Source organism: Fluviispira multicolorata, from assembly GCF_009208585.1.
Classification (GTDB): Bacteria; Bdellovibrionota_B; Oligoflexia; order Silvanigrellales; family Silvanigrellaceae; genus Silvanigrella; species Silvanigrella multicolorata.
This window is the reverse complement of record NZ_WFLN01000008.1, coordinates 1-115,343: the sequence shown is the minus strand read 5'-3', so window position 1 is coordinate 115,343 and position 115,343 is coordinate 1. Positions and strand designations below refer to the sequence as shown.

At 31.6% G+C, this 115,343-nt stretch carries 102 protein-coding genes, 1 tRNA gene, 1 rRNA gene, 1 other RNA gene and 1 pseudogene (1 of these 106 running past the window's edge); 49 read left to right on the top strand and 57 right to left on the bottom strand.

Going from position 1 to position 115,343, the window contains the following annotated elements:
- From GCL57_RS11345 to GCL57_RS11330, 4 genes are all read left to right on the top strand, one after another.
- Positions 1-280, top strand: partial view of a type 2 periplasmic-binding domain-containing protein gene (locus tag GCL57_RS11345; protein ID WP_152213467.1) — the end only. It extends 506 nt beyond the left edge of the window; 280 of the gene's 786 nt are visible here — the last part of the coding sequence; its start codon lies off the left edge, out of view; the stop codon is at positions 278-280.
- 23 nt (positions 281-303) lie between these two features.
- Positions 304-1,770, top strand: a complete 1,467-nt coding sequence (locus GCL57_RS11340) for a TldD/PmbA family protein (protein ID WP_425483352.1) — start codon at positions 304-306, stop codon at positions 1,768-1,770.
- A gap of 21 nt (positions 1,771-1,791) precedes the next feature.
- On the top strand, positions 1,792-3,141 hold the full coding sequence (locus GCL57_RS11335) for a TldD/PmbA family protein (protein WP_152213465.1): 1,350 nt from the start codon (positions 1,792-1,794) through the stop codon (positions 3,139-3,141).
- 467 nt (positions 3,142-3,608) lie between these two features.
- The gene (locus tag GCL57_RS11330) at positions 3,609-4,757 is read left to right on the top strand and encodes a M12 family metallopeptidase (protein WP_152213464.1); all 1,149 of its coding nucleotides are present in this window, start codon (positions 3,609-3,611) and stop codon (positions 4,755-4,757) included.
- Positions 4,758-5,388: 631 nt separating this feature from the next.
- Here GCL57_RS11330 and GCL57_RS11325 read toward each other — a convergent pair.
- From GCL57_RS11325 to GCL57_RS11300, 6 genes are all read right to left on the bottom strand, one after another.
- A complete protein-coding gene (locus tag GCL57_RS11325; protein ID WP_152213463.1) occupies positions 5,389-5,991 on the bottom strand; it encodes a helix-turn-helix transcriptional regulator in 603 nt (200 codons plus the stop codon).
- 949 nt (positions 5,992-6,940) lie between these two features.
- Positions 6,941-8,968, bottom strand: coding sequence for a sensor histidine kinase (locus tag GCL57_RS11320; protein ID WP_152213462.1), 2,028 nt, complete (start codon positions 8,966-8,968; stop codon positions 6,941-6,943).
- Between the two features lie 40 nt (positions 8,969-9,008).
- Entirely contained in the window at positions 9,009-10,376 is a 1,368-nt protein-coding gene (locus GCL57_RS11315; protein ID WP_152213461.1) for an ATP-dependent 6-phosphofructokinase, read from the bottom strand.
- A 10-nt stretch (positions 10,377-10,386) separates the two neighbouring features.
- Complete coding sequence (gene rph, locus GCL57_RS11310; protein WP_152213460.1) at positions 10,387-11,103, bottom strand: ribonuclease PH; 717 nt, start codon at positions 11,101-11,103, stop codon at positions 10,387-10,389.
- Positions 11,104-11,232: 129 nt separating this feature from the next.
- Positions 11,233-11,319, bottom strand: a tRNA-Leu gene (locus GCL57_RS11305).
- Positions 11,320-11,392: 73 nt separating this feature from the next.
- Positions 11,393-12,733, bottom strand: coding sequence for a hypothetical protein (locus GCL57_RS11300; RefSeq protein WP_152213459.1), 1,341 nt, complete (start codon positions 12,731-12,733; stop codon positions 11,393-11,395).
- 202 nt (positions 12,734-12,935) lie between these two features.
- Here GCL57_RS11300 and GCL57_RS11295 point away from each other — a divergent pair, with 202 nt between their 5' ends.
- Positions 12,936-13,598 (top strand): hypothetical protein, encoded by a 663-nt coding sequence (locus tag GCL57_RS11295; protein WP_152213458.1) that lies wholly within the window; start codon positions 12,936-12,938, stop codon positions 13,596-13,598.
- Here GCL57_RS11295 and GCL57_RS11290 read toward each other — a convergent pair.
- Positions 13,595-15,169: a sigma 54-interacting transcriptional regulator gene (locus tag GCL57_RS11290; protein ID WP_161597726.1), complete on the bottom strand. Its 1,575-nt coding sequence runs from the start codon at positions 15,167-15,169 to the stop codon at positions 13,595-13,597. The two genes, GCL57_RS11295 and GCL57_RS11290, sit on opposite strands and share 4 nt — an antisense overlap.
- A gap of 169 nt (positions 15,170-15,338) precedes the next feature.
- On the opposite strand from GCL57_RS11290, the gene ssrS reads away from it, so the two are divergent.
- From ssrS to dnaE, 6 genes are all read left to right on the top strand, one after another.
- Positions 15,339-15,520, top strand: a non-coding RNA gene (gene ssrS / locus GCL57_RS11285) — 6S RNA.
- A gap of 142 nt (positions 15,521-15,662) precedes the next feature.
- Positions 15,663-16,547, top strand: a complete 885-nt coding sequence (locus tag GCL57_RS11280; protein WP_152213456.1) for an aminotransferase class IV — start codon at positions 15,663-15,665, stop codon at positions 16,545-16,547.
- 10 nt (positions 16,548-16,557) lie between these two features.
- On the top strand, positions 16,558-17,127 hold the full coding sequence (gene rsmD / locus GCL57_RS11275) for a 16S rRNA (guanine(966)-N(2))-methyltransferase RsmD (protein WP_152213455.1): 570 nt from the start codon (positions 16,558-16,560) through the stop codon (positions 17,125-17,127).
- Entirely contained in the window at positions 17,124-18,152 is a 1,029-nt protein-coding gene (locus tag GCL57_RS11270; protein WP_152213454.1) for a tetratricopeptide repeat protein, read from the top strand. Before rsmD ends, GCL57_RS11270 begins: the two co-directional genes overlap by 4 nt.
- A 105-nt stretch (positions 18,153-18,257) precedes the next feature.
- On the top strand, positions 18,258-18,857 hold the full coding sequence (locus tag GCL57_RS11265) for a DUF507 family protein (RefSeq protein WP_152213453.1): 600 nt from the start codon (positions 18,258-18,260) through the stop codon (positions 18,855-18,857).
- A 21-nt stretch (positions 18,858-18,878) separates the two neighbouring features.
- Complete coding sequence (dnaE, locus tag GCL57_RS11260) at positions 18,879-22,532, top strand: DNA polymerase III subunit alpha (protein ID WP_152213452.1); 3,654 nt, start codon at positions 18,879-18,881, stop codon at positions 22,530-22,532.
- A 39-nt stretch (positions 22,533-22,571) separates the two neighbouring features.
- Here dnaE and GCL57_RS11255 read toward each other — a convergent pair whose 3' ends face one another.
- The 5 genes from GCL57_RS11255 to GCL57_RS11235 form a co-directional block, all read right to left on the bottom strand.
- Entirely contained in the window at positions 22,572-23,123 is a 552-nt protein-coding gene (locus tag GCL57_RS11255) for a hypothetical protein (protein ID WP_152213451.1), read from the bottom strand.
- Positions 23,124-23,434: 311 nt separating this feature from the next.
- Complete coding sequence (locus GCL57_RS11250) at positions 23,435-25,396, bottom strand: acyltransferase family protein (RefSeq protein WP_161597725.1); 1,962 nt, start codon at positions 25,394-25,396, stop codon at positions 23,435-23,437.
- Positions 25,397-25,645: 249 nt separating this feature from the next.
- A complete protein-coding gene (locus tag GCL57_RS11245; RefSeq protein ID WP_152213449.1) occupies positions 25,646-26,305 on the bottom strand; it encodes a response regulator in 660 nt (219 codons plus the stop codon).
- A gap of 14 nt (positions 26,306-26,319) precedes the next feature.
- A complete protein-coding gene (locus GCL57_RS11240) occupies positions 26,320-29,274 on the bottom strand; it encodes a PAS domain-containing hybrid sensor histidine kinase/response regulator (RefSeq protein ID WP_152213448.1) in 2,955 nt (984 codons plus the stop codon).
- Between the two features lie 220 nt (positions 29,275-29,494).
- Positions 29,495-30,553 carry a glycosyltransferase family 9 protein gene (locus GCL57_RS11235; protein WP_152213447.1) on the bottom strand — a complete coding sequence of 353 codons (1,059 nt, stop codon included), beginning with the start codon at positions 30,551-30,553 and terminating at the stop codon, positions 29,495-29,497.
- A gap of 98 nt (positions 30,554-30,651) precedes the next feature.
- On the opposite strand from GCL57_RS11235, the gene GCL57_RS11230 reads away from it, so the two are divergent.
- The 3 genes from GCL57_RS11230 to GCL57_RS11220 all read left to right on the top strand — a co-directional run bounded on the left by GCL57_RS11230 (position 30,652) and on the right by GCL57_RS11220 (position 36,078).
- Positions 30,652-33,027 (top strand): 3-hydroxyacyl-CoA dehydrogenase/enoyl-CoA hydratase family protein, encoded by a 2,376-nt coding sequence (locus tag GCL57_RS11230; protein WP_152213446.1) that lies wholly within the window; start codon positions 30,652-30,654, stop codon positions 33,025-33,027.
- A gap of 26 nt (positions 33,028-33,053) precedes the next feature.
- Positions 33,054-34,247: an acetyl-CoA C-acyltransferase gene (locus GCL57_RS11225; RefSeq protein ID WP_152213445.1), complete on the top strand. Its 1,194-nt coding sequence runs from the start codon at positions 33,054-33,056 to the stop codon at positions 34,245-34,247.
- 196 nt (positions 34,248-34,443) lie between these two features.
- A complete protein-coding gene (locus GCL57_RS11220) occupies positions 34,444-36,078 on the top strand; it encodes an SGNH/GDSL hydrolase family protein (protein ID WP_161597724.1) in 1,635 nt (544 codons plus the stop codon).
- A 62-nt stretch (positions 36,079-36,140) separates the two neighbouring features.
- Here the strand turns inward: GCL57_RS11220 and secG are convergent, their stop codons facing one another.
- On the bottom strand, positions 36,141-36,536 hold the full coding sequence (secG, locus tag GCL57_RS11215) for a preprotein translocase subunit SecG (RefSeq protein ID WP_152213443.1): 396 nt from the start codon (positions 36,534-36,536) through the stop codon (positions 36,141-36,143).
- A 103-nt stretch (positions 36,537-36,639) separates the two neighbouring features.
- Between secG and GCL57_RS11210 the strand changes: the two genes are divergently transcribed.
- The 3 genes from GCL57_RS11210 to GCL57_RS11200 all read left to right on the top strand — a co-directional run bounded on the left by GCL57_RS11210 (position 36,640) and on the right by GCL57_RS11200 (position 42,811).
- On the top strand, positions 36,640-39,021 hold the full coding sequence (locus tag GCL57_RS11210; protein WP_152213442.1) for a helicase-related protein: 2,382 nt from the start codon (positions 36,640-36,642) through the stop codon (positions 39,019-39,021).
- Positions 39,022-39,223: 202 nt separating this feature from the next.
- Positions 39,224-41,176, top strand: coding sequence for a hypothetical protein (locus tag GCL57_RS11205; protein ID WP_152213441.1), 1,953 nt, complete (start codon positions 39,224-39,226; stop codon positions 41,174-41,176).
- A gap of 75 nt (positions 41,177-41,251) precedes the next feature.
- Positions 41,252-42,811, top strand: a complete 1,560-nt coding sequence (locus GCL57_RS11200; RefSeq protein WP_152213440.1) for a hypothetical protein — start codon at positions 41,252-41,254, stop codon at positions 42,809-42,811.
- Between the two features lie 56 nt (positions 42,812-42,867).
- Here the strand turns inward: GCL57_RS11200 and asnA are convergent, their stop codons facing one another.
- The 3 genes from asnA to GCL57_RS11190 form a co-directional block, all read right to left on the bottom strand.
- Positions 42,868-43,866, bottom strand: coding sequence for an aspartate--ammonia ligase (asnA, locus tag GCL57_RS11195; protein WP_152213439.1), 999 nt, complete (start codon positions 43,864-43,866; stop codon positions 42,868-42,870).
- 106 nt (positions 43,867-43,972) lie between these two features.
- A complete protein-coding gene (locus tag GCL57_RS14820) occupies positions 43,973-44,140 on the bottom strand; it encodes a hypothetical protein (protein WP_161597723.1) in 168 nt (55 codons plus the stop codon).
- Positions 44,141-44,248: 108 nt separating this feature from the next.
- Positions 44,249-46,042 carry a 7TM diverse intracellular signaling domain-containing protein gene (locus GCL57_RS11190; RefSeq protein WP_152213438.1) on the bottom strand — a complete coding sequence of 598 codons (1,794 nt, stop codon included), beginning with the start codon at positions 46,040-46,042 and terminating at the stop codon, positions 44,249-44,251.
- 172 nt (positions 46,043-46,214) lie between these two features.
- Between GCL57_RS11190 and GCL57_RS11185 the strand changes: the two genes are divergently transcribed.
- A complete protein-coding gene (locus tag GCL57_RS11185; protein ID WP_152213437.1) occupies positions 46,215-47,351 on the top strand; it encodes an ATP-binding response regulator in 1,137 nt (378 codons plus the stop codon).
- Here GCL57_RS11185 and GCL57_RS11180 read toward each other — a convergent pair.
- The 4 genes from GCL57_RS11180 to GCL57_RS11165 form a co-directional block, all read right to left on the bottom strand.
- Positions 47,279-48,307, bottom strand: a complete 1,029-nt coding sequence (locus GCL57_RS11180) for a terpene synthase family protein (RefSeq protein WP_152213436.1) — start codon at positions 48,305-48,307, stop codon at positions 47,279-47,281. The two genes, GCL57_RS11185 and GCL57_RS11180, sit on opposite strands and share 73 nt — an antisense overlap.
- 118 nt (positions 48,308-48,425) lie before the next feature.
- Positions 48,426-50,390: an acetate--CoA ligase gene (acs, locus tag GCL57_RS11175; RefSeq protein ID WP_152213435.1), complete on the bottom strand. Its 1,965-nt coding sequence runs from the start codon at positions 50,388-50,390 to the stop codon at positions 48,426-48,428.
- Positions 50,390-53,665: an aminotransferase class I/II-fold pyridoxal phosphate-dependent enzyme gene (locus tag GCL57_RS11170; protein ID WP_152213434.1), complete on the bottom strand. Its 3,276-nt coding sequence runs from the start codon at positions 53,663-53,665 to the stop codon at positions 50,390-50,392. Before GCL57_RS11170 ends, acs begins: the two co-directional genes overlap by 1 nt.
- Positions 53,662-53,964, bottom strand: a complete 303-nt coding sequence (locus GCL57_RS11165) for a hypothetical protein (protein ID WP_152213433.1) — start codon at positions 53,962-53,964, stop codon at positions 53,662-53,664. Before GCL57_RS11165 ends, GCL57_RS11170 begins: the two co-directional genes overlap by 4 nt.
- A 243-nt stretch (positions 53,965-54,207) precedes the next feature.
- Between GCL57_RS11165 and GCL57_RS11160 the strand changes: the two genes are divergently transcribed.
- Together GCL57_RS11160 and GCL57_RS11155 are read left to right on the top strand one after the other, a co-directional pair.
- Complete coding sequence (locus GCL57_RS11160) at positions 54,208-55,236, top strand: hypothetical protein (RefSeq protein ID WP_152213432.1); 1,029 nt, start codon at positions 54,208-54,210, stop codon at positions 55,234-55,236.
- 152 nt (positions 55,237-55,388) lie between these two features.
- Positions 55,389-56,879 carry an SDR family oxidoreductase gene (locus GCL57_RS11155; RefSeq protein WP_152213431.1) on the top strand — a complete coding sequence of 497 codons (1,491 nt, stop codon included), beginning with the start codon at positions 55,389-55,391 and terminating at the stop codon, positions 56,877-56,879.
- Here GCL57_RS11155 and GCL57_RS11150 read toward each other — a convergent pair.
- The 3 genes from GCL57_RS11150 to GCL57_RS11140 form a co-directional block, all read right to left on the bottom strand.
- Entirely contained in the window at positions 56,876-57,826 is a 951-nt protein-coding gene (locus GCL57_RS11150; protein ID WP_152213430.1) for a fused DSP-PTPase phosphatase/NAD kinase-like protein, read from the bottom strand. The two genes, GCL57_RS11155 and GCL57_RS11150, sit on opposite strands and share 4 nt — an antisense overlap.
- Before the next feature lie 79 nt (positions 57,827-57,905).
- Positions 57,906-58,766: a ParB/Srx family N-terminal domain-containing protein gene (locus GCL57_RS11145; protein ID WP_152213429.1), complete on the bottom strand. Its 861-nt coding sequence runs from the start codon at positions 58,764-58,766 to the stop codon at positions 57,906-57,908.
- A 165-nt stretch (positions 58,767-58,931) separates the two neighbouring features.
- A complete protein-coding gene (locus GCL57_RS11140) occupies positions 58,932-60,116 on the bottom strand; it encodes a hypothetical protein (RefSeq protein ID WP_152213428.1) in 1,185 nt (394 codons plus the stop codon).
- Between the two features lie 199 nt (positions 60,117-60,315).
- On the opposite strand from GCL57_RS11140, the gene GCL57_RS11135 reads away from it, so the two are divergent.
- Both GCL57_RS11135 and GCL57_RS11130 read left to right on the top strand, forming a co-directional pair.
- Positions 60,316-61,182 (top strand): lysophospholipid acyltransferase family protein, encoded by an 867-nt coding sequence (locus GCL57_RS11135; protein WP_152213427.1) that lies wholly within the window; start codon positions 60,316-60,318, stop codon positions 61,180-61,182.
- Positions 61,139-62,008: an SDR family NAD(P)-dependent oxidoreductase gene (locus GCL57_RS11130; protein WP_152213426.1), complete on the top strand. Its 870-nt coding sequence runs from the start codon at positions 61,139-61,141 to the stop codon at positions 62,006-62,008. Before GCL57_RS11135 ends, GCL57_RS11130 begins: the two co-directional genes overlap by 44 nt.
- On the opposite strand, the gene GCL57_RS11125 is transcribed toward GCL57_RS11130, so the two are convergent.
- The 7 genes from GCL57_RS11125 to rlmB form a co-directional block, all read right to left on the bottom strand.
- Positions 61,898-63,685: an FAD-binding oxidoreductase gene (locus tag GCL57_RS11125; RefSeq protein WP_161597722.1), complete on the bottom strand. Its 1,788-nt coding sequence runs from the start codon at positions 63,683-63,685 to the stop codon at positions 61,898-61,900. The genes GCL57_RS11130 and GCL57_RS11125 overlap by 111 nt on opposite strands.
- A 293-nt stretch (positions 63,686-63,978) precedes the next feature.
- A complete protein-coding gene (locus GCL57_RS11120) occupies positions 63,979-65,154 on the bottom strand; it encodes a tetratricopeptide repeat protein (RefSeq protein WP_152213424.1) in 1,176 nt (391 codons plus the stop codon).
- 23 nt (positions 65,155-65,177) lie between these two features.
- On the bottom strand, positions 65,178-65,564 hold the full coding sequence (locus tag GCL57_RS11115; RefSeq protein WP_152213423.1) for a PilZ domain-containing protein: 387 nt from the start codon (positions 65,562-65,564) through the stop codon (positions 65,178-65,180).
- A gap of 279 nt (positions 65,565-65,843) precedes the next feature.
- Entirely contained in the window at positions 65,844-66,464 is a 621-nt protein-coding gene (nusG, locus tag GCL57_RS11110) for a transcription termination/antitermination protein NusG (RefSeq protein ID WP_152213422.1), read from the bottom strand.
- Positions 66,465-66,497: 33 nt separating this feature from the next.
- Positions 66,498-66,914, bottom strand: a complete 417-nt coding sequence (gene secE, locus GCL57_RS11105) for a preprotein translocase subunit SecE (protein WP_161597721.1) — start codon at positions 66,912-66,914, stop codon at positions 66,498-66,500.
- A 129-nt stretch (positions 66,915-67,043) separates the two neighbouring features.
- Entirely contained in the window at positions 67,044-67,973 is a 930-nt protein-coding gene (locus GCL57_RS11100) for a laccase domain-containing protein (RefSeq protein ID WP_152213420.1), read from the bottom strand.
- Between the two features lie 19 nt (positions 67,974-67,992).
- Positions 67,993-69,051 (bottom strand): 23S rRNA (guanosine(2251)-2'-O)-methyltransferase RlmB, encoded by a 1,059-nt coding sequence (gene rlmB / locus GCL57_RS11095; RefSeq protein ID WP_152213419.1) that lies wholly within the window; start codon positions 69,049-69,051, stop codon positions 67,993-67,995.
- A 210-nt stretch (positions 69,052-69,261) separates the two neighbouring features.
- On the opposite strand from rlmB, the gene rpmH reads away from it, so the two are divergent.
- The 13 genes from rpmH to GCL57_RS11030 all read left to right on the top strand — a co-directional run bounded on the left by rpmH (position 69,262) and on the right by GCL57_RS11030 (position 78,587).
- Positions 69,262-69,414, top strand: coding sequence for a 50S ribosomal protein L34 (rpmH, locus tag GCL57_RS11090; RefSeq protein ID WP_152213418.1), 153 nt, complete (start codon positions 69,262-69,264; stop codon positions 69,412-69,414).
- 64 nt (positions 69,415-69,478) lie between these two features.
- Positions 69,479-69,997, top strand: coding sequence for a 2-amino-4-hydroxy-6-hydroxymethyldihydropteridine diphosphokinase (gene folK / locus GCL57_RS11085; protein WP_161597720.1), 519 nt, complete (start codon positions 69,479-69,481; stop codon positions 69,995-69,997).
- 85 nt (positions 69,998-70,082) lie between these two features.
- Entirely contained in the window at positions 70,083-71,048 is a 966-nt protein-coding gene (fmt, locus tag GCL57_RS11080) for a methionyl-tRNA formyltransferase (protein WP_152213416.1), read from the top strand.
- A 135-nt stretch (positions 71,049-71,183) separates the two neighbouring features.
- On the top strand, positions 71,184-71,735 hold the full coding sequence (locus GCL57_RS11075) for a hypothetical protein (RefSeq protein ID WP_152213415.1): 552 nt from the start codon (positions 71,184-71,186) through the stop codon (positions 71,733-71,735).
- Between the two features lie 17 nt (positions 71,736-71,752).
- Positions 71,753-72,442, top strand: a complete 690-nt coding sequence (gene scpB / locus GCL57_RS11070; RefSeq protein ID WP_152213414.1) for an SMC-Scp complex subunit ScpB — start codon at positions 71,753-71,755, stop codon at positions 72,440-72,442.
- A gap of 118 nt (positions 72,443-72,560) precedes the next feature.
- Positions 72,561-73,397 carry a PspA/IM30 family protein gene (locus tag GCL57_RS11065; RefSeq protein ID WP_161597719.1) on the top strand — a complete coding sequence of 279 codons (837 nt, stop codon included), beginning with the start codon at positions 72,561-72,563 and terminating at the stop codon, positions 73,395-73,397.
- The gene (locus GCL57_RS11060) at positions 73,394-74,218 is read left to right on the top strand and encodes an enoyl-CoA hydratase/isomerase family protein (protein WP_152213412.1); all 825 of its coding nucleotides are present in this window, start codon (positions 73,394-73,396) and stop codon (positions 74,216-74,218) included. Before GCL57_RS11065 ends, GCL57_RS11060 begins: the two co-directional genes overlap by 4 nt.
- Entirely contained in the window at positions 74,208-74,414 is a 207-nt protein-coding gene (locus GCL57_RS11055) for a hypothetical protein (RefSeq protein WP_152213411.1), read from the top strand. The genes GCL57_RS11060 and GCL57_RS11055 overlap by 11 nt, the downstream gene beginning before the upstream one ends.
- Positions 74,415-74,445: 31 nt before the next feature.
- Entirely contained in the window at positions 74,446-75,405 is a 960-nt protein-coding gene (locus tag GCL57_RS11050; protein WP_152213410.1) for an NAD(P)H-dependent flavin oxidoreductase, read from the top strand.
- A 234-nt stretch (positions 75,406-75,639) separates the two neighbouring features.
- A complete protein-coding gene (locus tag GCL57_RS11045) occupies positions 75,640-76,563 on the top strand; it encodes a flagellin N-terminal helical domain-containing protein (RefSeq protein ID WP_152213409.1) in 924 nt (307 codons plus the stop codon).
- Positions 76,564-76,609: 46 nt separating this feature from the next.
- Positions 76,610-77,020, top strand: a complete 411-nt coding sequence (locus GCL57_RS11040) for a response regulator (RefSeq protein ID WP_152213408.1) — start codon at positions 76,610-76,612, stop codon at positions 77,018-77,020.
- Between the two features lie 24 nt (positions 77,021-77,044).
- Entirely contained in the window at positions 77,045-77,347 is a 303-nt protein-coding gene (locus GCL57_RS11035) for an Hpt domain-containing protein (protein WP_152213407.1), read from the top strand.
- A gap of 406 nt (positions 77,348-77,753) precedes the next feature.
- Positions 77,754-78,587 carry a hypothetical protein gene (locus tag GCL57_RS11030; RefSeq protein ID WP_152213406.1) on the top strand — a complete coding sequence of 278 codons (834 nt, stop codon included), beginning with the start codon at positions 77,754-77,756 and terminating at the stop codon, positions 78,585-78,587.
- Positions 78,588-78,732: 145 nt separating this feature from the next.
- On the opposite strand, the gene GCL57_RS11025 is transcribed toward GCL57_RS11030, so the two are convergent.
- On the bottom strand, positions 78,733-79,401 hold the full coding sequence (locus GCL57_RS11025) for a YceI family protein (protein WP_152213405.1): 669 nt from the start codon (positions 79,399-79,401) through the stop codon (positions 78,733-78,735).
- A gap of 477 nt (positions 79,402-79,878) precedes the next feature.
- Here GCL57_RS11025 and GCL57_RS11020 point away from each other — a divergent pair, with 477 nt between their 5' ends.
- A complete protein-coding gene (locus tag GCL57_RS11020) occupies positions 79,879-80,997 on the top strand; it encodes a tetrahydrodipicolinate N-succinyltransferase N-terminal domain-containing protein (RefSeq protein WP_211363257.1) in 1,119 nt (372 codons plus the stop codon).
- Positions 80,998-81,147: 150 nt separating this feature from the next.
- Here GCL57_RS11020 and GCL57_RS11015 read toward each other — a convergent pair whose 3' ends face one another.
- Together GCL57_RS11015 and GCL57_RS11010 are read right to left on the bottom strand one after the other, a co-directional pair.
- The gene (locus tag GCL57_RS11015; RefSeq protein WP_152213404.1) at positions 81,148-81,636 is read right to left on the bottom strand and encodes a hypothetical protein; all 489 of its coding nucleotides are present in this window, start codon (positions 81,634-81,636) and stop codon (positions 81,148-81,150) included.
- A 254-nt stretch (positions 81,637-81,890) separates the two neighbouring features.
- Positions 81,891-82,736, bottom strand: a complete 846-nt coding sequence (locus GCL57_RS11010) for a chemotaxis protein CheX (protein WP_152213403.1) — start codon at positions 82,734-82,736, stop codon at positions 81,891-81,893.
- A 111-nt stretch (positions 82,737-82,847) separates the two neighbouring features.
- Between GCL57_RS11010 and GCL57_RS11005 the strand changes: the two genes are divergently transcribed.
- Entirely contained in the window at positions 82,848-84,209 is a 1,362-nt protein-coding gene (locus tag GCL57_RS11005) for a response regulator (RefSeq protein WP_152213402.1), read from the top strand.
- A gap of 64 nt (positions 84,210-84,273) precedes the next feature.
- Positions 84,274-85,749 (top strand): nitrilase-related carbon-nitrogen hydrolase, encoded by a 1,476-nt coding sequence (locus GCL57_RS11000; RefSeq protein ID WP_152213401.1) that lies wholly within the window; start codon positions 84,274-84,276, stop codon positions 85,747-85,749.
- Here the strand turns inward: GCL57_RS11000 and GCL57_RS10995 are convergent.
- From GCL57_RS10995 to GCL57_RS10980, 4 genes are read right to left on the bottom strand one after another with little or no spacing between them, the layout of a single operon-like run.
- On the bottom strand, positions 85,724-86,923 hold the full coding sequence (locus GCL57_RS10995; protein ID WP_152213400.1) for a site-specific DNA-methyltransferase: 1,200 nt from the start codon (positions 86,921-86,923) through the stop codon (positions 85,724-85,726). The genes GCL57_RS11000 and GCL57_RS10995 overlap by 26 nt on opposite strands.
- Positions 86,916-87,980, bottom strand: coding sequence for a hypothetical protein (locus GCL57_RS10990; protein ID WP_152213399.1), 1,065 nt, complete (start codon positions 87,978-87,980; stop codon positions 86,916-86,918). The genes GCL57_RS10995 and GCL57_RS10990 overlap by 8 nt, the downstream gene beginning before the upstream one ends.
- A 17-nt stretch (positions 87,981-87,997) precedes the next feature.
- Positions 87,998-88,663 (bottom strand): site-2 protease family protein, encoded by a 666-nt coding sequence (locus tag GCL57_RS10985; protein ID WP_152213398.1) that lies wholly within the window; start codon positions 88,661-88,663, stop codon positions 87,998-88,000.
- A gap of 28 nt (positions 88,664-88,691) precedes the next feature.
- Positions 88,692-89,357 carry a DedA family protein gene (locus GCL57_RS10980; protein WP_211363256.1) on the bottom strand — a complete coding sequence of 222 codons (666 nt, stop codon included), beginning with the start codon at positions 89,355-89,357 and terminating at the stop codon, positions 88,692-88,694.
- 276 nt (positions 89,358-89,633) lie between these two features.
- Between GCL57_RS10980 and dnaK the strand changes: the two genes are divergently transcribed.
- The gene (gene dnaK, locus GCL57_RS10975) at positions 89,634-91,550 is read left to right on the top strand and encodes a molecular chaperone DnaK (RefSeq protein ID WP_152213397.1); all 1,917 of its coding nucleotides are present in this window, start codon (positions 89,634-89,636) and stop codon (positions 91,548-91,550) included.
- A gap of 172 nt (positions 91,551-91,722) precedes the next feature.
- On the opposite strand, the gene GCL57_RS10970 is transcribed toward dnaK, so the two are convergent.
- Complete coding sequence (locus GCL57_RS10970; protein WP_152213396.1) at positions 91,723-92,754, bottom strand: aldo/keto reductase; 1,032 nt, start codon at positions 92,752-92,754, stop codon at positions 91,723-91,725.
- 279 nt (positions 92,755-93,033) lie between these two features.
- Here GCL57_RS10970 and GCL57_RS10965 point away from each other — a divergent pair, with 279 nt between their 5' ends.
- Positions 93,034-93,453 (top strand): lectin, encoded by a 420-nt coding sequence (locus tag GCL57_RS10965; protein ID WP_152213395.1) that lies wholly within the window; start codon positions 93,034-93,036, stop codon positions 93,451-93,453.
- A 74-nt stretch (positions 93,454-93,527) separates the two neighbouring features.
- Here the strand turns inward: GCL57_RS10965 and GCL57_RS10960 are convergent, their stop codons facing one another.
- From GCL57_RS10960 to GCL57_RS10940, 5 genes are all read right to left on the bottom strand, one after another.
- Positions 93,528-94,067, bottom strand: a complete 540-nt coding sequence (locus GCL57_RS10960) for a DUF4337 domain-containing protein (RefSeq protein ID WP_152213394.1) — start codon at positions 94,065-94,067, stop codon at positions 93,528-93,530.
- A 32-nt stretch (positions 94,068-94,099) separates the two neighbouring features.
- On the bottom strand, positions 94,100-95,179 hold the full coding sequence (locus tag GCL57_RS10955; protein WP_152213393.1) for a hypothetical protein: 1,080 nt from the start codon (positions 95,177-95,179) through the stop codon (positions 94,100-94,102).
- Positions 95,176-95,892 carry an ATP-binding cassette domain-containing protein gene (locus GCL57_RS10950; RefSeq protein WP_161597718.1) on the bottom strand — a complete coding sequence of 239 codons (717 nt, stop codon included), beginning with the start codon at positions 95,890-95,892 and terminating at the stop codon, positions 95,176-95,178. Before GCL57_RS10950 ends, GCL57_RS10955 begins: the two co-directional genes overlap by 4 nt.
- 2 nt (positions 95,893-95,894) lie before the next feature.
- Positions 95,895-96,269 (bottom strand): GntR family transcriptional regulator, encoded by a 375-nt coding sequence (locus GCL57_RS10945; RefSeq protein WP_161597717.1) that lies wholly within the window; start codon positions 96,267-96,269, stop codon positions 95,895-95,897.
- 109 nt (positions 96,270-96,378) lie between these two features.
- Entirely contained in the window at positions 96,379-97,362 is a 984-nt protein-coding gene (locus GCL57_RS10940; protein WP_161597716.1) for a hydrolase, read from the bottom strand.
- A gap of 118 nt (positions 97,363-97,480) precedes the next feature.
- On the opposite strand from GCL57_RS10940, the gene GCL57_RS10935 reads away from it, so the two are divergent.
- Positions 97,481-98,251: a hypothetical protein gene (locus GCL57_RS10935; protein ID WP_152213389.1), complete on the top strand. Its 771-nt coding sequence runs from the start codon at positions 97,481-97,483 to the stop codon at positions 98,249-98,251.
- Here GCL57_RS10935 and GCL57_RS10930 read toward each other — a convergent pair.
- On the bottom strand, positions 98,244-99,146 hold the full coding sequence (locus GCL57_RS10930; protein ID WP_152213388.1) for a transporter substrate-binding domain-containing protein: 903 nt from the start codon (positions 99,144-99,146) through the stop codon (positions 98,244-98,246). The genes GCL57_RS10935 and GCL57_RS10930 overlap by 8 nt on opposite strands.
- A 149-nt stretch (positions 99,147-99,295) precedes the next feature.
- A complete protein-coding gene (locus GCL57_RS10925) occupies positions 99,296-100,156 on the bottom strand; it encodes a biosynthetic peptidoglycan transglycosylase (RefSeq protein WP_152213387.1) in 861 nt (286 codons plus the stop codon).
- 76 nt (positions 100,157-100,232) lie between these two features.
- Between GCL57_RS10925 and GCL57_RS10920 the strand changes: the two genes are divergently transcribed.
- A complete protein-coding gene (locus GCL57_RS10920; RefSeq protein WP_152213386.1) occupies positions 100,233-101,771 on the top strand; it encodes a M17 family metallopeptidase in 1,539 nt (512 codons plus the stop codon).
- 130 nt (positions 101,772-101,901) lie between these two features.
- On the opposite strand, the gene rpsI is transcribed toward GCL57_RS10920, so the two are convergent.
- Both rpsI and rplM read right to left on the bottom strand, forming a co-directional pair.
- The gene (gene rpsI, locus GCL57_RS10915; protein ID WP_130606081.1) at positions 101,902-102,297 is read right to left on the bottom strand and encodes a 30S ribosomal protein S9; all 396 of its coding nucleotides are present in this window, start codon (positions 102,295-102,297) and stop codon (positions 101,902-101,904) included.
- Between the two features lie 28 nt (positions 102,298-102,325).
- Positions 102,326-102,769, bottom strand: a complete 444-nt coding sequence (gene rplM, locus GCL57_RS10910; RefSeq protein ID WP_152213579.1) for a 50S ribosomal protein L13 — start codon at positions 102,767-102,769, stop codon at positions 102,326-102,328.
- Between the two features lie 302 nt (positions 102,770-103,071).
- Between rplM and GCL57_RS10905 the strand changes: the two genes are divergently transcribed.
- Positions 103,072-104,133: a hypothetical protein gene (locus tag GCL57_RS10905; protein ID WP_152213385.1), complete on the top strand. Its 1,062-nt coding sequence runs from the start codon at positions 103,072-103,074 to the stop codon at positions 104,131-104,133.
- Here GCL57_RS10905 and GCL57_RS10900 read toward each other — a convergent pair.
- Positions 104,102-104,884: a segregation and condensation protein A gene (locus GCL57_RS10900; RefSeq protein WP_152213384.1), complete on the bottom strand. Its 783-nt coding sequence runs from the start codon at positions 104,882-104,884 to the stop codon at positions 104,102-104,104. The genes GCL57_RS10905 and GCL57_RS10900 overlap by 32 nt on opposite strands.
- A gap of 183 nt (positions 104,885-105,067) precedes the next feature.
- Between GCL57_RS10900 and GCL57_RS10895 the strand changes: the two genes are divergently transcribed.
- Genes GCL57_RS10895 through GCL57_RS10885 form a run of 3 tightly spaced genes read left to right on the top strand, consistent with a single transcriptional unit; the run spans position 105,068 to position 107,048 of the window.
- Entirely contained in the window at positions 105,068-105,517 is a 450-nt protein-coding gene (locus GCL57_RS10895) for a hypothetical protein (protein ID WP_152213383.1), read from the top strand.
- Between the two features lie 25 nt (positions 105,518-105,542).
- Complete coding sequence (locus tag GCL57_RS10890; RefSeq protein ID WP_161597715.1) at positions 105,543-106,628, top strand: glycosyltransferase family 9 protein; 1,086 nt, start codon at positions 105,543-105,545, stop codon at positions 106,626-106,628.
- Between the two features lie 24 nt (positions 106,629-106,652).
- A complete protein-coding gene (locus GCL57_RS10885; RefSeq protein WP_152213381.1) occupies positions 106,653-107,048 on the top strand; it encodes an acyl-CoA thioesterase in 396 nt (131 codons plus the stop codon).
- Positions 107,049-107,223: 175 nt separating this feature from the next.
- On the opposite strand, the gene GCL57_RS10880 is transcribed toward GCL57_RS10885, so the two are convergent.
- The 5 genes and pseudogenes from GCL57_RS10880 to GCL57_RS10855 all read right to left on the bottom strand — a co-directional run bounded on the left by GCL57_RS10880 (position 107,224) and on the right by GCL57_RS10855 (position 110,832).
- A complete protein-coding gene (locus GCL57_RS10880; RefSeq protein ID WP_152213380.1) occupies positions 107,224-108,408 on the bottom strand; it encodes a hypothetical protein in 1,185 nt (394 codons plus the stop codon).
- Between the two features lie 33 nt (positions 108,409-108,441).
- Positions 108,442-109,251, bottom strand: a complete 810-nt coding sequence (locus GCL57_RS10875) for a nuclear transport factor 2 family protein (RefSeq protein ID WP_152213379.1) — start codon at positions 109,249-109,251, stop codon at positions 108,442-108,444.
- Between the two features lie 205 nt (positions 109,252-109,456).
- A pseudogene (locus GCL57_RS15005) lies at positions 109,457-109,908 on the bottom strand (DMT family transporter).
- Positions 109,905-110,372 carry a DMT family transporter gene (locus tag GCL57_RS10860; RefSeq protein WP_152213376.1) on the bottom strand — a complete coding sequence of 156 codons (468 nt, stop codon included), beginning with the start codon at positions 110,370-110,372 and terminating at the stop codon, positions 109,905-109,907. The pseudogene GCL57_RS15005 and the gene GCL57_RS10860 overlap by 4 nt, the downstream one beginning before the upstream one ends.
- Before the next feature lie 73 nt (positions 110,373-110,445).
- The gene (locus tag GCL57_RS10855) at positions 110,446-110,832 is read right to left on the bottom strand and encodes a hypothetical protein (RefSeq protein WP_152213375.1); all 387 of its coding nucleotides are present in this window, start codon (positions 110,830-110,832) and stop codon (positions 110,446-110,448) included.
- 250 nt (positions 110,833-111,082) lie between these two features.
- On the opposite strand from GCL57_RS10855, the gene map reads away from it, so the two are divergent.
- On the top strand, positions 111,083-111,847 hold the full coding sequence (gene map, locus GCL57_RS10850; RefSeq protein ID WP_152213374.1) for a type I methionyl aminopeptidase: 765 nt from the start codon (positions 111,083-111,085) through the stop codon (positions 111,845-111,847).
- An 84-nt stretch (positions 111,848-111,931) separates the two neighbouring features.
- Here map and GCL57_RS10845 read toward each other — a convergent pair whose 3' ends face one another.
- From GCL57_RS10845 to GCL57_RS10835, 3 genes are all read right to left on the bottom strand, one after another.
- A complete protein-coding gene (locus GCL57_RS10845) occupies positions 111,932-112,156 on the bottom strand; it encodes a hypothetical protein (protein ID WP_152213373.1) in 225 nt (74 codons plus the stop codon).
- A 68-nt stretch (positions 112,157-112,224) separates the two neighbouring features.
- Positions 112,225-112,473 carry a hypothetical protein gene (locus GCL57_RS10840; RefSeq protein ID WP_152213372.1) on the bottom strand — a complete coding sequence of 83 codons (249 nt, stop codon included), beginning with the start codon at positions 112,471-112,473 and terminating at the stop codon, positions 112,225-112,227.
- A 9-nt stretch (positions 112,474-112,482) separates the two neighbouring features.
- On the bottom strand, positions 112,483-113,103 hold the full coding sequence (locus GCL57_RS10835; protein WP_152213371.1) for an MFS transporter: 621 nt from the start codon (positions 113,101-113,103) through the stop codon (positions 112,483-112,485).
- A gap of 310 nt (positions 113,104-113,413) precedes the next feature.
- On the opposite strand from GCL57_RS10835, the gene pxpB reads away from it, so the two are divergent.
- On the top strand, positions 113,414-114,064 hold the full coding sequence (pxpB, locus tag GCL57_RS10830) for a 5-oxoprolinase subunit PxpB (protein ID WP_161597714.1): 651 nt from the start codon (positions 113,414-113,416) through the stop codon (positions 114,062-114,064).
- A gap of 10 nt (positions 114,065-114,074) precedes the next feature.
- The gene (locus GCL57_RS10825; protein ID WP_152213369.1) at positions 114,075-115,007 is read left to right on the top strand and encodes a 5-oxoprolinase subunit C family protein; all 933 of its coding nucleotides are present in this window, start codon (positions 114,075-114,077) and stop codon (positions 115,005-115,007) included.
- A gap of 228 nt (positions 115,008-115,235) precedes the next feature.
- Here GCL57_RS10825 and rrf read toward each other — a convergent pair.
- Positions 115,236-115,343: ribosomal RNA gene (gene rrf, locus GCL57_RS10820) — 5S ribosomal RNA — on the bottom strand; the annotation flags it as partial.

Below are 115,343 nucleotides of genomic sequence, written 5' to 3'. Positions count from 1 at the left end.
ATTAGCTCAGTGTGCTATTAGTTTGTTTAATAAAAAAGTTGATGCATGGTTTAATTCGGAAAGCACAGTTGTTAAAACTTTGCTCGCAAAAAAGTTAGATGTAAAAAGCATTCAACGAGGATTTAGCCCACTTAATGTAACATTTTTCTTAGCTGTTACTAAAAATGCGCCAAAGGAAATGATTACAAAGTTACAAATTGCTGATAAGAAAATTAGAGATACTGGTAAGTATGATGAAATTCTAACTCAATATCGAGACGCTCTTTTTTTACCCAAATAATTTAAAACTCATTTATGGAGACAATAATGAGAAACATTCTGTCTATGGAAAATATTTCTCAAATTAATTATTCCATGCAAACTGCAATTTTTGATAACTCTTGGAGAGAACCTCTATCACTATTACTAGGACTCGGTAGAGCTGCAGGAGCTGATTTTATAGAATTTTTTCTACAACGAGGAAATTATGTGAGCAGCTTAATAGAGAACTCTAAAGTAACAGCTATCACTCCTTCATTAAGTTTAGGAGCAGGAGTTCGTGTTTTTAAAGGCAAAGAAGACTGCTACGTATCAACAAATGATATATCATTTAATGGTCTTAAAGTTATTTTAGAAAAAGCTCTTAATATTCATAGTCTCAATTTAAGTCACAATCGAATTATATCTGAAATTAATTTAGAACCACTAAGAGATTATGCAGAAATAAAGCAAAAGTCAAAATGGCTGTCACACTGTAGTTCAGTGAGTGAAATGTGTGAAATAATCTTAAAACTGAACTCTGCTCAACAAAATTCAACACGCTCTCTACAAAGTGCAACAACCAACGGGTTTCGTGATTGGCAAGAAGTTATGGTTGCATCAAGCGAAGGGGTCTTTGCAAAAGACATTCGTCTTAATCAAAGCATCTCAGCCCAAGTTTTCTGTGAAGATGGAGCACATAGAACATCATCACACAGTCGTTTAGGCGACGCTTCAAACCCTGATTTTTTCAGAAAACTAAATACTCAAGAAATTGCAGAAAAACTTTCTGAAACAGCAGGCAACATGCTGCACGCTGATTTTGTATCATCAGGAAATTACCCCGTTATTCTTGCAAATCAATTTGGTGGGGTTATTTTTCATGAAGCTTGTGGGCACTTATTAGAAACCACTGCAGTACAAAGAAATTCAACTCCTTTTGCTGATAAAAAAGGAAAAATGATTGCCCATGAAAATTTAACCGCTTGGGATGAAGGCAGTTGGGAAAATGGATTTGGCTCCATTGAAATGGATGATGAGGGCATGCCTGCACAAAGAACTTTACTCATTGAAAATGGAGTTTTAAGAAACTTTCTTTGTGATAGAACAGGAAATCTTTTAACAGGACATCCAAGAACGGGCAGTGGCAGAAGACAAAATTACACATTTGCACCTGCAAGTCGTATGAGAAATACTTATATAGCGCCCGGTAAGTTCACTCAAGAAGAAATGTTCTCGAGTATTGATAAAGGTATTTATTGTAAAAAACTTGGTGGAGGCAGCGTTGGGAGCACAGGGGATTTCAATTTTGGTGTAGAAGAAGCTTGGCTCATTGAAAATGGTAAAATAACTAAACCTGTTAAAGGTGCGACCTTAATTGGTCAAGCACCCGAAGTCATGCAACGCATATCTATGTCTGGCAATGACCTTGAAATTTCGGCTGGTTTTTGTGGATCTGTCAGTGGAAGTATTTATGTAACCGTAGGACAGCCTCACATTAAAGTAGATTCTATTACAGTTGGTGGCCGATAATCATATATAAAGGAAAAAATAATGTCACTTCATATAGAACATCTTAAAAGCGAAATACAAAAAATTGCCAGTGAGAAAAGTATTTATAAATATGATGTTTATGGATCTCAAAAAGAAGAGAATTCTGCCAGTGCAAAAAATAAAGAACCTTTTTCTTTGACCTCATCAATAAGAGCCTTCCTTATTCTTAGAGTCTGGAATATCAAGCATCAGGTTGGGGTAACAAGAACATCAAACTTAACCAACGAAGGTTTAAGAGAAGCTTTTGATCTTGCAAAATCATCCTCAGAATTTGGTTCACTTGAGAATATTTATGAATTTAGTAATGAGTGCCAAAAAGAAATACAAAAGATTGAAAATAAAAATGAAATAAATAAAATCGCTACAATTCAAGATTTAGTAAAAGAGGTTATTGCAGCAGAAGAAAAAATATTAAATTATTCTGATAAATTCAAAAGTGTTCCATATAATAAAGTTTCTGAATCTATTTCATCGCGATTTTATTTTAACAGTGATGGCGCATTTAAAGTAGAAAACAGTCAAATGTCATTCTGTTATTTTTATCCTTTAGCTCAAGAAATTGAAAAAAAAACCAGACAATCTGGGCAACTCGAAATTGCAAAAAACTTTTCATCACTTGATGTTTCAGGTTGTGCAGAAAAAGCAATTGTAAAAACAAAAAATCATTTAGATTATGCTCCTATTAAAAATGGTAAATATACTGTTATATTTTCACCCGAAGCATTTTTAGATCTCATCAATGCATTTTCTAATTTTATGAATGCACAAAATATTCTTGATAAAAAAAGTTTGAGTCACAAAGAAAGTATTGGAAAACAAATTGCGAATCCAGAATTTTGTTTACTTGACTCGCCTCTCCATCCAAAAAATATAAGTTCAATCTACTTTGACGAGGAGGGCACTCCGACAAGAGAGGTCACAATCATTGAAAATGGAATCTTAAAAAGTTTTATTCACAGCAGTTACACTGCAAAAGTACTAGAATCCCAGCTAACAGGACATGCCCATATTGGCTCAAAAGTAACAGTTTCTCCTCATTATTTACACGTTAAGTCTAATAAAAAATCATCCAATACAAAAAACTACTTAGAAGAAAATAATCTTATTTATATTGAATCTCTATCAGCATTGCATGCTGGAGTAAATGAATTGCAGGGATCATTTTCACTTCCATTTGATGGTTTTTATATTAATGAAAATAAAAAAATAAGTATTGAAGCAGCTACTGTTGCAGGTGACTTTTTAGCACTTTTAAATGATATTTCATACATTCATGGTGAAGAAGTTGTTACACCGAATGGAGTTTCTCCAGAAATTTGGGTAAAAGAGTTATCAATCACTGGATTATAAAAGCTTTTTTTATTGGTTATAATTAAATGTATTTAAGCACTTAATTATGTTCTTTAAAGCTTTGAAATTTAACCACTAATTAATTATTGAACGAATAATACAGTAAATTACAGCTCAATTTAGAAGAATTTTCATTAAAATTCATAAGTGAGTAAACGCTTTTAATTAATTTTAAGTTTATATTTGCAACAATCTATAATAAAAGAAAAATATATACTATTTTATAAAAAATAATAATAAATAAAAAATAAATACACAAGCAATAACAAATTGTTATATTAATTTTTGTGAAAAAAATAAATTTATAAAAAATTGATTTGTAAAATAAATTTGCAAATCATTTTTTTGCAGAATATAAAACCAAAAGCTGAGCTCGGCTATCCGTTTTTTTAGCGAACAAGTACATTATAATATATATATTAATAATAAAAAACTAGATTAAAAATTGATTTTAAAAGGAAAAAAACATGAAATCATTACAATTTAATAAACATTTTATTTTTTCTTTAAGTCTTTTAATAACGGGATTATTCTTTCAAAATATCTCAGAAGCATCCGTACGTAAAAAAAGAAGCGCCCCAATATCAAGTGAATATTTTTGGAATGATGGAATAGATGGCCATTCAGGGAAAGTATATTATAAATTTCAATACAATGACTTTAGCAATAAGGATCAGAAAAAAATAGAAAAACAAATGAGACTTTTTGAAAGCATTGCAGATATTGAATTCATAAAAGTAAATGAAAATTATAATGGTTATTCAATCAATATTGTAAATGGTAAACATTGCTCAAGTATTGTAGGAAAGTTTTATAATTGGCAAAAATTATCTTTGAATTCAAGTTATTGTCTAAGCGAGGGTACCATTCAACATGAGTTATTACACGCTCTTGGTTTTAAACATGAACATTCTCGCTATGATCGTGATGATCATATTAATGTAAATTTTAATAATATTGATTCAACGAAATGCGAAAAGTATAATTTTGATAAAGGAGGAGAAGAAACAACTCGCTTCGGTGATTATGACCTCTCTTCTATTATGCACTATGAAAGCACAGCTTGTGGTAAATTTAAATATAATGAAAAAAATGGCAGAAGATACCAAGACACAGTTATAAAAATAAAAGACTCAAATGAGATTATTCAGAGAGGAAAAGAAATCAGTCCAACAGATATAGAAGGTCTTACCAAAGCCTATGGTGCTGCTAAGAATAAATCCATAACAAAAGCTCTCACGGCTTCAGTTACAAAGCCTCTAACAAAAACAACAATAGAAGCAACGGCAAAGAAAACAATTAAAAAGAGAAATTTAAATAGTTACTCGCTCTTACTCTATGCCCTTGACAACCCAACTCAATATAAAATCACTTATCTTGGCTACAATTTAAGGCCAATACATTCTGAAATAGTTGATGTGGATCCTAAGTTCATTAACTCTGGAATATATCATCCAATTACTATAAATGATTTTGAATGGATTGTTATTTCTGCACATGAAGATGCAAATAATATATCTTCTGAAGCAAAGTATTTCCATGTTCGTAAAGCTATGTTAGCTAAAGTTTATTTTATGACTTGGGAAAATAAATTCGACAAATTTAGAATAAGATAATTTAATCTAAACAAGATTACCATATCCATTTTTTTATTTTTGATATGGTAATTATTATCTTGCAATCACTTTATACTGCTTATTTTTTTAAAATTCATAATTGCCATATCCAGTTTTTATGCTAGTTTGCAAACTGTTCGTGAACTTTTTGAGGCTAGCATGATTCACTCTACTGAAATTCGCAATAATTTTTCAGACCTATTTACCCCACTCTCCAATTGCGCAAATGGGATAGCATATGCAATCCATGATAAAAAATGCAATCGTATTATAAGTATTCAATCACAAGTATCATGGCGAAAAAAAATACAGAATTTGAATCCAAATAATGATCTTTTTTTCAAACTTTTTACAAGTATCAACAGCAATGCAAACATAACTCCGGAAATTTCGACCGCTATTGATGATAAGCTTGCTAAGATTGAACTCTTGAAAAGACAAATACATGGAACACAATTTCCATTTATAATGGTTAGACCATTAAATAAAAATATAAATATTGTCTTTACTATTTATTGTTGTAAAAATGAAACTTCAGATATAATTGAAAATTATCAGAACCAAATATCCGCACTGAGCAATCGATTGCTTTATGAAATTTTACCTCATTTGCTAGAAAAAAATAACCAACTTAATAAATCCATCTGCGACAAACCGGAGCAATCCAGTTTATTTCCTTCGGATAAATTATGTCATAATCAGACAAAGAGTGTAAAGAAAAAATGTCTGACTGAACTTGTAATTTTCTGACTATAATTTTTTCATTGTCGTATTTGATAATACAATTTAAATTATGATTTTGCTCTAAATTATTTTTATTTATTACTCCGCCAATGCGATCTCCTGCATGTGCCATAGGAGCCATAGATTCATCCAGCATACTCACAACGATAACATCTTGCCCCATTTTCCTTTTAATGCTGCGAAAAAGATTCTCCTCTTCAAAGCCAAGTATGGTAACATCTTTAATATCTGAATACCAACATGGATTGACTCCTTCACCCGTTCGTAACCACTCTTCAGATGCATAAATACCTGCTGATTCAAAAACTTTTATAATATTATTCATAGATATACTTGTTAAAAAATCTATTTTACCCCTTTCCCAGTTCCGAATACTATTGACGTTAATACCGGCAATTTCAGCAAGCTTTTGCGCTGGCATCTTTAAAATATTCTTTCTAACATGCTTTATTCTTAATATTATTTCATCTTTTTGTTGATTAAGCTTCATATAAATGCGTTCTCATTAAGAAAATTTAAAAGTTTAAATCACATCATTAATAAAATTAATAATACTAAAAACCAATCGGCAAAATCTTCTTTCATTTACTGCAGAAAGTCAAAATCTAGTTTGAAACCTGCTTAAAAAAAATTTCCAAGATTTAGCTCCTTCAATCTTGACTTGCTCCTATCATTCAGATATCAAAAAAATGTAACGTTACCACACTTGTTTCTAATTACATGTATGAATAGATACCGTTACAACAAAAAATGAATGTGGATAATTATTATATTCTGACAGATTATTATTCTATTGAGAAAAAAACTCTAATGAATAAAATAAGAAAGTTAATTAACATATTTTCTTAATTGATTAAACATGAGTTATGGTGAAATTATGAAATTTAAATTGGTAAGATATTCTAACATTTTTGAACAGCCTTTTATCCCAATAGAATACGGGTTATCTCGATAGGGTATTCTCAATTAGAAAAATTTGAATTATTTAATTTTTATCGTGGAATAAGTATTTTAATTTTTCTCTAAACGCAATATAAATCTATCACTTTGACTTTCCAAATATTAAATTGTAAAGTAAAAACATATTACTGAAAATTAATATAATATTTTAATATCACTAGATTTTGATATGCTAAAATTTAAATTGACCACTTATTGAAAGGGTAAAAAAAATGCATTATGAGACCTTATTGAACCAAATTTATGAAAACCCAACTTGTACTATCCGAGGTTTAGCTCTGGAAGATTTAAAGCACTTTTATAAGTATTTTAAATCAGAATATCTTTTTGAATTACATTATAAAATATGTGACGATAAATGCGAAAAAAATGAGCTAATATGTATATATAATTATATAAAAAGAGAAATAAAAAAAAGAATCGATCATGGCATAGAAGACATGCATTAATATTAAAATTTTAGCATAAACTCTTAATCTTCAAATTAGCGATAACAGTTCTTTAATTGAGTGCGGCCGTTTATCAATCTTAATAATCCCAAGCTCATCAAGAATTTTATAATCATTAATTTGTGCATCGCTCGACAAAAATATTTTATTAAAATAAATATCTCGTAAGCTCCTTGCAAAGACAAAAAATTCGTATTCTGAATTTACTCCAAAATAATAATCAGTCACTATAATTGAAATATTTTTAATAAAATTTTCATTTTTATTTGCATAATTAAAAAATTCTTCTGGAGATAAAAACACCATAAAATCAACATTATTTAAATAGCGTTTCCATGAGCGCCCGACCAATGGATCATCATCAATCAATACAAACATAGAATTCTCTGAAGAATTTTTTGGTAAAGCCACTTTAATCTTATTTCCAATAAATCTCTTAGGTAATTTAGAAATATGAGGAATATAACTTTCTTTATTTGCTGGCAAGAAAAAGATAAACTCAACTCCTTTATCATATTCAGAGAAGCATTCTATATTACCTTTATGAAGTTTTATTATCTTTTGCGCGATTGAGAGTCCAAGTCCTGTACCCTTTTCTTTATTTCTAGTAAAAAAAGGTTCAAAAATACTCTGCAAATGCTCTTTTTCAATAAATGAGTTTGAGTTACCAATAGAAATCTCTACAAAATTTTCATTTTCAACTTTAATATCTTCTGTATGGATCCAAATTCTTCCATTTTCATGGATAGCTTCAATAGCATTTGCAAGAATATTTAGGATCACTCGTAAAATTCTAATTTCATCAATGTCCATATAATAGCTATGTGCAAATTGATATTCAATTTCAATTTTTTTATTGTCTTTTATACTTCCAATTGTCAAAAAAGATTTAAAAAGAAGATCTTCAAATTTTATTTTTTCACTTATATTAAGCTTAGAAATTCCTGCATCCATAACTTCATTTAGCAAATGCTCTATATAGTTTTTAGATTCAGTAAATGCAGGCTCAAATTCTTTGGCTAAATAAGTGACCTGCTTAATTTGATTACATCCTTTTATTTCTTGTAGAAAAAAATATAAAGTTGAAAAAGGTCTACGCACATCATGCGCAATAGAATGTGCTAAATTACCTACAGCTGCTAGCTGAGAACTTTTTCGAATTTCACTTTGTAAAAATGATGTATACTTTAAATAAAACTCAAAAGTTATAGATAAAGAATCAAGTTCATTATTAATTTTACGTTTATCTGCATAGTTCATTTCGTTTAAGACCCGTGCCCTTAAAGACAAAAGCTTATCAACAATTCTTTTTTGAAATACCTTAACACCCCAATAAATTGCCACAGACAAAAGGAGAAGAATAATGAAAATATAAACATATATAAAATAAAGATTATTCATCTTTTGAGAATCTAATTTAAAATAAACTTTAAAATCTTTGATATCTAAACTGCTAGAGACCTTATAAATATGAACTAAGTTTGGAAATTGTTTTTTGATTTCAGAAATTGGCAAGATAATATAAATGTAACCTAAATTATTTGTAAGTTTTTTTGAAATAGGATTGAATTGATATGAAATTGGAAATATAAATTCAACTTCGGTTCTATTCGAATTAATTCTTATTCCAGAATCTTTGTTAATATTTGGCATTTGTGTCGGATAAAAATTTTGAGTTGGAATTTGTAGTAAAGCTTTGCCACGGGAGCCATAAATAACCCATCTCGTATCTTTATAACACAATGCATTACGTGCAGACTGAATAACACCTTCTAAAAGTTTTTTATGAGTATGCTCGTTATCTATAGTTGATTGAAAGTAAAGATTAAGCCCCTCAGAAGTCGCAACCATATAGGCCGCGCTTTGCACTTTGTGGAAAGTATCAATTAATTGGAGTAAAGAACTCTGCTCTAAATGATCATTGGCAACTTTTATTTTTTCATTTGAACTTTGCAGAATAGACCAAAGTAACCAAACCGAAAAAATAAATGGAACAAGAGCTGATAGTAAAATTGCTTGAACAAAATAGATTTTAAGGGTCTTTGATTTGGAACTCATTAAACAAAATTAGCTCCGCTCTAAAAAAACTCTTAATCAACTATTCCCAACTTGCAGGTTGCCCTGTTGAAGCAAGAACAGATAACCAAATTGACTCGTTCGTATCTAAACGTTTTTTGCTTAAGGCAACCGACGCTAAAGGAACATGTGTGAATCGTTCATGCGCATATCCTATCATGCATCCTGTTTTACCAGCCATGGCTGCATGCACAGCATTTTGACCCAATTTAGCACAAAATACCGAGTCATCCGCTGATGTGGTTTGAGAACGTAACATGTAGCTTGGATCGATATATTTTAAAGTTGTTTCGATATTTCTCAATTTAAATTCATCGACAATTTTCTTTTGTAAAAATTTACCAATATCTTTTAATTTGATATTGCCACTGGCATCTTTTTCTATTTCAGAGGGCGGAAATAGATCTTGTCCAGCGCCTTCTGCAACCGCAATTGTAATGTATCCTTTATCAATAACTTTTCTTACAATAGCATCAAGAAGTCCGTTTTCGCCTTCAAGCTTTATAGGTACTTCAGGAACAAGTACAAAATCAATATCATTCATTGCAACAGCAGCCGTTGCTGTCAGTGCTCCACAATTTCGTCCCATTATTTTTACAAGACCAATACCATGAAAAGCAGAGCGCGCTTCGGTTTGCGCACAACGTAACGCTTCAACAGCTTTACCAACAGCAGATTCAAAACCAAATGTTTTACTAACCCATAAAACATCATTATCTATTGTTTTTGGAATACCAATTAAAGTTATAGGTACTTTTCGACGCTTGATTTCTTCATGGATTTCATTTGCACCTGCGAGAGTTCCATCTCCACCAATAGTAAATAAAATATTAATATCACGCAGCATAAGGGCATCGACGATCGCAACATGGTTTGAATGTCCTCTACCTGTACCAAGCACACTTCCACCTTCAAAATCGATATTTTGAACAGAGAAGGGATCTAAACGACGCCATCCAAAGGCAAAACGTTTAGTTTGCGGATCGTGCATAAATCCTTGATATCCGTAAGGAACGCCATAAATATTCTTTACACGATAGCGATCTGATAAAAAAGTTACTAGATTTTGGATTACATTATTTAATCCTGGAGCAAGCCCCCCACAAGTTACGATTGCAACTTTAGTGTTTTCTGGATTCCAAAATATTTTCTCTCTAGGTCCCGCCAACTCAAAAGTTGGCGGTTGAAAAACAATTTTTCCACTATCAGGTCGAGAAGCTTTAAGAAGGCCTTCCAAAGAAATATCAACCAAAACTCTATCTTTTCCATCTTCAATAAAATTTTCTGTCTGAAAAGAAGTTTTTAAAGGAGAAGGTTGATTTGCTTGACCAAAAGTCTGTGTGAGGCTTTCAATTAAGAACATTTCTGGTTTTATTTCAATGGTTTCCATTTATTAGACCTCAAGCAAAAGCAGCATTCTGTTCATCAAATGCTTCTTTTAAAGCATCTGAAGCAAGATCAAGCATCTTGTTCAATTGTTCACGATTAAAAGGACGCTTTTCAGCAGTCCCTTGCACTTCAAGAAGTTGTCCGCTTGCCGTCATTACAACATTCAAATCAACATCAGCTTTTTGATCTTCATGATAATCAAGATCGACATAAACTTGTTCTTCTAAAATTCCGACTGACACTGCAGCAACTGCATCACGTAAGGGATTTGTTTTGATTTTATTTTGTTTAATAAGGGCTTCTATTGCAAGCTTTAATGCAACATATCCACCTGTAATTGCGGCTGTACGAGTCCCACCATCGGCTTGCAAAACATCACAGTCAACAATTATGGTGCGTTCACCAAGAAGTTTCATATCAACTATGGAGCGCAAAGAGCGACCTATGAGTCTTTGAATTTCTTGAGTACGTCCAGAAAGATGTTGACGCTCACGACGAGTACGATCATGTGTAGAGGCAGGAAGCAAAGAATATTCTGCTGTTACCCAACCTTGCCCACGTGTTCCACGCATCCAATTTGGAACGGAGTCTTCTACGCTTGCAGTGCACAAAACACGGGTTTCACCATACTCGACAAGTACAGAACCCATTGGATTTTTTAAAAACTTTGGAGTTATCTTGAGTGGTCTAGGTTGTGAAGCGCTACGACCTTGTGAACGAAGTGACATTGATTTTACCTCAATTAAAAAGAAAACAGACGAATTCGCTAATGAACCGGCTCATTCCTAGAAACTGGCACATTAAAAAATTTATGCAAATAGGGAAAGAAAAGATGAAAGAAAAATTTTAAAGCAAAATGGTGCGGAGGAGGAGACTCGAACTCCAAAGATCTTTCGATCACTCGCACCTGAAACGAGCGCGTCTACCAATTCCGCCACCTCCGCATATGATTTAATAATTAGATTTAGGCAATTGAGTTGTCAAGAAATTTTAAAATTTTACGTAATAGGAAAGAATTTAAAATTGGAAAGATAAATGAGCAGTCGTATTTAATTGAAAACCTGATAAAGAACCAAATGTGTATGAACCTCCAAAATTTATATCCCAGATAAAATTTTCTGTAAATTTATAAGATGTTCCAATGGCCGATTGAATACCAACCCCTTGCGCCCTTATTGAATTTTGGTTAGAAAATATTTTTGCATAATTTACTAGAAAATTCCAATATAAAGAAGAATTATCAGTTAATTGAATAAGTGACTTTTCAAAACCAATTGCTGGCCTAATATAAAAGGTTTGACTTTTGCGCTCAGCATATTTTTGGTTAAAATTGCTATCTTTAGCATGCGCAATAATGAAAGGCTTTAGTTCTGATATACGTAACTTAGCTATGTCAAAAGTCAATAAAAACTCATTAAACTTAATAAAAGAAGTTGATGTTATAAAAATACCCGTTGGAAAATTAAATTGCTTTGCCCCTATTTTATGAATATATCCAAAATCTTTATTAATTGCCACACCACTGCCGAATGAGAAATTTTTATTTATACTTTTAATCTGTGTTTTCTGTTCATCAACTTTACAGTGTTCATTAATAATTAATTTTTCAAAATTTGAAATATTACTTTCATCTGAGTTTTCCATTTTTTTTTCACATTCATTAATAGAATTGAGTTTATTTTTTTGTGAGTTTGGAATACTCCTTCTTATTTCTATAAGTGAGTATTCTATTTTTTTAATATTATCAAAATAAACATTCAATTTAGACTGTGTTTCAAAGGATTTAATATATTTGACTTCGAATTTATCATTTTGGCAAAATAAACTTAAATAAAAAGGTATACCAGCAGGAATTGAAAGAGTTAAGTTATTTCCTAAAAAGACACCATTCAAATAGACATGACATTTATTTTGATTTGAATTTTTAATTATATTGATTTTTGTTTTATGTGAAACTTTATTTTCCTTTAAAGCAAACGATAATTTTTTTGCTACTTTATATGAGATGAGCTGTGCTAAATCTTTTGGAAAATATTCAATATTATTAGATATAATGAGCGACTGTAAAGATGAAATATCATTGTTTATAAGTCCATTCAAAAATAAATATATATCAATTGAAACACTTTTATTTCCGCTTTTTAAGTCGTTCTGAACAATCTCTTTAATATCATAAAAATCTTGTTCTATTTTAAGCGTTTCGCTCTTACTTAAAGTGCGGTTTTCACTTTCCTCATAAAGATTGATAATGTTTTTAGTCAATAATATTAATTCTTTTCTTTCCAATGAAAAAATTTTACTTACTAAAAAAAGTGAAATAAAAAATGCACACAATTTAATAATATATTTAATATTCATTGGTTATACTTGCCTTAAATTTTGATTAATTAGTGTATAAATTTTTTACACTAAATTATTAAAGTGTATATTAATCAAACACCTAAGGTTTTCCACAGATTATTAAGCATCTGTAAACACTAAATATTTAGAATAAAAAACTTAAAAAGTATTGATTGGCATAGTTCTTTCTTACAAAAATATGAAGGAGATTAATCACCCAATGGCAATCAAAATTTTAACAATGAAATTATTTATAAATAATCTATCAAAAATTATTTTTATTTTTTTTAGATTTATGCCAATTACGCTATTTTTATCATGCATGTTTTATTGCCTTACAGTAAATTTTACTGAAAAAGAAAAATATAGTCATATTCAAAAAAATTTAATAAAAGTTCCAGTTCTATTTGAAAATAAATCACCTTTAAAGAATAATCAAAGTATTAAGTTAGCAATGGCATTATTCTCTATTGATAAAAATAAAAATGTGATACACCCGATATACGATCCTACATTAGAATATAGAGGACTTACTTTAGGTAAAGTTTTTTCTGAAAAAAGATTAGTTTATATTGGAGACAGTGCATTTGAAAGCTGGGGATTACTAGGATCAACATTGGCCCATGAAGTTGAAGTACATGGTAAACAGTCATTCATAAAAATTGAATTTATAAATTTTTTATATCAAGTGTTAATTAATATACGTAATTATTTATTTAAATATGAACATAAGATTGAATATAATAATTATGGAACATATTTAGCAGAAAGAGAAGCTTATAATTATGAAATTAAAAATAAAAATAGATTTTTATTAAACCAAAATGAAGAAAAATCTTTGAAAGCTATTCGAGATAATAAATTATATCTATGTGATATTTAATTTTCTTTATTAACTCGCTTAAAATTATATTTTTCACATTTCATTATTAGACTTGCCCGACTTATTCCAAGTTTTTTAGCTGCTCTACTTTTATTCCAGTTTTCATTTTCTAAATATGATAATATCATTGTTTTTTCTAGATTTTCAACTGCATCTTTTAATGAACCATTCGTATTAATAGTTTTAAATATTTCTTCTTTGCCCTGAATACCATAAATTCTATCAGAAAGAAGATCATCTTGAATATCTTGTTCATCTCCAGATAAAACACAGAGACGTTCAACCTCATTTTGTAACTCACGTACATTTCCAGGCCATTCATATTTTTCCATTTTATAAATACAAGATGAACTTATCTTTTTCATTTTAATATTATTTTGTTTTGCATAATCAGATAAAAATCTTGCTATTAAGATAGGTATATCATCTTTTCTTTCTCTTAGAGAAGGAAGCTTAACATTAATTACATTCAATCGATAATATAAATCTTCACGAAATGAGCCTTCCTTTACCATCTGCTCTAAATTTCTATTCGTTGCTGCTAGTATTCTAACATCAACCTTCTTTTGTTCACTTCCACCTACTGAAATAAATGATCCTTCCTGTAAAACACGCAGAAGCTTTACTTGCATAGAAGGAGAAGTATCACCAATTTCATCTAAGAATAAAGTTCCTTTATCTGCAAGCTCAAAAAGCCCTTTTTTATCTTTTATTGCATTGGTAAAAGCTCCTTTTACATGACCAAATAACTCTGTTTCTAGCAAATTATCATTTATTGCTCCACAATTTTGTACAATAAAATTAGCATTACTTCTTTTAGAGTTTACATGAATTGATTTTGCTATTCCTTCTTTTCCAGTACCATTTTCTCCTGTTATTAAAATAGTTGCCTCACTGTCACTAATTTTATTTAATAATTTAAACACACTTTGCATTGCTAGACTTTTTCCGACAATATTTTCATAGGTCCATTGGTTTTTTAAATTATTAGATAATGCATGAAAACTTTCTGTATTATCAGATATTGTTTTTCTTAAATTCAATATTTCATCAAGTACAACTTCTAAAAGCTCTTTTAAATATCCAACTTCTTTCAAAGATAAAACAGGTAAATTTGCAATGTATTCCTCTAAATGAGTTGCATTTTGTGCAAATGATTTCCGTAAGTATGTTCGCAATCTATCCTTTTGTTCATCTACAGTTTCTTCGATTAAAAACCCATCCGCAAAAATACAACCCAAATATTTTTTTCCTAATTTTAAGGGCAAAGACATTGTGCTAAAGCCTGCATGGCATGTTGAAAGTAAATAGGCCTCTGCTTCTTCGGATTCAATAGTTGTTTTTGTGGCAATGTCTACACAATCTGGGAAAGTTTTATCGCTTTCAGTAATTAATTTACAAACAGGGTTTTTTGCATTAAAAAATTTTCCTTGCGGAACTCCTTTTAATATCCCTTTTTCATCTGTAAAATTAAGTTGGATATTCCACCAACTTCCAATAATTTGCCGAAGTTTATTAATTATATTTAATTTCTCAAAATCTTCAAAACTGATATTGCTCTCTTCTAACACATACACCTCCTAAAGCATCAGTTTTTGAAGAGCATTGTCACTTCGGAATAAAACTGTTAAATCTTTATTCACTTTGTAGAAAAATAATACACTTAAAGAAATTTCAAACACTAAGGCTGCATTTTAGTTTTCATACTTGACGGTCTAAGAAATAGTGCGCATAATACTCCTAGCTCTGGGTAGCTCTTGTATCAATGTGGTAGAACCTACAAATAACGTAACAGGAAGCTGAAAAATTCTTGGTGAGCACGCCCTCCGGCTTGTACGATCGAGGGAAGCCTAAAAGGAATTTCAGAGGCATCCACTTTTAAAGAGTGGGTTTCTCCTATTTCATGACTGCCCAGGGTGTTCTTTCCTTATTTAATTCCAAATTGCTTTTAAAATTAAATCATATTGATTATTTACCTAGAGTTTTCTTAGTATTTCAAAAATAACTATTTAGCTTTAATTAAGCTTTCTTTTACACTTGAGAACGAATACAAAGGATTTTATTATGACAAAAAACTACAGTGGTGTCTCATGTATTAACGGAATAATATTCCCACTCGAAGAAGCAAAAATTCCTATTTCCGATAGAGGTTTTTTATTTGGTCATGCTATTTTTGAAACTATTCTTGTTAAATCAAATTTAATAGTCTCTTGGAAAAATCATTATACAAGAATGAAAATTAGCTGCGAAAGCGCATTAATTAGGTTACCAGAAGAAAGCATTTTGAAAGATTGGTGTCAACAATGTGTGGATAAAAATCTTGAATTGAGTGAGAAAGAATCTGATAAAGTCCAATTAAGAATTATTGTAACTGGAGGTAATTCATTTGATCTTGCCATTAAGAAAGATAATGATCAATTACCGAATTCAAATGTAATAATTATATGTAGAAATGTAGCAGGCCCTTCTAAAGTTCAATATGAAAAAGGAATTGCATTAAAGTGCGCTCCCGATTTAAGAGCACAAGGTTTAATTGATATCAAAAGTTGTTCTTACCTGTATAATTTAATGTGCCTTGAGTTGGCTAGAAAAGAAGGATATGATGATGCATTATTTTATAATAATGCAAATCATATAACCGAATCTACATCTGCAAATTTTATTTGGTTTGACAGAAATAATGTTACTCATTCCGCTTCTTTTAAAGGAAGCTGCCTTGCAGGAACGACATTATCAAAACTTATTGAAGGTATACAAAAAACAAATTTACATTTTAGCTGGAAAGAATTAAACCTCAACAATATTGCCGATGCAACAGGATGCGGCATTATCTCTTCTATTCGTGGCATAGTGCCTGTTAACAAAATAGATGAGAATTGCTTTGACATTCATGCTCAAAAAGAAATTTTTGAAACATTGAATAGAATACTACAAGAACAAATGAATTAAGGTCATATAAATGAGAGTTATTGCTGGAAAATATAAAAGAAGAAATTTAGTCACAACCGAAGGTAACGAAATAACAAGACCCACTTCAGATCGGGTCAAAGAAAGTGTTTTTAACATTCTTTCAGATGAATTACTCAATGCCAAAGTCCTTGATCTCTTCTCTGGAAGTGGATCGCTTGGAATTGAATCTCTCAGCCGAGGGGCAAATTTTGTCACCTTTGTGGAGAAAAATATAGAACCTGCAAATTGTATTCAAGTTAATTTAAATGGTCTTAAAGTCCCTGAAAATGAATATTCAATTATAAAATTAGATGTTACTAAATTTTTAACTTCTTACTCTTCTCAAGAAAAATACGACATTATTTTTGCTGATCCCCCCTATAAATCTCCATGGTATGCAAATTCTCTTGATGAAATTGAAAATGCAAATGTGTGCAATAAAAATTGCACTGTCATTTTTGAAATGCCAAAAGATCTCAAAATTTCGATACAATCTAAATTCAAAGGATGGTCGAAAGATGATGAACGCATCTATGGCAAAACAAAAATTGAAATCTGGAGAAAAAGGGAAGAGGCATGATAAAAAAGACATTTGTTAATTTAATATTTCCTTTGGTTGCAATTTTTTTACTTTATGGTTGCTCAAGCTCAAAAATATCATCTGATAGCTTAAATTATATTATTTCTGGTAATAAATTTGCAGAAAAAGGTGATTTTCAAAATTCGGCAACACAATATAAACTCGCTCTTAAAGCGGAACCCAATTCAACCACAGCAAAAAGAAATTTGGGTTTAGTTTCAGTAAAAATCGGTAAATTTAAAGAAGCTGCTCTTTTACTCCTCGATATTTCAGAGTATTACCCAAAAGATTCTGAACTTTTTTATTTTTTAGGAGAAGCAAATAGAGGTCTTGGTTTTGACAAAGAAGCAATTAAATTCTATCAAAAATCTCTTTCAATTTCTCCTTCAGAATTAAGAACACTAAAATCATTAAGTTGGGTTTATTTAAAAACAGGTGATTATGATCAGGCTGAAAATTTAATTAAAAGAAATTTTGAAAGAAACCCTCTTGATCTCCAATTACTTCTTATTTCAACAAGCATCGATATTAAAAAAGAAAAATATTCAAAAGCAATTAAAGCAATGCAAGATTTTGAAAAATCAGATTTTCGCATAGTTAGCAAAGATCAAACGACTGCAGAAACCGAAAAAATATTATTATTAAATGTTCTTGGAAATGCTTATGCTGGGGTTAATAACTGCGAAAAAGCTCAAAAAATATATGACATAATATTAAAATTAAGACCTTTTTTGGCCTCCACCTTAACTGATTCTGCTAAATGCGATCTTAGACTTAACAACACTTTTCAAGCAAAAAATAAACTCGAAAAGGCACATGCAGCTGAACCTAACTACCCAGAAGCTCTTTACCTATTAGGAAAAATTTATACCAATAATGATCCAAAAAAAGCAGCTTTTTATTATAAACGTTTTGTAGAAATTTCCTCTGATTATAAGAATCTTGAAGCTGAAAATAAACAGGCTCAAGCTTCTTTAAACCTACTTGAATCTAAAAACTTAGGCCAAGGTAAGAAATCTGATTGACGCATGCGTTCGTTTGGTTAACTATAATGTCTAATTGAGCTTCATCTGAAGCCTCTTAGTTTATTTGTAAAATGACAATTTGTCCCATAAGAAAGGTATCAAACGATGAAACTCTCATCAGAGCAACTCGAGCGACTTGCGGAACGTGTGTTTAAAGTTCTTAAGGGTTCAGGACATATTGAACTTGACTATGATACCGAAGAACGTATTGAAGAAAAAGTTATCGAACAAATCTCTAATGTCCTAGAAGACGACTCCCGTACTGAAGATCGCCTCTCACGTGAAGCTGAACGTCTCGTTTCCGCTCAAAGCCAAATTGCAAAATCATCTGGCAAGAGTTTTGAAAGCCTTGTTGAAGAGGTTAAAGTACGCCTTGCTCGCTCTAAAAGAGTCATTTTGGGAGACGAACCAGAGCGTGCAGACTCCCTTGCTGAAAAAGTTTTAAAAGCTATCTGGAAAATTGATGGCATTGATTTTTTTAGTGAAGATATGAAAGTGCAAAACTGCATAGCAAGAGCAATTCACCGTTTTCGTGTAGAAGACGACCGCATCATTGAAGCCGTCGAAAAAATAGTGAATAAGAAAAGTGGTGAAGAATCATACAGCCACGCTTGGTGTATTGCATTCGATAGATGCTACAACGAAGTCCGCCAACGTATTGCAAATCAAAAATCATCTGATGAAACAACAACGGTAGGCGGCTAAGTACAAAAGAGATCATAAAAAGTGCAGCCAGAAGAATTTGTCCACCTCCATATCCATTCCGAGTACTCACTTCTTGATGGTTCCATAAAAGTAAAAAAACTGGTTAAAGAACTCAGCAAAAGAGGAGCGAGGGCAGCTGCACTCACTGACCATGACGGAATGCATGGTGTGCTTGAGTTTTTCCTTTCCTGCCAAGCTGAAAAAATTAATGGCATTATTGGTTATGAAATAAATGTCGAAACTATTTTATTAGAAGATAAAAAACAGGTTTCACATTTAATTTTACTCGCAGAAAATAATGAAGGTTACGCAAACTTAATTAAGCTCTGTACAATTGCCAATACAACTGGAAAAAATAATATATATCCTGATTCCACTTCAGTTACTATTGCAGATTTACAAAAATATTCAAAGGGAATAATTTGCTTAACAAGCTGCATGAAAGGCGAATTGTCTGCACTTATTTTAAAAAATGAATTAGAAAATGCAGCTAAATATTTAAATAAATTAACAGAAATATTTGGCAACGAAAATACTTTTGTTGAACTCATTGATAATGGTATACCTGAACAAAAAAGATTAATTCCAAATCTTATAAAGATTGCAAAACAAAATCAAGTTGAAATTGTTGCTACAGCTGACGTACATTATATTAATAAACAAGATAAAGAAACACACATGTCTTTACTTGCTATTAAACATAAATTACAAAAATCTGATGTAAGAGGTATTCCAAGTTTTATAGACTTTCACTTACCAACCTTTGAAGAAATGCAATTAAAATTTTCAAAATACCCTGAAGCAATTTCAAATACAAAAAAAATTGCTGATAGATGTGACGTTAAAATCGATACTAAAAGTATTTTTATGCCAGACTATAGACAGAGAGAAAATGAAACCTCTGATGACTGTCTCGTACGTCTTTCTCGTAAAGGCCTTGAGGCCCGCAAAAGTGCTGTTGAACATTGGATGGGAAAATCATTTAACGAAAAAGTTTGGGATGAATATAAAGTACGTCTCGAATATGAGCTTTCAGTTATTTTAAAAATGAAATTTTCAGGATATTTTTTAATCGTACAAGACTTTATAAATTGGGCAAAAGAACAAAAAATCCCCGTAGGCCCAGGTCGTGGTTCTGCTGCAGGTAGCATTGTTACTTATGCGTTACGCATTACAAATATCGATCCCATTCGCTTTAATTTATTATTTGAGCGTTTTTTAAATCCAGATCGTATTTCTATGCCAGATATTGATACAGATTTTTGCCAAGATAGGCGTGGTGATGTTCTAAATTATGTCTATCAAAAATATGGCAATCGTGCAGTATCGCAAATTGTTACTTTTGGTCGAATGATGGCAAAAAATGCGCTAAAAAATCTTGCCCGAATTAATGGCTGGCTTTTTCATGAAAGTAACGAGTTTGCAAAATTAATTCCTGAATCCCCAGGAATCACTCTTGAACAAGCGTTTAAAGAAGAAATTAAAATTCAAGAACGAATTGCATCCGATGAACGTGCAAAAAACCTCTGGGAAAGTGCTCTTGAAGTCGAAGGCACGCTCAGCTCTCTCGGTATTCACGCTGCAGGCGTAATTATTTCTGACCGTGCTCTCGACGAGCGTTGTCCGCTTCTTGAAACTGACGGCCAACTTCTTACCCAATTTGAAAATAAATATGCAGAGAAAATTGGGCTTATTAAATTTGACTTTTTAGGATTAAAAACCCTTACTGTTATTGATAATGCAGTAAAAATTTCTCAAAAAAGATATAATATAAATATAGATATTGACAGTATTGAGCTCGAAGATCCTAAAGTTTATGAAATGATTTCTACAGCTCACGTCACCGGCATTTTTCAGCTTGAGTCCAATGGCATGCGTAAACTCATTGCGAACTTAAAACCAACTTGTTTTACCGATATTATTGCCGTTCTTGCCTTGTTCCGTCCTGGGCCATTAGGCTCAGGGATGGTCGATGATTTTGTGAAGCGCAAACATGGCGAAACACAAGTGGAATACCCATTTGAAGAACTTGAACCAATATTAAGTGACACTTACGGAGTCATTGTCTATCAGGAGCAAGTGCAAAAAATTGCAGCTGTCCTTGCAAATTATACCTTGGGTGAAGCAGATTTATTGAGACGCGCCATGGGTAAAAAAGATAAAAATGAAATGGAAAGACAAAAAAGTCGGTTTGTCTCAGGTGCAACTGAAAATGGACACAATCCCGAAAAAGCAGCTGATCTTTTTGATCTTATGGCAAAATTTGCGGAATACGGTTTTAATAAAAGTCATACCGCTGCTTATGGTTGGGTAACATACCAAACTGCTTGGTTAAAAACATATTATCCCACTGAGTTTATGACAGCAATTATGACCTGTGATTTAGACAACACCGATAAAATTGTTGGCTATGTCCGTGACTGTAAACGAATGAAAATTGCTATTTTACCACCATGCGTTAATCATTCACGCTTTGAATTTAGTATTCCAGACGACAAAATCATTCAATTTGGCTTAGGTGCCATTAAAGGACTTGGTTCAGGCATAATTAATATGATTGTCGAAGAAAGAGAAAAAAATGGGATCTTTGGCACTGTTCCAGAATTTATTGCACGACTTGATGCACGGAAATTAAATAAAAAAGTGATGGAAAGCCTTATTAAAGCAGGTGCATTTGACTCTATTGCAAGCAATCGTGCTGAACTCATGACAAACTCAGACACTTGGTTAAAAACCATTGCTAAAGAGACTGAGAGAGAAGAAAATACAAGTTTTGATATATTTGGAATGTTTAATGATAGCAACACTATAACTAAACAAGAAATTCTCCAAAAAATTGAACCTACTCCTAAAAAGAAAAAAAATACTGATGATTTTATTTTCTTACCCAATATTCTGCCAACCATTGTAAAATCAGAAAATTGCCCAAATAAAATTGCTAATTTTCTAATACCAATTCAAATTAAATCCACTAAACCTTGGACATTTTATGAGCAACTTGCCCATGAATTTGCAACCCTTGGTTTTTATATGACTGGACATCCTGCTGACCTCATACGTGCAGACCTAAAAGAAATCTCTGAAATTTCACTTAATCAAGCTATTCTTTATTTAGAACCTGATGAAGTTCCTGATTATAAAAGAAAAGCTATTAAAGTTGCAGGGATTGTGACTATGAATTTAGAGAAAAAAAATAAAGATGGAAATTCTTTTTTAATCTTAAAAATTGAAGATGGGTTTGGAGAACTTGAAGTTACTTTATTTAGCAAACAATATGCAGCTCTCACTGAAACAATTAAAATAGGCGAAGCTCTTGTTGTTGAGTGCAAGATCAAAAAAGGTATTGAAGATGGAAGTGTTAAAGGTATCGTCCAAAGTATCGATCGCGTTGCTAATAAAAGAATTGAACTTGTAAAAAGAATTATTCTTTCAACTGAAGAAACATTTTTAATGGGAAAAGAAAATATAAAAAATCTTATAAATATTCTTATAAAAAATAAAGGCAAAACTCCCCTTTATATGAATATTGCAATTCCTGATCACAACCTCAGATTAAAAGCAAAAATGGGTAATCATTATATTACTCCTACCGATAATTTTATTATGGATATTGAAAACACTTGGCCAGGTCTTGTTAAAGTTGAAAGAGTTTATCATTATCAAGTGCTGAACTGAGTTTGACAAGAAACTTGCCGCCTAACTTATATATCCTCACTATTTAAGATCGTATTGAGTGCCAAGATAACTTGATACACAATCCGCATTGTTCAGTCGCCAATCCATTCGATTCAATTGCCCTGGTCCATAAGCCGAAATTACAAATATACAAGCGTATTTATAATTAGGAACACGAGCTAATGCTTCATCATTTCTGACTGCAGTAAAAGAATAAATTGAATTAAATGATTTTTCCGTAGTGACTTCCATACCTACTTTTCTTGTTCTGTTTGGCGGTATTTCAATCTTATTATTAATATCTATTCGATTGCATGATTCATCTAAAAAATTTATATTATCTTCAAACAATCTTGAAATTTGAATATACCAACTGTATTTCATATCTTTATTATTTAATGTATACCAAACATGTACACTTGAGCAGTTAGGCTCCTGTGCAATATCATTAGAATCAATGTTTAGATACTTCGTTTTCTCTATGAAAGAATTTCTATGATTATTGGGAGGATTAAATCTGACATTTGAATGTGCATTCATTGAAGGTAACAATAGAGAAAGAAAAATGGATTTTAGATATATTTTGTTCATTATATAGCTCTCCTTCTAAATATATAAAAATTGTATTTATGAGAATTTGAAAAAATATGAAGAAATATAATTTATTATATGTCAAAAAATCTGAAATATTACATTTTTTAAAAAACTAAAATTCTACAAAATTTAGATCCTAATAATTAAATCATTCCTTTTTACAAAACTTTGATCGAATATAAAGTACAAGTATTTTTGATAGTTTACAAAATCAATATTGTCAATATGCTAATTGTATAAAAAATGTACTTTGTGAATAAATGGAATAAATTTTTTATACTCTGTTATTAACTTGCTAGAGGTTTAGATTATTTTTGAAGAATAAGAAAATCAAGATAAGTTATATGCTCTCTCACAAAAGAAGCCCGCAAATGCCCTGCATCCTTATAAATTGGTTTATTTTCATATGTACTTGGACATATTGAGTCTTTACCACAAAGATAATCTAATGGATCAATGACCTGGGCACCTGCTTCAATTACAACATTTTTTAATCTCTTTAAGAATGAATTTTTCGAATTAATAATATCAACTTTACTGACATTTTGAATATTAATACTAAACCTATCATTAAATATAGAACGATTGATCATATGTAATGGGGAAAGAACTTCCCCTCTAGGTATGTTAAGAATAACATATACAGATTTTTTTAAATCAACTAGTCTTTTGAGACTCAATTCAAACTCATTAAGCATTTTATCTACTGCCACAGGCGATTTCCTTAGAAATCCAATAAAATGTTCATTCTCATAATATGCCTTTACATCTTCCTTCAAATAACCCAACCACTCAGAACCAATAACAACTGTTTGAACTTGGGGATCTTCAGCATAATCATAAACATCTTGAAGATATTTTTGGCAACTGAGCTTACCTCTAATTTTTACATTCTTTATTGGGTAACAGCCGCTGCCTGTAAAAAATATTGTACTTTTCTTAATACTCGGATTATCGATTAATATTTTTTCAATTCTTGGAGCATATTGTTCAATATTACTATCTCCCATAAATAATATTTTGTCTTTATAAACTCCATTTTGATTTAAAGAAGATCCATTATAAAAGCTTTTATGTAGAAACTTTGGAGGATAATCCCAATCTTTTACAGCGTCATTATAGCTTTGTAACTCAAATTGACTCGAATAAGGCTTAATTTTTCCTTTATATCCTCCAACTCCAATTATTACTAACAATATTGAAACAGAAATTAAAGAATATACGGCTGTTTTTTTATTAACTTTTTTAATAGGATTTTCAACAAAATAAAATGTTAAAACTGATAATAATAAAGTTAAAATAAGTACACATATTAGATTCAAAAATGCGGAAGGATTTGGAAATAAATACTTATTAAAAACAATTAAGGGCCAATGCCAGAGATAAATAGGATAACTTATTAAACCTATATAAACGATATATTTATTTGAAAGAAAATACCTATTAACAATAGGTTTTCTTCCTGATGAAATTATTAAATAAGCACCAATAACAGGCATTAGTGCCCAAAATCCTGGAAACATTTTATCGCTATTTATTAAAAATACTGATAATATAAGGAGAATAATACCAAAAATAGATTTAATATTATTAATACGTTCTGAAGATTCATTTCTCTTATATAATGTAAGATATCCTAATATTCCTCCAGCAGCAAGCTCCCAAAATCTTGATACGGTCATAAGATATGATTCGCTTATCATTTCAAATAAATAGAGTAAGATTATATTTGTAATAAATGAAATAAGAAATAATAAAATCATTATTTTTAAAAAATTTCTTTTAAACTTCCAGCTTACAATAGCAATAAATGGCCATAATAAATAAAACTGCTCTTCAACCCCAAGAGACCATAAATTTAAAAGTGGCCTTAAGCCAGAATTAAAATAATCTACACTTTCCCTCCACTGGAGTTCATTTGAAACAAAGCCAATACCTCCTGCAATATGTTTTCCAAGATAAACGAATTCACGTTCGAATAATATTAACCATCCTAACAAAAGAGTTGTCATTATTACTAAAATAAGTGCAGGAAATATTCTTAAGACCCGTCTCATATAAAAGTCAGAGATAAGAAAAGTATTATTGTCTAAATTCTTAAATATATTTGTTGAAATTAAAAATCCTGAAATTACAAAAAATATATCAACGCCTATAAAACCACCCGGAATTTTACTTGGAAATAAATGATAAATGACAACAAAAAAGACTGCAACTGCTCGCAAGCCATCTATATCTGGTCGATACAGTAATTTATTAATATTATTCAAACTAATTACCCATTATGTTGATAAAAAAATTGCTTAACCGCTATTAATTTTAATTACCAAAGTTTAAGCTTTAATGAAACTGCTCGACCCCTCAAATAGAGAAATATTGAATTTCATAATTTGCTTCATATTCTAAAGGAGCAAGATAATCAAGAACAGAATGGCGTAAGTTGAATTATATAATACCTCTGTATATTCTATATGGATTTAATTTATTTCTTAATTAAACGTTATATTTTAAAAATAATTCTATTTCAAAATCTTATTCTGAGGATTATCAGCGTAGATTTCCCAATCCAACTTACTGCCATCCTCAATGTCCTTTATTTTCTTTACAGTGACTTCTATTCTTTTAAGAGCATTTTTTGCCTTATTAAAAATATTTAAATCATTTTTTGCTAATTTACTTTCAATACGTTTTAAAGCCATTTGTGCTATTGTTAAAGAGTTATTAATCTCGTGATTATAAGTAATTATTATTGAATTTATTGTTTCTATTTCTTTCTTTTGTAAATTTTCTTTATACAGTTTGCTCATCATAATTTGATTGTTTATTCGAGTTGCTGCTATATCAATATTAACTGGTTTTGAAATATAATCATTTGCCCCTAATTTCATAGATTTTTCTAAATTTTTATTATCATTTAATGAAGTAATCATAATAATAGGCAACTCAAATTTATTATATTTTACTCTTATTTTTTCTAAAAACATATTTCCATCCATATTAGGCATTAATATGTCTAATAAAATAAGATTCACAGAATATTTTTCAACTATTTCAACATCTGAAATAGTTTCATTTAATACAACACATTCAAAATTTTTATTTTTTAATCCTTCTGATATAAAATACGTATCTAATTCACTGTCATCTATTATTAATATTTTAATGTTTTTTTCTGACATATTTTCTTTCTCAACTAAATTAAAAAATTTAGCCCCTCCAATAAAGAGTTCATTTTTTCTTTTATTTTTTGAAATAACTCATTTGCTCCATCTAAATCTCCATGTCGCCCTTTTTCTTCAAGTATTAATAAGTCTTTTGTTATTTCATCTACAAAAAAACTGCCAATATTTCCTTTCAATTTATGTGCAGAAATTTCTAATTCTCTCGCATCATTCTTTTCAATTGAACATTCAATATCAGATAACATCTTTGGAATATATAAGAAAAAAAGCTCTATATATCTTTTCATAATTTTCTCATCATCAGAAAAATGTTTTAGAATTTTTTCTTTATTTAAACTCATTATATTTTCACTTCTTTTTAAACCAATATTTTTTTTACTCTTCAAAAATAGATTTAACGAACTTATAATATCTTCTATATTAAATGGTTTACCAATAAAGTCATTCATTCCCATTTTTTTACATTTTTCACGATCATCAATACTCACATTTGCAGTTAAAGCAACAATCCAAGGTCGATTTTGTGCTTGAATTGTTTGATAAATTACGCTAGTTGTCTCAAAACCATTCATTTCTGGCATATAACAATCCATAAAAATTAAATCATAATTCTTTGTAGTTAATATGTCTAAAACTTCTTTGCCATTGCTTACAATTTCTGGGTTATATCCTAATTTTTCTAAGAATTTACTTATTACAAACTGATTATTAAAATTATCATCAGCTACCAAAATATTTAAAGGGAACTTCTTTGCCATTTCTTTATCAATTTTATTGGAATTCTCATTTATTACTATTGGCTCTCCTTCCATTGCTTTAAATTTAAATGAAAATGCAGAACCTTTACCAAACTCAGAATTAACAAAGATTTCCCCTCCCATAGCTTCACAAATGCCTTTACAAATTGCGAGCCCTAAACCTGTACCTCCAAATTTTCGAGCTATAGATGCATCTGCTTGGGAAAATGAATTAAATATTTTATTTTTAAAATCTTCAGTTAATCCAATACCTGTATCAATAATAGAAATTGTAATAATATTCATATTGTTAAAATCTTTAGCACATTCTACTTTTACTGTAATCGATCCACTCGTAGTAAATTTAATAGCATTGCTTAATAAATTTACTATTACTTGTTTTACTCGAGAAATATCTCCAATAATCCACATAGGTATTTTAGGATCAATATCAACATAGATAGGTAATTTTTTTTCGATCGCTTTCACACCTAAAATTGAAACACACTCATGAATTGCATCGATTAAGTTAAATGATATATTTTCAAGTTTAAGCATTTTTACTTCAATTTTAGAGAAATCTAATATATCATTTAATAAATTTGTTAGATTGTGACCACTTGCTTTAATAATTTTTAAATATTTTTTTGCATTCTCTGTTTTAACTTCATCACTCAATATATTTATTGTCCCAAGCATTGCATTCAAAGGTGTTCGAATTTCATGACTCATATTGGCAAAAAATAATCCTTTATTTTTAACATTTTCTTCTGCGCTTTCTCTTGCTTTTAAAAGAACTTCTTCCATTTCTTTTTTATGGCTAATATCAAATCGAATTGCAATATATTGAATAACTTTGCCGTTTGAATTATGGATTGGAACCACAGTTGAATCAACCCAATAATATGTTCCATCTTTTCTTTTGTTTTTCACCTCGAAATGCCATATTTTTCCTTTTGCAATTGTTTTCCATAGGTTTACAAAAAATTCTTTAGGATGATGACCTGAATTGATTATCCTATGATCATTACCAATGAGTTCTTCTTTTGAAAATCCAGAAAGTTCTACAAATTTTTCATTTACATATTTAATCTTTCCAGTCAAATCTGTAATTGCTACGATTGCTGATGCATCAAGTGCATACCTCTGTTGCTCTAATAAATTTCTTGTTTCACCAAGCTCTTTTTCAGCTACTTTTTTATAGATAATTTTCCCTAAATAATGTGAAATTTTTTTGTATAAATTCACATCACTATTCATACTAAATACACTTTTTTCTCTTCTATAAAAAAATTCTAACTCACCAAAATTATTTTCTCCATATATAATTGGTATAGAGACTCTCTTTGTCATATTAAATTTTTTAAATAATAATTTTCCTAAATAATTATTATCATCATCAGCTTCATTAATTCCATCATAAATTTCTTTATTTATATTTTTATTTATAAAGTTTTCCTTTACATTATTAATCATTTTAATTAAATCATTTTTAATCGCATAATATTCTTTATATACAAGTACATTATTTATATTATCCCAATATATCCCAACATCAAAATCCAATCTTGATCCGATATTTTTCATTACTTTTTCTATGATTTCCTTTTCGCCTACAGAATTTACTATAGCAAGATCAATACTTGAAAATAATAATTTATTTTTTATTAATTTATCCAAAATATTTGTTATAAAATAACCATATATGATAAAAATACACAGTAGAGCTAAAAAAAGAACAATAAGGACTATATCTGTCAAATGAACTATTTTTGAATCTTTTTTAAACTCATTAATTTCTTCAAGAACTTTTTTCCCAATATACTCAATACATTGAAGTGTATTTCTTTTAAAAATCACTAATCCACTTTCATCTGGAAAAATATTGAGATTAGATAATGATTGATTAACATTAGAACAACTTTTATTTTCTTCATATATAGTTAAATTTTTTTTTAAGAAAAAAACTTTCTCACCAAATTCATCAATAATATTTGTTTTAAATCCTGTACTTTCTTTGCTTTTAACAATACCTCTAAGCTCACTTAAATAAACAATTGTTATATTTTTATTCAAAGAATCTTCATAGAACTTTGAATTTACTGAATTTTGATAATAATATAATGAAATAGTAGTTATTGAAAATAAAAGAAATAATGCAGAAATTAAAGTATAAGAATTCAAAGACTGATTTTTTAAAAAGCTTTCTAGTGATCTTTTATCTAACATTTTCTCTCCAGTAATAACCAAATATTTAGGTACTAGGAAAAATTATAAAAGAACCAAAAAGTGAATATAAAAATTAAATTTTTCTTACCCTAGCCTCTTCTCTCTATATAAAATAATTATAAGGTGATAAAAATGAGTTTCAATGCATTTTTTCTGACTGTATTTATATGAAGCTTTATTTTAAATTTATTTCTTATTTTTACAAAATATTGCAGAAATTTTAAATACTTAAATCTTTAAATACATCATCAGGTAAAAGATCAGTCATGCACTTATTTTTTTCTTTACTGCACAATTCGATAGAACAGCTCCGCCCTGTTGCTGTGCGACATGAAAGATTTTCTATATAAAAAATTGGATGTTTTTCGAAGCTATACGGGTGCCATTCAAGTGGAGATTCTGGTCCAAAAAGAGTGTAAGTTTTTACCCCTATTGCAATTGCAGCGTGCTTTAATCCTGAGTCATTGCCAATAAAGATATCTGCTAAAGACAATATGCGAAAACGTTCTCTTAGGCTACATGAGCTTGTATGTAAAAATTTCTTTTTATTATCTTCTGACATATATATTAAAAGCTCTTCAATGAGTTCTTTATCCACATATGATGTAATAGCAACAACACAACCTTTTTTTTGTTCAATCCAGTTCGTCGCAAGCTTTGCAAAATATTGTGGTGGCCAAATTTTTGTTCGACGTCCTGCCCCAATTCCAAGCATTAATAGAGGAGACGATATTTCCTGCAAAAAATTTTTTAAATAATTTTTTGCCCATGCTTTTTCTAATTCAGAGATATATATTTTAGGAAATTCACTACCATCAATTTTAAAATTAAATCCAATAACTGTATCTAAATCTCTTTGAATAGCTGATTTATGTATACCTTTATCAGGTATTTGCACTGTAGAAAATTTATTTTTTCGGCGTAAACTATGAAAATGATTAGATCTATTCTTAGCTCCAGTGAGAAATGACAAAAATGCACTTGTATTACTTGCATTGCAATTTATTGAATAGTCATATTTTTTCAATCGGAAAAAAATTAAAAATTTTAAAACGAGAAATATTTTTTCATAAAGAAAATTAAATAATTTAAAATTATATCTTGTAAATAAATATATATTATTTACATATAAATTTTTTTCAAAAACAGCTTTCCAATCTGATTCAACAAAAACATCAATATCAGCATACATATCATTTTTTTTTATACACTCGACAACTGATGTTAAAATGACTGTATCTCCCATTGCTCTTAGTTTTAAAACTAAGTACTTTGCCATCTAATTTGCTCCCTGTTGTCAAATTCAAGTTTAAGAAATACACTAAGTCGCTAGCTCGATTTTTAATTATTTAATTGTTCTCTTATATGGAGTAAAAAATGGCAAGTCACAATCGATATCTTGTACGTAAAGTTGCAGTTTTGGGATCTGGAGTCATGGGAGCTCAAATTGCAGCACATATGGCAAATGCAAATGTTGAAGTTGTATTATTTGATCTTCCTGCAAAAGATGGAAATCCAAATGGAATTGTTCAGAAGTCACTCGCTTTTTTACAAAAGCTAGAACCTACTCCCTTTTCAATTAAATCAAAAGCGAATTATATTACACCTGCTAATTATGAACATGATCTTGATAAACTTCAAGATTGTGATCTAATTATTGAAGCAATTAGCGAAAGAATCGACTGGAAAAAAGATTTATATTCCAAAGTCAGTTCTAAAATCTCCTCACATGCAATCTTTGCAACCAACACTTCAGGACTTTCAATAAATTCACTCGCCGAAGTATTGCCTTCCGAATTAAGAAAAAACTTTTGTGGAATTCACTTTTTTAATCCACCCAGATACATGACTCTCGTAGAAATTATTCCTCAGAAAAGTACAAATTTACAAACGATGGATAATTTAGAAGAGTTTTTAACAACGACACTTGGTAAAGGAGTGATTCGAGCAAAAGATACGCCAAACTTTATTGCAAATAGAATTGGTGTTTTTTCAATGCTAGCAACAATGCACCATACCGAAAAATTTGCTTTAGGTTTTGACGTAGTCGACGCATTAACAGGCACATCGATAGGAAGAGCAAAAAGTGCGACTTATAGAACTTTAGATGTTGTTGGTATTGATACACTTGCACACGTAATTAAAACAATGTCTGACACACTTCCAAACGATCCTTGGCATTCTATTTTTAATGTACCGAGCTGGATTCAAGCTCTTATTTCTAAAGGAGCTGTTGGACAAAAAGCGGGTGGAGGTGTTTTTAGAAAGATCGGGAAAGAAATTCATGTCCTCGATTTAAAGTTACAAGATTATAGACCCAGCAAACCTGAAGCAGATGCAGACGTTGTTTCCATTTTAAAATTGAAAGACCCAAGTGAAAAATTTAAACAATTGAGAAACTCCAAAAATCCTCAAGCACAATTTCTTTGGGCGATTTTTAGAGATCTTTTTCACTACTGCGCTGTACAACTCGAAGAAATAGCAGACAATGCACGCGACCTTGACCTTGCCATCCGCTGGGGATACGGCTGGGCAATGGGACCATTTGAAACTTGGCAAGCAGCAGGTTGGAAATTTATTACAGATGCTATTAATGAGGACATTGCAGCAGGCAAAACTGTTGCGAAATCTCCACTTCCTGCTTGGGTTACAGATGGACGCAGTGAAGTCCATTTTGCAAATGGCAGCTATTCTCCGAGCACAAATAAAAACGAACCGCGCAGAGAACTTCCTGTTTATTTAAGACAGTATTATCCTGAGCGGGTTCTTGGAGAAAAAGCAACATATGGTGAAACAGTTTATGAAAATGAAGGTGTTCGGCTTTGGACCAAAGATCAAGAAGTTTCAATTCTATCATTTAAGAGCAAAATGCACGCAATAGGCTCAGATGTTCTTGAAGGCGTTATTAAATCTGTAAAAATTGCAGAAGATAAATTTAAAGGTCTAGTCCTTTGGCAAACTGAAGCCCCATTTAGTGCTGGAGCAAATTTAGCACAAGTCACTCAAGCACTAAAAGACAATGATTTTAAAACTCTAGAAACAATGGTGAAACGCTTTCAAGATGCTTCTATGGCTTTAAAGCACTCCCTTGTGCCAACAGTGGCAGCAGTTCAAGGGCTTGCGCTTGGTGGAGGCTGTGAATTTGTAATGCATTGTAGCAAAGCGGTGGCAGCACTGGAAACTTATATGGGACTTGTTGAAGTAGGAGTTGGACTTCTCCCTGCAGGGGGAGGATGCAAAGAGTTTACTCTAAGAGCCGCAAAAGAAGCAAAAGGTGGAAATATTTTTCCATTTCTGCAAAAATATTTTGAAAATATTGCTATGGCTAAAGTTTCACGCAGCGCCGAAGATGCAAAAGAGCTTGGATATTTAAGACCTTCAGACACAATTATTTTTAATCCAAATGAACTTTTATATGTTGCAACTGAAGAAGTAAAATCATTATACGAAACTGGTTACCGCCCTCCTCTTAAATCTAAAGATATTATTGTAACAGGTAAAGGTGGCACAGCAACATTTAAAGCGGCTCTTGTAAACATGCTCGCAGGCGGATTTATTTCTGAACATGATAATGAAATTGGTAAACGTGTTGCAACAATTTTAGGAGGCGGAGAAATAGATCAAGGTAACACAGTCACAGACGAATGGCTTCTAGAGTTGGAATTTAGATTCTTTATGGAGTTATTAAGAAGTGAAAAAACACAGCAGCGCATAAAATATATGCTCGAAAATGGTAAACCTCTTAGAAATTAATATATGCTTTAAAGGAGTCAAACATAATGTCAAAACAAATTCAAGATGCTTATATATGTGCTGCAATAAGAACTCCAGTAGGAAAGGCTCCAAGAGGAGTCTTTAAAACCACTCGTCCTGATGATTTACTCGCACACTGTTTAAAAGGAATAATACAAAAATATCCAAATTTAAACCCAATGGAAATTGGTGATGTCATTACGGGATGTGCCATGCCTGAGGCTGAACAGGGAATGAATGTTGCCAGAATTTCTTTACTTTTGGCTGGGTTGCCCAATGTCGTCCCTGGAATGACTATCAATCGCTTTTGCTCGTCAGGTATTCAAGCTGTTGCCATGGCTGCAGATAGAATAAAATTGGGAGAAGCAGACTTAATGATTGCATCTGGAACAGAAAGCATGAGTCTTATTCCAATGATGGGTCACAAAGTAGTCATGAATCCGAGTTTTTTTGCGGATGAAAATATTGCCATTTCTTATGGAATGGGCATCACAGCAGAAAAAGTTGCTGATAAATGGAAAATTACCCGTGAAGCTCAAGATAATTTTGCTTTGGAAAGCCATCGCAGGGCTAGCGAAGCCATTAAAAATGGTGAATTTAGTGATGAAATACTTCCTTATACTGTCACAGACTGCTCTCCAGGCAAGATAGGAGAAGTTTTGAATCATAATAAAATTATAAGTCACGATGAAGGACCAAGACCTGATTCAACTTACGAGGCACTTGCTAAACTGAGACCTGTTTTTGCAGCACGTGGCAGCGTCACCGCTGGGAACAGCTCACAAATGAGTGATGGCGCTGCAGCTATTCTCTTAGCAAGTGAAAAAGCAATCAAAAAATTCAATCTCACACCACTCGCACGCTTTGTTAGCTTTGCAGTGGCAGGAGTTCCACCCGAAATTATGGGTATTGGACCTAAAGAAGCAATTCCTAAGGTATTAAAGCAAGCTGGTATCAAACAAAATCAAATTGATTGGTTTGAATTAAATGAAGCTTTTGCTGCACAAAGTCTTGCCGTAATTAATGATCTTGGACTGGATCCTAAAAAAGTAAACCCACTGGGGGGAGCCATAGCACTCGGCCACCCACTTGGTGCAACAGGCGCAATTCGTACAGCAACAATTGTGAATGGAATGAAACGACGCAATAACAAATATGGAATAGTCACAATGTGTATAGGCACTGGGATGGGAGCTGCAGGACTTATTGAAATGGTCTAATTCTCTTTTTCAAGCATAAAAAAATACTCTTCCATAAAGGAAGGGTATTTTTTTTTAAATATAATTAAATCTTTATAAAAATTAACTCACATTTTTGACTATAAATCCGATGACATAAATTGCTCAATAAAGAATAAGTATTTAGCAATTGCAACTCTTATAAAGAGTTTAAGTTTACATGAGTCGGAGAATAATTATGATTCTACTTTCTCTTCGTATAATTAAATTACTCGCTCTATTTTCAATATTATTCTCATTTTATGCATTTGCCGGGACCTTCTATGTTGCATGTTACTATTATGATTCTGACAAAGGACCATATAATAAAAACTCTTCTTTAATGACGCCAAGTAAACTTTATATTGGTGCAAATACAAATTATTTCTGGGCTTTAAATGACGCAAACCAATATACGAAATTAAATGGTACAGTTATAGATGGATTTTTTATTGAAGAATATTTAACTCGAAGTGAAGTCGAAAAACATTGTCAAAATGCTATTAAAAATGGTACATTTTTTTGGAAAAGTAAAGTAACTTTAAAACTCCTAGATTATAAAGCTGCGACATCTAATTTTGATGGGTTTGAATATCCAATTCGTTTTCTCAAAGATAATAATAATTATGCTAAAATTAAGCAAATTATTCTTTTTGGTGACAGTTTGTCTGATACTGGAAATTTAAAAAGATGGACAAAATATATGCCTGGATATCCTGGTTTTTTTGGACGCTTTACAGATTTCTATAATTGGATTGATTTTCTTGCTGGTATGCAGCCGAATAAAGGTCCCCATTATCCTGTTTTAAATTTTGCTTATGGTGGTGCAAAATCAGACGGATCAAATGATTTCTACTTTAATAATTTAAAAAATTATATGACATCACTTGGTAGAAATTTCGTAACAGGCAGTTCAAAAGATTATATCAATCATTTTTTGAATTCATATTTAACTCAAGACTCATATGCCTCAAAATCTCCATATATTAGCAATTCTGATGAAATTCTATTCGTTATTTGGATTGGCGCAAATGATTATATTTCTAAATTAGAAAGCCCAATATTTACTCAAGAATTTTTTGATAATCCAAATAAAATTGGTGGATCTACTACAGTTTATAAGCGATCTGTAGAAAATATTTCTGAACAAATTAATATTTTATACAACCGTGGCGCACGCCATTTTTTAATTTTTAATCTTCCAGATTTTGGTAGAACTCCTGTCGTATTAGATACGAGATATAAAATAAAGGATATTGAAAATCCAACGGATGAAAGAAATAAAATAGCATTTTCTCAAAAAATAACTAAGGTCATTGACAATCATAATAAAACTTTACAATTAAAAATAAAAGAAATTGAAACAATAAAGAAAGATATTGATATCACTTATGTTGACATTTTTAAAGGTTTTAATTCTTTTATAGAGGGTAAAAATATCATAGATGGGAGCAATTTTAATTACGAAACACAACCTTTGGATTCAAAATACCTTATTCCAGGTACAACAAATAAATATATTCAAGAAGTTTGCTACACAGGGGGTTACATTGGTGCAGCAAAGGCATTAGTAAAAAGCGATTTTAGCGCAAATACATATGCATTAAGAAGTTCATGTCACAGACAAAGCGAAAGTGAATCAGATGGGCTTGATAAAATCAGTGCAACAACGGTATTTTGGAACAACCCCCATCCAAGCAGCTATGCACACTGCTGGATAAGTTTTATGGCCAGAAAAGCTTTAGAAGATAAAGGACTCATTCCAAAAGAGCTTACAACACTTGAAGACTATAAAAATTATTGTTTTAGTATATTAAAATTGAAATACAATTAAAATTTCTTTATATACCTCCCTCTTTTTTTTAGAAAAAGTGGGGGGTATTTTTGTATTTCTATTTATTTAGATGGTTTAGCTGGAACGATAGGAGCACTTGACGTCTTTTCACTAGGTACCAAAGGAGTCGGTAAAGTAGCCTCTACCTTCGGATTTACCAACGGAACTTGAGCACTTGGCATAGCAAGTGATTTCTCCAATTGATTGTTTAACTCATACTTGTTACTTGTACGAACCCAAGATGAAGCCATTGCAAGTATAAAAAAGAGAATACCACAAACCCAAGTAGCTCTAACGATGAGTTTGACCCCGCCCGTTGCCCCAAAAAAACCTGCTGAATTCCCACCACCGAAGGCTCCACCAAGGCCACCTTCGTTGCCTTGCTGCAAAACAATGATAAGAACTATCAAAACTAAAGCATCTATGATTAAAAGAGTTGTCAGAAGTGTTGAAATCATCTTAGTATCCTCAATGTAGAAGGCTGCATGCCTGCTCAAGATAGAAATGTATTGCACAGCAATGAAGAATTCTCAAGTTCGATTCACCAAGTGGGTTTATTAAATGACGCGCATGACCAAAAAAAAAGAAGTTTCAGAATCTAAAGTCGAAGCAACAGTGAAACCAAAGTCCTCTGGAATTAGGTCGAAGAAAGTAACTCCAAAGGCAGAGTCATCTCTTCAAAAGCAGAAGAAAACGACAAGTTCTCGTGCAAAAGTGGAAAAAGCTGTTCCAAAAAAAGCAGCTCCTCTTAAAGCAAAAACTGTTACAGAAAAGAAAGAAAAAGCCAACAAAGTAACAACTCCGACCAAAGCACCGAAAAAGGTAAAAATACCAGTCAGAAAAGTCGCTGAACAACCTGTTCAAACACTTTTCTCAGATATTGAAAGAATTGAATCTGAAATTCCAAAAGAATTAAAGAAAATTGATACTGAAGTTATTAAAGATTCTGTTCAAAAAAATCTGGTTTTAAAAACACAAATTCTTATACCAGAAATGATACCAGCTCCTAAATATACTTTGCCCATAGCTGCAGCAGAGCAAAAGAAAAAAATTCGTTTTGAAAACCTCGTTGCCAATGACTCCATTATTGAAGCCATTAAAAAATTAGGTATTAAAGAACCTTCTGAAACGCTACAAAATGCGTTGCCAGCTGCACTTAGAGGCTCAGATCTTCTTTTAATAAAGCCAGAACAAAATGATGGTTTTCTTATTGGGGTCATAACAGCAGCCTCTAAAATTTTGTCAGAAAGCCTTCCAAAAGGAACAGCTCAAACTCCATCAATATTATTTTTATGTGCATCTCAAAAAAAAGCAGATGAAGTTTATTCTGCAAGTAAAGATATTTTTGCGCAAATTGGAATCCATTTCCATGAGCTTAAAGAAACGCATTCTGAAGATGAAATAAAAAGTATTCTAAATAAAGAAATTGATGTTCTTATTTCTACTCCAAAAACGCTAAATAATGCAAAAGAGAACAAATTATTTAAATCGAATAATGTTGGACTATGCTTTATTTCAGCAACGCAAATTTTTACAAATGAAAATAGTTCTGATGAATTAGATAAAATCTTATCTTCTCTTCCTCAAGAAAGAACACAGAAAATATTCGTTGCCAATGAAAATACCCCAATCGTTCGAGAAATTGCTTTTAAATTTCTCGAAGATCCCGAATATGTTTCACTCATACCCTCACAAATTAAAGAACGTTCACCAAAACAATTTGCTCATGCACTTTCAGCAACACAAAAGTTCCAAGTTTTATTGGGCCATTTAAAGAACCATAAGCCCAATTGTGCAATTATATTTGCAAATACAAAATCAGTTGCAGAATGGATCGCATTTAAATTACATGGAAATGGAATTAAAGTAGATCTTGTTACAAACCAACTAAGTCAACAAAAAAAGATTGCATTATTAAACTCAGTAAAATCAGGTGACGTTAATATTATAGTCGCAACAGATAGTATTTCAAAAAGCATTGGTATTCAAAAGTTAAATTGTGTTTATAACTTCGATCTTCCTGATAATCCAAAAACTTTTTTAGACAGGCTTGCTCGAATTGAAGCAGCAAAAAATCCTATTGCCGTCTCGTTTGTCTGTGAAGACTATGGCTTCAATATGGGTTTAATTGAAGACACTCTTGGCTTTAAAATTCATATTGCTCAACCTGATAAAAACTATTTTAATATAAAAGACACATCTGATTATCCTCTCGAAACTGATGGAAAAGTAAAAAGAATTGGTGTGGTTTATGACGATGAGCGTACAGTTAAAGAAGAAATTCAGGTAAATAAAGATGCTCCTCCTTCTCGAACCACAAATGCTAAAGAACGCTTTGAAACGTTAAGCTTCACTCAAAAAGTAGCTCAAATAGTTCCCCCTCCACAAGTCTCTGTACCAGCAGAAACGCCTTCAGCAACAGCCGTTGCCCCAGAAGCACAAACAACTCAATCTGTTGTTGAAGATCAAAAACTTCAACCACGTCAAAAAATTGAAAAGAAAGACGAAACTCTATTACAAAGCACTCAGCAAAAACCTCAATACTCAACTCCTCTGCAAAAAGGCTTTGAACAAAGGAAAACACAACAACAAGGTAGTAAAAGCCCATTTGACAATCAAAATCGCTCCACCGACAAATACGTTCGCCGTGATGACCGCGCTAAAGAAGCCATCAACTCTGCGAAAATGGCTGCAAAAATGGCTTCTGAAAAGCGTAAAGATCGACTTTCAGATAAGTCACATGCTATGCCAAAACGTCCTGGAATTTTGGAAATTGCAGTTTCTTTGGTTCAAGATGCTGTTCAATCAGCTGCAAGTGCTGCAAAAGAGTCAATTGCTACGAATCTTCAACAAAATCTTCCAACCCTTTCACTTATGCTTGATCGTTTTAAAATCCTAAAAAAGCCCATAGAAAAGCAAAATGAACTTGAAAAGAAGGATTAATTATTTTTCTTTTTTAATTCATAAAAAGGTGTAAAAATTATTTTTTTACACCTTTTTTTTATTTAATAAAAAATCAATTTATGAACTTATTAATTAATCTGTTACCTTCAGATTCTACACGCTATATTTTTGACACTAAAACTATTCCTTTTTATATTAATATTAAAAATAAAATAATTTTCCTTTTCAAGAAAGGTTTAATATGCCATCAAATTCTAGTAAATCAAAAGCTGCAGTCGTCGGAAAAAAAGCAAAAGAAACTTCAAAAAATAAAAAGAAAATAAATGCAGTCAGCAATTTTTCTACTCCAGCATTTATTGAAGATCTTACTGGTGCAGCACAACAGGAACTTAATTTTCAATGGAATATCAATGCAAATGCATTTACTGAACAATCGATTACTGGAGATCCTTGGAATCAAGGTTATTTAGATGATACAGGAAAATTTATTCCAACTCCAATTCAGTCTTATTACTACAATTTAAGTACAACTCCCATTCCTCAAAACACTCAAGCTCCTTTAGTGCCTTGGATAGCTTTCCCACATAGAATTATTTATTACTTAGGGAAAGCCAATCCATCGACAAATATTTACAACTTAGAGCAACAAAAATTATTTGAACTAGCTGATACTGGATATTACACGAACAGTTCAGGAACCAAGCAGACATTTCCAAAAATTCCTGTTAATTTATGCCCAAAACCAAATTGGCAAGGAGAAATGCAAGAATATGGCCCTTACGGCCCAAGGGGATGGCAAGATGAGTATTGCGAATGGAGTGTCACTCGAAATTCAAGTGGCAAAATCACTCGAGTTGATTTTGTCTGCGAAAACCCTGAATACTGGTACACTCTCTGGCGGGTAGACCCAAATGCCGTTGCAAAAAAATATGAAGAAACTTTAAATTTTGGCTTACACACAAACAGTCAAAATTTAATAAAAATCAATATTGAAGATCTCTATTTAAATGATCCATTAACAGGTAAGCCTGTAATTGATCCATATACCAATAAACCTGCTTACAATCCGTTAAATAAGTGGAATAAAGGCCCAGTCTCGCAAAGGGGTTCAAGTCCATCTGGAGGGGCAATGCACCTCACAAGCTCACCAAATAGCTTGCAAACAGAAGTGGGACTTGCAGGATGTGCCACAGTTCAGCGAAAAGTGGGTAATGTAGATTCACAAGCACTTATTTGTTGCAGTAAATATGGACAATCTTTTCGAAACAGCGATCCTATTATTGGTCAATCTGTCAATCAAGTTGTCGAAGGACCACCAGCTTCTCGTGTTTCGTTAGCAAACCCAATTGGTCTGTATATTCAAAAACCAGATTTTACGAACTATGAATTATTTGATGATCCCAAACTTCCCGTAGACGCTCAAGTATCTGACTGCTGGCAAGTGATTAGAGGTCATGAAATACTTATCGACCCAATTACAAATGCGCCATTTAATGGAAATTTTATATTGCATGCAGCTTTTCAAATTCCTGAAAAATGGATTGCCGCTGGGGTTACTAAAACCATCAGTGACATTAAAATCAATTCGGAAGGGGTGTCTTCACCTATTCAATGGGCAGGACAAATTGCACTTACTTTCCATGTTGGTCTTTATGCGAGACCTTTGCCTGCAGCAGAGCTGCAACCTGTTAGTTGTCTCGTAAGCCTCGATAATCCAACTTCGGACAAATCGCTTCCACCAGCTCAAGCACAACCCGTTCAAATGATGTATCAAACGCTTTGGAATGCCTATTACGGAACAAAAATTTCAAACCCAGTTGGTGTTCCCATGAACTTAGCAACAAATACAGTTATTGTACCTGTCCCCGTTAGACAGGGAGATCAGGGTTTAAAAATAGCTTTAATTTGTAACACAGCTGTTACGCATACATTCAACACTTTACCATCTGTGACAGCTTCAAATTCAAATATTGAAATCACTGTTGATAAAAAAGCAGGGCTACAAGATGTCACATATGCTGCGCCGGGAAATTCATATCCCGATGTTTTTAAAATGCTTACTTTAACAGTTAATATAAATAAAAATGTACCTCCAGGTCTCTATGGAATTCAAGTTAAAAATCCTGGAAAAGGAATGCCAGATGCATTGATTGCCCCAGGTTTTATAAATGTTCTTCCAGCAAAACAGAATTAAAAAAGCAAGTTAAATAAAGTAACAGTATAATTTCTTGAGATTTTTTTATTCTAAATTGAGAGGGCAGTTAATAGAATGCAATTCAATAAATTAATTTTTTTATTCTTAAATTCTATTTACTTTCCTTGTACATTCGCTGCAAATGATCCTGTACCAGGAAATTGCAGCACCCCCCCTCAGCTCAATACAGTTATACCAACAGATATGTCCGTTCCAAATTCTCAAGTAAATGCCAATTGCTTTGCCTGGCAAGAATTTATTGCATTAAACTGGCTTGCGGATACAAGTATTTGCGCAGCAGACAGTACTGTAAAAACAAGTGATTTTGGGGAAATTAATAATTTTGCACCGGTCGTTTGGGAAACATATAAAGAATCTGCAGAAATATTTTTACCTCAAGCTCAACAACCTACACCATGGTGTAGCCAACAAACACTTCCAAAAGTTTGGAATGATAAATTAAAATCAATCAAAAAAACATCTGCCCATGGGTACAAAGCATTGGCATCTATTTCAAAAGGTGCAAACAATGCAGAAGTTTTAAATTTAAATTCATACGGCCAAGCAGGAACGAAAAACTCTTGGATCACTTCACAAGCAGGAAAAATTGCATTATATGAAATAAGAGTAAATCAAGATGAATTTAATTACATCAATAATAACCAACTATACAATGCACAAGTACAACAAAAATTTGTAGTAACACAGGGAATAAACTTACCTGATGGATCTGCAACTTTTACACAGTATGGAAAGATTGGATCCATTGAACTCAAAGCATCATGGGTAGAACTTCCAGATCCAAAGACTTGGCCTTCTTTTAAAATATCTAAAGCAGTGGTTAAGTATCCCAACGAGAATACCCCAAAAGAAGTAACTGTTGGACTCACAGGATTACATATCATTCACAAAACAAAGCGCTCACCACAATTTATTTGGGCAACCTTTGAGCATATAAATAATGCGCCTAATTCAGATAAAAAAAATATGCTCCCTTGGTATACTTTTTATAATCTAAATTGTAATCCAAATACAGATCACTATCACTGTTATCCTAATGCACAGCCACCCACAGCGAGTCCACAAAATCCTTATTTCCCAAATTATCCTACAGATCCTTATAATGCTCCCATTCAAGTTATGCGCATGGCTCCAATAAGCAATACAGGAGCTAATAATGTAGCAGGGCTTAATAAATGGGTTTGGGACAATGTCATTTCACCTGCTAATTCACAATCTGTTTTTTTAAATTATCAACTTGTTAATGTCGTTTGGGCGAATAATCCTGAGATCATTCAAGCAGGAGCAAGAACTCCTCTTCCTGATGGAAACCCACAGCCTAATCCAAGTAGCTTTGTGGTTGCAAACACAACACTTGAAACGTATTTTCAACAAACAAAAAGCTGTTTAACTTGCCATCAAAATGCAGGCCTACAACAAAACACTCAAAATACGAATGCAAAAAGTAAATCACAAAATAATCTAAAAGGTTTAGCACATATGTTACATTTATTAAAGAATAATGAGAAAAGCATTAGTAAAACTACAACTGATAGCAATAATCCTTATGCCTCTGATTATTCTTTTCTATTTTATAGCGCAACAAATCCCGCTCCTTCTTCGAATAAAAAATAGAACAGAAGATTGCATATTATGTGATCAATCAATTCAATATTTAAACTGAATAAAGATTAAAACACGGCTGCTTGTACTTGTGAAATATGACTTTTTCTAAGCATAAACATCATAAGACGCGATTGACCAATTCCACCTCCTAAAGATAATGGCAATTCACCTTTTAAAAGCATTGAGTGAAATAAAAGAGATGCGCGACTTTCTTGCCCCGCTATTTTCAATTGCTTTTTAAGAGCCTCAATATCAACACGAATACCCATCGAAGAAAGCTCATATGCTGTTTCTAAAATAGGATTCCAAACTAAAATATCTCCGTTTAAGCCTTTAAATTTTTCACAAGTTGCTGTTGTCCAATCATCATAATCTGGTGCACGTCCATCATGAGGTACACCACTTTTTAATGCACCACCAATTCCAATTAAAAAGACAGCACCATGCTTTTTACATATTTCATGTTCCCTTTGTTGTGGGCTTAAAGTAGGGTACATTTGCTCAAGCTCTTCAGTATGAATAAAGGTAATTTGAGCAGGTAAAATGCTTTGTGTTTCTTTATAAATCTCAGATAAACGAGATTCCGTTTGTTTAATGCTTTTAAATATTTTTCTTACTGTTTCTTTTAAGAAGTCAAGAGTGCGTTGCTCTTTTGAAATACAAATTTCCCAATCCCATTGATCAACATATGCTGAGTGAGTTGCATCTATTTTATCTTGCGGACGAATAGCACGCATATCTGTATATAGTCCTTCACCAATAGAAAATTCATAATGTTTTAACATCATTCTTTTCCATTTTGCGAGTGACTGAACCACCTCAATTCTTTTTGTAGAACTATATTCTGGAATATAAAATGACACTGGAGCTTCAACACCATTTAAATCATCATTAATTCCTGTGCCTGCTTCAACAAAAAGTGGAGATGATATTTTTGATAAATGTAATGTTTCTGCAAAAGTCTCAGAAAAAAATGTCTTTAAAAAATGAATTTGCTTTTCTGTTTTTTTAAGTTCAGCAGCAGAAAAAAGAGATTTTGAACACGAAATTACACTAAGAGACATGATGACACCTCAAATAAAATAAATTTGGTTAAAGAAACAACTAGATTAATTAAAATAAAACAATTTTATTTAATTAAATTTTTATATTTAGTTTTTAAATTTTGAATTAATTATTATTATTATTGATTTGATTATTATTGATTTGATTATTATTGATTTGATTATTATTAGAATTGCAATTTGTGAAAGAAACAGAAGCGATGAGAGATAAAAAAGAACAAGAAACTTGAGTGGTTTCAATGACTTTCTGTATAACTGTTTTAAAATGTTTCATTGCAATATACCTTTATAGGTCTTGGTTGTACCTGTTCAAACAAACTAGGCAAGTTCGTTATAAAAGAGTTGTTTCACTCTGTCAAATATTTTTTAATTTTCACTTGAATCATTTCAGAGGAATTTTGAATTTGAGAATGAACTTAGTTTCTTTAGAAAGGGGGTCGAGAGACAAGACACCTCCACTTCTTTCAACAAAATTCATAGCTTGAGATAATCCTAAACCAAGATTTTTAAATTCTTTTGTAGTAAAAAAAGGTTCAAATATACTTTTCCGCTGAGATAGAGGTATTCCTTTACCACTGTCACTGATCGTTAAAACCATTTCATTTTCAATCTCTTCTAAAGAAATCTTAATTATAGGATTTTCATTCTTCTCAAGAGCCTCGACTGCATTCAATAATAAATTCACAATAGCATTACTAATATCATCTTTTTTAATGTATATTTCTTTTTCATTTTCTAATAAATTAAATTCACATTTAACATTATTTTTATCTAATTCTGCCTCACAAAATTTAATGGCAATTTGGACAGGCTCCGATAACAGACATTTAAATGGCAAAGAACTCGGCTCATCAACTACCATTCTTTGAAGCTTTGAAATAATTCCTGAGATTCTTAATGTACTACTTCTCATTTTTTCTAAATTTTCTAGAAATATTTTATCATTTATTTTATCTTTACTCATGTGCTTATTTTCCATGAGATCAATACAGAGTTGTATAAAGGCAAGTGGATTATTTATTTCATGCGCAATTGCACCTGCAACTCGTGAAAGACTTTTTGTATTGGTTGAAATATATTCTTCATATTGCTTATACTTTGACTCTGTAGAATTAATAAAAGCTCCAACATAACCGTCAAATTCCTTTTTTTCATTTTGTCTTATTGTTCCATTAGCTTTTAACCATAAATAATTACCATCTTTCGTTTGAGCCATTATTTCCACTTCTCGGAATGCAGTTTGACTATTTATTGAATTTACAAATAGATCTTTTAACTCGTTTGGAGCACCTTCAGCAAATAGATCTTCTGGCCGTCTAAAAGCAATCTCTAGATTTTGATATCCTAATTGTCTATAAATATTTTCTGAAAGAAATCTAAAATTTCCTTTTTTATCTGTTTCCCAATAGCAATCAAAACTGACTTCCACCAATTCTTGTATTTTTTTAGCTTGATTTAATGATTGCTTCGTAATTAAATCTTTTTCCTTTTGCAAAGCACGAACTTTTGCAGATAATGCAAATGATAAGAAAATAGCTTCTATAATTGCGCCAATTTGAAGGGAATATTTTATTAAAGAATTGCCTTCAAATGCCCCAAGCAGCTGAATTGAATATAAAACCCCTCCACAACATATAGAAAACATTGAAAATAAATAAAATTTTGCTCCTGGTAATTTATTTTTAATAGCAATAATTGGAATATAAATTAAGGCAATGGATAGGGTAATACCCATAAACGGGATAAAAACAAGTGCAAGTTCAAAATTAATAAAACTAATAATCATCATCGTTACAGGAAGTATAATATAATATTTAAAAAAATTATGAATTAATTTACTATTAACTTTTAAGTTTAGAAAATAATCTGTAAAAACAATCACTGAAATAACGCTTAAACCATGTGAAAGTAATAGACTTAATTTTGTAAAATTTGGATATCCATACCAAATATAACTTTCTCCAAAACCTGTAATTGAAAAATTAATGTAATTAATAGATAAAATATGGAGAAAATAATTTAAATAATTTATATCTTTAGTAAGAATAAACAAACAAATTGAATTAATAGCTACCGTAAAAGTAATACCTATAAATATCCATATAAATTTTTCCATATGTGGATATAAAAAAGGATTATTCAGCGTTTGTAAGATTGAATTAATATCAATATTCATTCATAAGTCCTTGATAAGCCTTATACACTCTTTATTTTCGTAATAATATTAAGAAAGTTAAGATATTTTTTAAAAATTTATCTTTATAAAATGTTAAAACTACCGAAAAGAGGTTGTTTGGTTAAGAAGTTTATATGAAATAATAAATTTCTTATTAATAAAAGGGTGTTATATGCCGTCAATACTAATCGTTGATGACGAAGAAATGATCTGTACCTATCTCGAAATGCATTTTCGCAGCGAAGGATATGAAACTTTCACTGCAAAAAATGGGATTGAAGGTATTCAAATGTGCAAAGATCATCAACCTAATATCATCATTTCAGATATTAAAATGCCACAATGTGACGGCGTGAAGTTTATACAAGTTATAAAAGAAAATAGTGAGTATAATCCGGTTATCTTTTACATAACAGCTTATTCAGATGTTACAATTGACAATGCATATGAATTAGGAGTCGATGCTTTATTTAAAAAGCCATTCCAAATTAAAGATATAGTCAGCGGAATTAAAAAGTTTTCAAAAATAAAACAAGAACATTCACAAATCGAAATACAGAAAAAATTAAACGAGCACCAATTGTCTGAAAATGCTCAATTAAAACTTATAGCTGAACTCTCTACGGGAATTTCTCATAATATTAATAATCATATTTCTTATATAACAACATCCTCATATGTTCTTAGAAAATATTTGGAAAAAATTATAAATAAGGAAAATAACGAAGACACTGAAAAAAATGATCTTTTAAAAATGATTAAAATTTCTGAAAAAATCCATGCACACGCACTCATGACCTATAGAATAGTTAAAAGTATGAAGATGCTTGCAAGAAAAAACGCCTCTGATGATGAAAAAGAAAATATCTCATTAATTTCAATTATTCAAAGTGCAATTGATCTCTTGGAAGAAGAATTTAAAATAAATTTGATTAAATGCACCCTAACTTATCCGGTAGATATTCAAATAAAATGTTATCCAGAACAAGTACTACAAGTGTTCTTAAATTTATTACAAAATGCTTGTGATGCTCTCTCAGAGTTAAAAGATGATGAAAAATGGATTCAAATTGATGTTTCTTTAAATAATGAAAAAACTGAGGTTGCCTTTACAGATTGTGGTTTAGGTATCCCAGAAAATGTACGATCTCATATTATGGAAGCTTTTTTTACGACTAAAAATAGAGGCAAGGGAACAGGAGTGGGCTTAAGCTTAAGTAAAAGAATTATGGAAGCTCACGATGGAACACTTTCCCTTGATGAATCATCAAAAAACACTCGATTTGTCGCATCATTTAAATCAACTTGATAACGACCAGATTCGAGAGTCCATCTCCATGCACCGACCATCCAGTTCTTTAATCCATTGATCCACTCTTGGACTATTTGATTTTCTGATTCATTTATAACTTCTAAAAGCACTCTTTTTTCCAGTTCAATAAAATGAGATATTTCTTGATTATGCAGTTCAACTGTCTTATCAAAAGCCTTATCAAATGAAATGACTTCGTGCGACATAAGTGAGGTTAATAAATTACATGGTTCTCCATGACGAAATTCTTTTGGAAAAGAATAAATATCATTTGCCCATGCACAAATATTTGATGCCATATCTCTAAAAAGAAAGTATTCAGGAGATATTTTAAAGTACTGTGGGAGATCAGAACTTAGAGTAAGTTCAATCATATCAAAAAATGAATACATCCCAACAGATAATAACCTCAGCTTCAAATAATCAACAACATTTGGAACTTCTTTTGCAGCCCTATAAAATGATTCTTTTAAACAACCTTCGAAATATTGAGACATACTTTTTTGATACTGAGCGAGCCAATTCTTATCTGTTACTTTTCTGAGTCTCTCCATTAAATTTTTTAAAGCTAATGTAATATTATTTTGATAATCTGTTTCTCTTAAACAGATTATATTAAAATACGCATCTAATACTTTTGAAGTCTGAATAGGATCTTTTCCTAAAGCTTGCTCATCATACTCATCATCAGCTAAAAAAATCCAATTAATCCAATCTGAAATGAGAGAAAGTAATTCAAAAGATGCATTAGGATATGAATATGCCACGACTCCCCATGCCCTTAGCGCAACTGCTTTATTAAAATCATCCTGATTTTTAACTAAATTGTATTCTTTTAACCAGTTTAAGGTTGATTTTTCAGCCGCTTCCACAAATGGATTTACACTAAGAGGAAATGGGTAATAAAGTTTATCTTTTGCATTCCTAATCAAGCTTTCTGTATTAATCTTCATCTAGACCTCCCTACTTAAAGTTCAATTAAGTATTTCGGTAATATAAAGAATTAATAGATTTATAGAATAAGAAGGTATTTCCTAATAAATTAAACAATGACTCGTAGAAAATATTTACCTACTCCTCATCGCTTTCTCTTAATTTCTCCAGCACAGAAAAATCTTCAAGAGTGGTTGTATCTCCCGAAATTGAACCAGTGGTTGCAAGCTCCCTAAGAAGTCTACGCATTATTTTTCCACTTCTGGTTTTGGGAAGTGCGTCGGTAAAACGAATTTCATCTGGTTTTGCAAGTGCACCAATTTGCTTAATAATAAATTTTGAAATTTCTTCCTTAAGAGAATGATTAACTGTAGCTGATTTTTTTAAGGTGATAAAGGCAACAATTCCTTGTCCTTTAATTGAATCAGGCCTTCCAACTACAGCACATTCAGCGACCATGGGATGTTCGACTGCAGCACTTTCAATTTCCATAGTGCCAAGTCTATGGCCACTGACATTAATAACATCATCCACTCTACCCATTATCCAAAAATATCCATCTTTGTCTCGCCGAGCGCCATCCCCCGTAAAATACACTCCCTCTATTTCTTTCCAATAAGTCTTTTTATAACGTTCATGATCTCCATATATCGTTCTTGCCATATAAGGCCATGGTTTTTTAATACATAAGAAGCCACCTTCTTTTGAATTTGAACCATTTTTATTTAAAATAAGTGGTTCAATACCAAACATAGGCAATGTTGCACTCCCCGGTTTAGTTGGCGTGACTCCTGAAAATGGAGCAATCATTGCAGCTCCAGTTTCTGTCTGCCACCATGTGTCGACTATTGGACATTTTTTATGACCAATGACTTCATAGTACCAAATCCATGCTTCTGGATTGATAGGCTCACCCACTGTACCAAGCAATCGAAGACTCGAAAGATCGTGTTTTTGAGGATATTCTTTGCCCAAACGAATAAAAGAACGAATTGCTGTAGGAGCCGTATATAAAATTGTTATTTTATGCTTTGCAATCATTTTCCAAAATCTATCTGGCTCAGGATAAAGAGGGGCTCCCTCATACATAAACACTGTTGCACCACAACTGAGCGGGCCATAGACAAGGTAACTATGACCCGTTACCCAACCTACATCTGCCGTACACCAATAAATATCTTTTTCTTTAATGTCGAATAAATATTTTGCAGTTAATGTAACACCCAATAAATAACCAGCTGTTGTATGTAACAAGCCTTTTGGTTTTCCTGTTGTTCCACTCGTGTATAAAATAAAAAGGGGATGTTCTGCGGAAAGCTTTTCAGGTTCACAATGATCTGAATATTTTTGCGAGAGTTCATGCCACCAAAAATCTCTATTTGGCATCATATTTACTTTTTCGTTGGTTCTTTTAACAACAATAACTGCTTTTACTGTAGGCGTTTCTTTAAGCGCTTCGTCTGCCATTTCTTTCATTTTTACAGATGAACCTTTACGAAAACCGCCATCTGCAGTAATAAGTGCCTTACAATTTGAATCTTGAATACGATCTCGTAATGAAGAGCTACTAAACCCTCCAAACACGACAGTGTGGATGACTCCAATGCGGGTACAAGCCAGCATAGTTACAACCGCTTCAGGAATAAGTGGCATATATATTGCCGCTTTATCTCCACTTTTAAGACCAATACCCTTTAGCATATTTGCACAATTAGCAACCTCTAATAAAAGCTGCTGATAAGTAATTGTACGGATGTCTCCTGGCTCCCCTTCCCAAATAAGAGCAGCCTTATTTTTACGATCTGTTATTACATGACGATCAAGACAGTTATATGAAACATTAATAAGTGCGCCAGAAAACCATTCAGCTTTAAAATCTTTCCACGAAAAAACCTTTTTCCATTTTCTAAAAAAATCTAAATGCTCCAAAGCCATTTTTTCCCAAAATTTCAAGGGATCATTAATAGATTTCTTATATAATTTGAAATATTGAGACATATCCTTCAGAAAATAATTATTAAAAAGTTTTTTCTGCGGCTTAAATTTTCTATTTTCATGAAGCAATGTCTCAATCGAGGTTTTTTGAGGTTCAGATTTTGTCATTATTCCTCCATAGCAATTAAATTCCAAAATGATTTTAGTTTTTCAATCGCACTATCGAATTCATAATCAGAAACAGAAAGAACAAAACGACAAAATTCAGGTACATCAATCCATTCAGAACCGTTTATAAGAAGTCCCGTTTTATAAAAAAGAATTTCATGAATGTTTTTTCCACTTATCACAGTTTTTATTTCAATATTATCTTTTTTAATTGTAATATTTCTACCAATAATTTTTTCTGGTTTTGCAATTAAAAATAATCCTCCTTGCGAAGGTAATGGCTTCCAACCATTTTGAGTAAGAACTTCGCTTAAGCGAGAGGCTCTTTTTTCAAGAAATTCTCTTTGATTGACAAAGTGCTTTTTAACTTTTCCACTTTGGTTATTCATAGTTTGAAAAATCTTTTTTATTGCGTACTTTATATTTACTGGCAAAGAATTTGTTAATCCTTTTCTTAATGCATTCTGCAAAAATAATTTATTTCCGTAACCATACCCAACCCTTAAGCCTCCTGCAGCAAGTTCTTTTGAAACTCCACCCAATAATATAAACGACATATTTTCTTGATTTATCACTTTAGTAATATCTGTTATGTTATATTTATTATAATCTGCTTGAAATTCTAATCCAGAGAAGACTGTGTCCATAATTATGACGGAATCATATTCAGCTGCAACTTTGAAAAGTTCATAAATTTCTTCTTTAGAATAGATCGCTCCACTTGGATTAACCACTGGAGCATTTAAAAATATCCATACTTTTTTTGTCTGCTGTGAAAGAGTTTCTTTCAATTCTTCAGCTTTTATTTTAAAATTATTTTCAATAGAAGTTTTAAAATTAATTATTTCAACACCATAAAATTGACTTGATGCTACAAAATAACCATATGATCCTGAAGGAAATAAAATAATTTGATTATTTAAAGCACAATATTCAGATATGCCAGAAAAGAGGGGAGCTATTCCATTTGCAACAACAATGTTTTCACTTCTTACACCTTTTATATTAAATTTATTACTTATATAATTTAATATTTCATCTTCAATCTGTGTTTCGGATTGCGAAATGTTTTGTCTCACAAAACCTTCAAAAATAGCTGCTTTTAAAAAATTAGGGGACGCAAATAAATTTTCTCCGTAATCAAGTCGTACAGAATTTCGATCTAAGGCTGGATGGGAATAAAATATTGAAGGATGATGAAAAGATTTCGTACAATTACTAGAAAAACTTGTAAATTTCTCTAAAAATAGCAAGCCCTCTGCAGTTGGTAAACGAGGTGTATAAGTTCTTTCACGCTTTATATTACGCACATGAAAATTTAAAAGATCAAATAAAATAGTATTATAATATTCTTGAATAATTAATGAAGCTCTGCTGTATGTAATTTCAGCGACGTTACATAATGAAGTTAATGTTGTATCATTCTCACTTATTAAAAAAGCAATTTCTAAATCAGAATATAACCTATTACGGATAAGGCCACAAAATAAAGAAACATGTAACGGTAATGATTGTTCGGAAATGTATTCAAAAATACCATTTACTTGGGGGGTACTTGATAATTCCATTCCATTACTGAAATCAACGAACAAACGAACTCCATATTTTTGAGTCGTCTCAATTAATCTTCTAAATGAATCTTGACTTCTTAATTCAGCTTCAGAAATAGAACAAATAACAACCTGTGGTTCAAACGTTGCAACAAGTTTACAAAGTAGTTCACTCTGTTTTGGAGATTCTAAAACAAAAATATCTTTTTGTTTTAAATTGTGAGAGTCTGGTGTATGTAACCATTCTTGAGGTAAATCTTTATAAAATTCATTGTCAACTAAAACCTTATTCACATTATACATTGAAATTATGTTTTTAACAAATGACAAACGTGAAGGTGCAACTAAAATACTTTTTGCAGTTATAGGAACACGCCAATATGTTCTAAAATATTCAGCAATATGTCTTCTAAATCCTGTTTCACCTCGGACATCTTGATATTCAATAGAATCTTGATTATTTAATTTTTCAGATAATTTTGCTAAAAATGACATTTTTTCTTCGACGAGAGAACGATCGGTATATGTTAAATCAAAACCACTGCGAGCCGCTACATAATCTTCTTTTTTTAATAAGCGAAGAATCTTTTTCATTTTTATATTATCACGCATATCTGCTTCAACAACTTGCAAAGAATGAAAAACCTTCCCACCATTTTGAGAGTAAACATATGCTGTGCGAGCCGAAATAGACTCCTCAGAATTTGCACCCATATAAAATTCAAATCGATGAGAAGTTGTTTGTTCTATTTCAACTAAGGGAAGGATTTCAGTATCTCCTGCTTGCTCAATTTTTGTTTTCCAAACAACTGATGTTTTAAAACCTCTACGTGTTAATAATCTATCAAGCACAGCCTTCCCAGGTCTTCCTCCTAAATTTAAAATTATTTTTCCAGCAGGTTTCATAGTTTCAAGAGATTCTTCAACAGCTCTTGCAATAAGTCCTAATCCAAATTGATCTTCTATATAGCCTTGTTTTGAGCAATAATTACTTAAAGAAAATAAAGATTCATCCTCAACATTATCATGTATTATATTTGGCAATAAATGAGTATCTGGCGCTAATACTTGTGGAATACAACCAATTACTTTATCCAGTTGAATTTTATTTAGTAAACAAAATTCCAATAAATCAGAGACATGAAACTGTACTCTATCAAAAAGAGTTTTACCTTCTGAATCAATATATGGTTTTCCTTTATCATCCAACCCATTTAAATATAAATTAATTTTTGCGCAGACAATTGCCCTCGGATTAATATCCAAACCATATATATGTTGTGGAAAGCATTTTTTTGCAAGCGCGATACTAATCCAACCATTTCCACAGCCAAGCTCCGCTAATGTTCTATGATGAAATTCTGAAATTGGATATCTTGCAAGCCCTTCATAAAATGTAAATGACCAATCTTCTGGAGTGAAAATACTTGGTAACTGTAAAAGTAAAAGACTGTGCGGACTATTCTCTTCACCATCTGTAATTAATTTATCAATTGAAAAATGAAATGTATTAATGGCATCGTGACTAGAATCTAATTTTAAAAAATATTTATTTAGATCTGTCAAAGATACTCTTGCTTTTTCGCGAGTCAAAGGATCGTCTAAAAATTGGAGTATATTTTTTAAATTTTCATAAGCATCTGACGAAGATTTTTTACAATTTGATAAAAAATCTTCAATGTCAAATGTCCAATTTTTTTTTTGTTCTTCAGATACATATTTCATAACGATTTCCTATAAAACTTTTCTTCAAAAATTTTCCCTAAATATGATACAAATAAAAACGGTGGAGCTATTAAAATAAGCATGGGTAAAAGCGCACCGCCAGCTAAAAAATAAATGAATCTACGAGTGAATTGCGTCTCTTTTGAGTGAGAAAAAAAACCGACAGGTAGAGCTTTATCAATGAGCATTAAAAAAATTTGCACAAATAAACCACTTACAATCCAATATAAAATGACATAAGTAGAAATATTTTCAATAGGAGTATTGAGACTTAAAAGTGAGTCAATTGAGATTAGCATTCTTATATTACCTCCACTTCAATTTTATGATACTCAACAAATATGACATAAACTTCAGGTCTAATCAATTTATTAGACCCGAAGTTTATGTGATGACTCCTAATTTATTCATACTTTCTTTTCTGTAAAATTGAGAGTCAATTAAAATAAATGTATAAGGTTTCAATGAACTGCTGAGCCGATTCAAAGCATTGCTATTTCGGTTACTTTTATTAGACTATTGAATTGTAAAAAGGAAAAAAAATGAAATTAATGACCTTTAGTAAAATGAATTTAATAGGTTTGACACTTGCTATAAATTTCCTAGCACATGCTCAAGAAAAGAATGATGGACGCCCCACCTATATTCAAGAAGAGAAAATTACCACACAAGCTATTACACCACTCTTAAATGCAACTCCTCGATCTCTCGCTGCACAGAGACTTGCTCCCTCTGCTTTTCCTGATGAAGCTGAAATTCTATGTGGATATGAACATTGCATATTTGGTCTTACCCGAGGACTTGTCATCGGAGGGGATGTATTTGGAATGGCATATACACCTTTTCGTCAATATTTTGATCCGAATTGGAATGGTGGAAGTTTATATATCATCGATGTATTTGGTGGTTTTCAAATTTTAAGAGACGTTGATAATAAAAGTTTTATGAATGCACAATTAGGCTATAAACGTATTTCATATAAATATAATGGAAACACAATTGAAGACCAAGGTTTTTCATTTAAAGTAAACTACTCTATACTCTTAACACCTGTTTACTTACAAGGAATTTCTTTTTCAGGATACCTTGCAAATAACGCAACAACAAGTGATCAAAGCAGTATAATTACAAATGCAAATAATCACGAAGATTTTTCAAATTCAGCCGGGTATTTTTATAGAATCTCACAAAAATATCCTACATATCAACTGTCATTTCCAGGAGATCTTGAATTGGCCAACTGGGGATCTCAACAAACAGGACTTATCGCTCCAATCAGAGCATATGCTCATATCGAGCCTTTCTATATTCAAAACAATCTAAACTTTGTTTATCAAGATAAAACCTTAAGAAAGCAAGAACAAAACTTTGGTATTCGTTTAGCTGCCACAGCTTCTTTTGAATCAGTACAAGGAAGTAAAGCGGGTAGATATTCTTTTTTGAGCACGGTGGGCTTTGACATTCAAACGTCAGACATTAAGTCAAATAGTTCAACCAACGCAGATGCTCAAATCACAGGACGCTATTGGATTTCTCCATATGTCAACCTGGCAGCAAGTTGGCAATTTTAATAAGAAAGCAGTTGTACTTGAAAGAATATCCTCGATATGACAACCTTGAACTTTACGACATTGCGAAATCTTTAAAACTACGGCTGAAAATATAATCTTGCCAATGTGTAGACTTATGACGCAAGTTCAAAGCATAAGAAAGGGTTCCATATATGAAGATATCTGATCTCTCCATTCAAGAAAGCTTTGGAGGTAAAACTGTTCTTCTCATAGGAGGGAGTGGATTTATCGGTAAGGTTTGGCTCTCCATGCTTGTTGATTACATACCGAATATAAAAAAAATATACATTCTAGTCAGACCAAGTAAAGGCAAGGAAGGAAATATACGTTTTACAGAAATGTATTCAAAATGCCCTGCATTCTTAAAATTACACCAAAAATATGGAAATAATTTAGCAGATCTAAAAATTGTGGAAGCAATCACTGGCGACATATGCTCAGTCAAACTAGGACTCAATAAAATAATTCAAGCGAAATTAATTGATGAAGTTGATCTTGTCGTTAATTTTGCTGCTGACTTACGTTTTATTGCCCCCTTAGATCAAATGTTACAAACAAATACAGGCGGTGCTGTAAATATATCAGACTTTATTTTATCCACAAAAAAAGCAAAACTTTTACATGTCTCAACTTGTTACGTTGCAGGCATGGCTGATGGATTGGTCTCTGAAAAATTATCAAAAAATATCTCGCCAAATGGCGTGCAATTTTCTGCTCAAGATGAATATAATTGGGGTATGCAAGAATCATTAGGAGCACGCTCTCGCAGCGCCACTGATAAAGAACTCAAATTAATTGGTTCATTGAGAGCAGAAAGACTCGGTTGGCCAAATACATACACATACACAAAAGCGTTGGGCGAAATTTTATTATCACAAAAATTACCGCGGGATCGACTCTGTATTTTTAGGCCAAGTATTGTTGAATCTGCAGAAAAATATCCATTTCCAGGTTGGAATGAAGACTTTAATGGAACAGCACCATTTATTCAAATGCTCAGTTCACGTTACCGCCTTCTTGTGGCAAAACCAAATCATAATTTAGATATTATTCCTGTTGATTATGTTGCAAGAGGTTTAACCATTGCTGGTTCAGCACTCTTAAGCCAGAAACATTTAGAAATATACCATAGTTCAACTTCTGCTCTCAATCCATTATCAGTTGCACTTGCCACTGATTATATTTGTAAGTATTATAAAACTTTTGAAAGAAAACGTTTAGAAGGTTTTTTATTACCTTATCCTAAAACAAAATTTATATCACCTAAACATATTTTTTCTGGTCCCAGTTTAACAAAAATTGAAAAAACAGTCACTTTTTTATTGGATAAAATCAAATTAGAAAAAAACTCTTCACGTATACTTTCAAAATTTGGTATTAATAGCAAAATAGAATCAATAAAAAGAAAAGCAAAAGCAATTGATGTTATTGCAAAAGTTTATAAACCTTTCATTTATGATTATAATTATACTTTTAAATCTGAAAATTTAATGGCTCATAAGGTTGTTGAGAAAGAATTTTCATATAATCCAACAGAAATTAATTGGGATAGATATTGGAGAGAAATTCATATTCCAGGTCTTAATAGATGGTGTTTACCACAGTTAAAATCACTGTCCTCAAAAAAGAAAGAACTTACTTAATTAATACTATTTAAGACCCATTCTCTCCATTTTCCTTTGTAGTTGTTATCAAGAGCTTTAGTATATAAATAAAATGATTTAAGAAATTTAGCTCTCTTTTCAATAATTTCACTTTTATCCTGTTTTATATGGGTCAATAAATTATTACTCGAATTAGTTGCTGCTTGCCTATTAATAATGTCTTCAAATGCAACCTTATTGGAGTTTTTTAGCATATCATACATTACTAAAAATGATGTTGCTCTCCCTTTTCCTGCATGGCAATGAAAATGTACCCAAGTATCATCATTCAAATTCTTTACAAAAGAAACAAATTTTTCAATTTCTTCATCCGTTGGAATGCTTCGATCTGTCACCTTAAATCTTTGATAACTTATATTATTATTTTTAAGTAAAGTTTCCTCTGAAATTGTATTTTTAATATCAAGCTCTACCTCTTCACTTTCTTCAAATCCATTTTCTTTAAAACTTGTAGCTGTTGGAATTTTTACTTGCTTTTTCTCACTCAATTCTTTTATTTTTAATTCTTCATCTTGAGGAAAACTCTTTATATTTAAGGCTTTATTTTGAGAAGGAAGCCAAGAAATGGGAGTCCCATTAACAAATCCATGTGATTCTTCTCTTAAATCAACAACTATAAAATTATTTTTTACATTACCAATCGTATTTTTAATGATCCATTGCAGTGAATCTGAAGAGAACTGCCCGCTTCCAGAAACCTTTAATTTATTTAACCCAAATGTATTACCCTTATTTTTGTAATTTTCTTCAAGCATTTTTGCAGTTCTAAAATTAACAGGTTTATCGCTTGCGCTGATATTGTCTAAGACAAGAATAGAGTTTTTATCTTCTTTATTTTCAATACTAACAGTAGCGCTTAAAGGTTGCTGCAATACAGTAAGACAAAAAGGAAAAACAAAGAAGGAAAAAACTTTTTTATAAAACATTAAAATACCCCCTATGAAAAACACTGAAGGTATTAAATCTTAGTTATAATCTTAAATCAATTGTAATAATAAAAATTTGTTACTTTACATATCCAGGTAAGTTTTTTGCTTGCGGCAAATGGCAAATATTCACAACATCATTTGTTCCAGGAATTCGATAATTTTGAATTGATTTCTTTACAGTTTCAAAATCATGATCATCTGTATAGTTTTCAAGCCCATGGACATTCCTAAAGAAATCACTCCAATAAAACTCTGCAAAATTACCGTAACTTGAAAGAGAAGGATCAAAGCAAAATTTTGATTTATCGTCCGCAATAAGTCCGGCTAATGAGCGATAAGGATCATTTTTTACTGAAAAGATATTTTTTGGGAGCTCATTAGGGGTTCTTTCAACACCTTTGTCTTTTAAATAAACATCATTGTTTAAAAGCATTTCTTGCCAAAACACGTCTCTATCCATATCTGCTGAATTTTCAAGAATATTTTTGTCAATTTTAACGAGAATAGTAAAAATATTTGAGTTTTCTTTCATAAGCTTTTCAACAAGTTTCATTCTATGATGCCCGTCTGTTAAATAAAACCCTCTTGCACTTTTTGGACCAATGACCACGCTCGGTGGCTTTGAACAGATGAATTCTTGTGCTTTTAGAGGATTTCCTGTGAATCTCTTTTTAATATCCAACACATATGAGTCACCATATGTAAATTGCGTGGGTAGGAGATCTTCAATTGATAACGAGCAAACTTCATTTGGTTTAGATAATTCTGAGCATTTTGGAAAATATTGAACTTTTTTAGACTGAGGGTCAAGACATTGAGTTTTGGTAAATTTTGAATTTTTAACAATACGATTTTCAGGGTTTATACAACTACCTAATAATAAAAAACTAATACCAACAATCGAAACAGAAATCAAACCCCTTGCCACCGTATGCATGTCATTATCTCCAATTATTATATGATTTCACAATAATTTTATAGTAAAAAATCACTAAAATTATTGTAAAAAATATATATGCAAATAATTATAAATGACGCAAGAATTTTCTTTAAAAATATGGTTTAACCAAGTGATCATCGACCCCTATATTTAAGTTTTATTTTAGGATCCAGATAGATTTTTATAATACTGAAGTTCTTTAAGATCTTCTGGTAATAAAAATACCCCTCCAGAACCCGAATTTTGCAGCTTTAGACTTTCTTCAAAAGCATGGAAGCAATGCTTAGCTTCCATAGATTTTGGTGACACGACAACACATGCTTTTAAATAAGCATCTCCAATATTCAGAGTGGCGAAAGGTTCTAAGGCATTGTTGATAATTCCAAGATAATATAATGATTTTGCTTCAGTTTCTTTACTTTTTACCTGCTTATTTTCAAGTTGACTGTAAATTAGGCTAAAATATCTCATTCTGTTTATTGTAAATGCGGGGTCATAAGCAAGGCTACTTTCGTCAGGCTCAAGTCCAATTTCTGAGTCAATTCTTGTAAATAAATTTTTACTGCTCAATGAATTATGGTTTTTACTTTCAAGATTCCATTGTTTAAAGCTATTTGCCCATTCTGAAATTTCTTGTTGCCCTTCTTTTGGCACCTTCATTGAGTTTGCCAATTTTGAAAAGACCTCATAACCTCTTTCTGCGGATGGATTGACTCTCACCAAATATATGGCAAGGTAATTAAGAGTCTTTTGCATATCAACCCAAGGTATATTATTTTTTTCAAAATCATCAATTCGTTTAATTAATATTTTTTCTGCTTCAGTAAATTGACGAGTCGTATAAAGATAGTCTATTTTTTCATTTTCAGTTAATTTAGAAAACATTTTTTCATCATTTTTAAATAAATAATTTTTACTTCCAGAAGGAGCTGTATGACACGCAATACAAGATTGAATAGCAGATTTTAATACATAACGAGCGCTTGATTTTCTATTATTTTTAAAACTATACTCAGCACGTTTTAAATTATCCACTAAAATACTTATATTGATTTTTGCAGCAATATTTTCTTTTAATCTTGCATGATTTTCTGCACTTCTTGCTCCTTTAGCCACAGCTAATAAATTTTCTAAAATAAATTTACTGTTTTTTTGATCTTTAAAGTCCTGTTCAGAAAATAAATATGGGAATATATTTTCCAGATTTCTCCTCATATTATCCATAGACACATATAAATTTACTTTTTTGTCTTTTTCTAGTTCTTTTTTCTGAGCTATAATTTGATCATTTTGAATAAGCAATATAAATATTGAAAAAAATCTTATAAAATGAACTTTCTTAAACATGTCAATCTCCTTAGAGTAACTTGCCGCTTCCAATTAGCGCTTAATATAATTTAACACATGCTTACTTTTTTACAAAAAGAGAGAATGTGTTCTAAATCCCAAATTAAAAAGATCATACAATAAATTTCTTAAAAATTGATTTACTCAATAATCCACTTAAAATATTATAAATTGGGAAAACAATTGGGAGGACGAAAGCATGACTGAAAATCACAGCACTAAGACTACAAACGAGGTAATTCGTTTAAAAAATTCTAATGCTTCAATTTTTGTGAAATATACAGTTGAACGTTTAAAGCTTCAAAGAGTCATAAACACATTGGTACTTTTGCCATTTTGTGGAGGGATAATTTTAATTTTTAAATATATTCTGCGATATAAAATACAAGATATTAAAATAATCAGAAAACAGTTTAAAGAAATTATAAAAAATAATAACCCAATTATCATTTGCTCAAATCACCTTACTTTTATTGATTCTTGCTTAATTATTTGGGCATTGGCTTCAATATTTTGGTACCAATTTCATTTTAAATTCTTCTCTTGGAATTTACCTGCTGGAGATTTTTTTGGCAAAAAAAAGCGCTATCGTTTAATCGCACTTCTCTGCAAATGCATTTTTATACATAGAGATGCTTCTCCCAATCATCATAATGAAATTTTGGATATCTGTAAGAAAATTTTAAAAAAAGGGGAGGTTGTAACCATCTTCCCAGAAGGAAAAAGAAGTCGAACAGGATATTTTGATCCAAACCAATTAACTTATGGAGTTGGCAAAATCATCCAAAATGTTCCTAACTGCCGTGTTCTCTGCGTTTATATTAGAGGAGATAAACAAGAGACATTTTCAAATTACCCAGTTAAAAATTCAACTTTCTATATGAAAATGAATGTAATAACACCAACAACAGAGCTTTTTGGGAAAGAAGGTTGTAGTGAAATTGTAAATCAAATTGCCCAAACAATAAAAAAGCAAGAAGAAGAATATTTCTCTTCTCATAATTCAGGAGTCATAAAACGCAATGAAATTTATAGAACTCAAGAGCAGAACACATCGCATAATTAATACCCACCGCAAACCTTTTGCTATTATTACAGGAGCATCCAGTGGCATTGGACATTCTTTTGCCGTCAAATTTGCTCGAGAAGGTTATGATTTATTATTAATTGCACGTGATAGTCAAAGATTAAACCAAATTGAGTATAATCTTAATAAAAATTATAATACAAAAGTTTATACTTTATCAGTTGATCTTACGCAAAGAGAATCACTAAATAAAATTGAAAAATTTTTAAAAGAAGAGTCTTTAGATGTTGACGTTCTCATTAATAATGCAGGTTTTGGAGTGCATGGGGCGTTTCAAGAAACAGAAATAAATAGAGAACTTGAAATGGTAGATTTACAAATAAGTACAACCCTTGCTCTTACAAAAATGATTTTACCTGGCATGCAAAAACGAAAATCAGGCTACATATTAAATGTTGGTTCAGTGTATTCTTTTACACCCGTTCCATTTCAATCTGTTTATGGCGGCTGCAAATCCTTTTTATATTCTTTTTCCTCATCCCTTGCCTATGAAACTAAAAAATATGGCATAAAAGTAATGCTTTTATGCCCTGGAATTACTAAAACTGAATTTCGCTCACGCTCTAAAGTTGGATATTATTCTGAAAATTTAAATAAGCTAAGTAAACTAAAGCAAAAGGGCATGGATCCTGATTTTGTTGCTGAACAAGGTTACAAGGCCCTTATGCGTGGAGATAAAATTTACATACCTGGATTAACGAATCGTATCTTCGTGCAAATTGCGTCCTGTTTGCCCACTTCTTTTCTTAGCTCTGCTCTTGCTCTGATTAACAATTTCAGGGGCGTCAATACCAAAAACGCCTAAGCGCATTTCTTCTTCCACAGGAAATACTTTACCAGGGTTTAATATATTTTTTGGATCGAGAGTGTTTTTAATTCCTTTTAAAGCTTTTAAACCCGTTGATGAGATTTCACTTTCCATCCAAGGTGAATGCTCATAACCAACTGCATGATGATGCGTTAAAGTTGCTCCATTCTTCATGAATGTATCAGTTATTATTTTTTTATACCCATAATACTGTTCAATTTCTTTTCCAATTATTTGTTTTGCTGCATATGTAAAATACAAGCATGCACCCGTTTTATAAGTATGTGAAATATGACAACCAATGTATCCAGTTCCATCTCCATGCGATTTAAAATACTTATTCATTTCTTCGATCGTTTTTTTATGCACATTTATGAGTTTTGACCAAACAGCAGCTGTTTCAGCAACATCGGTCATCACTCCATAGTCCATGATATAATCACGTAAATATGGAATATTAAATTTATCTTTTGACCATGTCTTTCCGATGCCTTTCCCTAAAGAAAAAGCTCTGTGTTTCTTTAAAATTTTTGTTGCTTCATTTGCAATGATTTGAACTTGCTTATCATCACCTTCAAAACCAACAACCATAATGCAAGGACGAGCATAACCAGTGACAGATAATATTTTCTTTAATTGCTTTTGTACTATGGATTCTATGCCTTTTTTAGGTGATTTTAAATTAAAAGCCAGTTGAGTTTCGCCTTCATCTTGAAAACGAATCATACTTGGAATCCAATTTTTATCTACGCATTCCCTTATAGCTTCAACCCCTTTTTCAAAATTTGGAAAAAGGTACCCGCGATAATCTTTTGCCGCAGGAGTTCTGTGAATACGCATTGTTGCTTCAGTAATAACACCTAATATTCCTTCTGAGCCAACAATAAGTCTATTTATATCTGGACCTGCACTCGATGCTGGTGTTGTTCTTGTTATGATTGTTCCACTTGGAGTTACCATTTTTAAAGAAACAAGCATATCTTCAATTTTACCATAAGCATCAGACTGCATTCCAGCTGAGCGTGTTGCCAGCCATCCGCCTAAAGTTGAATATTCAAATGAATCAGGAAAATGCCCCAACGCCCATCCTTTTTCAGATAAATCCTTTTCAAGTTTTGGTCCGAGCACTCCTGCTTGAATAACAGCAGTCTGAGACTGAGGATCAATTGAAATAAGTTTATTCATAAGACACATATCGAGGGTAACAATACAACGAGGTCCTTTTTCAGTGACAGTTTGATCTCGAGGATCAACCCCTCCCACAATGTTTGTTCCCCCTCCAAATGGAATGACACAAACATTATGCGTATTTGCAATTTTAATAATATTTTCCACTTCATCATGCGATAAAGGGTATAAAATAATATCTGGTGACTTTTTTACAATTCCTTTGCGTACGTAAAATAAGTCTGCATATGATTTGCCATAAGAATGCAAAAGTCTATCATCTTCAGTTGTACTTATTTGATCATTTTTTAAAATTTGCTTTATTTCAGAAAGAAAATCTTCACTAATGTTTACAGGACTTAATTTGATATCTTCTCTTTTGACTGGCTCAGCAATTTTTTTATTTTCTGAAATAGATATCGTTTTTTTTATCCAAGGCCACAAATTTGGCTTATCTTCAATTGGAAATGACTTATTTGGATCACCCCAGCCCCACCATTTCATCATAAAATATTCCTCCCAAGAATTTAGCATATAAAACTGAAACTCAAATTCTATGCATATCTAAGAAAGAGTATACTATTTTATTTTTATGCTTGAATCAATTTTTTAATCATACCTTTATTTTCATTTTATTTATGTATTTTTTTAACTAAACAAAATAGATATAAAATACTAAAAGTAATAATAAAAATTTTCTACTTTTAAGAAAAATTTAAAGATTTTTTTGCACTCTTTATTTTAATGCCAGGAATTATAAATCTTCCTAATTAATTTATTAATTCAAATCAAATTAAATTTCAATTTTTCATCTTTGCTTCAATCTCTTTGATTTTTCGACTGGCCTTCTCGTGAGTGGGTTCTATTTTAACAATATCTTCACATATTTTCATTGCACTTTTAAGATCATTCATTTCCAAATAGCAAAGTGCTTTATTAAAAAGAACTTTAGTGTCTGTTGGAAACTCGTGGATTGCAATATCATAATATTTAATTGCTTCATCATAACGATTTAAATCTTTATAACATATACCCATCAAGTTTAATAAACTTCTCCTATTTTCAGAATTCTCTAATGCTTTGTCAAAGTACATAACTGCCTTTTCTAATTTTCTTTGATAAAATAGTGCGCGTGCATACTGCTCATAAATACTTTGATAATCAATTCCAACAAGAGATGCATCTTCTAAAAATTCCTCCGCTTCCTTAAATCGCTGTTTTTCAATTAAAGTATTTGTAATTGATTCGTATCTTACAGGATTTTTAGGACTTAAAAATACGGCTCTTTTAAAAAAATATATTGCTTGATCAATCATATTTCTATCAATACATATTTTTCCCATTTCATCAAAACCTTGAACATACAATTTATTATTATCAATAGCTTTTCTACAAAAATACTCGGCTCTTTCAAAATCATTAAAACCTCTATAGCAGTGAGAAAGGCCAACACATGCGCGTGCAGATTGTGGGTAAGAATTTAATAATGTTTCATAAGTATTAAAAGCTTGCTGATAGTTTTTCTGTGCAAGTAACTTTTTTGCCTGAGAAAAGAAATACTCTTTATTTGTGGGATCATTATAATGATTTAAACAAACAGGTATTTTCTCAACCAACATCTGAAATGTAAAAGGTTTTTTAATAAACCCATCAATCTCATATTCTGCCAACATGGCAATTTGATCTTTTGTAATTTCAGTACTCATCATAAGAAATGGCATCAGCCCTATTTTACGATCTTCTCGGATTTCTTTTAAGAGATCAATTCCACTCATCGCATCTAAATTGAGTTCACTGATGACAAAATCAATTTTTCGAGTGATTAAATTTCCGTAGGCAAGGTGTGAAGTCGGAGATTTTATTATGTTTTTAAAGCCCAGAGATTTTAAACCCATGGAAATAATATCCCTAAATGAATCACTTTCATCGATGATTAAAAAAACCATATCAATGGGTAAATCACTCATTTTGGTCATATAAGAATAACCCTTTATTCATTCTAAATTTCGTATTCACTTAAGTCTTTAAAACATTTAACAATTTTTTCTATATCTTTCTTTAAGTCTGAAGTTAAATTAATAAATTTTCCACCAAGATAAAACTCATTTTTTTCTAATCTTGTACAAGTTGAACTTATTTTTATAATATTTTTATTTTCTATCATAAATAAGTGTGGATCTATTAATATGAAAATTTCATCTCCTATAATAATATCAAATTTTTTCTTTTCACTTCGCACCAAAAATCCTGATTTCGAAATATTTAAAAGCGTGCATTCATATGTCTTTTTGTTATTTAGTTTTTGCACAAGAACAGGAATCCCAGTTAAATACCCAGCCCAAGATCTTTGTTCTTCAGTGTTACCGTCATTATTTGATAAATTCATAATATTTAATCCATTTACAAATATTATCAATCTTCTTAATTATAAATATAGAAAAATTCTGTTAGAAAATATTATTGTCTCATTCTAAAATTACACTATTTAAGTCTATTTGAAAATAATTCCTCATTAGCTTATATTTCTATTGCTTTTTACCCTTCTATAATTGAATACTTTATCAATAAGCAGATAAACAATATCAATAAATAAACTTAACTTTTCTATAAAAAAAAAGAGCTTAAAAGCTCTTTTTTTATTTTACAGCACTTTTTTCAATTGCTTTTATTCACCATCTTTGAGCTTTTCAACTTTACTAAACTCAAGTTCAACTGGAGTCGCTCTACCAAACACAGAAATAAGCAAACGAAGCTTCATTTTGTCCGCCTTAACTTCGTCGATATCACCCACAAAGTTTGTAAATGGACCGTCAATAACTTTAACTTTTTCGCCTTTTTCAAACGCTGTAACAGGTTTTGCAGGAGCCGCTTTAGTAGCTTCAGCAGCACGGTTGAAAATGCGACTGATTTCTTCGTCTGGAACAGGTTTTGGATCCTGATTTGCAGCAGAGCCAATAAATGAAGAAATTTTTGGTGTGTCTTTAACACAACCAAAAGTCGCTTTATGCACAGGATCCATTTGAACAAATAGATAACCTGGCATCATTTTTTGCTCGACTTTCTTTTTCTTTCCGCTCTCGTCGATTTTTTCGATGGTCATAGTAGGGATAAGAATTTGTCCAAAATAGTCAGACATTTTTAGCTTTTTGATACGCTCTTCAAGCGTAGCTTTCGCTTTTTTTTCCATACCTGATTGCGTTAAAACAGCATACCACTTGAATCTTTCATGAGAAAAAGAAGATGGCGCAGTTGATGCGTCTGTTTCACTTGTTTTGTGTTCTACCATGAGTTTATTTTCCTCAAAAATTATACTCTATTATTATGCTGCTGTAGACATAATTAAATTAATTATCTTTAAAAAAACCGTGTCCGCTAGAAATAGTACAATAGATGCAACAATAACTAATGCGATAACGATTGCCGTGGTTTTTTGTGCCTCTTTAAATGTAGGCCAAGCAACTCGAGAAAGCTCATCTCCAACATCAACTATAAATGTCTTTAACTTTTTATTCATAATTAAGACAACAATTACAGCCATGGTTAAAACTGTTGCAACAACGATACTTACCGTTGAAAAATTATGATTTTGAAGACTAAAAATACTTGATACATTTTGTGGGAAATAATGCTTTCCTAAAAAGACCCAAAGTGAATAAAAAAGATACCAAAAATATGCCGCTATAATACCATACAAAAGAGCTGCATAACGATAGGCGATGTTAGAAACTTCATTCATTTGCTTTTGTTCTCCTGTCGAGTCGAGCTTTTCAGCCAAACGTACCATAAGTGTGAAGAGCTAACACGGTTCTATTTTGTTGAGCAAGACAAATCATGCCCTCAAAGTGTCCAAAAAATGAGAAAATCCTTATAAATTCTGATCAACAAAAGGAAATCGCAGATGTGTCCATTGGCGAAGATTTTTGTCAGTCTTTTTATGAGTTGCTTCACGAAAACTAAATAGGACAGGATGACTATACGTATTCTCACGCAAAATCTCAATGTTTTGCTCAGAGATACCAGATATGATACATTCAAGAGCTGCTAAAAGTTGGAGATCTGGAAAAATTTTATTATCTGCAATCTTTTTTTGATTGCCTTTTTCTATAATACCACTCAATATTTTATCTTGATTGATATTGATAAGATCAGAATAAATACTATTGTAAAAAGTTGCTTGTTGATATTGAGAAAAAAGATTTTCCCTATGCTTTAAAAGAGCATCATGCACATCGCTTCCGCACTCATAGCTCACTCCGAATATTGCAGGCGCTATATGAACATGAAGATTCTGCACAAATTCAGCTTCTTTCACTCCAACCTGCAAAGCTTCTTGCTTTATTTTATCGAGTGTATTTTGCAATATACCCGAGCTCAAACCTTTCCAACCCGCATGTGACAATGAACCTATAAAATACTTGTCATTTTCAAAGCAAATTGCCACTGCAAGACAATCGGCCGTGCGAATCCCAAGATTCTTTTTGCATTGTTGAGGAGATTGTTTTGTTGAAATTGGTATGGATATATAATGAGCATCGGCACTTAAAGAACTTCCATCTTCACAAGCACGCACAACTTGATTGCCATGACATGCTTTTACAAAAAAAGTATTTTCTAAAGGCTCATTTAATGTAAATGCTACGGAGCAATACAACCCAGAAATAGGAATTTCTTTAATAAAATCTTTTGAAAAGGGCGAATCCTTTAGGACAACAGTGTTTAATAAAAACCGTTCCTCAAAGGACTTGGGTATAAAAGTTGGGTACTCTTTTAAATTAAGAGAAACTAAAATACGCATAATTGCCTACATTTTACTTTTATTTTATAAGAGAATTAATAATAACTCCCGTTGCAACGCTTACGTTAAGAGAGTCAACTGTTCCAAGACCGCCAGGTATTTTTACAACATAATCACAATTTTTAATAACTTCATTGCGAAGACCTTTTCCTTCATTACCCATAACTGCAACCCAAGTTCTGTCTTTTGGCAGATCGGTAAGTGATGTTGCATTTTCCGTCAATGCTGTCCCTGCAATCCAAGCTCCTGCTTCTTTTAGCTGAACAAGAGCTCTATTGATATTAACCGTCGGAATAAGAGAGATAGAAAATGCTCCGCCTGCAGACGTTTTTAATACCAGAGAAGTTATATCTGCCTGTCTATCTGTACCATAAACAACAAATTTAAGACCAAAAAATGCTGCGCTACGAATAATTGCTCCAAAATTACGAGGATCTTGGATTTGATCGAGAACGAGACCAACACAACCATGTTCTGTATTTTCATTAGCTTTTTTAATAAACTCGATAGCTTCAACAATATTTTGAGTTGGGTATTCAGGAATTTTTAAACAAACACGTTGGTGATTTAAATCGTCAGCAGCATCGGCGAGTGGCCAGGTTTCTTCAGCTGAAGAATGTGGAATAACTTTAATACCAAGTAATTGAGAAGATTCAACCGCAGGTTTAAGTTGCGATGGAGCTTTGCCAGATTTATCAACAATAATATGCAATGTGTATTTCTGATTATCAACATCTTTAGCTTGATGTAAATTAGACAAAAAAGCCTCGACTGTACGTCTTCCCCAAATAAATAATTCACGGGGAGCCCTGTCGCTTGGACGCTCTCTTTTTACAGGTTTTTTAATATGTTGAGCAGATTTTTCAGAAAGATTTTGGCCTTCTTTTACATTTCTGGAAAAACGGCTTCTTGGATTTTGTGGTCTTTGGGCTTTATTATGAGAATCGTCGCTTTTTCTAGAAGATTCTCTTGAAAAGGAAGGCTTTTCAGCCCTTGCTGGTCTTGAAGATTGTTTTGATTTTACAGCACGTTCTTCTCTTCTTTTTGGTGAACGCTCTTCTCTTTTTCTAAAAACCATTTTTAAATCTCTTTCTTACTAAGGTAAAATGATGTTAACGCATCAGTAAATCAAGCTATGCCACAGGATACAACAATGTCAAAAACTATCTGCAGCAAGCCAAACTTAAAAACAAGATAATAAGCTTTTCCAATTTTTAAATTTTACTCTTGCGCTAACTTTAGGCTTGTGCTAGCTACAGGTTTCCTGTGACTTGAGAGGGTTTTCACTATGAGTAAAAGAACATTTCAACCTAGTAATAAAGTTCGTAAACGCAAGCATGGTTTCCGTGCTCGCATGGCAACCAAAAATGGCCGTAACGTTATCAAACGTCGTCGTGCTAAAGGCCGCACTCAACTTGCGGCAACAGTTTACTCCAAGTAAACTAGCCATATACAAGCTTAAAAGACGCATTTCTATGCGTCTTTTTTTTATGAGAAATAATTTCATGCATAAATACAAATACGTTCTTGCATTTGGCTCTAATGTTGGCAATCGGATTGAGAATTTTAATAAATCACTTAAATTACTTGAAGAATTTGTTAAAGTTCAATTTCAAAGCAAATGGATAGAAACCAAGCCGCTGAGCCACATTCACTATAAAACAGATGATCATGAAAACTACTTAAATTTCATATGCATAGCTAACTCAGATCTCCTTCCAGATAAACTCTATGAGCAGATTGCACAGATAGAAGATTTAATTGGCCATCCTCGAGAGCGCCGCTGGATGCCTCGCAATCTCGACATTGACCTACTTTTTTGTGCTAAAAACGACGCTAAAAAATTTTCTGAGTGCACACCCTTCCCTTTTAAAAGACAGCCAAACTTTCACGTTCCACATTTAGATTATTTTAACAGAGATTTTTGGCGAGATATTTTAGAAAATGAACTACAAGTTCATGAGTCTATTCTTATAAATCACTTCAAAATGTGCTCTCAACAAAAAAATCTTGATTCTCTTTAACAATCTAATGTATTCAGATAAAGTGCTTCTGGACATTTTAATGTCTTAACCTATTTATTAATAAAAAACGCGAGTAGTTCAACTTATGCAAGCAGATAATCGTAAAAAAATTGTATTCTTAGGGACACCACAAGTAGCAGAAAAAGCCCTCAGAATTTTGCTTGAAGCTCATCAGTTTTTGAAAGTTATCCTTGTCGTCAGCCAACCTCCCAGCCGTTCTTTAAGAGGAAAGGGAGATGTTCCTTCCCCAACTCACAAACTTGCATTGGAAAGAGGAATACCTGTTCTGACTCCACACTCAGCAAAGGATCCTATATTTTTAAGTGATATTAAACTATTAGAACCTGATCTTTGTATCACTGCAGCCTATGGTAATTATTTACCTAAAGATTTCCTAGCAATCCCAAAATTTGGAACCCTCAATATCCATCCCAGCCTCTTACCTTTGTACCGAGGCGCCTCTCCTGTGCAAAGGGCTCTCGAAGTGGGGGTCAATAAAACAGGAGTGAGTATTTTATTTTCAGTGGCAGCTATGGATGCTGGCCCTATTGCTGCACAAGAAGAATTTGCTGTTAATAACTCAATAAAAGCTCCTGAATTATTAGATATCTTATTTGAAAAAGGAGCACACCTCCTAATTAAAACCCTTGAAAAGCTCTTTTCAGATAAGTTAAAGACAGAAGAGCAAGATCATTCTAAAGCAACAAAAGCAGATAAAATTAAAGTTGAAGAAGGAATCCTCGACTTTAAAATGCCCGCATTAGCTCTACACAACAAAGTTCGCGCCTTTGCAGGCTGGCCAAATACAAAATCTTCATTTATTTTAAATGATGAACCCATTGAGATGAAAATCATCACCACTCGAGTTTCAGAAAACTCTGAAAATTCAAAAATTGGTGAATTGATTTTTACAAAAAACTCATTAAACATTTGTTGTGGAGATACCCAAATCCTTGAAATCCTCGAAATGCAGCTTCCCGGAAAAAAAGTTGTCTCGGCGTTGGATTTTCAAAATGGTATAAAAGGGAAGCTATTAAAATTAGATCTGTAAAATCATAATTTTAGTCGTTTGATGATGAGCTATTTTGGTGTATGGAGAATACTTAGAGGTTTAGTTTCTCAGCAATAGTAACTGTCAGGTAAGTGTGCTCGGCGGGAGCTTGCAATAAACACAAGGAATGGTGAAATGGAAAGCAAATTTAGCGCTTTAATAAGCAATATTAAAAATATCAATTCTGCTTCAATCGTCGAAACGATCAAAAGAAATCAAGAAAATCTGAACCCGAAAGCCGTTTTAAATTTTGCTCGGAAAGCTGTCGACTCAGCTCGCTCATTTTCAAAAGAAGAAATTAATGTTTTACTTGGAAAAGCAAATGAACTTGGCCAAAAAACAGGCACTGAAATTGAAAAAATTGTTGTATCTGCTGTTAAAAGTATTTTGAAGGGACAACCTCAAGAAGTCGCAACTGAAGAAATCCGTAAAGAAATTACGAATATGCTTGTTGAACACAACAACGGGAAAAACCTCCTTCCCATTGTAAAATATGTCAACAATGTTCTTCTAAACAATGCTCCTACGAGTATAGAATCATTTAAGAACTTCAGAAGAAACATCGGTCAAACCCTCATTGCCGACGCACAAAAACGTATAGCAGACAGAAATATTATTGATGCTCAAGTAATTCCAGAAAAAAAAACTCAAAAAAAAGACCGCAACAAGAATCGCGAAACCGATTAATTAAAAATTAGGAACCTATGGAAGAAGAAAACATACATTTAAACTCAGAGTCAACTCCAAAGAAAGAAAGCAGTATTTATACAAAATCTGCTTTTGATATTTTAAAAACACGAGTTGAAGCCATATTATTTGTTGCAGACTCTCCTTTAGAAGCCGGAGAAATTCGAGCATGGATTGGGGAAATTTCACTCTCTGATGTTCGCATGGCTCTCCGCGCTATTGCACTTGATTATGAACACAGAGCATTCGAGTTAGTTGAACTTAATCATAAATATCAAATACGGACCCGAAACGAACATCTTCCATTAATTAAAAAACAATATGCTGGAAAAGCTCGTTCCTTAAGTAAAAATGCTCTCGAAACTCTTTCTATTATTGCTTACAGACAGCCTATTACCCGAGCACAAATTAATGCATTGAGGCAAGTTGATAGTTCATCAATTGTACAAACCTTAAAAGATAAAGATCTCATCTATGCTTCAGGAACTCGAAAAGAAGTTGGCAATCCTCTGGAGTATAAAACAACCCAAAAATTTTTAGACGTTTTTGGACTTTCTAGCTTGAATGAATTGCCTAATTTACGTTCTTTACAATTAAATTTAGATGAACAAAAAAAAGCAGCCTTGGCATTAAGTGCGCTCGAAGAAAAAGAAGAAGAATTACCGAGTGCCCAAGACATTGGATATAGCGAAAATGAGGAATCCTAAAAAAAGATAAAATCAAATTGGATCCTTAACAGAATTCAAAATGACTGGTATTATTCCGTGCAACTCACCACTGAGACGTACATCGAATCGGGGGATATTTGGAATTTTGGAGGAAAATATGGGTTTTTTAGATAGCTTAGGACGTTTTTTTTCAAGTGCATTTGGACTGGCAGAAGGTAAAACTCAAAGGATGGCTGACAAAATGGTCACCTCAAATGCAGATGCCATTCGCTCACAATTTCGTAAAACAAAAGAAGATTGGAGCAAAGACTATCAAGAAATGCGTGAAGCAGTTGCAGAACTTATACGTATTCGAGAAATGAAGTCTGAAGAAGTTAAAAAAATATCTAAAGAATCTGAAGAACTTCAACAAAAAATGTCTGGAGCAATTGAGCTTTATAAAAAAACACCTGATGAGCGCTATAAAGCCGCGTATGCACAGCTTGCAGAAAAATCAGAAAAAAATGAACAAAGGGTTAAAGAACTCGAAGCTGAAATTGACGAACAACAACAAGCAATTGAGCGCTATAAAGTTAGACTTTTAGAGCTTCAAACACAAATTGATTCCTTGAATAAAGAAGAGGCAGAAACGGTTGCTGACATTATCAGTAGCCAAAAAATTAAAGAATTAAATGATCGACTCTCTGGCCTTTCAGTTGATTCTTCTTCTAAAAACCTTGAAGCCATTCGCAATGCACGTCAAAAATCAAAAGCTGTTGCAAAACTTTCGACAGAACTTACTGGCGCTGAAAAAACAGATCTTGATAAAGAACTCAGCCAAGCTGGTTCTCGCTCAAAGCATCTTTCCGCCTTTGAAGATGCAATTGGTGTAAATAAAATCACTCTAAAAAGTGATCCATTTGCATCCTTACCAAGCCAAACTTCAGCTCCATTTACCAAAAAAGATACTATCGATGTTGAATTAAGCAAGCTTACCTCGGGATTAAATAAATGATAAAACTTGTTGATGGTGAAGATTTTACTATACATATTTTAAATAATATTTGCTTTGTTACCTTTTCCTCGCCATCAACACGAAATGCAATTAGCTTAAGAATGTCTGCTGTTATGCAAGAAATTTCTTGGAAAAGTGAAAATAATATTTCAATTTTTGAAAAGTTTCTTAAGGAAAATAATTGTTTTTTAATTATAGTTCAATCTACGGTAAGAGGCATTTTTTCGAGTGGTGGAAACTTATCTGATTTAAAAAATGGAAGCAAAGAGCTCTGCCAAAACTATGCATCTTCAATTAAAGCATTTTGTGAAATACTTCATTCATGCTCCATTCCATCTGTTACTTTACTTGCAGGTCCGGCTTACGGAGGTGGTGCTGAATTAGCATTGGCAACTGATTTCCGTTGGAGTATTGGAAAAAAATCTGACCTTCATTTTACCCAAATGCGCTTTGGGATCCCTGCTGGATGGGGAGGCATGCAGCGACTGTCAGAGCTCTGTCCACAACTCTCACCTAAAAAAGTATCAGCAATTATTGTTGCTAAAATGAGTCTTTTATATGATCAATTGATCCGACTTAATTTAATTGATAGATCATTTTTAAATATAAAAAGCTGTATTAAGGCATTAAATGAATGGAGAGATGAAATAGAACTCTCCCCAAGTGATGTTCGTTATGATCTTATGCAAAGACATAAAATAAACGATGCCTATCAATTACAGGAATATGATATTAAAATATTCGATAAATATTTTTTGAATCTTGAACACAAAAACAGAATTGATAACTTCTTTGCAAAAAGAAATAAAAATGCTGAATAATAAATTTTGTAAAATTCTTTTAATCTTGATCTCTACAAACTCACTTTATTCCTGCGGATATAAAATGGATCCAGCTCCACTTTATCCAACCTATATTTCTAAAATCGAAGAAGAAACCATAAAGCGAAAAAAAGAAGTTCAAAAAAATTCTTCCGATTCCCCAACTCCTTCTGTTAAAAAAGAATCTGATAAGTAACTTTACCCAATTATTCAGATGGAGCTTAAAAATGAATTCAAATAAAATAAAATGGCCAAATTCCAGAATTCTTGAACTTTTTAATATTGAAAATCCTATTATTCAAGCCGGAATGGTTTGGGTAAGTGGAGGAAATTTAGCAGCTGCGGCCGCAGATGCAGGTTGCCTTGGTCTCTTAGGGGCGGGAAGTATGCATCCTGAATTGTTAAAGGAACAAATTAAAAAAGCAAAATCACTTACAAAAAAACCAATTGGCGTAAATATTCCTTTATTATATAATAAAACTGAAGAGCAAATTAAAGTTGCTTTAGATGAAGGAATTCGCATTTTTTTCACAAGTGCAGGCTCTCCAAAAACATGGACCCCTTTCTTAAAAAAAGAAGGCTGCATTGTGGTGCATGTTGCAAGCACTCCTGAATTCGCAAAGAAAAGTCAAGATGCGGGTGTAGATGCAGTTGTGGTTGAAGGCTTTGAAGCGGGCGGCCACAATGGAAGAGATGAAATAACAACCTTAGTTTTACTACAACAAATTTACAATAAATTGACTATTCCAATTATCGTTGCAGGCGGCATTGGCTCTGGCGCTGCTATCTTAGCTGCTTTTGCTATGGGCGCAGAGGCTGTGCAGATTGGAACTGCTTTTGCAGCCACAAAGGAAAGCTCGGCCCATGAAAATTTTAAAATGGCTATGTGCAAGGCTCAATTCAACTCCACTTTTCTACGAATGAAAAAACTTGTTCCAGTGAGATTGCTTGAAAATGAATTTGCTAAAAAAATTGCACAAGCTGAGGACTCCTGCGCTACAAAAGATCAGTTGCAAGAAATTCTTGGCAAAGGACGCGCAAAAGAAGGAATGCTCAATGGCAATATTCAAGAAGGTGAGCTTGAAGTTGGTCAGATTGTTTCGGAAGTTAATGAAATTTTAAGTTGTAACAAATTAGTACAAAAACTTAAACATGAATATATTGCTGCTAAACAAAGTATTCTTTAGCAAATTTATTAATTCATAAAAATTAAAAATTAATCTATAAATTCAAATAATTTATTAAATCATTAAAAAAATAAATTATTTTTTAATGAATATTTCCTAAAGTGATTTCACATTAACTCGATTAATGGAATGCAAATTTGATGCAGTCAAAAAAATTGCATCCTGCTTAAGAAAAAACTCAAGAAATTTTCAAACCCAGCAGGACAGCAATTCGTAGTCGGGAGGTTAAATACTATGGGTTTCCGCATTGCAACCAACGTTCAATCTTTAAATGCACAACGTAACTTAAACATAAGCAATGATATGAATAATCTTGCAATGGAAAAACTATCATCAGGATTCAGAATTAATAAAGCTTCTGACGACGCTGCTGGACTCGCAATTAGTGAAAAATTAAAAGCTGACTATCGCGGCCTTGTGATGGCGAGACGAAACGCAAGCGATGGTGTGTCTCTAATACAAACTGCAGAAGGTGGATTAAATGAAATTGGAAATATTTTAAGTCGACTCCGTGAGCTTTCTGTTCAAGGAGCCAGCGATACGATAGGAAATATTGAAAGAGGGTTTCTAAATAAAGAATTTGGACAACTCAAAGATGAAATCACACGTATATCAAAAACTACAGAATTTAATGGAACCCTTCTGTTAGTTGGAAACCAAGACGACGTTCCAGATGAAATTAAGAAAAGATCAAATACATATCCACTCGAAATTCAAGTCGGAAAAAACTTTTTTGAAAGTGTTGATGGAAAAGATGAGATAAATCCAACCGACATAATTAGAATTGACTTAAGTAACATAAATGCAACGGTAAATGAAGAAGGACTTAATCTTGGTACATCTGAAGAAGATGAAAAAACAAGCGTGAGTTCAAAAGAATATTCACAAAAATCAATCAATGTTATTGATGATGCAATTACAAAAGTTTCTGGCTACAGAGCTACAATGGGTGCGATTCAAAGCCGTCTAAATTCAACTATCAATCAGTTGAGCATTCAAGCTGAAAATAACGCAGCCAGCAACAGCCGCATTCGTGATACAGACTTTGCAGAAGAAACAGCTAAATTAGCCCAAACTTCCATTCTAAAACAATCTGGCGTTGCCGTTCTTGCTCAAACCAATCAAACACCACAACTTGCAATACGCTTGTTAGGATGAGTATTCTTATATCCATCCTAACAATTTCTTTTTTAAGTAGGTTAAAATGGATGAAGGTAATTCAAGTAAAGACTCTAAGCTAAATTATATTATTCTGATAGTCGATGATAATGAAGAAAATCGCCTTCTCATGTCTATTTATTTAAAAAAATCACCTTATAAATATGAATTCGCACAAAATGGTGAAATTGCATTTGAAAAAATAAAAAATAAAAAATATGATCTCATCCTCATGGATGTTCAAATGCCTATAATGGATGGTCTGATAGCCACGCGCGAAATTCGAAAGTGGGAAGCAGCAGAAAAGAAAGAACCTGTTCCAATTATTGCTTTAACTGCAAATGATTTACAAGAAAGAGGAGGAGAAACTTTGAAAGCAGGTTGCACAGCGCATGTTACTAAACCAATTAAAAAAGATGATTTCCTGAAAGAAATTCAAAAATATATTAAAAATTGATTATTAAAATAATGGAAGTACAAAATGGGAAAGAAAAAAACCATCGTTTTAGATAAAGATTTTGAGGAAATTATTCCAGAATTTCTTATTAAAAGAAAAACTGATATTGTTATTATTCAAAAAGCATTGGAAGATGGTGATTATTCCTTAGTCGAATCTCTAGGCCACAAACTAAAAGGAACATGTGGCTCATATGGTTTTAAAGACCTCAGTGAGATTGGTAAGAAAATAGAAGATGCTGCAAAAGTACGAAAAGAAGAAACCATTATAAAGCTCATTGAAAAAATTGAAAACTATCTTGCAAATATTGATATTAAATTTGAATAAATATTACCTCTTATCACACTAATCCTTACTTATTTTGGTGGAATACTTCCTTCTGATAGGCATAAAGAAAATGAAGATAAATATTTATACTAAGACTTTTGACTAGAACATAATTCTTTTTATGTCAGTTATTTGATGTTTGTATTCACAATGCAAGAAATTTTTTGAACATTAATATAATATTGAATAAAAATTATAAATTTATTTTTAATGTAAAATTTTTATAATTAGATTAAAAAAAATTGGTTTTACAAAAATAATTCACATATAATTTATAGAGCTTTGATATTCGACTTGGAAAAATAATAAAAAATATTTACTGGTTATGGTAATTAGTATAATCTATTTATGGCTCCTATTATAAGAGCATTTAATTTAAAAATTTAATCTATATAGGTAACTAGTAATGCCGTTTTCATTACCTTTTAATAATAAAATAGAACATTATGATTTAATTTTTGGTCTAGGAACTTCAATTAGTTTATTTCAAGCTGAACTTTTAAATAATCAAAAAACAACAAAAATTTACCATGATTTACATTTATTACAATTTGTATATAATTTTTGTGAGAAAGTAGATGAACGGACCAAAGCTATAAGAGCTAAACGATTAGAAACCCAATTTATAAATAGCTATAAATATATTGATAAATCAAAAAAAAACTATCCGATTGAAATTATAGCTCAATTTAAATTTTTAAATGAGCATACTCGCAAAAATATTCAGCATAATTTACAATTATATTTAGATTATGTTGAATATATGAAAAAACCAGATCAATTTGAAGATCGAGCTTTAAAATACTCTACAAAATACCATGCTTATTTTAAGAGTGGTGAATGCGAATTATTTGATCGTCGTAAAAGTAAAATGTTTTTAAATTATCAATTACTAATTAGAAATGGCAAAATACATTTTGTACTAGATGGCCTTGATCTTGAAATCGTTCCCAAGAAAATTCCATTTTCCTTTAAAAAAGAGCATATGTCTCTTTCCATTGAAAATTTGGAAAATATTTTTAATGAAAATTTATTGAAAATGCAAGATAGTGAGAAATTAAATTTAAAGGCTCAAGATATAACTGCCTCAGAATTGAGATGGGTATATCGTAATCGTAAACATCCCAAAGTTGAGGCAGGGATTCAGTTTTGGAAGAATAAGGTTCCTTGCGAAGCTCCATGGAACATGCCACTTTATAAGAATTTATGGTTATCATATCATCCTAAAAATGTTTACTAATATTTAACTATTCTTTATTTTTAGATTCAAATAGATTGATACACTCTTAAAAATTAACTACAATGAAATTAAATTTTTTTTAAAAGTCCAATTAATTAGCTTTAAAACTTAAGAACTCAATCAAGGAGTTCTTAAGTTTTATATTTTATTTCGTAGAATCGTTTATTTTATAAACACCTTCTGATGTAATACTTATCGTAATTATATCACCAATAGCTGGGGTAGCTTCAAAAATCATTTGGAAATTCATTCCAAAATCTTTTCTATTAATTTTTGCAGTAGCTTTAAATGATTGTTTAATATCATCCTTTGTTACAAACTCACCTTTATATATAACTTTAAATATTACTGGCTTTACTACGCCTTTAATACTCATATTGCCTATTAAATCTAAAGTATTTTTCCCTGTTTTTTTAGCCGAAATTGATTTAAATGTTAATTCTGGATATTTATTAACATCAAAAAAATCAGAACTTTTTAAGTGTTCATTTCTTGGATTAAACCCTGTGTCAATAGACGACGCTTTTGCGCTTGCAGTTAATTCAGTTTGAGAAAAATCTTTTGGATTAAATTTAAAATTACCTTTAAAGTCTTTAAATTCACCCATAACTGAACTAACGACTAGGTGATCAACCTCAAAACTAATTTTGGAGTAAAGCGGATTAATCTCATAACTTTGCCCAACGGGGGATGAGATAGAAGATGTATTATTCTTTGCTTGAGGCAGTGACTCAATAGACTTAGCTTGGCAAGTCATTGGCAACGCTAAAATAATAGTTTTGAGTATATATTTTTTAAATTTATTTAATAACATGAAGATCCTCTAAGTAAAGTACGATAAATAAATCAAGGTTTGGAACCTTACACAATCAATATATCATGTCAAGATAATATTTTATTTAAAATATTATCGACTAATATTAGATAATTACAGCAACAAAGTCTTCATATTATTAATCTTATTTCATATCCCAATCCCATCTTACAAATTTGAATTACCTTAAAAAATACACTGATTATATTAAACAAATATTACAATAATTTTGCTTTATAATTTTTTCTTAAACTGTGTGTAATATTTTCTTCTTCAGAAATAGGTTCGAAGATTTATATCAAAATAATTACCATCAATTAAAGATTTAAGAGTTGATTATTATCTCGCCGACAAAGCTTTTTGTCTACAGAAATAAGAAAATAATTCTTGACTATCAAAGGTATTTATGTCCTTATACAAATGTAAATTTTTTAAATAATGAGCTTTCCCTTAAGCTTATGCATGAAAGATAAATAAATGTTTGTAAAAGATATGACGGAATTTAATAAAATAATTGAAAAAATAGAAAAAAATATTGATTACCAACGGCCACAAGCATTTGGCATAGGCATAGCAACTATTGATACGAATGGCTGCTTACTCGACAGTTATTTTCCTTCACCAAGCTTTCAGACAAATTTTGCCACAGCTGCAATACTTGCAAACTTATTTGGATATAAAAATGGTACACATTCATATCAGGTTAGCAATGAACAAATTTCTGAAATATTAAGTTATTTTACACCATTTGAAAATGATGGCAAAGAACATGCAAATATTGATCTTCTAAAAAGTTTGCAAAAATTCATGCAAAGCCCAAATGAAAATCGAAAAGTTATTGTTGTTTCATTTATTGCATCGGCAGAGAATGATTCTGGTCCACAAGAAGTTCCCGATGCTTATCTGCGTTTGCACTTACTCAGTCACAGGCTAGTTAAGCCGCACGGCATTAATTTAAAAGGTATTTTTAATATATTGCCCAATATTGCTTGGACATCTGAAGGCGCTATAGCTTTACAAGATTTACCACTTCGAAAAATGGAAGCAATGACAACAGGACGAAGTCTGCAAGTACACTCAATCGATAAATTCCCGCGCATGACGGATTATGTCATCCCCTCTGGCGTACGTATTGCAGATGGATCACGCATTCGTCTTGGCGCATATTTAGGTGAAGGCACTACAATCATGCATGAAGGCTTTGTAAATTTTAATGCAGGATGCGAAGGGCCCAATATGATTGAAGGGCGTATTTCTGCGGGAGTCTTTGTTAAAAAAGGCAGTGATTTAGGTGGAGGATGCTCAACTATGGGCACATTATCTGGAGGGGGAAATATAATTATTTCAATTGGTGAAAATTGTTTGCTCGGAGCAAACTCTGGCTTGGGGATTCCTCTTGGCGATCGCTGCACAATAGAAGCCGGTCTTTATCTTACAGCTGGCAGCAAAGTTCTATTTGAAGGTAAAATATTAAAGGCAAAAGATTTTTCAGGTAAAAATGATCTTTTATTTAGGCGTAATTCTCAAACAGGAAATATTGAAGTTCTCTCTAAGACAAATTCAGTAGAACTAAACACAATTTTGCATTCAAACTAAACTGAGTGAATAGAGAAATTAATCTTTAAATTCTTTCGCATCAAATAATTAATAAACGAGTTAAGAAAAATATTCTTAACTCGTTTATTATCTCTCCGTCTTAATCTTTTATATATTAAGTTTTAAAAACTATTAACTTTTAAATTTATACTAATAGAAAAACAAATTATATTTTGGAGCAATACAATAAGCTTTTAACCCTGATTCCTTTATGCCAATTTCTAATGCTTTAGCTCCACGAACTTTCAATCTTTCATTAAATAATGGATTGACTATTTCTGGACTCCCCGAATTCACTTTATGAGAAACAAGTGTGACTGTTCCACAGTTACCAGCTTCAACTTTCCCTGATATAGATAAATCAGTTTGATAAGTTCCAATTAATGGAATTTTAACGACTCTAAAAGACGCATGTTCCACGTTAATAGAAACAAGACGATTATTATCATCTAAATCATATGTCCCAGAAATACCAACAGGAAATGTTGGATCGACAGAACCTTTATCAAAAGTTTTAACCATAGCATCTATCATTTGATTAATATTTTGACTATTAATAACTGTATTTAAATTATATGTTTTTGCATAAGTCGTACTCGACATAACAGATAAAAGTAACAAAGCACATTTCAATTTCATTAGTCTTTCCTTTTAAATAACTAGACGGAGATGAATTTAATGTAACAGATTATTTATTGTTTACAATTATAAGTTTAATTATTTTTCTGGTAATCTACAAAATTTAAGATATGACTTATACACAATAAACATGACAACAATATAAAAATAAAAAATATAAAAATGTTTAATTATATCTTAAATAAAAATAATAAAATATTAAATTATACAATTAAAATATATTAATTTAATCTAAACAAATATAATAAAATAATCTATCCCCAGAAAAAGACAAAAAATGGTTTCTTTAAATATTCAAAATGCAAAGCGACTTTAGGGTGGCCAAGTTTAGCTAACAATTCGTCAGGATTTCCTTGATGAATTTCTGGCAGACCAATTTCAAAACTATACCCTTCATTTTTGAGTGTAAGTTTTGATTTTCCACAGATTTGATTGCATATTTCACTTGTAACATCTTTAATATCAGCATCTGTTACTTTTCCATCTTCCGGCATCATGAACACAGCTTTAGTAATTGCTTGTGCAGCTTCTAAAGCCATACAAAATGCCATTGCACCTTTTCCCTTATCTCTTGATAAGGGCATTTTTCCCGCAATAATAATTGGCAACATTATTCCTGCTTCAATGACAGGTTTTAAAAATGTAGGATCATTTTTTGTATTTGTTTTCACAACTTCTTTAGTCGATTTAATAAACGCATTTAGAACTTTTACATCGAATATTGCGAATTCCTGCGCTAAAAAATCCTTTAAACTTTTTGAAGATGCTGGCTGATTCGCAGCTGTGTGTTGAGGTTGATTTACAGCAGCTATAGTGGAAAGATTCGCAGCACTTACAGTTGAAGTGCCCATGGGAGCATTTGGTTGACGTGAAGGGGAAGAAGTGGCTGCTGTAAAATTCTTACCAGCAAGCTTACTTTCGATTGTATGAATATTTGTTTTAGCTTCAAGTAGATGTTCCTTTAGTTTTGCAATATCCTTTTTTATTTCTTTTTCCTCACCAAGAATATCTTTTTGTGTTTGCAAAATTTCCATTATTTTATTTATGATATCTTCATAGTATCTATCTAATTTTTTTTCTAAAGGGTTTTGATTTGACATTTTCCCTTCATTCTTTCATCCACTGTTTTAGATTGAACTGATAGCAATTAACTGACATAAAGCGATATCGAGCAATTATGATAAAATCTGAAGGATCAGGCGGAGGAAAAAATGACACAATCTGCGTTTAATCACATTATGGTAGTTGATGATGATCCAGATATTCTTTCACAAGTTGAAAAAATATTTGTAAAATTAGGGATTGGAAATTATAAAACTTTTCTAAGCGCAGAAAAAGCATTAAAAGAACTTGAAGTAGCAAAAGAATCCTACGATATGGTTATTGTCGATGTTCGTATGCCAATATTTGCCGGAATTGCGCTGGTTCAATATATAAAAACTCATGTTGAAAAAAAAATAAGAGACACTTTTTGTGTTCCTTTAGTTGGCAGCATTGGTAGAGAAGATAAAGCTATACTTTCTGAGTTTAGTTTTTTTGAAACTGTTTCAAAGCCAATAGCAGAAAAAGCATTTATTGTTAGACTTGGAGAACTTGGCGAACAACACAAAAATCCAAATAGTGACAAAAATTTTCAAACACATTTTAATAATGCTCTCATTGAGAAAAAATATAAACAAGCTGAAGATCTAATATTACCCAGATTAAAGCAAGATCCAAAGTCTCTTCGTTTTTTAACCCTCTATGCTGAACTTTTATTAAGAGCTCAGCAAGCAAAAAAAGCAGAAGAATTTTTAAATAAAGTCTTAAAAATTGATCAAAACCATATTGTTGCTCTTAATTTAATGTCAAAAGTTTATATAAAAACAAATCGCTTTGATGATGCAATGAAAGTTCTAGAAAAAGCAAAAATATATAGTCCACATAATATTGACAGACTTCTTGTTATGGGAGAATTACATTTAGGATCAGGCGAAGCAGATAAAGCAGAAGAAAATTTTAATTCTGTTTTAAAACTGAACCCAACAGATGAAAGAGCAACTTACGGACTGGGAAGAGCACTTGCCACACAAGGAAAAACAGATGAAAGTAAAAAAATTCTTGCTAGCCTGAAAAAAGGGGTAGAGCTTGCAAGCTTTTTTAATAACAAAGGAATACTTCTTGTTAAGGCAGGAAAATATAATGACGGTATTTCTTTATATAAAAATGCAATAAAAGTATTGGATGATCAAGAAAGAGAACATTTATTACTTTATAATATTGCTCTAGCATATTCTAAATTAGGAGACTCTCCCAAAGCACTCGATTTTGCAAAAAAAGCTTCAGAAAAAGCACCAAAAGAGAATGTAAAACCTAAAAAGCTTTTAGAAAAGTTACAAAAAGAAACAAAAAGTGACCCGAATCAAGCAGGAAAACCGCAAGAAGCTCAAACGACTGAACCAAGCAAAGAGAAATATTTATTAACAGGATCGCAAATGGATTTTATAATGGGTGGATATGATGAAGTAAAGGCACCAGAACCGTCTCCAAATCCCGCTTCTACAGAAGAAGAATTTATTACTTTTGGTAACTAGAAAATAAAATTGACATTATTTATATTTTTTTATAATTTAAACTTCCAATTCTGGAGGGTTTAAATTGAAAAACAAAAGTGATAAAATTATATTTATAATTCTGATGCTCATTAGTTCCATTTGCTACTTTTTTTCAACTGGTTTTAATAATATTTCTTTTTTATTATGGATTGCTCCAATACCGATTTTTATTTATTCATTTTTTAATAGCTACAAAAGAACTTTTATACTTGCATTTTCTTCTTTTATTCTTGGAGGACTCAGTTATTATAAATACTTTAATGATTTTCCTTCAATTATTTTTAGTATATTAGAATACAGTTTATTTTTTTCAGTAATAATTATTTTATGCAAATTTTTATTTCAAAAAATTCGAAAATGGTATGTTATTTTCTTTCCTCCATCATGCTATTCTCTATATGAATACTGCTCTTCACTCGTTTCTAAAAATGGAACAATTAATAGTTTATCCTATACACAAATTGATTTTCAATTACTCATTCAGTTAGCTTCTATTACTGGAATATACGGAATTACTTTTATTCTTTATTTTCTTCCATATGCAGTCTCAATTTTTATATATTATTTAATATTAAAAAATAAAAAAAACTGCATTTTAGTATTTATTTTTCCAATACTTATTATGATTTGCACAATATTATTTGGATACTCAAGAATTAAAATATTAGACAGTCATAGCCACGAAAATATTATAATAGGCATGGCTTCTGCTGACCATTTAAATTCATTTTCAATTATTAATAATGAAGAATCTTCAAAGAAAGTAATAGAACATTATATATCATTAATCCCTATGCTTAGCAAAAATGGCGCAAAAATTATACTTTTTCCAGAAAAGATTACTACAATCAATTATAAAATATTATCTAATATTTCTAAATTGCTATCCGATGCTGCTATAAAATATAATGTTACTATTATCTTAGGAATTCGCAGAATTGATAGCAATAATATCTTTTACAATTCTGCTTGGATATTTTCTGAAAATGGTAATCTTATTTCTACATATGACAAGCATTTTTTATTACCATATTATGAAGTAAATACCATTTATAATATTCCCGAAATTACACCTGGGAAAACATTTGTAACATTTAACTTTAAAGATTCTATATTTGGAATAGCAATCTGTAAGGATATGGATTTTCAAAAAATAACACATGCCTATTCAAAACTTAACGCTAAGGTTATGTTCGTCCCCGCATTAGATTTTATTAAAGATGGTTGGTTTCATGGACGGATAGCAATATTTAGAGGAATAGAGGGAGGATTTTCTGTTGTTCGCGCTCCAAGTCAAGGCATACTTATGGCGAGTGATGAAGCAGGTAGAATCATAAAAAAAGTGGCCACATCAAGTTCTGAAAACACTTACTTTATAGCAAAAGTACCCGTTGGAACAAGCAATACAATATTTTCTCAATACAAATATCTCTTTCACTTTTTTACAGGATCAATAATATTTTTATATCTTATACTTTTTTTATATACGCATTTCAAAGTGAGTCCTTTAAAAAATTAAACTTATAATCTATGTTCTGCTGTTTCAAAAAAATTTCAATTCTTTTATAGGCTAATTGTGGTAACGTATATATTTCATATTGTGAAAGACCTAATATTTTTTCGGAAATTTGAATTAAAATTACTTTTCTATTACCATTATCTAAAAGATTTTGTTCGAAAACAGCTTGCCCCGTTGTACCTGAACCAGCAAAAAAATCAATAATAATATCTTCATTATTTGCTTCTGTAATTAAATGAATAATACGTTTGATAAGAGCTAAAGATTTTGGCATATCAAATGCTGCCTCAGGAATTATTCTTTTTAAATCATGAGTTCCTGTATTTTTTAAATCCGTCCATATATCACTGCCAGTACGCTTTAAGGTCGGCGATACATAATGCTCTGGTTTATTTTTTTTATTCAGTCGAAGAAGATCTATTTTTCTATTTTCAGTGTAGTTTTCTAAATACCATTTATCGATTAAATCTGATCTTTGTAATAAATCTTCAAACTGAAAAATAGCTGAAGTTTTTTTCAGCTCATTAAACATTTTTAAATAATTCAAGATAGCAGCTTCGCTTCTTTCTTTTGACCAACGCCACTGCCCCATTTTCGGGGTTATCCCAAAAATTTCATAGCGTAAGTTTGGACGATCAGTGCCTCTCCAGTGATTATTCCAATTGCCTTTTCGCAAATCGATTCGATTGAATTCAAATTTTTTAATTTTAGAATTCTTATTTTTACTATAAAATAAAAGATATTCATGTCCAACAGTAATTCTATGAGAATTTACAAATTGAGATTGAACATTTTTCACCCCACGTGGGATAATAATACAATTTCTAAAATTGTCTTCTCCAAAAATTTTATCCATTAAAATTCTTAAATAATGTATTTCATTATCATCAATACTGATAAAAATAAATCCATCATTTTTTAAAAGATCATAAGCAACTTCAAGGCGAGGTCGCATCATTTCTGACCATTGCAAATGACTTCCAAAATTATCATTATAAGTAAACTTTCGTTTTGTATTATAAGGAGGATCAATATAAATAAGTTTAACTTTATTTACATAATACTTCTTTAATTTTTCTAATACAGAAAGGTTATCGCCATCAATTACTGAATTTAATATATTACTAAGTGGGACTTTTTTATTTGAAAAAGAATCAATAAAAAAATCATTCATTTAAATACTCTAATAATTGCTCAATTTTTGAAAATTCATGCCTCATAACTTTTCCACCAGCAACAAAGGCGTGCCCACCACCTGAAAAGTTTTTTGCAAAATAATTACCCAGATGTTTTGAAGCCTCTTTAGGTTTATTCCAAGGATTGATTCCACAAGATAATGATGAAGAGCCTTTATTAAAACTTGGCATGATATGCAACGCATATTGGGCTTCACCAAATAACATATAAGGAATAAATCGCCCCATACCAGCAAATTCTCTACTCTCACTAAAATTCGAAAAAGCAACTTTTCCTTTAAGACGAGTATTTTTTTTATATAAACGGAGTTGCTTATTAAAAATTTGCTCTTCAAAATTAAAAATAGCGGAATAAATAAAATCAGAATCAAAAAGGTCTTCGATAGACGCGCTTTTTACAATTTGCCGAACTATTCTTTTATACAAAACGGATTTATCAATTGCAGGATGTCCTGGGTTAAAAAGAACTTGTAACTTTACAGCTGTTGATGAAAAATCATGTGCTGCTTCGCAAGTTGCATAAAGAGCTCCATCAATAATTTCAGCAAAATCTATAAACTCTTCGTATTCTTTTATAAGCTTTATGGGCAGTCCTAGTTCTTGCTGATGCGTTCTCAACAAACCTGGAGTGCTAATTGCTGTTGTGTCCCATTTTGTGATGACATTGGGAAGAATTTCAGCCGTATTTAGCTCAGATAAAAATGGAAAACTTGAACCTGTAGGATGATGATCAATCCAATAACAATCTGGAACTGATTTATTACTTTCACCTTTTTTTTCTAAAGCATATTTATTTGCAAAAAATCTTTCACTTAATAAAGAAGGATGTAAAGTGAAGTCTAAAATGGAACAAGGCCACTTAATTTCCATTAAACTCCATTCACCTAAACTTGACACATGATTTACTGGCTGAATTTCAATATTCCAACCATTTTTTGCATATTTATCATTAATAAATTTAGAGAATAATGCTGCAGCAATACCACCATCCGCATCGGAGTGACTGTAAATTGTGTACGTCTTATCATTTGCCATTAGAGGGTAACCATAAATTAATAAGTGCCAAATAAAAATAGGAATAAGAATATTCTAAAATAGAATGTCAAGACTCCACTCACAATAAGAAGCAATCCTACAATTGATATTATTGTGGCTTTTTCATTTAAAAACTTTGCTTTATTATAAGATAAATTATTGATTAAGATATTCCATCCAGCCATTCCGGGCAATGGCAACAAAAAGAGTGCTCCTATTGTTATATTGGATATCCCAATGAGCGTTACAATTAAGCCAGATAATAGCTCTGGTTTTGTGAAGTCTAAAGTAGGAGTTGGCATCACAGCACCTATACCCGAAAAGCGAAGGATTAATATACATAAGAATGCTATTGCAAAATTAATTCCGACTCCAAACGAATAGACAATATTTATATCTTTTCTTGGATTGCGAAACGAACGTCTATCAATGTCAAATTGTTTTGGCCATCCAAAAACAACAGGTGAATTTAATAAAATAGTTATAATAGGAAATATTACAGTTCCTAAAATATCAATATGTGGAAGAGGGTTTAAAGTAGCCATTTGCTGGGTTTGAATTGAATTATCACCTTTTCTCTTAGCCATAATTGCAACTCCAGCCTGACACATTGTTATTGCAATTAAAAAACCTAAGTATCGAAGCAAACCAAAAGCAATCGTCGTTTCTGAAATAGATCCCATTTTTTGTCATCCAATATTTATTATTTATTTAAAAACCAGTTTTTTCTTTTATTTTTTTCTTCACGAACCAAATTAAAATTAAACTTATAATAGCAATTCCAATAACAGTGAAGACACCCATTTGCCCTTTTTTAATATAGTGCTCAATATCAGCTATATTGCTTAGCTGTCTTTCTCCCCAAAATCCGAGATATATCCAAAGAGGAACACTTATAACTGCAGCAAATCCGTCTGTTAAAAGAAATTTAATATAAGAAACCTTTCTTGTGATTCCTGAAACAACAAAAATAGGAGATCTTAAACCTGGCATAAAACGTGCCGCAAAAATAAACCAAAATCCATACTTTTCAAACTTTGCTTGCACCCATTTGTATCTGTCAGCCGTTACTATTCTTGCAAAAAACTTCACTTTTAAAAGCTTTTCACCAAAAATATAACCTAAAAAAAACATTGTGCTGTCACCAATAAGCACTCCTGCCATGGATACAGCAAACATAACATGAACTTGATGGCAGGTTTCAAGGGCTTGCAAAAAGGAACCATCCGCTGTGCATGCAATTGAAGATATAACTCCGCCCGCCACTAAAGTAATATCCTCAGGAATTGGCAGTCCAAACCCACAAAGTAAAAGAACTCCAAAAACAGCAAAATAACCATAAGTTGTAAAAAATTCGATAAGGCTATCTAACAACACGGCGACTCCAAAACTGATTGAGAAAATAAACTCAGCGTATCTTCATTTAACTGATACTAACAAAGCACGCAAATATATACCCAGCCTTCAAAAGAGATTTCTGACTTTCTGTGTTGACACAATAAAATCGATGCTTATGTTCCTCGCAAGCAGGGAAAGGAATGCAACCTGTATTTTAGCCTAACGATAAGTAGCTAAAAATGCTAATTTCTTTTCTTAATTCTATTTCAACAAAAAGAGCTTAATTTTCATTTCCTTACCTTGGAGGTTTTTAGTATGAGTAAGATTATCGGTATTGACTTAGGGACAACCAACTCAGTTGTTGCAGTTATGGAAAATGGCCAACCCAAAGTAATTGCTAATCAAGAAGGCGAACGAACAACACCCTCTGTTGTTGCATACACGCGCGATGGCGAATTTATTGTTGGTCGCGCTGCACGTAACCAAGCCGTAACTAACCCACGTAATACTATTTACTCCGCAAAGCGTTTTATCGGCAGTCACTACGCAGAACGCACAGATGAAGCCAATAAAATGCCATACATTGTAAAAAAAGGACCTAGCGACAAAATCTTGTTTGAAATTGGTGGCAAAGACATGGCTCCACCAGAAATTTCTGCAAAAGTTCTTCAAAAATTAAAAGAAGCTGCAGAAAGTTATCTTGGCCAAACAGTGACAAAAGCAGTCATCACAGTTCCTGCTTATTTTAATGACTCACAGAGACAGGCAACTAAAGATGCTGGTAAAATTGCTGGCCTTGAAGTTCTTCGTATTATTAACGAACCAACAGCAGCTGCTCTTGCGTATGGTCTTGACAAAAAGACAAATCAAAAAATTGCTGTTTATGACTTTGGTGGCGGTACATTCGACGTATCTGTTCTTGAAGTTGGTGACAACGTTGTTGAAGTTCTTTCTACAAACGGTGACACACACCTCGGTGGTGACAACGTTGACGAACGCCTCATCGATTTTCTCGTTGCTGAATTTAAAAAACAAACATCCATGGACGTTTCTAAAGACCCAATGGCTATGCAACGCTTAAAAGAAGCCGCAGAAAAAGCAAAAATTGAGCTCTCAAGCCAAACTAAGGTTGACATCAATCTTCCTTACTTAACAGCTGACCAAACGGGTCCTAAACACCTTGCCGTTAGTCTTATGCGTTCACAATTTGAGCAAATGATCATGGATATTATCGACAAAACCATTGAACCTTGTCGTTCTGCACTTCGCGATGCAAACTTAAGCATCGACCAAATTGACGAAATCGTTATGGTCGGTGGCTCAACTCGTATTCCTTTAGTTGGCGAAAAAGTAAAAGCGTTCTTTAAAAAAGAGCCAAACCGCTCTGTAAACCCTGACGAAGTTGTTGCTGTAGGAGCAGCAGTTCAAGCAGGCGTTCTTGGCGGTGAAGTTAAAGACGTTCTCTTACTTGACGTAACTCCTCTTAGCTTAGGTATTGAAACTTTAGGCGGTGTATTTACAAAGCTTATTGAACGCAACAGCACAATTCCAAAGCGTGCAAGCCAAATTTTCTCTACTGCTGCAGACAACCAAACAAGTGTTGAAATCGGTGTTTTCCAAGGTGAACGTGAAATGGCGCGCGACAACCGCTCGCTTGGTCGCTTTAATCTATCTGAAATTCCTTCAGCACCACGTGGAGTTCCGCAAATTGAAGTTACATTTGATATTGATGCAAACGGTATCTTAAATGTATCTGCAAAAGATCTTGGCACAAGCAAAGAGCAAAAAATTACAGTAACAAATTCAGGCGGTCTTTCTGAAGCTGATATCAAACGTATGATGGAAGATGCAGAACGCCATGCAACAGAGGATAAAACACGTCGTGAAACAATTGATGTACGCAATAAGCTCGACAGCATTATTTTCCAAACAGAAAAGAATTTACGCGAAAATGGCGACAAGCTTCCAGCAGAAATGAAGTCATCTCTTGAATCCGAACTTACAAGCGCTCGCTCTGTTCTTGAAACAAAGAGTGAAGATAAAGCTGCACTTGAAGCTGCTATCGCTTCTCTTGAAGCAAAAGCACACAAGCTTGCTGAAGAAATGTACAAAAATACAGGAGCTCAACCAGGTGGAGCACAAACCGCAAGTGAGACTGGTGATACCAATAAACAAAGTAACTCTAAAAATAAAGATGGAGTTGTTGATGCTGAATTTGAATCTAACTCATAATTAGGTTCAAATCCTATAAAAACCTCCTCAATTAATTTTGAGGAGGTTTTTTTTGATAAAAAATTTAATTCTAGAAAATTTAAAAAAAATATTTATAATGCCTATAAATAATACTCAATCCAAAAGAAACACTTTTAATAATATTTACAAAAATTTTCATTTAAAAAGAAAATTACCACTTAACAGGCTTGGGATTGCGTTCATTAAATTGCATTTGATGCCAATAGGGATAGATTGGTTTTTGTTTGGATACTTTTTCTAGTCTCAAAATTTGATTTTGGTTTAGCTTCCAGCCCACTGCACCTAAATTATGTATTAATTGTTCTTCATTTCTAGCCCCTAAAACAACATTACAAACCGTTGGGCGTTGCAATAACCAATTGATGGCAACCTGAGGGACTGATTTTCCTGTTTCTTTCGCAATTTCATCAAGAACATCAACAATATTATATAAATATTCGTCTGATATTTCAGGGCCATTGATAGATCCTCCTTTTTGAATTCTTCCTTCAGGAAGTTCTTTACCGCGCAGTATTTTACCAGTTAAACGCCCCCAACCCAGTGGACTCCAAACCATTAGCCCTAATTTTTGATCGAGGTTAAGTGGCATGAGATCCCATTCGTATTCACGACCTATTAAAGAATAATAGCCTTGATAAACAACATAACGACCTAATCCATATTTTTCAGATGTGCCGAGGGATTTCATGACTTGCCAACCAGAAAAATTAGAGCAGCCAATATAGCGGATTTTTCCACTTTTTATGAGACAGTCTAGTGTACTTAAAGTTTCTTCAATAGGAGTGAGAGCATCGAAGGAGTGCATAAAATAAACATCGATGTAATCTGTACCAAGTCTTTTTAAACTATTTTCGCAGGCATTAATAAGATGATGTCTTGAAGAACCAACATCATTTGGATTTTGCCCCATAGCAAAGGTTGCTTTTGTTGAAATAAGAGTTTTGTCTCGTTTGCCTTTCAGAGCGGTGCCAAGAACTTTTTCGGCATCGCCATTTGAATAAACATCTGCAGTATCAAAAAAGTTAACTCCATATTCTAGGCAAATATCGATAAGTCGGGAAGCTTCTTTTGTATCGGTTTCACCCCATGTCTTAAAAAATTCTGAAGTTCCGCCAAAGGTAGCTGTGCCAAAGCTGAGCGCAGGTACAATTAATCCTGAATTGCCAAATTGTTTATATTCCATATATTCTCCAAATTAACAAATTGAATAGAAAAGAGATTAACAGATGAAATAAATTATTCAATTAGAATTAAGATTCGAAGTGTGGAACATTTTTAATGGACTGCGTATAATACTAAAAACTATTTAAATAATATTTTTATATTTTCAAATTTATCTAATTTTAAAATATCTATATTTATGTATTACAAGTATTTACACGCCAACAATTTGACGCTCTTCATTTCACTCATCTTTAAAAAATAGTATGAATTTTTAAACAATTTAATAAAAGGGGTAATTATGTTACGTAATATTATTATGCTTACGTTAGTTTCTGCTTCAACTCTTTCTGCAGGAGTGGCGGCAGCAATAGATACCATGTATTCAGGGCAAACCTTATATCAAGGTCAACAACTCGAATCGGCTAATCACTGTTTCCGTCTTGCTATGCAAAATGATGGAAATCTAGTGCTTTACAGAAATAGCAACAATCAAGCGACATGGGCTAGCCATACAATGAATTCTGGAGCAAATAGAGTTGTTATGCAAGGGGATGGAAACTTTGTAGTTTACAACAGCAATGGAAATGCAAAATGGGCAAGCGGCACAAATAATCACAGAGGAGCTTGGATTCTTATTCAAAATGATGGAAATCTTGTAATTTATTCAGCAAATTCATGGAATGCTATTTGGGCCTCGAATACAGTCACTCATTGTTAAATAAATTTAATAACGAAAAAGAATTTGTTCTCAGATGAGAAAATATTTGAGAACAAATACTTAAAAAAGAAACTTTAAATTATACCAATCACAAAAAATACAAAGCCACCTAAAGCAAAAAGCATACTTAAATACCAAAAACTATTTCGTTTAATAAGTATAGCAAATGCAGTCATACCAATTGCAATCTGAAATAATGTGACACTCCGTGCATATGACATATGCCGTTTTAAATGGTTTTCAGAAATAAACTCTTTTTCTTTTGCTTTCTCGGATGACACCGCAATATCATTTTTATACTGATCAATTTTATTAAAAGTTTTTGGATCAATAGTTTTTTGCATAATTTTTAATATCTCGTTCCGAGACTCTAATAAATTCATTTTTATGCTTTTAGCTTGGTAATAAGTCCATAGATCAGATGCTTTTATTTGCTCAATCATAGCTTCATTGGAGTGATAGCCAGCTAACAGCGATGTCGTGGCGGTGAAAATTGCGTAAAGAGCAGAAGTCATAGCAAACTTCATCACCATTTTATCTTTAGCATTGTAAAGTGCTTCGTGTTGTATATGCTCTTTTATAGTCTCACTTGGGTCATCAGGAAGATCATCCATTCTGGCAATCCTTAATCTTTTAGTTAATATTTCTAAAAGATAGGATTACTTGGAAATTGATAGAGGTCAATATCTCCCCACTTACGAAGAACTTCAATTGCCATTGCACTGACTTCATCTTCAGGACTTTTGACAAGCTGCAAAATCCGAGGCAAATACATTATCTGCGAAGATCCTTCTAAAACTCGAAGAGCATAAATTTGTTCTGTTACTCTTTCTGAATTTAAATATTTTTCAAGACGCTCTTGATTCCAATTTTTAGAATAATTTGAAACCAGATCTCCCAAAACATGACAAATTTGCGTACAATAATTTTCTTTAAGAATAACATTTTCCATTTTCTCAAGAAGTTTATCATTGTAATGAGAGGGAATAACAACTTTTAAAGGTTCAGTCATTGAATCATTTCTATTCCAAAGTAATTCGACAGAAATATCTTTACCGATAAATGCTCTTTCCTTTAAAAGTGATTTTGCCACTGTAATTTGTAAATTATAATAAGGGACAGAGAGACAAAGTTCATAAATTTTTACTCTAAGTAAGTTTCCTGATACAAGCAAAATCATGGATATAAAAACAGGAACGACTAAAGTTTTTATTTTTGATGCTCTCTTTTCAGATAATGAATAATAAGACAAGAAAAGGCTCAAAATAAAGACGACAAATTCATATAAAAAATAATTAGACATTAAATATGATAAAAAATAAGTAAAAATAATCCAAGCAAAAAATCCTGACAAACTTCTAGCTAAAATAGAACTTAAAACAAACAAAGATGATATTCTTACTGCATCTGAAATACTTATTAAAAAATCTAATTCTTTATTTTTCTTAAAAAAAGTAAGTAGAAAAATAATAATAATACTTATCGACAATGGAAGAATAACTCTAATAATAAATCGTTTATTAAACGATAAAGGAAGTGACTCTATAAAACTCCATGTGCGTTCTTTTCTAGGTGCAATATTCCATTCATAAAAGAATAACAATAAAAACATAAATGGTAAAAACGACCAAATGCCACCATAATATATACCAAAAGCAGTCCCAATCACACACAAAAGAAAAAATGACCAATATTGTTTAAAAAGAAACATGAATGTGGAAATCACAATTGCAAATCCTTTCTTTCATATATTCTAATTATTTCTTCAAAATTTGTTTTATGTTCTTCCTTAATATTATCGAGAGCACCTTGAAGGATAACTTTACCTTTTTTCAAAAGGATAATATCTGTTGCATAGCGCTCAATATCTTCAATCATATTAGTCGCTACAACAACTTGTGCACCCGTATCATAAGAATAGGAATCCAACTTTTTGAAAATAATTCTTCTCGAATCGGTATCAAGCTCATTTGTAACTTCATCTAATAAAATAACCATTGGTTTTCTTGGTAAACTAAGTAACAAACGAAAACGAACTTGCTCACCCCGAGAAAGTTTGTCAATTCTTTTATCAGGTGGAACTGATAAATCTTTTAAAAGTGCATTTTCAATTTCTACACTCCAATTTTTTGATACCGATTTTATAAGCTTAAGATGATCTTTTGTCGTCAATCCTTGATACAATTCTAAATTCCAAGAAATAAGATGAATTTTCTCTTTAAGTGATTCAAAATCTTTAAATATATCTTTACCTAAATAACTCACCAAACCGGTATTCGATTTTTCTAAACCAGACATTAGTCTTAATAAGGATGATTTCCCTGCTCCATTGTGTCCAACAAGTGCTGTGATACCTGGTGAATAAAACTTAAGAGCAGGAATATCCAATCTTAAATTGTGAGATTTTCCAAATAGTGTTAAATTATTTACTTCGATCATAATTATTGTGCACTCCAACATTCCTCTACTAGGACATGAAATCTTTCTTGATCAACACCTAATTCACGTGCATGAGAGACGATATTAATTAAACCAGGTTTAAGAAGCTCTTCTTTTTGGTTTTGATTCAAAGAATTAATACTTTCAGAAACAAAGGCGCCCACACCACGCCGTATGACAATAAACTTTTCAACTTCTAAAATTTTAAGTGCCTTTTGAATTGTAAGCGAATTGACTTCAATCATTTCAGAAATTTCTCGAACAGAAGGCAAAGGGGTTCCAGCTTGTATTGTGCCAGAGAGAATTTGATTTCTCATTTGCTCTACAATTTGGGCATAGAGAGGAATGGAAGAATGCGGATTTACTTGAAGCCTCATTTTTGAGCGCACTCCACTAAAGGTGATATACATCTCTATAGAAGTACATCTCTTATGACATAATTGCAAGCGCACCGATTGATAAATGGATATTTATATTAAAAACTATTCAAATCAAATTAAAACAAAAATTAATTATTCGCTTTTCAAGCCAATACATTGGAATAAAAGGATAATTACCCGAAATAAAACCAACATGCCCTCCCTGTTCAGTTAATTCTAATTGAGTTGTTTTTGACAACTCATTATCTTGAGGAATACATAATTCGCTCATAAAAGGATCATCTTTGGAATGAATAATAAGAGTTTTATGTGCTATTTGCGATAAATACTGCCTTGAACTAGATTTTTTATAATAATCTATTGCATTTAAAAAACCATGAATTCGTGCAGTAATCTTATCATCAAACTCCCAAAATGTTTTAACTAAAATAATTTCTTCTTTAGATAAATTAAAATCTTTATATCTATCATTTTTTAGCAAATTATTTTTTAAACTTTTTAAAAGCCACCATTGATAAAACTTTGAGAACCCCCGGTTCATTTTATTCGCTAAAATTTCAAGTTCAAAAGGCACAGAAATAGCAATGGCACCAGATATAAATATATTGTTACTATTTTCTGAAAGCCACTTTAAAAGTACATTTCCACCCAAAGAAAAACCTACAATAAAAATTGGAGATTTTATTTTCTCATTTTGTAATAAATAATTTATATAAAAATTTAAATCTTCGGTTTCACCTGCATGATAAGCTCTTTTAGATTTATTTTGTCTGCCAGAACAACCTCTGAAATTCATACAGACAGCTCGAAATCCATTTTTAAAAACTTCGTACATTGTACGCTTAATATATGAAGACTTAGAAGATCCTTCAAGACCATGCAAAAGTAAAATAAGAGGCTTATCGTCTGATTTATTTGCTGTCCAGTCAACTTCTATAAAATCTCCGTCAGCTAAAATAATTGTTTCACGTTTCAATACAATTTTTTTATTAAAGGGAAAAATCACTGGATATAATGTTTGTAAATGCTGATTTTTCAACCACCAAGCTGCCCTAAAAGATGCTTGTAAAGTGTGCTTATTTTTTATCAAGTATGTACGCCTTATATCAGAAAATATTGCCCCTAAAAATGACAAACCTATGACGCTATTGTTCTTACTCAAGTCAAATTAATATACCAATGTTAGAAAATAAATGCGAGGGGTCTAAATGATAGACGAAGTCAAAGAAATAAATACTGAATCAAATTATAAATCAACATATCAAGCTTTAACAATAAAAAAATTACCAAATTATATTCTCCTATCTCTCATGCAAATTTTTGAAGATTATAGAAGTAAAAGAAAAATAGGATGGTCACGTCCGTGGAATAAATATAATCTTTGTACATTCCAAAGTTATCGATGGGATATTCGTATTGATAATGATATATTTTCATTACTCAGAATTATTTTATTACAAAATATTCATTTTTTTGATGAAAACTCAGAATTTTTTATTAGAGATATTTTAAATGATCCACGAGCTCAAGGATTTTTATTTTTTCACGATCACAAAGAAAATATAAAAGATTACGAAGGTATGACCTTAAGTTTTGGGAGATTTTCTACTTTGAATAAAAGATTTCGAGATAGAATTGATATTATTTTAGAATCTCAAATAATAAATAGAACAAGCACTCAAAAACTAGATTCAATTAAAATATACGTTGATCCACACAATGGGGACACTAAGTTACCCCAAGTTCTAAAGTTAGATAAATCATTTCTTAAAACTCATATTCACTTAAAAAATTTATTTGAAATACTTATAAAAAAATACCATATCTGGGAACATACCGAAAGAGAATGGTATCATTGGTCACAAAAATTCGTGCCTTATTTTGGTGAGCGAAACTCAATTCCAATAAATACATTGTTTTTTAATCAAAGACAAAACCTATACTTATTGGATAACGAAGAACAATTAAAAACTACTTAACACCGAGCACTTGAGATCTCCAAAGCTGATCCTGAAAATAAAACTTTTCAGCTCTAGCATAGCCTCCACTTTCTTTCCATGATTTTAAAAAGATATTGAAACTATTCATTAGTTCTTTGCTTGACTTTTTTGCAGCAACTGAAAAACTGTCAGCAACTACTTTTGTCGGAATAATTAAAAATTTACTTTGTTTGTCTTTGTCCATTAGATTAACATAAGTGGTGTCTGAAACAAATGCTTTTGCTCTTCCTTGCGTAACTGCTAAGACGAGATCTGCATCTTGATCGAATCTTAAAATACGTGCATTTTTTAGGGTTTTTGATAAATAAATATCGCTTGTGTATCCTGTTTTAACGGCAATATTATTATTTTCTTTATCAATATCTTCTAGACTTTTATATTTATCTTGATTCTCTTCTGTATTTTTTAAAGCAATACTCAAACCACTCGTAAATGTTGAATCACTAAATGTTACAATTTTTTCTCTTTCAGAAGTAACTGTCATACCCGCTGCTATGAGATCACATTTACCAGAAATTAAAGCAGGAATAATACCATCAAAACTAATTTGAATCATTTTTAAATCTACATTTAAAGATTTAGAAAAATGATTCATCATTTCGACATCGAATCCAGTCCATTCGCCTTTTTGTGTTTTCATTTCGAAAGGAAGAAAACCTGCGTCCGAACAAACTTTAAGAACTTTTGCATCTTGAACTTTTTTTAAACTTTTATCTTGATTATTATGAACAGACTTTGAATCTGCCTGAATATTTGAATCTTGTGCTAATTTTAAATTTGTACCATCTACAGCTACAGCAAATAAACTCATTGAGGGGATAATTGTGAACACGGAAAAGGTACGCAAAAAGAACCGCCTAAAACCTAATTTCATTTCGTTTCCTCTTTAAATAAGCCATTGCCAAGTACATCAGTGTAGAATATAAATGATTTAAATATTCCCTCACTCAAACTTGATTGTTCATACATAAGCGTCTCAAACTGGTCAAGTAGAACATGCTAAGGAACTACATTCAATGAGTTTTATTCATCATCTTCACTATCTACATCTTCAGTACTTTCATCGCTCTTAACAGCATTTCCATTGACATTTATTTTTCTTGTAGAGTTAGTTTCTAAACCTACACGTTGAATGCCAAACCAAGAGTTTTGTGCTAATAAAATTTCCTTTTTACTTAGCAAATCCATTTTCTGAATTGTGCTCAAAATTTTATTATACCTCTGAACAAAAAATTGAGTCGGTTTTTTATTTACAATACTTTGATTCCATTTTCTAGGAGATGGAATAATAGCCACTAAAGAAATACATTGTGAAGGAGAAAGCTTTTTCGCCTCTATTTTGAAATATTTCTGAGCTGCATTTTCTAAACCATAGACCTTTGGGCCAAACTCAACTACATTAAAGTACCACTCCAATTGATTTTCTTTTAACATGATTCCATCTAAAATAAATGCTCCAATTAATTCTCTAGACTTTCTTAAATAATTTTTATTCCTTGAAAGGAAAGCATTTTTAACCAACTGTTGGGTTATTGTGCTTCCTCCTCTTTTTCTTTTTCCAACTTTCTGATTGAATAAAAAACTCGATTTTAAACTTTCAAAATCGACGCCATTGTGTTGATAAAAACGATTGTCTTCCGAAGCAATCAGAGCAGCTTTACAAGTATGAGGGATGTCCTTATATTCCGCCCAAGTATTAGAAAATAAACCCACGATAGGCCCTGTGACACGAATATAACGTGAGTTTCCATCTGCCTCATAAGGAAAATACATTAAGATTCCCGAATATAATAAAAATACCCAAGGAATAAACCATAATAAAAATACAACAAAACAAAATAATGGAAGTTGAATGAAACAAAATGTAAATGAGAAAACTTTCATTATAATTCCTTGCTAAGATTAACCTATTAAAGCAATATAAAGTCTCAGTCTTTTAAACCATTTGACGAGGTTATTTATGTCGCTTCCAAAAATAAAACCACTTGAATTTAAATATAAAACCAGTATTGAAAATACCAATGCTGATCTTTCAATTATTATAATAGATGAAAATGATATCGAAAAGGGAATTTTAAAATCTCAAGAATTGATCAAACTCGACACACAGTTTGGCGGTACAATTCAAAAACTTATTTCATTTGGTGATTTTGAAGGTAAGTGGTTACAGTCCAGTGTATCTATTACAGAAAATCAAAAAATAAGCAAAAGAATTGCTATAATAGGAGCAGGAAAAAAACAAGATATAAAACCTTCAAGAGCACGCCAAATTGGAATAAAATCAGCTGAAATCTCTCTTTCATTAAAAGCTCACCAGGTTATTTTCCTACCATACTCAACCTTAATTTCATCAAATGAGCTTATATCCCAATCTCACATTGGCTTTAATTTAGGCATCTATAAATATCCAAATTCTAACTCTACTCCACAGACATTATCTGAAAGAGAGCAGCCAATTAATGTAACATATATCTCAAATTTATCTGGATGCAATGATGAACTTATAAATGCAGAATTCATAAATAACTCTATAAATACTTGCAGACTCCTACAAGATGGTCCACCCAATATTGCTACCCCAAAATATGTTGCTGAAAATATTTCAGAACAAGCTAAAAAATTAAATTTAAATGTACAAATTTGGGGAGCACAAAAGTTAAAAGAAATGGGCTTTAATGCAATGATGGCTGTTGCAGGCGGCAGCGCTCAAGAACCGCAATTCATCATCGTTGAGTACAAACCTGAAAAGTTTAACAAGACTATAGCTTATGTCGGCAAAGGTTTAACAATGGATACAGGTGGATACTCTTTAAAATATCCTTCAACTTACCAAGAAGGCATGAAATATGACATGTCTGGTTCAGCAGTTGCACTCAGCTCTATTATTGCAATAGCTCAACAAAAACTACCTGTGCATGTCTATGCAATTGGAGCTCTCTGCGAAAATATGATCGATGCTCTTTCATACCGAGTGGGAGATATATTAACTGGATACTCTGGAAAAACCATTGAAATAATCAACACTGACGCTGAAGGAAGGCTTGTATTAAGTGATGCACTTCACTATGCAGCCAAAGATCTAAAGCCAGATTATATTATTGAATATTCAACTCTCACAGGAGCAATGATAACAGCATTTGGTCATGTAGGAGCGGGGGTTTTTGCATTTGATAAAGAACTCGAAAATATTGTTATCAAGTCTGCCGAAGAGACAGGCGAGAGAGCCTATCCTCTTCCTGTCTGGGAAGAAGTTGCTGACGACACCAAAGGCCGTATTTCAGATCTTTTAAACTTAGGTAAGACCCCAGGATGCGCTGGCAGTATGCTAGCTGCAGCTTTTTTAAGAGAATTTACCGAAGACATACCATTTGTACACATAGATATAGCGGGTGTGTCAAATAAAAATCAAGCTATTGGCTACCCTTCAAAAGGCTCATCTGGGTATGGTGTGCAACTTTCAGTTCAGATTGCAAAAAAAGTTTCTGAGTCAGCACGTTAATTTAAAAGGTTAATACTTTTTAAATTAGATTGTTGAAAAATAAATTAATTATTAAATTTTAAAGTATTTTACCATAAAAAAAGAGTGCAGATATAAAACCTGCACTCTTTTTTTGCACAAAGCGGTATTTTTAACGCTTGGAGAATTGGAAACGAGCACGAGCGGAACGTAAACCATACATTTTACGTTCTTTGATACGTGCATCACGAGTGATAAGACCAGAAGATTTAAGCACAGAACGGAATTCTGGATTTAAATTTAAAAGTGCATTTGTGATGCCATGACGAATTGCGCCAGCTTGGCCAGAAAGACCGCCGCCCACAACAGTTACACGAATATCAACTTTACCAAGAGTTTGAGTTAAATTTAAAGCTTGTTCAACAACCATGCGAGATGTTGGACGCTTAAAATAATCTTCAAGACTGCGGTGGTTAATAGTGATAGCACCTTTGCCATCTTTAACCAAATAAACGCGGGCTATAGAAGTTTTACGTTTGCCTACGCCAGAAATATATTTAACTGCCATTTTAGGGCTACCTCATTTAAATCGTTTGTTAGTTTTTAATTGTACGCTCAGGTAAAGCTTCTGGTTTTTGAGAAGCATGTGGATGCTCGGTACCAGCATAAACTTTTAGATGGCGATAGCATTCATCACCCAAACGATTGTGGGGAAGCATACCTTTAACTGCAAGTTCTAACAAACGCTCAGGTTGAGTTGCACGGATTTCAGCGGCGGTTTGAGTTTTTAACCCACCAAAGAAACCTGTGTGGCGATGATAAAGCTTTGTAAGCTCTTTGTTTGCAGAAAGCTTAACTTTACCAGCATTAATAACAACAACGTTATCGCCCATATCCATGTGCGGTGTAAATGTTGGTTTGTGTTTACCACGTAAAATATAAGCAATTTGAGTCGCAAGACGCCCGAGAGTTTTACCTTCAGCATCGACAATGAACCATTTCTTCTGAATTTCAGAAGCTTTGGCAGAATAAGTTTTCATATAAAGAACTCCACTTAACAAAATAATGAATTTAACCTGTAAATTCAATTAATTACAAATTCACTTGCGAGCGTTATTCTCTTTCTCACCATTGCAGTCAAATTGGGCGTTATCTCAACGCAAGATGCTGAAATCAGAGAGGAATTAAAATCACTCATGCCACTCCCCCAAAAGGTGTGGAGTTCCTGCAGAAGCAGTGACATAACCCCGCATTGGATGTAGAATGTAGCGAAACGCACTTTCATTCACACAGCCCTGCAAAAAAATTCATGCAGAGGGGCTTTATATCGGGAAGTTTGCTTGTGGTCAACAATGAAAATTCATTTCTATTGATAAATCAAGAAATAACAGATCTTCCATACTTAGAGTGCTTGAAATTCATAGTTAGAGCTTCTTATGGCTTAATTGAAAGTGGAGAAGCTCTTTTCATTGATTTCATCCATGCTCAGCACATAAGTCTTGATAATAATCAAAAAAATCAAATAGATAAACTAATAAATCAGTTTGATTTTACCCAAGGAACCCCTGTTTCAAGACAAGTTTTGAGTCTTTTTATGCTTAAATATCTTTTTTATGAAAGCAATGATATCATTCAAAAAATAAAAAAAAGTCTTGTTGAAAAAACAAAATTAAACTTGAATAAAATATCAGAACAACCCAGTTTTGCTTTAAGAGCATATCGCGCCCTTCTTCTCTTAGAAAATACAAAAAATATTAAAGAAGAATTTTTTTTGTATGAAGAAAAATTAAATCAATTTCTAACAAAACTATCTGGTCAAAAAATCACAAAAAAAGAAGATTTCAATGCACCCTTAAGTTTTTGGGAAGAAGAGTCAATCAGAATATTAATGTATAAAATTTTATCCCTAGTTGAATGCGCAATACATTCATATATGTATATTGAAAACATGAAAGATAATAAAGTTACAATATCATTAATATCAATTAAAGAAGAAATACTAGATAGCACTATCGAAAATTTATTTAATAAAATTCACTTAATTTTGAAGCTAACTCATCTTATAATTAGGAATAATAAGAATCAGCATAAAATAATAGATGAAAATAAAACAAGAGAACTTGAAAACATTTTTTATTTAAATAGATTGGGTATTCAGTTATCAAAGTTGAATGAAAATATATCAGAAATTCAAAAACTGCAACAAAAAATGAGTGAACTTAATACGGGCAATATTAAATTTCGAGAAATGATCGATGAAGAAATTCAATCTTTAAATATGTCAATTTCAAAAGATAATATTACAACAGCACGTCTTGAAATGCGGCTTAACGATGAAGAATATCCCTTAAGCGTTGCCTTTAGAAATCATATTACAAAGATGCTTCAATGTTCTGAAAATTAGAACTATCATCATAAAACTTTTCACCTTTTGCCAATATAATTTCAGAGAATAAATTTTCTTGGCATATATTCACATGGTTTGCTTTACACAGCTCTAAAACCGCCATAATAACCACTATAAGTTCATAGCGTGACAAACATTCTATTAAAAGATCTTTTAAGGTTAAATTTTGTGTTTCTTCTAAACGCTTTTTTACTAACTCCATTTTTTGCTGGATAGTTATTTTTTGCGCACGAACGACTACCTTAGGTCGAGATGTATTTGAATATTTTAGCAACACACGCTCTAAAGAAATAATAAGATCAAATGGATTGCCTTTAATAGGATGCTCAAAGTTTGAAAACTCATCATCTCTTCGCTTAAACTCTGCTGTGGGATAAATATTCGCAGCTTCAGCATTCATTGCTTCCAGAATTTCTGAAGCTCTTTTTAAGGTTTCAAACTCTAAAAGTTGTTCGACAAGAATTCTCCGTGGATCTTCCTCTGGAATTTCCAGTAAGCTTTCAATATTCTCTATGCTTCTTTGCAATACAGGCAGCAATAAATTAGCTTTAATCTCTATAAGCTGGGCAGCCATTGCAAGATATTCTCCGGCTGAATGGAAATCTAATTCAGGAACTTGCTTTAAAAAACTAAGATACTGCTCTGTTATAATAGCTATTGGAATATTAAATATGTTAAGTTCCTGAGCTTTTATAAGATGCAGGAGGAGATCGAGGGGGCCATCAAAGTTTTCAAGTCTAAGGTGCATTGATTTCTACCAGTTACATTACGTTATAAGCTTTCGATCACTTTGCTACAAAATGATCGTAATTGAGGTTTAATCTCCTGTCGACGTAGATGTAAAGTCATTCTAGATAAAGTAAATTATTTTGTCGCTTTGAAACTTTCTAATGCCCTTTAAACTCTCAACTTTAAAGAATGAGGTTAAATTTTGCAGAAGACAAAATTACTTTTAATTGGACTTGGTTTCTTTTGGATATTTGCATGGAGCATATTCGGAAGTGTGCTTGGCTCACGTATCGAAATCATGAGCGCTACTAATGCAGATCCCACGTGGCTCATTGGTTGGCAAAGAACTCTTTTACGCTCGGCTCATGCGCACATGAACCTAATGGGTATTACAACTCTTTTAATTGCCTTAACGTTAAGTCATATTAAAATATATTTACCTCGAAAATATGTTTCAATAATCATTATTGTTAATTCACTAAGTATTCCGATATTTGGTTTAGGAATAGTTCTCCAAGCTTTTTTCCCAAATGCAAATGGGAACATATCCCCAGTGACTGCTATTGCGGCTCTAGGTGGAATTCTTTATATTATAACTATCGGAATTTGGTCCGCCCTTTTTATTTTTACCGCAATGAAAAAACACAACTGATATGAGTATTGAACAAGATAGAAGCATGAATAATTTTGAAAGAATTGTATTTATAACACGCATGAGCGCAATTGGTGATGTCATTATTGCATCTCGTATCATTGCAAAACTAAAATTAAATGGATATTTTCCCGTTTTAGTGACTTCATTCATAACCGAAGAAATAGCTCAACGCATTAAAGATTTAAATGCTTATATTTGTATTGATAAAGATTTAGACATTCGATATTCTTTTAATTCTCAAGTTTTAATTAAAGAGCATTTTATCCAAAAAATAAATAATATTAAAACAAATAAAAACAATATTTACATTGATTTACAAAAAACAAAGAGAAGTAGACGAGCAAAAAAAATTATTGAAAAACAACTGCATTTATCTTTTAATGCTTCTTACTCTGTAAACAAAAGAATACTGTATAGAATATTCTTAATCTTCCTTTCTTATTTTTGTGTTTCTCAAAAAAGAAATAGCGTAATTAAAAAAATCACTCGAATTCATGACTTGCAAGAGCAGCTCATTGATAAAATCATTAAAAATGATAAAAGCAATATTTCTCAATTTATTACAATTAAACCAACAACTTTAATATATAATAAAAGCTTTCCCCTACCTAAAATAAATTACATATGCATTTTTCCAGGTGCAAGTAATTTTATAAAAATGTGGCCCAAAGAAAGCTTTAAAGAACTTATACATTTTATATTAAGCCGAACAAACGCTGATATTATCCTATGTGGTGCAAAATCAGAGGAGTTTATTGGTGAATATTTAAATTATCCAAATAATAAAAGAGTTCTAAATTTAATTGACAAAACAACTCTTGGACAAACTCTTGATCTCATTGCAAATGCAAATTATATTGTTTCAAATGACTCATTTGCGAGTCATGCTGCTGATGCCTATAACAAACCTGCAAGTGTCATCTTCGGTGCAACATCTCCAAACTTTGGCTTTGCCCCTCTTTATGAAAAGATATCTATTGAATATGAAAATCTTTCTTGTAGCCCTTGTTCACGCCATGGCAAATCGCATTGTAGATTTAAAAATTTAAAATGCTTAAAAAGCATTTCTTCAGAAAATATTTATTCTAAAATAAAAAACTATTTTTAAGTACAAACTTAAAAAGGAGATATAATGTCACAAGAAAAAAATATTCAGGAACTCATGAAAAACTCTGAAACAAAAATGATTAAATGTGTTTTTCCTGACACAACCAATCATTATAATACTCTTTTTGGTGGTACAGCACTTAATTGGATGGATGAAGTTGCATTTATAACAGCAACACGATTTTGCAGAAAAAAAATGGTGACTGTTTCTTTAGATAAAACAGATTTCCAAAAACCAATTCCAGCTGGAACATTTGCCGACATTCATGGAAGTGTTATTCATATTGGGAATAAAAGTTTAAAAATACAAGTTCAAATTTTTATAGAGCAAATGTATACAAATCAAAGAGATCTTGCAGTCAGTGGTATTTTTTCAATGGTAGCAATTAATGATGCTGGAAAACCAACTTCTATTTTATAAAATGAATTTATTCTTTTAATTATTCGTGTTTTCATTTATTAAAACGACAAAATTTTATGATGAGCACATCTTCTTACATTTTAAAAGTTCAGAACTTATTAATCAAGAAGAATGCATTATTGGTAATGCATGCGGATGAACTAAAGATTAAAGCATTCATATATATATGAATGCTTTAATGGAATTGAGTGCAATTAAGAAGAAAATGCAAATAAGAATTAAATATCTGAAAGTTTGGAAAATCTTTTGTAATAAAAATGTCAGGAAAAGATTCTAAAACTGTTTTTCTTTGAGATTGAACAGGATGCGATGCTGCAAGTTTTACAACCGAACTTATAAAAGCGGTTTCATCTTTATTTTCGATAGCAGTAAATATTGCATTTATAAGTTTACTTTGATGTGGGTATTGTGCAACAAATGCAGTTCCACTTGAATTACGAGCATTTACATAATCTCTATCTAGTTTGTCGTTTAAAACTCTAGTTTCATCTCCTATACGATATAGGAAAGTTGTATTAAGTGGTGAAATTAAAGGCCTATTTTGTCGATCTGGATTATCGAGAACATTTCTTGGATTTTTCATATAATCTTCAAAACTCTGCTGGATTCTTTTCTCTAAGTAATTAATATAATCCTGCTCTTCAGGGGTTCTTTGAGACATTGGAGTTCCTGGTACTGGATTCAAAACAATATGTTCTTCTACTGGTCCTTTAAATATAAATGGGCTTTCTTCATTTGATATATTAAGTGCATCATTACTCTCTCCCACATAAAACCAAGCCTCTTGATGCTCGAGCCAAGCTTCACGATATAATCTTAAAACACATGGATTTTCAAATTCAAGCATTTGGCAAGAAATTGTTTCAAAATCTCTATCCATCTGAATTTCATGGTAATTACATATGTTTTCCAAATTTTGGATGAAAAGACGTCCCTTTGCATTTCTTGCTACTCCAAACGTTTTAGAGTCAACAGCATCTGGAATAACTCCATCTATATATGATTTTTCTTTCCAAAAAGTTTCCTCTGGATATCCCATAATTCTTGCTATTCCACGAAAAAAACCTTCACTATTATATTCCAGCCAAGTGTTTCTAGGATATTCATTAGATCTTAATCTAACATTATAATGAGTAAGATTTTGTTCTAGATTTAAACGCACACTCCATAGACTTTTTAGAATTTGCACCTTAGAACCATTAAATTCTCTTAAAAAATTAGCTCTATTTTCTACAGTAAATTTTGATCTTACGGGAGGAGATCCCGTACTCCCTCCACCAGAATTATTTCCTGATTGCTTAGAACAACTTAATATATTTAGAAAGAAAAAAATAACTAGCGCTAAAAGAAATCTCTTCATAATTCCCTCTATTCAAATTCAATAAAGTTACAATTAAGAATTCGGAGTGATAACATCCCAATGCTCTACGATTTTATTATTTTCCAATTTAAATAGATCATAGTAAGTTATAACTTCACATGCAAATGTTCCCTCACTGATTGCCAGTACGTAGTTTCCCTCACCTAAAATTTGTATATTCTCAGAATAATTATTTTTTATATCATCAACCTTTATTTGATTTTTTTTCAACATATTTTCGGATGAAAAATTCTTTCCAAACAAACTTTCATGATCTAAAAATTTCTTGTTATTAAAATACAAATGCGATTGATTATACTTCCTTTTAATCAGCACAGTATCGATAAATTTTTTAATTGTTTTTTTGTTTTCTTTAGAAGATTTTAAATCACTTATTTGAGTTGAACCTGCAACCTTTAACTCAGCATCTTTAACTGTAAAATCATTCTTCTGAGTAAGTCCACCCCAGTGTTCAACAACTTTTCCATTTTCAAAGCGAAAAATATCAATACCGATTTTTGGAGTGCTAAAATAATAAACTGTATGTGTAAAAACAAAATTTCCATCTTCAAATGCTCTGACAGTATTCACTTTAATTTTAATCTTAGGGCCTTTACTGCGAACTTTATTAAAACCTTTAATACTAAATTTCACTTTTTGATTATGATCGATATATTTTTTAGTATCGACATATTCAGCGGATTTAGGATTGCGAGTCTCTATACTTTTAATAAGTTCTACAGCAATTTTTTTCTTATCAATTTTTCCTACGTTTGGAAAAATATGCATATTTGAGATAAGAATAAAAATTATAAGAATCGATTTAAATAGCTTTGATATCATAGTTTTTCCTTTTAATAATACCAGATAGCAAAAAATCATTAAATTATCTAATTTTAAAAATAGCATATAATTATAAATTTTATTTGCTTGAATATAAATAATGAAATTAAATTGACATCTTGATTTGAAGCAAAAGGATATTTTTTTATAAAATATAAACTTAGTTGCTAATATAATAGAAAAATTAAACAAACAGAAATTATTCTTATAAACTTTTCTCAATCATACTATTTATTTTTTCATTTTGAGCGCAAAAATTTTTAGATAAATAAACTCCAAATAATATAATCGCAACACCAAAAATTTGAGCAAGAATTACAAAAAGTTCTCCGACCTTATATCCTAAAATGACACTTGAAATCATTTGTCCACTGATCACTAAAATTACAGTCTTAGTCGCACCAATTCTTGGAAACACAAAATTGTTTATAGCAACAAAAAGCGCACCAAAAAACCACTGAAATAAGTATATATAGGGGCCGTTTTTAAAAACTCTAAACTAAAACTACCTACAATACACGTCAAAAAAAGAAGACCAATAAAATGATTCCAGAATGATGCCTTAAAAACTCCAACATCAACACAAAGTCCACTATTTATTGAACGACTTACACTTATTAGAATAGCATTAAAACAGCTAAAAAAATCATTTTTCACCTAAAATAAATTATAACTCCACTTCCCGATAAAACTGATATTATTACGTAGAAATCAGTTATCGAAAACCTCTTTTTAGAAGAACCAAATAAACCAAAAATATCTGAAATGATTCCATAGAGAACTTGTCCCACTAACATAAGCGCAAGTGAAGCGGCTAAACCCAGTGGACTATTAATTGTCATAGCAGCTAATACAACTGTAAAGGCACCAGAAATACCAGCCAAATAAGCCCATAGAGGAGTTTTTAAATTATCTTGCTTCATATGATTTACTTTTTTTAGAATCAATTTTGAAAAACAGATGACAAACACAAATGCTGCAATTGTACCAATCCCATGCGCTATCCAAGAATCAATAACAGGAGTGCTGTGCTTTGCTAATAAACTATTATAATTAATCATTAAAGTCAGTAATAATCCTGCAAATAATGCTAAAAACCAGTCTATAGAAAATTTTTTCACTTATTATTAATTCCTCAAAAATATGTTTCTTAACATTTATTTATTAAAATAAGGCATCAATTTTTTCTAGATTTTAAAATTTATCAGGGAATAAACACTTTATCTCTTCAAGGGAATATGGTAATTTTTCAATGAAGCCATCAAAAAGTTTAAATTCCGCTAAATTGCATGGTACTGCTGAAGATAAAAAGCATGGGTTCTTGTAACCAAATTCCCTAAGTTCTGTTATGATATTCATTTCTACAACATTTTTTTTAAATCCATCATAAAAATAATCTAATATAATACAAGTTACATTATCGAATAAATCATTTCTTAGTAAAAATTCATCAATTAATATTTCAGGATTTGTAAAAATTAAAACTTCTTGTACCTTTAAGGATTGCTTCCACATTTCCTTAAAAAATTTTGAATCTTCAACTACAATGACTTTTTCGGTATTTTTATTTATTAAACTCATTTGGCTACCTAAAAACTCAATGAATATTTTAAAATATTCTCATATATTTTACTGACATTTAATTAAGTATTAAATTTTTACAATCTAGTCAACGAAACATAAAGAAAAATATAAGCTTATAAAATTTTGCTAATTTCTTTTAAATGCTGTATTAGTTTCTTTGTAAAGAAGTTATTTTATCGAATTCTATCAATTATTATAAAACTATAGATTCTTTTTAAGAAATTTAAGATTAATATCGGGAAATGAAATGATAGTAAAAAATGAAGAAGACCTTGAAAGACTTCGAACAATTGGAGTCATAGTTGCCGACACTCTTGTTTTAATGATGCAAAGCGTTAAAGTAGGTATGACAACTCTCGAGCTCGATGAAATTGGAGGATCTTGTTTAAAGCGTTTTGGAGCTACATCTGCACCAAAATTAACTTATAATTTTCCTGGCTACACCTGTATTTCTTTAAATCATGAAATTGCACATGGAGTTCCATCAGATAAAAAAATTCAGGCTGGCGACTTAATAAATATTGATGTCTCTGCTGAACTTGATGGCTATTTTGCAGATACAGGGGGGTCATTTAGCGTGTCTCCTATTAATCCTCAAAACGAAAAGCTTTGCTCTGCAACTGCGAAAGCCATGTATGCTGGTATCAGCGCTGTAAAAAGTGGAGAAAAACTATCTGTAATTGGCAAATCTGTAGAAAAAATAGCAAATATATATAAATATTCTATAATCGAAAATTTAGGCAGTCATGGTGTCGGCAGAGCTCTTCATGAAGAACCTAAATATATTTCATCAACCTTTGATCCCAAAGATAAAAGAATTTTAAAAAAAGGAATGATCATAACTGTAGAACCCTTTCTCTCCACTGGCGAAATTTATGCTGAAGAAGGGGAAGATGGTTGGACTCTTTGTATAAATAAAAAACATAAAGCTGCTCAATTTGAACATACAATTATGGTAACAGACAATGAACCAATTATTTTAACAATTCCTTCGGCCAACGCATTTTTTTAAGTTTTAATAAAATTTTTGATTGATAATTAATTCTATTTTAAACCATAAATTCTAAAAATTTTACCTTCTCCTATTTATAAAAGCCTAATTTTCAATAAATTTATTTAACTGAGATCTACGGTACAACGGATAAAAGAAAATAAGAATACATGCACTCACTAAAAAAACTGCTCGAACAATATTATCAGAAGGTATGATACTATAAATAACTTCAAATATTCCAAGAATAATTTGCGAATAAATTAACTCTGCAGCTGAAATTCCAGCGGCTTCGCTTGGAGTGCATAACTTAAACCATTCACTTTGCAATTGCAAACTAATTAAAGGATAGCAGAAAAAAATAAGAGAGAACAATATAATTTTTAAGGAAAATGAAGTTACAATTGGTAGAAAAAAAATGATAAAATTATTATAATTAAAGAACCAACAATGCTTGTTACATTTAAAGAAATTTCTTTCCCTTTATTTTTTAGCTCAATGATTTTTCCACCAATAAAATAAAATGCACCGTATAAAATAAGTGCAATAGCATAACCATTATTTTGCCCAAAAAAAGTTTCTCCATACTTAAAAATCATCATATTTGTACCACCTAAGCCCGCACAAACAAGAATATCTGTTAGCAAAATTAACCTTCAAGCAGGTGTAGATACTAAAGAAGTAAACACATTTTTATATTTATTATCCAATATTTTCGTTGGTTTAATACTAAATTTTTTCATCTTCCAAAAAATGAAAGCGCCAAAAATAGATCCAAATGCATCTACTGTCAGAACAATAATTGCAGTCTGAAGTGTATGACTGAATAACAAAAATAATCCTACTAAACAATACGATCCCTGTATGAGAACATTTGCTAGCAAATTTAATCTACTCGATTTTTGATAATCAGGGAGTTGTTTTAACCAAGTAAAGCGTAAGATTGAAATAGTCCCGCCAATAATACCTTTTAAAAAAGCACAAAGAATAAAAATTTCAATATTTTTTGTAACTACTGAGAATAAAATTAAACTTGATGTGACAAAAAATAAAAGTTCTGAGATTATACCTATTTTATGTGGTTCATATTTATTATGAATTGCTGGTGATACTACACTTCCAATAACATTACCTAGACGCATTAAGAAAAAAAACAAGCCAAGATTAACAATAGAAGCACCAAAGGAACTGCCTAGTATAGGGATAAAACCACTTGTTAGTACAGATGGTACATTAGAAATTATAACTTGTAAAACAAATGGATTTATTTCAAACACTATATATCCTTTCAAAATAAATTTTATTTAATTTGCTATAAATTTATAATGAAAAATTAATGTATCTATTAAAAACCACTATGTCAATATTATATTTCTATAACTAAAATTACAAATTGGTAATCAATTCAGTAAAAAATAAAAATTTATATATATTAAATAAAATATTGAAATTATTTCAAATAATAATATATAATAAAATGTTCTGATTGTATTAATAAAAATCTCTTAGTTTCTTTATTTAAATAAATTTTAGCTCTGCTATTTATATGTATTTATTTTAATAATTTGAGTTTAATTGGAGAATATATTGAATTTAAAATCTATCCATTGTTATATATTAAATGAGTACTCAATTGTGCTTGAATCTTCTCAACCAGTTCATTTTAGTTTCCAACAAAAACTATGGTGGATAACAGAAAATATATCTTTAAACTCAAATATTATTGATGTTATCATAGGCATGAATAATTTAACTGTTGTATTAAACCCAACAAATGAAAGTCCATCTAATTTTCTTCCAAAACTTGAGATGCTTTGGCAGCAAGCTCAATTAAAAGAATTTAAAAGCAGAGAAATTTTAATTCCCGTTAAATATGGTAATCAATATGGACCTGATTTAAATTTCATTGCTCAAAACTCTAAATTATCTATTGATGAAGTCATAAATATACATTCTAATACTGAATATCTTGTTTATTTTTTAGGATTTCAACCTGGCTTTGCTTATTTAGAAGGACTTTCTCCTATTTTAGCAACACCTAGAAGAGAAAGTCCTAGATTTTCCGTTCCAGCAGGCTCTGTAGGAATTGGTGGAAACCTGACAGGAATTTATCCCCAAAAAACTCCTGGAGGTTGGAATATTATCGGGCAAACTAACTTAACTTTATTTAATCCAAATCATTTTCCTCCAACTTTGTTACAGCCAGGTGATAAAGTTCGATTCATACCTGATAATTAGGAAATAATTTATGCTTTATATTTTAAAGGCAAGTCCACTTTGCAGCATTCAAGATTTAGGTCGAGTTGGATTAAGATCCATTGGAATTACACAAGGAGGAGCGATTGATCCTTTCTCATTCAAAATAGCTAATAAATTAGTTGGGAATGCAGATAACTGCCCATGTATTGAAATCACACTTGGTCCAGTAGAAATAGAATTTGCCAGAGATGCATGGATTTCCTTAACTGGCGCCTTCTATGAAAGTTACTTAGATGACAAAAAAATTTATAATGGCTGGAGAGTGAAAGTAATAAGTGGTCAGAAATTAAAATTAAACTATGCGATAAAAGGGATGCATTGTTATCTGGCAATAGATGGTGGAATAGATGTTAAGCAGGTTTTAAATGGATGTGGAACCGATTTAAATAATCATTTTGGGGGATATAGAGGAAGAAATCTACAAAGAGGGGATCAACTTAAACTTGGTAAACCTCATTTTTTAATGAAAAAAAGAGGTGTCCTTTTACCCCAAAAAAATAAATTTATCCGAGTTCTTCAAGGACCAGATTTTTTTAAATTTACAAAAGAAAACTGTGAAAAATTCTGGCGACAAAATTGGCTTATTACAAATCAATGTAATCGAATGGGTTATCGTCTACAAGGAAATTCAATCGAGTTTAATAATAAATCTGAAATACTTTCTCATGCAACCCTTCCAGGGCTCATTCAAATTCCTCCAAATGGTCAACCAATTGTTTTAATGAGTGATGCTCAAACAACTGGTGGTTACCCTCGATTTGGTTACATAATAAAGGCTGATCTTTGGAAATTGGCTCAAACTGAAATTAATAAAACGGTACAGTTTTATCCTTCGAACTTTGAAGAAGCACATAGAGCACTTAAAAAACAAGAGATATATTTAAGTAAACTTGAATGGAGCCTTAATGAAAATAGATCTTAATACAGATCTTGGTGAAGATTTTCCATTTGATAAAGTGATTCTTATTGGGAGAGTTAAAGAAGAAGTCTTTTTTTGTTAAATTAATTTTTCTAAAAACTCACTCAAGCAATAAAATCTTCTAAACCCAATAGATTGGCGAAATTAACTTATCTATGATTGCCTTAATACATGCAAATAGAGTTAAATAAAAAAAGCCCCTAGGTAAAAACCTAGGGGCTTTAGAAATAAAGGCTGCACAGAGCTACTCTCCCACACTTAAGAGTGCAGTACCATTGCCGCAGACGGGCTTGACTTCGGAGTTCGGAATGGGATCCGGTATTTCCCCGTCGCAATCAG

What these genes read in the sequence shown, in the direction of transcription:
- GCL57_RS11335 (WP_152213465.1), top strand. Translation starts at nt 1,792, where the DNA reads ATGTCACTTCATATAGAACATCTTAAAAGCGAAATACAAAAAATTGCC.
- GCL57_RS11330 (WP_152213464.1), top strand. Translation starts at nt 3,609, where the DNA reads ATGAAATCATTACAATTTAATAAACATTTTATTTTTTCTTTAAGTCTT.
- GCL57_RS11325 (WP_152213463.1), bottom strand. Translation starts at nt 5,991, where the DNA reads ATGAAGCTTAATCAACAAAAAGATGAAATAATATTAAGAATAAAGCAT.
- GCL57_RS11320 (WP_152213462.1), bottom strand. Translation starts at nt 8,968, where the DNA reads ATGAGTTCCAAATCAAAGACCCTTAAAATCTATTTTGTTCAAGCAATT.
- GCL57_RS11315 (WP_152213461.1), bottom strand. Translation starts at nt 10,376, where the DNA reads ATGGAAACCATTGAAATAAAACCAGAAATGTTCTTAATTGAAAGCCTC.
- rph (WP_152213460.1), bottom strand. Translation starts at nt 11,103, where the DNA reads ATGTCACTTCGTTCACAAGGTCGTAGCGCTTCACAACCTAGACCACTC.
- GCL57_RS11300 (WP_152213459.1), bottom strand. Translation starts at nt 12,733, where the DNA reads ATGAATATTAAATATATTATTAAATTGTGTGCATTTTTTATTTCACTT.
- GCL57_RS11295 (WP_152213458.1), top strand. Translation starts at nt 12,936, where the DNA reads ATGGCAATCAAAATTTTAACAATGAAATTATTTATAAATAATCTATCA.
- GCL57_RS11280 (WP_152213456.1), top strand. Translation starts at nt 15,663, where the DNA reads ATGACAAAAAACTACAGTGGTGTCTCATGTATTAACGGAATAATATTC.
- rsmD (WP_152213455.1), top strand. Translation starts at nt 16,558, where the DNA reads ATGAGAGTTATTGCTGGAAAATATAAAAGAAGAAATTTAGTCACAACC.
- GCL57_RS11270 (WP_152213454.1), top strand. Translation starts at nt 17,124, where the DNA reads ATGATAAAAAAGACATTTGTTAATTTAATATTTCCTTTGGTTGCAATT.
- GCL57_RS11265 (WP_152213453.1), top strand. Translation starts at nt 18,258, where the DNA reads ATGAAACTCTCATCAGAGCAACTCGAGCGACTTGCGGAACGTGTGTTT.
- GCL57_RS11255 (WP_152213451.1), bottom strand. Translation starts at nt 23,123, where the DNA reads ATGAACAAAATATATCTAAAATCCATTTTTCTTTCTCTATTGTTACCT.
- GCL57_RS11245 (WP_152213449.1), bottom strand. Translation starts at nt 26,305, where the DNA reads ATGTCAGAAAAAAACATTAAAATATTAATAATAGATGACAGTGAATTA.
- GCL57_RS11240 (WP_152213448.1), bottom strand. Translation starts at nt 29,274, where the DNA reads ATGTTAGATAAAAGATCACTAGAAAGCTTTTTAAAAAATCAGTCTTTG.
- GCL57_RS11235 (WP_152213447.1), bottom strand. Translation starts at nt 30,553, where the DNA reads ATGGCAAAGTACTTAGTTTTAAAACTAAGAGCAATGGGAGATACAGTC.
- GCL57_RS11230 (WP_152213446.1), top strand. Translation starts at nt 30,652, where the DNA reads ATGGCAAGTCACAATCGATATCTTGTACGTAAAGTTGCAGTTTTGGGA.
- GCL57_RS11225 (WP_152213445.1), top strand. Translation starts at nt 33,054, where the DNA reads ATGTCAAAACAAATTCAAGATGCTTATATATGTGCTGCAATAAGAACT.
- GCL57_RS11220 (WP_161597724.1), top strand. Translation starts at nt 34,444, where the DNA reads ATGATTCTACTTTCTCTTCGTATAATTAAATTACTCGCTCTATTTTCA.
- secG (WP_152213443.1), bottom strand. Translation starts at nt 36,536, where the DNA reads ATGATTTCAACACTTCTGACAACTCTTTTAATCATAGATGCTTTAGTT.
- GCL57_RS11210 (WP_152213442.1), top strand. Translation starts at nt 36,640, where the DNA reads ATGACGCGCATGACCAAAAAAAAAGAAGTTTCAGAATCTAAAGTCGAA.
- GCL57_RS11205 (WP_152213441.1), top strand. Translation starts at nt 39,224, where the DNA reads ATGCCATCAAATTCTAGTAAATCAAAAGCTGCAGTCGTCGGAAAAAAA.
- GCL57_RS11200 (WP_152213440.1), top strand. Translation starts at nt 41,252, where the DNA reads ATGCAATTCAATAAATTAATTTTTTTATTCTTAAATTCTATTTACTTT.
- asnA (WP_152213439.1), bottom strand. Translation starts at nt 43,866, where the DNA reads ATGTCTCTTAGTGTAATTTCGTGTTCAAAATCTCTTTTTTCTGCTGCT.
- GCL57_RS14820 (WP_161597723.1), bottom strand. Translation starts at nt 44,140, where the DNA reads ATGAAACATTTTAAAACAGTTATACAGAAAGTCATTGAAACCACTCAA.
- GCL57_RS11190 (WP_152213438.1), bottom strand. Translation starts at nt 46,042, where the DNA reads ATGAATATTGATATTAATTCAATCTTACAAACGCTGAATAATCCTTTT.
- GCL57_RS11185 (WP_152213437.1), top strand. Translation starts at nt 46,215, where the DNA reads ATGCCGTCAATACTAATCGTTGATGACGAAGAAATGATCTGTACCTAT.
- GCL57_RS11180 (WP_152213436.1), bottom strand. Translation starts at nt 48,307, where the DNA reads ATGAAGATTAATACAGAAAGCTTGATTAGGAATGCAAAAGATAAACTT.
- acs (WP_152213435.1), bottom strand. Translation starts at nt 50,390, where the DNA reads ATGACAAAATCTGAACCTCAAAAAACCTCGATTGAGACATTGCTTCAT.
- GCL57_RS11170 (WP_152213434.1), bottom strand. Translation starts at nt 53,665, where the DNA reads ATGAAATATGTATCTGAAGAACAAAAAAAAAATTGGACATTTGACATT.
- GCL57_RS11165 (WP_152213433.1), bottom strand. Translation starts at nt 53,964, where the DNA reads ATGCTAATCTCAATTGACTCACTTTTAAGTCTCAATACTCCTATTGAA.
- GCL57_RS11160 (WP_152213432.1), top strand. Translation starts at nt 54,208, where the DNA reads ATGAAATTAATGACCTTTAGTAAAATGAATTTAATAGGTTTGACACTT.
- GCL57_RS11155 (WP_152213431.1), top strand. Translation starts at nt 55,389, where the DNA reads ATGAAGATATCTGATCTCTCCATTCAAGAAAGCTTTGGAGGTAAAACT.
- GCL57_RS11150 (WP_152213430.1), bottom strand. Translation starts at nt 57,826, where the DNA reads ATGTTTTATAAAAAAGTTTTTTCCTTCTTTGTTTTTCCTTTTTGTCTT.
- GCL57_RS11145 (WP_152213429.1), bottom strand. Translation starts at nt 58,766, where the DNA reads ATGCATACGGTGGCAAGGGGTTTGATTTCTGTTTCGATTGTTGGTATT.
- GCL57_RS11140 (WP_152213428.1), bottom strand. Translation starts at nt 60,116, where the DNA reads ATGTTTAAGAAAGTTCATTTTATAAGATTTTTTTCAATATTTATATTG.
- GCL57_RS11135 (WP_152213427.1), top strand. Translation starts at nt 60,316, where the DNA reads ATGACTGAAAATCACAGCACTAAGACTACAAACGAGGTAATTCGTTTA.
- GCL57_RS11130 (WP_152213426.1), top strand. Translation starts at nt 61,139, where the DNA reads ATGAAATTTATAGAACTCAAGAGCAGAACACATCGCATAATTAATACC.
- GCL57_RS11125 (WP_161597722.1), bottom strand. Translation starts at nt 63,685, where the DNA reads ATGATGAAATGGTGGGGCTGGGGTGATCCAAATAAGTCATTTCCAATT.
- GCL57_RS11120 (WP_152213424.1), bottom strand. Translation starts at nt 65,154, where the DNA reads ATGACCAAAATGAGTGATTTACCCATTGATATGGTTTTTTTAATCATC.
- GCL57_RS11115 (WP_152213423.1), bottom strand. Translation starts at nt 65,564, where the DNA reads ATGAATTTATCAAATAATGACGGTAACACTGAAGAACAAAGATCTTGG.
- nusG (WP_152213422.1), bottom strand. Translation starts at nt 66,464, where the DNA reads ATGGTAGAACACAAAACAAGTGAAACAGACGCATCAACTGCGCCATCT.
- secE (WP_161597721.1), bottom strand. Translation starts at nt 66,914, where the DNA reads ATGAATGAAGTTTCTAACATCGCCTATCGTTATGCAGCTCTTTTGTAT.
- GCL57_RS11100 (WP_152213420.1), bottom strand. Translation starts at nt 67,973, where the DNA reads ATGCGTATTTTAGTTTCTCTTAATTTAAAAGAGTACCCAACTTTTATA.
- rlmB (WP_152213419.1), bottom strand. Translation starts at nt 69,051, where the DNA reads ATGGTTTTTAGAAAAAGAGAAGAGCGTTCACCAAAAAGAAGAGAAGAA.
- rpmH (WP_152213418.1), top strand. Translation starts at nt 69,262, where the DNA reads ATGAGTAAAAGAACATTTCAACCTAGTAATAAAGTTCGTAAACGCAAG.
- folK (WP_161597720.1), top strand. Translation starts at nt 69,479, where the DNA reads ATGCATAAATACAAATACGTTCTTGCATTTGGCTCTAATGTTGGCAAT.
- fmt (WP_152213416.1), top strand. Translation starts at nt 70,083, where the DNA reads ATGCAAGCAGATAATCGTAAAAAAATTGTATTCTTAGGGACACCACAA.
- GCL57_RS11075 (WP_152213415.1), top strand. Translation starts at nt 71,184, where the DNA reads ATGGAAAGCAAATTTAGCGCTTTAATAAGCAATATTAAAAATATCAAT.
- scpB (WP_152213414.1), top strand. Translation starts at nt 71,753, where the DNA reads ATGGAAGAAGAAAACATACATTTAAACTCAGAGTCAACTCCAAAGAAA.
- GCL57_RS11065 (WP_161597719.1), top strand. Translation starts at nt 72,561, where the DNA reads ATGGGTTTTTTAGATAGCTTAGGACGTTTTTTTTCAAGTGCATTTGGA.
- GCL57_RS11060 (WP_152213412.1), top strand. Translation starts at nt 73,394, where the DNA reads ATGATAAAACTTGTTGATGGTGAAGATTTTACTATACATATTTTAAAT.
- GCL57_RS11055 (WP_152213411.1), top strand. Translation starts at nt 74,208, where the DNA reads ATGCTGAATAATAAATTTTGTAAAATTCTTTTAATCTTGATCTCTACA.
- GCL57_RS11050 (WP_152213410.1), top strand. Translation starts at nt 74,446, where the DNA reads ATGAATTCAAATAAAATAAAATGGCCAAATTCCAGAATTCTTGAACTT.
- GCL57_RS11045 (WP_152213409.1), top strand. Translation starts at nt 75,640, where the DNA reads ATGGGTTTCCGCATTGCAACCAACGTTCAATCTTTAAATGCACAACGT.
- GCL57_RS11040 (WP_152213408.1), top strand. Translation starts at nt 76,610, where the DNA reads ATGGATGAAGGTAATTCAAGTAAAGACTCTAAGCTAAATTATATTATT.
- GCL57_RS11035 (WP_152213407.1), top strand. Translation starts at nt 77,045, where the DNA reads ATGGGAAAGAAAAAAACCATCGTTTTAGATAAAGATTTTGAGGAAATT.
- GCL57_RS11030 (WP_152213406.1), top strand. Translation starts at nt 77,754, where the DNA reads ATGCCGTTTTCATTACCTTTTAATAATAAAATAGAACATTATGATTTA.
- GCL57_RS11025 (WP_152213405.1), bottom strand. Translation starts at nt 79,401, where the DNA reads ATGTTATTAAATAAATTTAAAAAATATATACTCAAAACTATTATTTTA.
- GCL57_RS11020 (WP_211363257.1), top strand. Translation starts at nt 79,879, where the DNA reads ATGTTTGTAAAAGATATGACGGAATTTAATAAAATAATTGAAAAAATA.
- GCL57_RS11015 (WP_152213404.1), bottom strand. Translation starts at nt 81,636, where the DNA reads ATGAAATTGAAATGTGCTTTGTTACTTTTATCTGTTATGTCGAGTACG.
- GCL57_RS11010 (WP_152213403.1), bottom strand. Translation starts at nt 82,736, where the DNA reads ATGTCAAATCAAAACCCTTTAGAAAAAAAATTAGATAGATACTATGAA.
- GCL57_RS11005 (WP_152213402.1), top strand. Translation starts at nt 82,848, where the DNA reads ATGACACAATCTGCGTTTAATCACATTATGGTAGTTGATGATGATCCA.
- GCL57_RS10995 (WP_152213400.1), bottom strand. Translation starts at nt 86,923, where the DNA reads ATGAATGATTTTTTTATTGATTCTTTTTCAAATAAAAAAGTCCCACTT.
- GCL57_RS10990 (WP_152213399.1), bottom strand. Translation starts at nt 87,980, where the DNA reads ATGGCAAATGATAAGACGTACACAATTTACAGTCACTCCGATGCGGAT.
- GCL57_RS10985 (WP_152213398.1), bottom strand. Translation starts at nt 88,663, where the DNA reads ATGGGATCTATTTCAGAAACGACGATTGCTTTTGGTTTGCTTCGATAC.
- dnaK (WP_152213397.1), top strand. Translation starts at nt 89,634, where the DNA reads ATGAGTAAGATTATCGGTATTGACTTAGGGACAACCAACTCAGTTGTT.
- GCL57_RS10970 (WP_152213396.1), bottom strand. Translation starts at nt 92,754, where the DNA reads ATGGAATATAAACAATTTGGCAATTCAGGATTAATTGTACCTGCGCTC.
- GCL57_RS10965 (WP_152213395.1), top strand. Translation starts at nt 93,034, where the DNA reads ATGTTACGTAATATTATTATGCTTACGTTAGTTTCTGCTTCAACTCTT.
- GCL57_RS10960 (WP_152213394.1), bottom strand. Translation starts at nt 94,067, where the DNA reads ATGGATGATCTTCCTGATGACCCAAGTGAGACTATAAAAGAGCATATA.
- GCL57_RS10950 (WP_161597718.1), bottom strand. Translation starts at nt 95,892, where the DNA reads ATGATCGAAGTAAATAATTTAACACTATTTGGAAAATCTCACAATTTA.
- GCL57_RS10945 (WP_161597717.1), bottom strand. Translation starts at nt 96,269, where the DNA reads ATGAGGCTTCAAGTAAATCCGCATTCTTCCATTCCTCTCTATGCCCAA.
- GCL57_RS10935 (WP_152213389.1), top strand. Translation starts at nt 97,481, where the DNA reads ATGATAGACGAAGTCAAAGAAATAAATACTGAATCAAATTATAAATCA.
- GCL57_RS10930 (WP_152213388.1), bottom strand. Translation starts at nt 99,146, where the DNA reads ATGAAATTAGGTTTTAGGCGGTTCTTTTTGCGTACCTTTTCCGTGTTC.
- GCL57_RS10925 (WP_152213387.1), bottom strand. Translation starts at nt 100,156, where the DNA reads ATGAAAGTTTTCTCATTTACATTTTGTTTCATTCAACTTCCATTATTT.
- GCL57_RS10920 (WP_152213386.1), top strand. Translation starts at nt 100,233, where the DNA reads ATGTCGCTTCCAAAAATAAAACCACTTGAATTTAAATATAAAACCAGT.
- rpsI (WP_130606081.1), bottom strand. Translation starts at nt 102,297, where the DNA reads ATGGCAGTTAAATATATTTCTGGCGTAGGCAAACGTAAAACTTCTATA.
- rplM (WP_152213579.1), bottom strand. Translation starts at nt 102,769, where the DNA reads ATGAAAACTTATTCTGCCAAAGCTTCTGAAATTCAGAAGAAATGGTTC.
- GCL57_RS10900 (WP_152213384.1), bottom strand. Translation starts at nt 104,884, where the DNA reads ATGCACCTTAGACTTGAAAACTTTGATGGCCCCCTCGATCTCCTCCTG.
- GCL57_RS10890 (WP_161597715.1), top strand. Translation starts at nt 105,543, where the DNA reads ATGAATAATTTTGAAAGAATTGTATTTATAACACGCATGAGCGCAATT.
- GCL57_RS10885 (WP_152213381.1), top strand. Translation starts at nt 106,653, where the DNA reads ATGTCACAAGAAAAAAATATTCAGGAACTCATGAAAAACTCTGAAACA.
- GCL57_RS10880 (WP_152213380.1), bottom strand. Translation starts at nt 108,408, where the DNA reads ATGAAGAGATTTCTTTTAGCGCTAGTTATTTTTTTCTTTCTAAATATA.
- GCL57_RS10875 (WP_152213379.1), bottom strand. Translation starts at nt 109,251, where the DNA reads ATGATATCAAAGCTATTTAAATCGATTCTTATAATTTTTATTCTTATC.
- GCL57_RS10855 (WP_152213375.1), bottom strand. Translation starts at nt 110,832, where the DNA reads ATGAGTTTAATAAATAAAAATACCGAAAAAGTCATTGTAGTTGAAGAT.
- map (WP_152213374.1), top strand. Translation starts at nt 111,083, where the DNA reads ATGATAGTAAAAAATGAAGAAGACCTTGAAAGACTTCGAACAATTGGA.
- GCL57_RS10825 (WP_152213369.1), top strand. Translation starts at nt 114,075, where the DNA reads ATGCTTTATATTTTAAAGGCAAGTCCACTTTGCAGCATTCAAGATTTA.